At 41.9% G+C, this 83830-nt stretch carries 73 protein-coding genes, 4 pseudogenes and 1 riboswitch (1 of these 78 running past the window's edge); of the genes and pseudogenes, 24 read left to right on the top strand and 53 right to left on the bottom strand.

Features of this window, described 5'->3' with window-relative positions; genetic code table 11:
• The 3 genes from ODU55_RS02860 to rpmG all read left to right on the top strand — a co-directional run.
• Positions 1 to 182 (top strand): IS30 family transposase (locus ODU55_RS02860; protein WP_142759956.1); only part of this gene is annotated, 182 nt, incomplete at its 5' end.
• Positions 183 to 355: 173 nt separating this feature from the next.
• The gene (gene rpmF, locus ODU55_RS02855) at positions 356 to 538 is read left to right on the top strand and encodes a 50S ribosomal protein L32 (RefSeq protein ID WP_002937589.1); all 183 of its coding nucleotides are present in this window, start codon (positions 356 to 358) and stop codon (positions 536 to 538) included.
• A gap of 15 nt (positions 539 to 553) precedes the next feature.
• Complete coding sequence (gene rpmG, locus ODU55_RS02850; RefSeq protein ID WP_002262412.1) at positions 554 to 703, top strand: 50S ribosomal protein L33; 150 nt, start codon at positions 554 to 556, stop codon at positions 701 to 703.
• A gap of 195 nt (positions 704 to 898) precedes the next feature.
• Here the strand turns inward: rpmG and ODU55_RS02845 are convergent, their stop codons facing one another.
• The 14 genes from ODU55_RS02845 to ODU55_RS02780 form a co-directional block, all read right to left on the bottom strand.
• Positions 899 to 1738: a metallophosphoesterase gene (locus ODU55_RS02845; RefSeq protein ID WP_398581802.1), complete on the bottom strand. Its 840-nt coding sequence runs from the start codon at positions 1736 to 1738 to the stop codon at positions 899 to 901.
• Positions 1739 to 1789: 51 nt separating this feature from the next.
• Entirely contained in the window at positions 1790 to 2683 is an 894-nt protein-coding gene (locus tag ODU55_RS02840; RefSeq protein WP_398581801.1) for an aldose 1-epimerase family protein, read from the bottom strand.
• Between the two features lie 64 nt (positions 2684 to 2747).
• Positions 2748 to 4154, bottom strand: coding sequence for a 6-phospho-beta-galactosidase (lacG, locus tag ODU55_RS02835; RefSeq protein ID WP_105212242.1), 1407 nt, complete (start codon positions 4152 to 4154; stop codon positions 2748 to 2750).
• Between the two features lie 235 nt (positions 4155 to 4389).
• Positions 4390 to 6069: a lactose-specific PTS transporter subunit EIIC gene (locus ODU55_RS02830; RefSeq protein WP_398581800.1), complete on the bottom strand. Its 1680-nt coding sequence runs from the start codon at positions 6067 to 6069 to the stop codon at positions 4390 to 4392.
• Positions 6069 to 6386, bottom strand: a complete 318-nt coding sequence (locus ODU55_RS02825; protein ID WP_003048451.1) for a PTS lactose/cellobiose transporter subunit IIA — start codon at positions 6384 to 6386, stop codon at positions 6069 to 6071. The genes ODU55_RS02830 and ODU55_RS02825 overlap by 1 nt, the downstream gene beginning before the upstream one ends.
• 130 nt (positions 6387 to 6516) lie before the next feature.
• Positions 6517 to 7350, bottom strand: coding sequence for a PRD domain-containing protein (locus tag ODU55_RS02820; RefSeq protein WP_024418732.1), 834 nt, complete (start codon positions 7348 to 7350; stop codon positions 6517 to 6519).
• Between the two features lie 189 nt (positions 7351 to 7539).
• Positions 7540 to 8517, bottom strand: a complete 978-nt coding sequence (gene lacD / locus ODU55_RS02815; protein ID WP_105210633.1) for a tagatose-bisphosphate aldolase — start codon at positions 8515 to 8517, stop codon at positions 7540 to 7542.
• A gap of 1 nt (position 8518) precedes the next feature.
• Positions 8519 to 9451, bottom strand: a complete 933-nt coding sequence (locus tag ODU55_RS02810) for a tagatose-6-phosphate kinase (RefSeq protein WP_024378035.1) — start codon at positions 9449 to 9451, stop codon at positions 8519 to 8521.
• A 9-nt stretch (positions 9452 to 9460) separates the two neighbouring features.
• Positions 9461 to 9976, bottom strand: coding sequence for a galactose-6-phosphate isomerase subunit LacB (gene lacB, locus ODU55_RS02805; RefSeq protein WP_018031055.1), 516 nt, complete (start codon positions 9974 to 9976; stop codon positions 9461 to 9463).
• 26 nt (positions 9977 to 10002) lie between these two features.
• Positions 10003 to 10425 carry a galactose-6-phosphate isomerase subunit LacA gene (gene lacA / locus ODU55_RS02800; RefSeq protein WP_024384734.1) on the bottom strand — a complete coding sequence of 141 codons (423 nt, stop codon included), beginning with the start codon at positions 10423 to 10425 and terminating at the stop codon, positions 10003 to 10005.
• A 204-nt stretch (positions 10426 to 10629) separates the two neighbouring features.
• Positions 10630 to 11397, bottom strand: coding sequence for a DeoR/GlpR family DNA-binding transcription regulator (locus ODU55_RS02795; protein WP_398581799.1), 768 nt, complete (start codon positions 11395 to 11397; stop codon positions 10630 to 10632).
• Between the two features lie 440 nt (positions 11398 to 11837).
• Entirely contained in the window at positions 11838 to 12032 is a 195-nt protein-coding gene (locus ODU55_RS02790; protein WP_029187000.1) for a hypothetical protein, read from the bottom strand.
• A gap of 17 nt (positions 12033 to 12049) precedes the next feature.
• Positions 12050 to 13270 carry an MvaI/BcnI family restriction endonuclease gene (locus ODU55_RS02785; protein ID WP_029186999.1) on the bottom strand — a complete coding sequence of 407 codons (1221 nt, stop codon included), beginning with the start codon at positions 13268 to 13270 and terminating at the stop codon, positions 12050 to 12052.
• A complete protein-coding gene (locus ODU55_RS02780) occupies positions 13270 to 13731 on the bottom strand; it encodes a helix-turn-helix domain-containing protein (protein WP_029186998.1) in 462 nt (153 codons plus the stop codon). The genes ODU55_RS02785 and ODU55_RS02780 overlap by 1 nt, the downstream gene beginning before the upstream one ends.
• 186 nt (positions 13732 to 13917) lie before the next feature.
• Here ODU55_RS02780 and ODU55_RS02775 point away from each other — a divergent pair, with 186 nt between their 5' ends.
• Both ODU55_RS02775 and ODU55_RS02770 read left to right on the top strand, forming a co-directional pair.
• Entirely contained in the window at positions 13918 to 15468 is a 1551-nt protein-coding gene (locus ODU55_RS02775; RefSeq protein WP_398581798.1) for a DNA cytosine methyltransferase, read from the top strand.
• 525 nt (positions 15469 to 15993) lie between these two features.
• Positions 15994 to 16212, top strand: a pseudogene (locus ODU55_RS02770) (tyrosine-type recombinase/integrase); the annotation flags it as partial.
• A gap of 316 nt (positions 16213 to 16528) precedes the next feature.
• On the opposite strand, the gene ODU55_RS02765 reads toward ODU55_RS02770, so the two are convergent.
• The 3 genes and pseudogenes from ODU55_RS02765 to gla form a co-directional block, all read right to left on the bottom strand.
• Positions 16529 to 17134, bottom strand: a complete 606-nt coding sequence (locus ODU55_RS02765) for an NUDIX hydrolase (protein WP_398581797.1) — start codon at positions 17132 to 17134, stop codon at positions 16529 to 16531.
• Positions 17135 to 17246: 112 nt separating this feature from the next.
• Positions 17247 to 17417, bottom strand: a pseudogene (locus ODU55_RS02760) (DUF853 domain-containing protein); the annotation flags it as partial.
• Positions 17418 to 17520: 103 nt separating this feature from the next.
• Complete coding sequence (gla, locus tag ODU55_RS02755; protein ID WP_398581796.1) at positions 17521 to 18366, bottom strand: aquaglyceroporin Gla; 846 nt, start codon at positions 18364 to 18366, stop codon at positions 17521 to 17523.
• 138 nt (positions 18367 to 18504) lie between these two features.
• Here gla and ODU55_RS02750 point away from each other — a divergent pair, with 138 nt between their 5' ends.
• Positions 18505 to 19305: a formate/nitrite transporter family protein gene (locus ODU55_RS02750; protein ID WP_398581795.1), complete on the top strand. Its 801-nt coding sequence runs from the start codon at positions 18505 to 18507 to the stop codon at positions 19303 to 19305.
• A 34-nt stretch (positions 19306 to 19339) separates the two neighbouring features.
• On the opposite strand, the gene ODU55_RS02745 is transcribed toward ODU55_RS02750, so the two are convergent.
• Complete coding sequence (locus ODU55_RS02745; protein WP_398581794.1) at positions 19340 to 20035, bottom strand: LrgB family protein; 696 nt, start codon at positions 20033 to 20035, stop codon at positions 19340 to 19342.
• Positions 20028 to 20408, bottom strand: coding sequence for a CidA/LrgA family protein (locus ODU55_RS02740; RefSeq protein WP_099776734.1), 381 nt, complete (start codon positions 20406 to 20408; stop codon positions 20028 to 20030). The genes ODU55_RS02745 and ODU55_RS02740 overlap by 8 nt, the downstream gene beginning before the upstream one ends.
• A gap of 293 nt (positions 20409 to 20701) precedes the next feature.
• Here ODU55_RS02740 and ODU55_RS02735 point away from each other — a divergent pair, with 293 nt between their 5' ends.
• From ODU55_RS02735 to ODU55_RS02725, 3 genes are read left to right on the top strand one after another with little or no spacing between them, the layout of a single operon-like run.
• On the top strand, positions 20702 to 21028 hold the full coding sequence (locus ODU55_RS02735) for a PadR family transcriptional regulator (RefSeq protein ID WP_002941094.1): 327 nt from the start codon (positions 20702 to 20704) through the stop codon (positions 21026 to 21028).
• On the top strand, positions 21015 to 21770 hold the full coding sequence (locus tag ODU55_RS02730) for a DUF1700 domain-containing protein (RefSeq protein ID WP_104929954.1): 756 nt from the start codon (positions 21015 to 21017) through the stop codon (positions 21768 to 21770). The genes ODU55_RS02735 and ODU55_RS02730 overlap by 14 nt, the downstream gene beginning before the upstream one ends.
• On the top strand, positions 21767 to 22825 hold the full coding sequence (locus ODU55_RS02725) for a DUF4097 family beta strand repeat-containing protein (RefSeq protein WP_398581793.1): 1059 nt from the start codon (positions 21767 to 21769) through the stop codon (positions 22823 to 22825). Before ODU55_RS02730 ends, ODU55_RS02725 begins: the two co-directional genes overlap by 4 nt.
• 164 nt (positions 22826 to 22989) lie before the next feature.
• Here ODU55_RS02725 and ODU55_RS02720 read toward each other — a convergent pair whose 3' ends face one another.
• From ODU55_RS02720 to ODU55_RS02710, 3 genes are all read right to left on the bottom strand, one after another.
• Complete coding sequence (locus ODU55_RS02720; protein ID WP_398581792.1) at positions 22990 to 24198, bottom strand: ABC transporter permease; 1209 nt, start codon at positions 24196 to 24198, stop codon at positions 22990 to 22992.
• On the bottom strand, positions 24195 to 25088 hold the full coding sequence (locus ODU55_RS02715) for an ABC transporter ATP-binding protein (RefSeq protein WP_398581791.1): 894 nt from the start codon (positions 25086 to 25088) through the stop codon (positions 24195 to 24197). Before ODU55_RS02715 ends, ODU55_RS02720 begins: the two co-directional genes overlap by 4 nt.
• 121 nt (positions 25089 to 25209) lie before the next feature.
• The gene (locus ODU55_RS02710) at positions 25210 to 27669 is read right to left on the bottom strand and encodes a YhgE/Pip family protein (RefSeq protein WP_398581790.1); all 2460 of its coding nucleotides are present in this window, start codon (positions 27667 to 27669) and stop codon (positions 25210 to 25212) included.
• Between the two features lie 127 nt (positions 27670 to 27796).
• Between ODU55_RS02710 and ODU55_RS02705 the strand changes: the two genes are divergently transcribed.
• The 4 genes from ODU55_RS02705 (at position 27797) to ODU55_RS02690 (ending at position 30953) form a co-directional block, all read left to right on the top strand.
• Positions 27797 to 28330, top strand: coding sequence for a TetR/AcrR family transcriptional regulator C-terminal domain-containing protein (locus ODU55_RS02705; protein WP_398581789.1), 534 nt, complete (start codon positions 27797 to 27799; stop codon positions 28328 to 28330).
• A gap of 83 nt (positions 28331 to 28413) precedes the next feature.
• Complete coding sequence (locus ODU55_RS02700) at positions 28414 to 29397, top strand: ATP-binding cassette domain-containing protein (protein WP_398581788.1); 984 nt, start codon at positions 28414 to 28416, stop codon at positions 29395 to 29397.
• Positions 29390 to 30169, top strand: a complete 780-nt coding sequence (locus ODU55_RS02695) for an ABC transporter permease (protein WP_398581787.1) — start codon at positions 29390 to 29392, stop codon at positions 30167 to 30169. The genes ODU55_RS02700 and ODU55_RS02695 overlap by 8 nt, the downstream gene beginning before the upstream one ends.
• Position 30170: 1 nt before the next feature.
• Entirely contained in the window at positions 30171 to 30953 is a 783-nt protein-coding gene (locus ODU55_RS02690) for an ABC transporter permease (protein WP_398581786.1), read from the top strand.
• 489 nt (positions 30954 to 31442) lie between these two features.
• On the opposite strand, the gene ODU55_RS02685 is transcribed toward ODU55_RS02690, so the two are convergent.
• The 3 genes from ODU55_RS02685 to ODU55_RS02675 form a co-directional block, all read right to left on the bottom strand.
• Positions 31443 to 32273 carry a Cof-type HAD-IIB family hydrolase gene (locus ODU55_RS02685; protein ID WP_398581785.1) on the bottom strand — a complete coding sequence of 277 codons (831 nt, stop codon included), beginning with the start codon at positions 32271 to 32273 and terminating at the stop codon, positions 31443 to 31445.
• 9 nt (positions 32274 to 32282) lie between these two features.
• Positions 32283 to 33560: a CapA family protein gene (locus tag ODU55_RS02680; protein WP_398581784.1), complete on the bottom strand. Its 1278-nt coding sequence runs from the start codon at positions 33558 to 33560 to the stop codon at positions 32283 to 32285.
• Positions 33561 to 33648: 88 nt separating this feature from the next.
• Positions 33649 to 34584: a dihydroorotate oxidase gene (locus tag ODU55_RS02675; protein WP_398581783.1), complete on the bottom strand. Its 936-nt coding sequence runs from the start codon at positions 34582 to 34584 to the stop codon at positions 33649 to 33651.
• Positions 34585 to 34910: 326 nt separating this feature from the next.
• Here ODU55_RS02675 and gdhA point away from each other — a divergent pair, with 326 nt between their 5' ends.
• Positions 34911 to 36257 (top strand): NADP-specific glutamate dehydrogenase, encoded by a 1347-nt coding sequence (gene gdhA / locus ODU55_RS02670; protein ID WP_398581782.1) that lies wholly within the window; start codon positions 34911 to 34913, stop codon positions 36255 to 36257.
• A gap of 368 nt (positions 36258 to 36625) precedes the next feature.
• Here gdhA and ODU55_RS02665 read toward each other — a convergent pair whose 3' ends face one another.
• The 15 genes from ODU55_RS02665 to treR form a co-directional block, all read right to left on the bottom strand.
• Complete coding sequence (locus ODU55_RS02665; protein WP_398581781.1) at positions 36626 to 37213, bottom strand: DUF4352 domain-containing protein; 588 nt, start codon at positions 37211 to 37213, stop codon at positions 36626 to 36628.
• A gap of 10 nt (positions 37214 to 37223) precedes the next feature.
• Positions 37224 to 38072: a mechanosensitive ion channel domain-containing protein gene (locus ODU55_RS02660; protein WP_172061121.1), complete on the bottom strand. Its 849-nt coding sequence runs from the start codon at positions 38070 to 38072 to the stop codon at positions 37224 to 37226.
• A gap of 215 nt (positions 38073 to 38287) precedes the next feature.
• Complete coding sequence (locus tag ODU55_RS02655; protein WP_398581780.1) at positions 38288 to 39616, bottom strand: alanine/glycine:cation symporter family protein; 1329 nt, start codon at positions 39614 to 39616, stop codon at positions 38288 to 38290.
• Between the two features lie 109 nt (positions 39617 to 39725).
• A riboswitch (glycine riboswitch) is annotated at positions 39726 to 39830 on the bottom strand.
• 206 nt (positions 39831 to 40036) lie between these two features.
• The gene (locus tag ODU55_RS02650; protein ID WP_398581778.1) at positions 40037 to 40669 is read right to left on the bottom strand and encodes an ABC transporter ATP-binding protein; all 633 of its coding nucleotides are present in this window, start codon (positions 40667 to 40669) and stop codon (positions 40037 to 40039) included.
• 1 nt (position 40670) lies between these two features.
• A complete protein-coding gene (locus ODU55_RS02645; RefSeq protein WP_398581803.1) occupies positions 40671 to 42653 on the bottom strand; it encodes a DUF1430 domain-containing protein in 1983 nt (660 codons plus the stop codon).
• 348 nt (positions 42654 to 43001) lie between these two features.
• A complete protein-coding gene (gene msrB / locus ODU55_RS02640; RefSeq protein WP_398581777.1) occupies positions 43002 to 43940 on the bottom strand; it encodes a peptide-methionine (R)-S-oxide reductase MsrB in 939 nt (312 codons plus the stop codon).
• A 39-nt stretch (positions 43941 to 43979) separates the two neighbouring features.
• Positions 43980 to 45509: an AMP-binding protein gene (locus ODU55_RS02635; RefSeq protein ID WP_398581776.1), complete on the bottom strand. Its 1530-nt coding sequence runs from the start codon at positions 45507 to 45509 to the stop codon at positions 43980 to 43982.
• Between the two features lie 133 nt (positions 45510 to 45642).
• A complete protein-coding gene (gene trxA, locus ODU55_RS02630) occupies positions 45643 to 45957 on the bottom strand; it encodes a thioredoxin (protein WP_398581775.1) in 315 nt (104 codons plus the stop codon).
• A 216-nt stretch (positions 45958 to 46173) separates the two neighbouring features.
• The gene (locus ODU55_RS02625; RefSeq protein ID WP_398581774.1) at positions 46174 to 47028 is read right to left on the bottom strand and encodes an aldo/keto reductase; all 855 of its coding nucleotides are present in this window, start codon (positions 47026 to 47028) and stop codon (positions 46174 to 46176) included.
• Positions 47029 to 47030: 2 nt separating this feature from the next.
• The gene (locus tag ODU55_RS02620) at positions 47031 to 47408 is read right to left on the bottom strand and encodes a MerR family transcriptional regulator (protein WP_248298025.1); all 378 of its coding nucleotides are present in this window, start codon (positions 47406 to 47408) and stop codon (positions 47031 to 47033) included.
• Positions 47409 to 47509: 101 nt separating this feature from the next.
• Positions 47510 to 48163: a GNAT family N-acetyltransferase gene (locus ODU55_RS02615; protein WP_398581773.1), complete on the bottom strand. Its 654-nt coding sequence runs from the start codon at positions 48161 to 48163 to the stop codon at positions 47510 to 47512.
• Between the two features lie 86 nt (positions 48164 to 48249).
• Positions 48250 to 50583, bottom strand: a complete 2334-nt coding sequence (locus ODU55_RS02610) for an endonuclease MutS2 (protein ID WP_398581772.1) — start codon at positions 50581 to 50583, stop codon at positions 48250 to 48252.
• Between the two features lie 35 nt (positions 50584 to 50618).
• Positions 50619 to 51167: a CvpA family protein gene (locus ODU55_RS02605; RefSeq protein ID WP_398581771.1), complete on the bottom strand. Its 549-nt coding sequence runs from the start codon at positions 51165 to 51167 to the stop codon at positions 50619 to 50621.
• Complete coding sequence (locus ODU55_RS02600; protein WP_074391364.1) at positions 51164 to 51475, bottom strand: hypothetical protein; 312 nt, start codon at positions 51473 to 51475, stop codon at positions 51164 to 51166. Before ODU55_RS02600 ends, ODU55_RS02605 begins: the two co-directional genes overlap by 4 nt.
• Before the next feature lie 52 nt (positions 51476 to 51527).
• A complete protein-coding gene (gene treR / locus ODU55_RS02595) occupies positions 51528 to 52241 on the bottom strand; it encodes a trehalose operon repressor (protein WP_398581770.1) in 714 nt (237 codons plus the stop codon).
• A 225-nt stretch (positions 52242 to 52466) separates the two neighbouring features.
• Here treR and treP point away from each other — a divergent pair, with 225 nt between their 5' ends.
• The 5 genes from treP (at position 52467) to ODU55_RS02570 (ending at position 58199) form a co-directional block, all read left to right on the top strand.
• Positions 52467 to 54461 (top strand): PTS system trehalose-specific EIIBC component, encoded by a 1995-nt coding sequence (gene treP / locus ODU55_RS02590; RefSeq protein ID WP_398581769.1) that lies wholly within the window; start codon positions 52467 to 52469, stop codon positions 54459 to 54461.
• A 225-nt stretch (positions 54462 to 54686) separates the two neighbouring features.
• A complete protein-coding gene (gene treC / locus ODU55_RS02585; protein ID WP_398581768.1) occupies positions 54687 to 56312 on the top strand; it encodes an alpha,alpha-phosphotrehalase in 1626 nt (541 codons plus the stop codon).
• A gap of 83 nt (positions 56313 to 56395) precedes the next feature.
• The gene (locus ODU55_RS02580; protein WP_398581767.1) at positions 56396 to 57046 is read left to right on the top strand and encodes a TetR/AcrR family transcriptional regulator; all 651 of its coding nucleotides are present in this window, start codon (positions 56396 to 56398) and stop codon (positions 57044 to 57046) included.
• Positions 57030 to 57782: a lysostaphin resistance A-like protein gene (locus ODU55_RS02575; protein ID WP_398581766.1), complete on the top strand. Its 753-nt coding sequence runs from the start codon at positions 57030 to 57032 to the stop codon at positions 57780 to 57782. The genes ODU55_RS02580 and ODU55_RS02575 overlap by 17 nt, the downstream gene beginning before the upstream one ends.
• A 54-nt stretch (positions 57783 to 57836) precedes the next feature.
• Complete coding sequence (locus tag ODU55_RS02570; RefSeq protein ID WP_398581765.1) at positions 57837 to 58199, top strand: iron chaperone; 363 nt, start codon at positions 57837 to 57839, stop codon at positions 58197 to 58199.
• Between the two features lie 251 nt (positions 58200 to 58450).
• Here the strand turns inward: ODU55_RS02570 and ODU55_RS02565 are convergent, their stop codons facing one another.
• Together ODU55_RS02565 and ODU55_RS02560 are read right to left on the bottom strand one after the other, a co-directional pair.
• Positions 58451 to 59581, bottom strand: coding sequence for a LysM peptidoglycan-binding domain-containing protein (locus ODU55_RS02565; protein WP_398581764.1), 1131 nt, complete (start codon positions 59579 to 59581; stop codon positions 58451 to 58453).
• Positions 59582 to 59929: 348 nt separating this feature from the next.
• On the bottom strand, positions 59930 to 60913 hold the full coding sequence (locus tag ODU55_RS02560; RefSeq protein WP_398581763.1) for a Gfo/Idh/MocA family protein: 984 nt from the start codon (positions 60911 to 60913) through the stop codon (positions 59930 to 59932).
• 84 nt (positions 60914 to 60997) lie between these two features.
• Between ODU55_RS02560 and rnhC the strand changes: the two genes are divergently transcribed.
• From rnhC to ODU55_RS02540, 4 genes are all read left to right on the top strand, one after another.
• A complete protein-coding gene (rnhC, locus tag ODU55_RS02555; RefSeq protein ID WP_398581762.1) occupies positions 60998 to 61888 on the top strand; it encodes a ribonuclease HIII in 891 nt (296 codons plus the stop codon).
• A 9-nt stretch (positions 61889 to 61897) separates the two neighbouring features.
• Positions 61898 to 62527, top strand: coding sequence for a signal peptidase I (lepB, locus tag ODU55_RS02550; protein WP_398581761.1), 630 nt, complete (start codon positions 61898 to 61900; stop codon positions 62525 to 62527).
• Between the two features lie 64 nt (positions 62528 to 62591).
• Positions 62592 to 65084: an ATP-dependent RecD-like DNA helicase gene (locus ODU55_RS02545; RefSeq protein ID WP_398581760.1), complete on the top strand. Its 2493-nt coding sequence runs from the start codon at positions 62592 to 62594 to the stop codon at positions 65082 to 65084.
• Between the two features lie 104 nt (positions 65085 to 65188).
• Complete coding sequence (locus tag ODU55_RS02540) at positions 65189 to 65797, top strand: hypothetical protein (RefSeq protein ID WP_398581759.1); 609 nt, start codon at positions 65189 to 65191, stop codon at positions 65795 to 65797.
• 358 nt (positions 65798 to 66155) lie between these two features.
• On the opposite strand, the gene ODU55_RS02535 is transcribed toward ODU55_RS02540, so the two are convergent.
• From ODU55_RS02535 to ODU55_RS02490, 10 genes and pseudogenes are all read right to left on the bottom strand, one after another.
• Entirely contained in the window at positions 66156 to 66617 is a 462-nt protein-coding gene (locus tag ODU55_RS02535; RefSeq protein ID WP_398581758.1) for an LPXTG cell wall anchor domain-containing protein, read from the bottom strand.
• A 308-nt stretch (positions 66618 to 66925) separates the two neighbouring features.
• Positions 66926 to 67933 carry a beta-methylgalactoside transporter gene (locus tag ODU55_RS02530; RefSeq protein WP_105109912.1) on the bottom strand — a complete coding sequence of 336 codons (1008 nt, stop codon included), beginning with the start codon at positions 67931 to 67933 and terminating at the stop codon, positions 66926 to 66928.
• Positions 67926 to 69458 (bottom strand): sugar ABC transporter ATP-binding protein, encoded by a 1533-nt coding sequence (locus tag ODU55_RS02525; RefSeq protein WP_105108113.1) that lies wholly within the window; start codon positions 69456 to 69458, stop codon positions 67926 to 67928. The genes ODU55_RS02530 and ODU55_RS02525 overlap by 8 nt, the downstream gene beginning before the upstream one ends.
• A 155-nt stretch (positions 69459 to 69613) precedes the next feature.
• Positions 69614 to 70702 (bottom strand): galactose ABC transporter substrate-binding protein, encoded by a 1089-nt coding sequence (locus ODU55_RS02520; RefSeq protein ID WP_398581757.1) that lies wholly within the window; start codon positions 70700 to 70702, stop codon positions 69614 to 69616.
• A gap of 229 nt (positions 70703 to 70931) precedes the next feature.
• Positions 70932 to 71852 carry a 1-phosphofructokinase family hexose kinase gene (locus tag ODU55_RS02515; protein ID WP_398581756.1) on the bottom strand — a complete coding sequence of 307 codons (921 nt, stop codon included), beginning with the start codon at positions 71850 to 71852 and terminating at the stop codon, positions 70932 to 70934.
• Between the two features lie 102 nt (positions 71853 to 71954).
• Positions 71955 to 72581, bottom strand: a complete 627-nt coding sequence (locus ODU55_RS02510) for an NAD(P)-dependent oxidoreductase (RefSeq protein WP_398581755.1) — start codon at positions 72579 to 72581, stop codon at positions 71955 to 71957.
• A gap of 136 nt (positions 72582 to 72717) precedes the next feature.
• The gene (locus ODU55_RS02505) at positions 72718 to 73137 is read right to left on the bottom strand and encodes an Rrf2 family transcriptional regulator (RefSeq protein ID WP_398581753.1); all 420 of its coding nucleotides are present in this window, start codon (positions 73135 to 73137) and stop codon (positions 72718 to 72720) included.
• Positions 73121 to 74215, bottom strand: a complete 1095-nt coding sequence (gene dinB, locus ODU55_RS02500; RefSeq protein WP_398581751.1) for a DNA polymerase IV — start codon at positions 74213 to 74215, stop codon at positions 73121 to 73123. Before dinB ends, ODU55_RS02505 begins: the two co-directional genes overlap by 17 nt.
• Positions 74216 to 74488: 273 nt before the next feature.
• Positions 74489 to 80334: pseudogene (locus tag ODU55_RS02495) on the bottom strand (endo-alpha-N-acetylgalactosaminidase family protein); the annotation flags it as partial.
• Positions 80335 to 80481: 147 nt separating this feature from the next.
• A pseudogene (locus tag ODU55_RS02490) lies at positions 80482 to 80595 on the bottom strand (YSIRK-type signal peptide-containing protein); the annotation flags it as partial.
• Positions 80596 to 80872: 277 nt separating this feature from the next.
• Between ODU55_RS02490 and pflB the strand changes: the two are divergent.
• Positions 80873 to 83218 (top strand): formate C-acetyltransferase, encoded by a 2346-nt coding sequence (gene pflB / locus ODU55_RS02485; RefSeq protein ID WP_398581750.1) that lies wholly within the window; start codon positions 80873 to 80875, stop codon positions 83216 to 83218.
• 188 nt (positions 83219 to 83406) lie between these two features.
• Here pflB and ODU55_RS02480 read toward each other — a convergent pair whose 3' ends face one another.
• On the bottom strand, positions 83407 to 83830 hold the 3' portion of the coding sequence (locus ODU55_RS02480) for a LysM peptidoglycan-binding domain-containing protein (protein WP_398581749.1). 380 nt of this gene lie beyond the right edge of the window; the window shows 424 of its 804 coding nt (coding positions 381-804); its start codon lies off the right edge, out of view — the gene reads right to left on this strand; it ends in the stop codon at positions 83407 to 83409.

Genomic DNA, 83830 nt, shown 5'->3' with positions numbered 1-83830 from the left:
CTTACTCTTCATGGGAGAGAGGTTCAAATGAAAATCATAATCGATTAATTCGGAGATGGTTACCTAAAGGAACCAAGAAAACGACTCCGAAAGAAGTAGCTTTTATCGAAAATTGGATTAACAACTACCCTAAAAAATGCTTGGACTACAAGTCGCCAAGTGAATTTCTTTTGGGTGGCTAACTTCAACTTGAAATTTGGGTTGAGGAAAAAATTTGGTAAATTTTTAAAAAATCTGTCAAGTAACTTTACTTTACAAAAAACTTTTGTTATACTGTTAAAGTTGGCGAAAGTCATACGCACTATTTTAGATTTAAAAGGGGCTTGGCCCTGACATTTAATGGAGGAAGAAAGAAATGGCAGTACCTGCACGTCGCACTTCAAAAGCGAAGAAAAACAAACGTCGTACTCACTATAAAGTAGCAGCTCCAACTGTGAAATTTGATGAAACTACTGGAGATTACTCACGTTCTCACCGTGTATCTTTGAAAGGATACTACAAAGGACGTAAAATCGCTAAGGCTGCTTCAGCTGAATAATAGAAGGGAGATACCATGCGCGTAAATATTACACTTGAACACAAAGAATCTGGTGAGCGTTTGTACCTTACTTCAAAAAACAAACGTAACACTCCAGACCGTCTTCAATTGAAAAAATACTCACCAAAATTGCGTAAGCACGTGATTTTCACTGAGGTGAAATAGGGATTCACTACACGTCAATAGACGGTAGAAACCTTGATTTAATGTGATTTTTGAAATACTGAATTTCATTACATTGCAGTACAAATCAGTCGAATCACTACCTTTTTTGAAATAAGATTTTGATTCGGATAAGTAATAAACCCCACTGGCTGATTAAAGTCAGTGGGGTTTTTGAGTGATTGGGAAAGAGCAAAGTTACTGATTAACAAGATCTACAACGATAATTTCTGGGCGATTAAAAAATCTTGGTACTCGTGTAGATTCTTTGGCCAGACCCCTGCTTACAATAAAATTCGAGTTTTCAAATTCATATAAACCACCTGCATATTTCGGAAAAAATCCTTGATTAGGCGCAAATACACCATTAACCAAATAAGGTATTCTCCATTGTCCTCCATGTGCATGACCTGATAATACTAAATCAAATCCATACTTTTGATAAGTATCAACTAGTTCTGGGCGGTGCACTAGTAAAATTTGAAAGTCGGAACTTATTTGCTTCCCTTTTATGTCTTCAAGTTGGTCTAGCAAATTCACACTAGTATCATACTTTTGAAAATATTCAGGATCGTCAATGCCTGAAATAGTGATTGACTGCCCCCTTATATCAACTCTACTAGTATTTCCAGATAATATGGCTACATTCTGTTGTCGCAGATGTTCTAGCATCTGTTCATATCGATTACTCCATATTTCATGATTACCTGACACATAGTAAGTATGATTAAATTTACTTAGCCCGCTCAACAATTCTAGAGTTTTACTGTCAGAAAGTTCATCATCAAAAATATCTCCACCTAATAAAATGATATCTGGGCCTTCTTTCTCTAATACTTCCAAGATTTGTATCTGATTTTTACCGTAATTTGATGAGTGTAAATCAGTAATTAGAGCAAGTCTGATCGGTTGAGATATTTTGGGACTAACAAGCCTGTAATGAGTTACTTGAAGCCGACTGTCAAAACCTAAAGCAAGAAAAATTAGGATACAAATAAGAATAAACCATCGTGGCTTACTATTTTTTAGTTTTTTCATTATATGAACTATTTTACCAAATTTCTGTAACGAGCAAACATTTTCAAAAGTTTACTCAATAATAATATCAAAATGTTTTCTATCAACTTCTTTTGGAGCGACGTAACTAATATTTCGTTTGGCATTGAATATATCAGATTCTTCCAGTGAAGTAGAGAGTCCGCTCCAAGGTTCTAATGCGATAAAGGGACTCTGATTTGTAGTTGACCAAATCACTAAATATGGAAAATCATCAAATGCAATCGAAAGAGTCTTCTGATGATTTTTTGATTTCAAAGTTACCTTTCGCGATGCTAATTGATCCAATGTTATGGCATCGTGCTCAAACAGTTGATAGGACAAGTCCAAGATCTTTTGATTTTCCAAGAATGGACGGCGATCTCGCAGATCAAGTAAGCCAGTTTCTGGAAAACTTCTAGGTACTGTACAAGATTCTACTTTTTCAAATTCTAAATAATAGTCTTCATAACTCTCACCATCCAACAAAGGACAATTAAAACCAGGATGCCCCCCAATAAAGTAAGGTAGCTTTCTATGTCCTTCAAGATTTTTCACCCGATATTCAGTTCGGATTGTATTGCCAAGTAGTGAGTAGTTAATGGAAAGTTCAAATTCAAATGGGTAATTTTTTACGGTTTCCTCATTTGATGAAATAGAAAATTCCAAAGAATTTTCAGTTCTTCTTACATTTTTGAACATCATTTTTCGCACAAGTCCATGCCTTGGAATTGTGCCTGTAAATGTCGGTCTTTCTGCAGGTTCATAGATAGCCCAATCATTTCGTAAACTTCCACAAATTGGAAATAGAACTGGTGCTTGACCGCTCCAATAGGTCGGATCTCCTTGCCAAAGATACTCGACGCCATCATTGTCTTTTATCGAAATAATTTGCCCACCTAATTCAGAAAATTGTACTGTTACGTTCTCATTTTTTAATTCGAGCATAAAAACTGCCTCCCTTATATGAAAACAAGGATGCTAACTTGAGCTAGGCATCCTTGTATTATTTTTATTCAATAACCTGTGTTTCTGCTACTTTTTTATACCAATAAGCACTTTTCTTTGGATAGCGTTCTTGAGTCTCAAAGTCAACATAGAACAAACCATATCGTTTCTCGTATCCATTTGACCAAGAAAATACATCCATCAAGGACCAGATGAAATACCCTTTAACATTGGCACCATCTGAGATAGCATCTGAAATCACTTCTAAATGCTTTTTCACATAATCAATTCGACCATCGTCATAGACTGTACCATCTACAAATTCATCTTTATAACCTAGACCATTTTCAGTGATGTAGATTTTTTTATAGTTTGGATAGTCATTTTTCACACGCATAATTTGGTCATAAAGTCCTTGTGGATAGATAATCCAATCCCAGTCCGTTTTTGGAATATCAACTGGGGACTCTCTACGACCAACTCCTTTGATCTGATACTTAGAACTTCCCTTTTCACCCTTACCATTATGGATAATTTCCGTTTCTCCATCATGAGCTCTCATCCAGTCACTCATATAGTAATTGATGCCCAAGAAGTCGTTCAAATCTTTTGCGGCATCTAAGGCAGCAAAGTCTTCATCACGAAGATCTAATTCCCCGCCATTTACTTTCAGAATATGTCGAACACCTTCAAGAGTCTTCTCAGAATAGTAACCCAAGTATGTTGCATCTAGGATAAATTTATTGTGAATAATATCTTCAAGTTCCGCTGCACGGACATCGTCTGGATTGGTTGGATCATAAGGGTATTTCGTTGGCAATGCATGTACAACACCAATTTCTCCACTATAACCAGCATCCTTGTAGAGCTTAACTGCCTTGGCATGTGAAACCATCATATTGTGATGAGATTGGAATACTTTAGCTAGGTCATACTGAATACCTGGTGGGAACTTCCCAACGAGATACTGACCGTCACCAATTGGGCCGATTTCATTAAAGGTTGTCCAGTAATTAACTTCAGGGAATTCTTTGAAGCAAAATGCTGCGTAATTGACAAAGTGTTCAATGTTATCTCGATTCAGAAAGTCACCATTAGAATGTAGCGTTTCTGGTGTATCAAAATGGTGAAGCGTTACAAATGGTTCTACGTGACGTTTATGGCATTCCGCAAATAATTTATGGTAAAACTCTACTCCCTTTGGATTCACTTCTCCAAAGCCTGTTGGGAAGATACGAGACCACGCAATTGAAATACGAATGCCGTTTACCCCAAATTGTTCACTTAGTTCTAAATCAACTGGATAACGGTTATAAAAATCAGAAGCTGGTTCCGCAGTGTACCAATAATTATCTTCTAAATACTTATCCCATGCAACACGACCTTTTCCATCTGTCTTTGTGGCACCCTCTGCTTGATATGCAGCAGTTGCTCCACCAAATATAAAATCTTTTGGTAATGTTTTAACCATATGCCTACCTTCTTCTATCAAAAATAAATAAAGGGGTAGGAGTTGGAGATTTATTACTCCCTCCCCTTTTGATTAAGAACCTGTATTCACAAGTGAAGTGCTCGTATATAAGAGATAATTTTTCACTAATCAAGGCAGTTTTTTGAGGGAATACTAACTGTATTTTGAAAAAAACTAACGATGAGTAGCTGAAAAACTAGCCTTAGATGGAAGTGCTGAACTGTGAATACAGGTTCTAGAACTGTTGTTTGACAAAGTCAAGAGCACCTTGACCATCACGAGTGAGTTTAATGTATTGAGCCCCTTCAGTTTTGGCGAGTTTAATGCCCAATGCATCGGTTTCTTGTTTAATATCCTCGTAGTTCGATGCTACTTGAGGTGCAAGGATGACTAATTGATATTCTGGTAAAATCTCGCGGTGAGCTCCATAGCTTCCTGCTGTTGCTGTGACTGGAACACCGTATTCTTTGGCAGCCTTAGTTAACGCGTTAGCAAGCAATCCACTTGTACCGCCTCCTGCACAAAGTACCAGAACGTTTGTTTGTTCAGAAATTTCGGTATCGACTGCAGCTTTTTCAAGAATAGCATCTGCTTTGGCAGTATTGAAATTAGCTGCCACTTTCTCTTTCAAGCTATTTTCAACTTTCCCTGATTGTTCTTCAGCAAGAATTTGCTCATCGTAAACTTTCAAGAATGGATAATAGATAAGTACATCGACAACTACCAACAAGATAGCTAGTGCAAAGGCAAGTGGAGCAAAGTTTGTTCCCATTACAATCCCCAACGGTCCTGGAGTTGTCCATGCTAAGTTGACGCTGAAACTGTTCATTTTTAACGTATCAACAAAGAATTTGAAAATCCATACGTTAGCAATTGGAGCTAAGATGAATGGAACAAAGAATATTGGGTTGAGTACAAGTGGTGCACCGAACAAGATCGGTTCATTTACACCAAAGAAAGTTGGAACAACTGAAGCACGTCCAATTGCTTTATTTCGTTTAGACTTAGTCAACCACATAAACATGAATGGCACAACCAAGGTAGCACCTGTACCACCCATTGTCACGATAAACATTTGAGTACCTGAAGTCAGGATTTTGTCCGCATGTTGACCCGCCTGTAGAAGCTGGAAGTTGGTTTCAATATTAGCATAAGTAATGGCTGCAATTGCTGGTTCAACAATAGATGGACCATGAATCCCTACAAACCAGAACAAGGCATAGGCACCAAAGATAATGGTAATACCAACATAACCATCTGCTGCTGTAAATAGTGGCTCAAATAATTTCAGAATCGCCTCAGCAACGTTTGTTCCAAGGAATTGACGTGTCACAAGATCAATTCCATACAAGACAAAGATAGACAATGCATATGGAATCACATCTTTAAATGCCTGGGATACGTTCGGTGGAACTTCGTCTGGCATACGAATGGTAACATTGTTTTTCACACAGACCTTGTAGATATTAACCGTAATGAAGGCTGCTAGAAAGGCTGTCAAAAGTCCCTTAGTTCCCATGTAACCATTGGCAAATCCACCTTCAATACCATCAGAAGCCAGTAATAAGAAACCTGAAATTGAGGCAATCATTGTTGAAATGAAGTTAATCTGGTTGGTTTTTGGCAATTGACGGTTAAACGCATCTGTCAAAGATTTTGCGGTCGTTCCTGCAACTAAGACAGCTACAATACCCATTGTATAACCGTAAGGTTTCATGATAGCCGCAACTGCTTCATCAGACCAAGTAAATCCAAAGATATTAGGTACAAATGCTACCATTAGAAAGATACTTGAGAACAAGATAACCGGCATGGCAGCGATAAAACCATCACGGATAGCCCTTAAATAAGGGTTTCTCGAAATCTTTTCAAAGAAAGGCTTCCCTTTCTCAATGAATTCAATCAATTTGTTCATTATTTATCACCTCGTTTATAAAGTTCAATCATATGACTCATCATATCTTTCAATAATAATGTCGTCATGAGATGGTCTTGGCCATGCATGAGCGTCACACTAAAGGCTAAATCCTCACCAGCCGCTTCTTTCTGCAACAAACTTGTCTGAGCATGGTGGGCTTCAACAATACAAGCATTGGCAGCTTCAACTAGTTCTTCTGCTTTTGCGTAATCACCTTTTTGAGCAGCAGCCAGTGCCTCCATCAAACGAGATCGAGCATCACCAGCGAATGCAACAATCTCAAAACCTAATAAAGTTATTTCTTCTCTGTTCATAACACGAACCTCCTATTTTTTATGTACTCAATGGAAATACCATTCAGACTAGGCGACGAAAACGTAGATAGAACTAAAGTTCATCAAGTTGAGGCAACAACGTCTGAATTGGATTTACGAAGAGTATGATTTACAATAACCGTTGAATATGTAACACAATATAGAACCTTTCACTATCATTTACTGGCTCATCAACCAATGATGTAATCATCTCAAAAATCTGACTTCCAACCTGATGGGCTCTTGGATTCTGGAGCTTGATGTACTGTTCCAAACTAGCAATCGATTCATTTGACTGATGGGATCTATCTAAGTAATTCAGAAAATAGGACAAATGAATCATAAAGCGATCATAAAAATTGCTATTTTCTTTTGTGCGTTTAATCCCATTCTCTATCAAAATTTGTTCAACCTCAGCAATAATTTTCTTACTGATGTCATGTTCTTCACTAGTTGGATGAATTGTTTCACCTTTTGCATTAATTAAGTGAAGTGCAATTTTACCAATCTCATCATTTGGAAAATCATTTAGCAACTTTTCACGAAACATAGCTAAGGCTTCACGCGCCATTTTATATTCCAATGGATATTCGGCTGAAATATTGGGTAGCCTACTTTCTTGATAAGTATTCTTTAAAACCGCCTGATATGCACAATAGATATGATCTGTCAGTGTCACATATAGATATTCTTGGACAGGGTAATGATAAGTTTCTACCAGATGATTAATAACCGTGTAGGTTGCCGAAATAAAATCTAAGGGAATATCTTTTAATAAGGTTAGAAAATTTTCTTTGGCTTCATCATTTTTTAGCGAAAAAATATTTTCTATCTTGTCCTTAACAATTAAATCCCCTTTTTTCTTTTGAAAGGTTATACCTAATCCCATCACGACTGCCTGTTCCCCATGTTCATTTTTCACCAGGGCAGCGTTATTATTTAGTGACTGTATAATCCTAAACATATATCCCTCCTATATTTTTAAGCAAAAAGAAGACTACAAACAAACCGAGAATATCCTACTCTCAAATCCATTTGTAGTCTTGCCTAATCGAATTAGTTACAATCCACTCTATTCTTGCTGATGAGATTATTATAGCATATTCTCAGAAAATGTAAACCCTTTCTTTTAAGAAAATGGTTAATTTTTCAATTATTTTTCTAGCCAAGAAGTTGCTGTTTGAGACAAGACTGCATCAAGTCCCTCAATATTTTCACGACCAACAGTACGTAACCATTCACGCGCTGCTTCTTCACCTTGTTCAATATAGACTGGTACAACACCTGCCCATGTTGCACGACCACAAAGTACACCGTTAAATTTAGCACCTGCTTCATGTGCAAACACTAGTGTATCTTGGAAGAGTTTAGCTGAAACACCTGCACTAAGATAAATGTATGGCAAGTCCGTTGATGCTTCTTGTTGACGGAAATATTCAGCTGCTTCTTCTTTTGTATAGACGACTTCCCCTGTTCCAAAGCCTTCTACAAAATTCATGTTCACAGGTACTTCTACCTTGAGAACATCCACTCCAAAGCGTTCATCCGAAAATACTTTCATAGCCTCATTTACTTTTCGAGGTTTGACTTTTGCAAATTCCACACTGGCATTGTCTTCAATCGTTTCATCGTAGCTCAAAATTTCCAAAAAGAATGGTAACCCTTCAGCCTGACATTCTGAACCCAAGCGTTCAATATAGGCCTGTTTTTGAAGATTGACGTATGAATCTCCATCCACATCATAATAGAGTAGGAATTTAATGGCATCTGCACCTTCTTCTTTTAGTCGTTTTACAGACCACTCTACTAGGCAATCTGGTAAGCGACTAGTGGAGCTGGTATCATAGCCAGTTTTTTCATAAGCCAAAAGCAAACCGCACTGTTCGTCACGGGCGCGTGATGCTGGCAAACCAAATTCAGGATCTAACAGAATTGAGGAAGAAAACTGTGTTAATTCTTCTGAAACTAGTTTCTTTAGTTCTTCCATCTGCTCCACAGTAGGTTCTTCTGTCTGATGTTTTGCCATCATTTTTTTCAGAGCTCCACGTTGGTCAAAAGCTAAAGCTGAAATAATACCTGCTTCATTGCTTACTTTTTCCATGTATTTTCTTTTATCTGCTGTTACTACCATATTATACCTCCTCAACTTCGATTTGAGAATACAACGATTCTGCATTTTCTAAATTGACATAACCTGTCTGTTCTTCCTGGGCATTTAGCATGCCCAAAACATTAGCCTTTTTAAGTAATTCTGTATCAGGTAAGGCATGTACCAAACTAGCTGCAATACCTGCAACTGTTGAATCTCCTGATCCTACTGGATTGACGACTTTGATTTTTGGAATTCTGACACGATAGAACTTGTCATTGTGCTTGGCAAAAGCCCCCTGTGCCCCTAATGAGACGACTATCCAATCAATTCCTTGGAAAAGTTGACCAGACAAAACCGATTTCAACTCTTGAATATCATCAGTAACTTCTTTACCAATCAGTTGTGATAACTCCTCTGTATTCGGCTTAATAACTGTCGGCTTCTGCTGGCTTTCTAAAACGTTTTTCAGCGCCTCACCAGAACAATCCAAAACAACAGCTACACCGCGTTTTTTACAAAGTTCTACAATCTCAACATAATAATTGCTAGCAAGTCCCTTAGGCAAACTTCCTGAAATAACAACTACATCTACATTGTTCAGGATGATTTCAAGGTGTTCAATAAAATTCATGGCTTCATGTTCTTGAATAGTTGGTCCTTGTTCTAAAATCTCCGTCTGTTTGCCATCATGAAGGACCGCAATGCAATTACGTGTTTCATTCCCAATTTCCACAAAGGAATTTTTAATAGCATTTCGAGTGAGTTGTGTCTTTACATAACTTCCAATCTCACCGCCAATAAAGCCTGTTGCTACAACATCTTCACCAATTTGTTTCAAAACTCGTGTAACATTGAGCCCCTTGCCTCCAGCTGTTTTTTGAACCTTTTCTACTCGATTGACCGTATCCAAATGAAAAGTATCCAATTGATAGGCAATATCAACCGACGGATTTAAAGTGATCGTCAAAATCATGTGAGCCTCCTAGTCGTGGTATTCTCCACGATCCCACTTTTCAAGAAATTCAGTAAAGAACTCTGGATTAGCCTGCTCTTGATTGAGCGTTTCAACTGCAGCAATCTTTTCGATCAAACGTTTGTTTTCTTCAGTTGGTTTGTATTCCGCTTTAATGAAGGCTTCAATGATGTCGCACATAAGCAACTCACCTGTAATCTTTCCTCCAAAACCAATGACGTTGGCATTTAACTCTTCCTTAGCGTAAAGTGCTGAGGTCATATCACGAACCAAGGCTGATCGAACACCAGGAACCTTGTTTACAGCATTGTTGATTCCAACACCTGTTCCACAAATACAAATTCCCAAATCTGCTTGTCCGCTTGCAACAGCTTCACCAACTTTTTTACCAAAGATTGGGTAATGTGTACGGACATTATCATAAGTCCCAAAGTCCAAAACTTCATATCCTTGATTTTTCAAATAATCTACCACAGCGATTTTTTCATAGGTTACAATGTGGTCACAACCGATTGCAATTTTCATCTCTTATTCTCCTTTGTTTACAACAATTAACACATTTTATTTAGCATATCGACACGAATTTGGTGACGGCCGCCATCATACTCACCTTCAACAAATCCTTTAACGATATTTTTGGCAATTCCTTCTCCTACAATCTCACTACCGATTGTAATAATACGCGAATTGTTGTGCCCTCTTGTCATATAGGCAGAACGTTCGTCTGAAACTTCTGCAGCAATCATGCCTTTGACTTTAGTTGCGGTCATAAATGGACCAACACCATAAGCATCAATCACAATACCAAGATTTCCTTCCTCTTGATTGACTGCTGCAACTACCGCCAAAGTTGTATCAACAAAATCACTTCCATCACTGACATCTTTAAAGTCATATGATTTTTCTTGTAAATAATCTTTAATAACGTCTTTTAGTTTTGAGCCCGCTGGATCAGCACCGATAATGATTGTCATAACCTATCTCCTAACAAAAATAGAAAGTTGTAGCCATATGTGGCAGAAAATCTTTGTTTTGCAAAACTTAGAAAAGCGTTTTCGCTTTTTATGTTTAAATTATACAACCAAACAAACACAAAGTCAACATATTTTGTTTTATTTTTGTTTATTTTTTTCATATACAAACAAAAAACCAACATTTTGCTGTTGGTTTTGATAACTTTATGATATTGTTGAAATAATTTCAATGTGGTTACTTAATAATTGGTAATTTTCATCCTTTACATTCATATCTGTCACTAGAGCAGTTACATCATTCAAATCACAAAAGGAAGTAAAATCATCTTTTCCAATTTTCGAAGCATCTAGCAGTAGGTACTTTTCTAAAGAATGTTTGATGGCAATGTTTTGCGTATAGGCTTCCGCTAGGGTGGAAGTCATGACATCACTTCCCTTAAGTCCGTTACCTGAAAAGAAAATCTTGCTAAATCGCATTTTTTCTAAACTTGTATTGGTAATTTCTCCTACAAACGATTCTGTCACTTGGCGATATTCTCCTCCAAGGAGAAAGACTTGAAAATCCTCTGTCTTCTTTTGTGATAAGATGGTAAAAACAGGCATACAGTTGGTGATGACAGTTAGTCGAGGGTTTTTAATGGCTTCAGCCAGAAAGGCCACTGTTGTTCCTGGACCTAAAAATACCGTATCTCCATCTTCTATTAACTGTGCTGCCCTTTCTGCTATCTCTTGCTTGGCTTCCTTATTTTGAATGTGTTTCTCAGAATGGGAATATTCCCGGTATTGAAAAGCCTTATTACTTCTAGCACCGCCGTGTATTTTGGTTAAAACTCCTTGCTCTTCCAATTCGATGAAATCACGTCGAACAGTCATATCAGTAACATTTAGCAATTCAACAATCTCAGAAATTCGTACCGTACCTTTTTTGTTTACCAATCGTGTGATTTCTTCTAGTCGTTCTCGTTTATTCATGTTTAATCCTTTGTTGTTTTTTTACATTATATCAAAAATAAACAAGAAGATGTTGGAATTTTGAACATTTGTTCGAAATTATCAGTACATCCTCACCATCATATTAGACACGGCACTGCATAATATCCACAAAATCAAATCGCCAGCCATTTAAACCCTACCAGTTTTAACAGCTAACGATAAGATAACTTGGTGGCTCCACCCCCAAACCCCCAGTGAAAAATCAAGAATTGATTTTCTTAGGAATGGTATTAGGATAATAGAGGTAATTTGGAAAAAGTATCACAAAAAAATCCTGAACTTCATTTTAAAATTCAAGACTTGTACTTTCATCTAAGAATTATTTGCCCTCTCAAACAATCTATCTTTTTTGAAATAAGATTTTAATTCGGATAAGTAATAAACCCCACTGGCTAATTAAAGTCAGTGGGGTTTTAAATCTAAATAACTTCTTTAGAAAGTCTGTCATAACATTCACTTTTCAACAGAGGACTTTCTATAACAACTTGACTAACTTTTGAGTCAATATGTTTTAAATTAGGCTTCTTATAGTTTCTAATCGCAACTAGAGATACAACACAATTTTGATAATTAAAGCCTTTTTGCGCTATTGCTCCACCGTTGCCTATCGCCATAAAACTTCTCCAATTTACTAGATTTTTAAATCAATTATTTCCGTACTACCAAACAACAAATTTCTTTGTTTGTTTTTAATCCTCCAAGCGTTACCATGATTCTTACCTGCGTACTTGCCTGATGGGGTCGTATAACCTCGCCAATCATAGGTAATGGCTCCTGATTTTATCAGAGAAAGAAAAGTCATAAATTGAGGTGAACGTGTTAGCTCTGCTTCAACGTACTTGAATTGACCTACTTCGCCGTCCATTTTAGATTCAACTTTTACCCATAAAGTAGCTGGGTGTTTTTTGTGTAATTCTTCCTCTAATGCTTCGAATGTCCAGAAAGCAGTCAAAATACTCTTCTTGTTTTCTTGTTTTCGTAACTCAACTGTACTATCTCTATCATTAACTTCCAGATAGAACCCTTGATTATTTTGAGGATTTTCTTCTGAACCTATTGTAATATATAAACTCTTATATCCTAAATGCTTCTCTGAATCATAACCATACAAACGAGCAAATGCTGATACTCTACTTCTATCATTCGACTCAAACTCTGCAACAGGCGTTCCCTCAAAATCTGGACGTAGAGTAAATAGGGTGTCTAACGTTTTGGAGGATTTTGATTTCAACTCAATAATTCCCTCAAAATCAGCTTCTTGGCTATTATTAGTTTTTATTCCCAAAAGCGACTCTAAAGTATCCCCAGCATCCTTCGGTGCAATCTTACCTGCACCTTTTGAATTTCTATGAAATCCTTGTTTTGCTATGACTCTAATCTGTGGAATCAATCTATTTAATGAATCTTCGACCTTATCTTGTCCAAATAGCTGTATGATAGCACTGTTTTGAGGAATACTTCTCGTCACATTAAATAGAGTAAGTTCTTTTCGATTATCTACAGTAATATAGATTAAATCGTTAACATTGATTTGAGACGACCTAATGAACTCTCCCAAGCCATATATCCAGAATCGCTCATCCCCTCTTTTATTGGCTTTATAGAAACTTATTTTTACTTCATGTTTCTGGTCTTCCAATACAAGATTAGCCATCAAATAAACTTTATCAGTTAGTTTTTCGAAATCCAATAAATCATTATCTAACAACAACTTCCTTAAAAAACCATTTGCGTCGATAATACTTTTATTTAACATAGTTTGCGTCAGTCTGATAACAGTATAGCCATTAGAATTATACTTATGTATAGCGTTGATAACTTCTAATTCGTCGTCATATGGAATAAATTGCATTAGTTTTCTCCCCTCTTAAATAGATCAACAAGTGAAACTTCCATTTCTTCAGCAAGACTTTCTATTGTTGAAAAATAAATATCTGAATATTTACCATTTACAAGATTACTTATAGTAGACTCTCCAACTCCACCCGAGGCACTCAGTGAAAATTGATTCCAACTTCTCAAATATAGTTTGACATTTTGTATAAGAATATTTTGATAATCCTCCACTAAATTAGGAGTAAAATCTTTAGAAGTACTTATCTTTTCAGTTCTAATTAAAAGTTCTGGAAAATTGATTGATAAAGCATTAGAAATCACTACCAAAGTTGAAAGTTTTGGGTTGTAATCTGCATTTGGAGATAATAATTTGTTGACCGTCTGCCTACTAAGTCCTGTCTTCTTAGCTAACTCACTTTGCGATAATTCACTCGAATAAAGCAGTCGCTCAATATTTTCTTTTACATATCGCTCCATAACAATTCTCCAATTCTCATTTTCTATATATTACAACTTAAAACCTTAAAAATATTCATTTTAATTTACAATTTAACTGGTTTTTGAATTCTATTACGAATATATAAGATAGAAAGCAACTCCTGGACTTTTCAAGAAAATTCTGATATACTACTAAGGTAGTAAATACATTATTCGAGGTAAATTATGCCCTATGCAATAGACTTATTCTGTGGTGCTGGAGGATTTAGCGAAGGAATCCTACAAGCTGGATTTGATATTATCTTTTCCAGTGATAAAAGCCCTATGGTAGAAGAAACATATACAAACCGACATCAACAATTAGGCTTAGTTGATGGTGTTGATACTCACTTTGAACTGGCTGATATAAAAGAACTTACTTCTGATAAAATATTTCAATCAATCAACTCATTGAAATATGGGAATATATTCGAAAGAGGAACTGTGGATGTTATTTTTGGCGGTCCTCCATGCCAAGGTTTTAGCCGTCTAGGGAAACGAGATGCTAAAGATCCTAGAAATATGCTCTTCCACGAATATTTGCGCATAATAAAAGATATTATGCCGCGTTATGTTGTTATGGAAAACGTAACTGGTATTTTAGATATGCAGATGCTAGACTTTCCAAGTGTACTTGATGATAGAATTTACAAAGGACAGAATCTGGTTCAATCCATTCTTAGAAATGAATTGGATGAGTTAGGATACACCCTACTTGATGTTCAAGTTCTAAATGCTGCAAACTTCGGTGTCCCTCAACAAAGAAATCGAGTTGTATTTTTAGCATATCGAAACGATGTGACTCCAATCGAATACCCAGAAAGTGACAATGTTCTTCCAAATGTTACCGTTTATGATGCTCTGGGGGATCTTTATGACAGGGAATTTGATTACGAAACAGATTATTCCAGACAAAGCCGATTAGGAAGAACTCCTAATATTGATGGTCAACCTATCACAACTAATAATCCATTAAATATGGAAACTTCAAATCATGATAATATTGTCACACAACGATTTTCATTATATCAACAAGGTGAGAATAGAGCCAAAGCTGTTAATAGGATCCAATTAGAAGGATTGGAATTACAAAGAGATTGTCCAAATCTATTCACAGAAAGTTTATTTCAACTCAATGGAAAAGCTAACCAACCTCTCATTCTAAAGCAGCTAAAAAAACAAGGTTTACTTCAAGAAAGTTTTAAATCTGAAAAATGGTTACAATTTACAAATCGCCAACTCGGCTTACTGTCTATGAATGATAATGACAACTCAGCCAAAGTTCATATTTTAAAATCATTTGCTCTTAGATTAAAAACAACATTTGAAGAAGCAGAGTTATTTTGGAATGAAATTAAAAATCATTTAAATAAAGAAATTACAGAAAATAAATTTTCAAAAATGTTAAGAGAAGGAGAGTTAACTCCTAACGCAATAGAAGCAATCTTTACTAAAAAAAGTATACGAGTTCGTCTTAATCAAGATACCGTTTCTCCAACCATGGTAACATTACCAGATGACTATATCCACCCATTTTTTAACCGAGTGTTGACTGTAAGAGAAATGGCTCGTCTACAATCGTTTGACGATAGCTTTGAATTCCTAGGCAAACGTACTACTGGAGGCGATAAGCGAGCAAAAGAAACGCCTCAGTTTACTCAGGTGGGCAATGCTGTTCCACCATTACTTGCTAAAGCAATTGCTGAACAAGTAATGATTGCTATAAATAAACAATAAGTGACTCAATATTCTTTGAAAACTTCAGTACCAAAACTTACAATAAAACAAACTAAGTATTGAGTTTTGATACTTTATCACATCCTTCAATTAATTACTAATAATAAAAAATGATTTCAAAATAATTCGAGGTCATTTTTATTATTCTCTAGCCAGATAGCCGTCTGCAAGCCCCCTCGGAGAGCGTTTGTAGTTTTGATGGACCACAGGGCTGTCAAAACTACAAAAACGTTACTTTTTGGCAAAAAGTAACAAAAAGCTATCTTGAATCGAAGTCAATTGTTTATCTTACAGCTCAAAAATATCGAACATAGGCCAGCGAGGAATAGCAAAGCGCCCCGCTGTTGCCCGTCATTCGGGCAATCGAGCATGAATCTTCAGTTTCATAATAATAAAAATGGAGTTCTACTTTGTCCATTTATTAGTCAAACATGGACTTTATAAATTTAGACCATTTTTCAACTATTAATGGACTTCATACATATCCAATTTTTATTAAAAGATGGATTACTTTAACAATCCACCTTGGAATCGATCGACTTACCTAAGTATGGATTTCATCTCTTTCGGCATACACATGCTTCATTGATGTTTAATGCAGGAGCAAATTGGAAGGAATTGCAGACACGTTTAGGGCACAAATCAATATCTACAACAATGGATACCTACGCTGAACTAGCTCCTAAAAAAATTCAAAACGCTGTGAACATCTTTACTCAAAAAATGAAAGAGTTGACAGCTTAATTACATCACTACCTTTGTCACTACTTTTTACATAAATGATCGTCACAATTTTTCGAAAATCCTTATTATAAAAGGATTTTCAACAACAGGTATAAGATAATATTTAACCTTTACTGACGTAAAATAATTGAATCGAAAAAGCACCTGAAATCATTGATTTCAAGTGCTTTTTTTGCTTGGTGAGACTATATATGAAAGAAAAACAGTTGTCCTGATGAAATAGTAAAATTTTCATTAAATTATCTGAATAAAGCCATACAATCTCTACATTTTTCTCTACACTTTTTAATTCAAAAATAAAGCAAAATAGTCAGACTCATAGACTACCGTTCACAATCTCCACAAACCGATGGGTAAATTGGGCAGTCATTCCCCAGATATTTTCTGGTAGATTTTCATAAAAGGGAACGGAGCGTTTGTGATGACTGAAAGGATAGTCAACCCCACCTCTCAAACGTTCAAAGGGAAAGTCACAATCTGGGACAATCTGTGAATCCAGTTGATAATAGACAGGGGCCGTTTTCAGCAAGGTTTCCAGTGGAACTGTGAAGAATCGAGCCACTTCATCATTGGGTTGAAGGGTCTGCCAGTCCAAGTGAAGTCGACCGACAAAACAGCGAATCGTCGAGCGGCCAAAAACTAGATAATCGATTTCCCCTAGCAACTCAACTTGTTCCTGTTGAATGTCAAGTTCTTCGATAACCTCACGAATGGCTGCTTCTTCTGCTGTCTCACCTTCATCAATTCCGCCACCTGGGAAGGAGACTTCTCCTGGTTGAGAAATGGACTCGCTCCGAATCTCATACAAGACCTGCCACTGATTGTCTGACCAGACTAAGGGCAAGAAGACTGCATAAGAACGCTTTTGACCCAATGGCTGGGGCTGATAGTCTTTCAATAATGCCTGCAATTGATCAGTCATGGCAACTCCTTACTAACTAGTGATTTATGCTTATTTTAACGAATTTTGTGGCATCTGGCAAGAACTTTGTCTAGATAAAAAAACCGAGAAGTTTCCCTCCCAGTTCCTCATCTTATTTTCCTTTTAACATCCCCATAATGCCACGAGTCACCACGTGCCCAACTTCCCGTCCGACCTGGCTCATCAGGTTCTTGGTAAAGCGATCCATCATGGAATCTGTTTTGCGACTAGCTGGCTGACTGGCTTTTTGTGCAGCTTTAGCCGACTCTTTTCCGATTTTTTCTAGCTTTATTGTAGCATAACTTTTAGGAAAATAGCAGAGCAGACAACTTTATATTGGATATGCCAAGAGAAAAAGAAAAACCCGACGAAACGGGTTCTCTATATTATAGATACAAGAATTTGAATAGTGCAACAGCGGCAATTGATGCGATAATTGGAGCACATACACCAACCCAAGCATACCACCATTTAGAATCCGATTTGTTCTCACCTAGGACTGATTTTGGCAAGAGATGGTGAACGATACGTGGACCAAGGTCACGCGCTGGGTTCAGACCAGGACCTGTTGGACCACCGACTGCAGCAACAAGTGCCATAACAAGGAAACCAATGCCTAAGTGAGCAACTGCAATTGAACCTGAAGTATATGGAGCAGTCATTGTCTCAGCGACTGTTTTATCATAGCCTTGTTCAATCAATTTACCAACCAACTCTGAACCAAAGAAATGTTTGGTCAAAGCAAGGGCACCGAAGAACAATACAAATGAACCAACGAACTCATTCAAGAAACCATTAGTTGTCGCAGCTTTACGGCTTTCTTTCGTTCCGTTATCAAGTGCACTGATAGTTGAGAATGAACCAAGAATATGGTTAGAATTTTCAGTTTTCAAGAAGTAAGGTTTATAAACTGCTACAACCACTAACTGACCAAACATTGCACCTAACAATTGGGCAACAATGTATTGAGCAACGTGAGCCCAAGGGAAGAGACCTGAAACAGCCAAACCAAGTGTGAAGGCTGGGTTGATATGGTTACCAGAAACGTTACCAAACATCAATGCTGGCATCATAACTGCCAAACCATAGCCAATCGCAATGAGAATCCAACCAGAGTTGTTTCCTTTGGTGCCTTTTAAATCAACGTTTGCAACAGTACCATTACCAATGATAATAAGGAGTGCAGTCGCTAAAAATTCAGTGATATATTTCACTGTCCATGTAACATCCATATTTTTCTTATATTTCCTTTCAAAAGTTAAATTTTTTTGGACAACAACCATTTTATCAAGTATAATAAACAAAGTAAAGCCATTCGACAAAAAGAAAACGTTTACTCAAAAAGTGGTAGATTCAATAAGGAGATTAGGATGGGAGCTAACCAAGAGACATTAATGTATACACTTGAAAAGAGTATCAAGAAAAAAGCAGATTTGTTTGAACACAGTTTTTCTGCCTACGCTGTACGAGCTATACTAGCCAGTCTTTACTTAGGATTAGGGATTGTCATTTCTCTTTATACAGCAGACAAACTCAACCATGTCGCAGAAGGACTCGGGAAGTTTAGTTATGGGTTGATGTTCGGTTGGGGGCTACTCATGATTTTATATATGAATGCCGAACTAGGAACATCCAACATGATGTATATGACAGTAGCCAGCCATCGAAAAACGATTCCTACTAAAACAGCCCTCAAGATGTTGGCAACCTGTATCCTTTTCAACTTTGTCGGTGCTGTCCTTGTTTGTTACTTGGTCTCACTGACTCTGCCTTATCAGCACGTTGATGCTCACAGCTACCTATTTGAAGCAACGGTGGCCAAGCTTTCAAAGACACCTTTGACTCAATTTATTGAAGGGATTTTTGCTAATATTGTCGTGAATATCGGCGTATTTACCTTCTTACGCATCAAAGATGACGCTGGACGTCTCATTTCCGTTATTTTCATCATCTTTATCTTTGCTTTCTTGGGATATGAGCACGTCATTGCGAACTTTTCACTCTTCTCCCTGTCCTTTTTTGCAAATGGTGGACCAGTTGAGGGAATGACTCTATTAAGTGTACTAAGCAATTTCCTCTTTTCTGGATTAGGAAACTACGTGGGGGGCGGTCTCTTTATCGGACTTCTTTATAGTTGGTTGAATAATCAATCCAGACTTTATGTAGACTAAAAAAACTACGGTTGGAATTCCAATCGTAGTTTTTTTATTGTAAGATAATCTGCGCAACTATAGGGCTAATCACCACATACATGATGCCTGTAATCCCAATAGCTAAGCCAGCCATCGCCCCTTGCGTATGCCCATATTTTATCGCTGTACCCGTTCCAATGGCATGCCCTGTTCCTCCCAAAGCAAGACCAACAGCTACCGGGTCTTCAATTTTTAGTAGCTTTAAAAAGACTGGGCCAAGAACACTTGTCAGAATCCCTGTTGCAACAACGACTACAAGAGTAACTGTCGCTATCCCTTGCATTTTATCAGTAATACCAACAGCCATAGCAGTGGTGACTGATTTTGGGAAAAGAGAGATTGCTAGAAAAAAATCCATTCCAAACCATTTGGCAATCAGGGCAGTAAAGACAGTATTGACAATACAGGCAAGGAAAATTCCCAAAAGAATACTTCGAATGTGATGTTTCATTAGATGGAAAGAACGATACAAAGGAATACCCAGAGCTACTGTTGAAGGCACAATAAGCATATTTAGATAGGACCCTCCTGCATAATATTCCTTATAGGAGATACCTGTCATTTTTAAAAAGACAATAATCAATCCTGTAGCTACCAACAGTGGGGTTGTGATTGGATGAGGAAATCTCCGATAGATCAGCATTCCAATTAAATATGCTGCAATTGATAACATAATACCAAAAATAGGATTTGAAAAAAGTTCAGTCATGATTTCCCTCCGTATCAATGTAGTCACCTTCAAACTTCTGCTTCACAAATTGAACAACAAAACCAATTACTAAGATATTTAAAAAAATGGCGCCTAAAATGACGATGAAAATAGGAAGTAAATAATCTTTAATTGCATCAAATCTCTCCATAATGCCCACCGCTGCAGGCAAAAAAAGAATGGTCATATTAGCCAGCAAAAAATTTCCAACCGTATGAATGTGGCGAAGACGAATCAATTTGAACTCTAGGGCTAAAAATAGGAGGATTAAGCCAATAATACTTCCCGGAATAGGAAGATGAAAAATAGTCGAAATAGCTTCCCCTAAAAATGAAAATACTAGAATAATCATAAACTGAACATATAGTTTCATCTTTACACCACCTTAAATACTACTAATCCATCTGAGGTCATTCTCTTTTAGTCCAGAAAATCCCTTAATGTTAGTACTATTATTAAGTTTACTACTCTGAAAATATTTTTCAAGGCTATAAAACGTTTACACATTAAAAATTTGTCTAAAGCTATTTTATTTATTTTGCACATAATCACTTGACAATTTATTTTTGTAGGTGTATATTTTATATATAGAAAAATTCTATATATACAACTGAACACTATATATCAAAACTGAACCTAACTAACAACAAAGGAAAGGAGCGTCCTATGCATTTTCCAGTCCCCGCAGTGCTGACAGAATTTCTCATCATGGCTATTTTGGAATCCGATGATTCTTATGGCTATGAAATCTGTCAGACCATTAAATTAATTGCCAACATCAAGGAGTCAGCTCTCTATCCCATCCTAAAGCGATTGGAACAAAGTGACTTTTTGACTACTTATTCCCAAGAATATCAGGGTCGTATGCGCAAGTATTATAGCCTAACTCAGTTAGGTCACGAAGAATTGGTCCGACTCAAAGATGATTGGGATACCTACACAACAACCATCAACGGTATTATAGAAGGGAGCGTCCGCCATGACAAGAACTGAGTACATGGAGCAGTTAGAAAAACACTTGAAGAAACTGCCCCACAAGGAATACTTTGAAGCCATCAACTTCTTCAATGAATACTTTGACGAGGCTGGACCAGAGCGTGAAGCTGAGATTATCGAAGAATTAGGATCTCCAAAGGAAGCTGCTAGCGAACTCATTAACAACATGCTCAATAAGCAAATCCAAGAGGAGAAGGATCAACAAGAACCTATTCAACTCAACTGGAAACTCTGGGTTGGTCTGGGAGCCTTAAGTATGACAGGTCTCTTCTCTTTCTTCCTACTCTTTATCATGGGAGAGTTTATCGGAGTCATTCCTCTGTTTGCGACTCTTATCCTCGGCGCCTTTTTCCTCGGTCGCTACTTCCGTAATTTTAGCCAAACAAAACGAACGCTCTGGTTGGCTATCCTAGCTGTCATTTCCCTGCCTATCGCCATTCCACTCCTAATCATTCTCCTAGCTAGTCTATTGGGATTGGTGGCGCTCATCTTGGCCCTCATCGTCGGTGCCTTTGTTCTGGGTGTCGGACTTCTCACCAGCGGTGGCTATCTGATTTGGGAGGCCTTTAGCCTTATGTCAGAAGGATTCAATATCTTCCTCATGGGGTTTGGCTCAGGTTTATCTTTGATTGGCGGAGCTATTCTCATCTACATCTTGACTGGATTTTTTGCCTACTGGTCTTGGCGACTGGTCAAGGCTTGCTTCAAATGGATCTTGAAACGAGGTAAACGAGCATGAAAAAGAAACTAACCATCGCCATTATTATCGGCTTTGTCAGCCTGATTGCAGGCTTAATTCTAGCTGGCATTGGATTTTTCACAGGAGGCGTAACCCGCTTGGAAGAGGTTGCTGCTCCGACGGAAGTCCATAAGACCTTCACAGATTTGAATACCATTAAAATTGACTTTATCCCCCACAGCGTCTATATCAAGGAGTCTAGCGATAGCAACTACCATGTGACCTATGCCAACTCCGACAACAATATCCAAAACCCTCTAAAACTCAGTGAGAAAGACGGCATCTTAACCCTCTCTGCACAGGAACTAGAATTTGCCATTGAGGGAATCATGCAGTATCTGGGAGAAAGCTTGGCCCAACGTCGTATCAATGTCTTCTCCGTCACCATTGAAGTGCCTAAAGGGAAGACACTGGATAAATTAGAGGGGCACAATCTCCACTTCTATGATTTTGGCAGTTTCACGATTGAGAATATCCATATCAAAGAGGCAAATCTGTCTGGTGGTGTCACTCTTGACAAGGTGACTATTGACAGCGGTCAGATTGAAGCAGGCTACTTCCAAGCGACACAATCCACTCTAAAAGATATACACATTAACCTACAGGGAAGCAACGTCCGCTTATCTGAAACCAGTTTGGAAAATGTGGCCATCGAGGGCTATAGCCAGCTGGATAGCAGACAAACGACTCTTCTTGGCGATAATCGTTTCACTCCATCCGACACCTACTCCTCTACGACATTTTTGGATGTGACGGACAAGAGTCTGGCAGATAGCAACTTGCTCATCACCAACCAAATCGACAAGAAAAAATTAGTAGAAGCCCAAGGTTACTACTATGAAGATGGGAATGATTTGGAAGAGATGTTCAACCAAGACCCATACTTAAAAGAACGACTAGGCGAAGTTGGTATTTTTACTAGCGACAAGTACACAAAATTCCCTGTCAAGACAGAAAACGACCTACAGACCCTAACCCTAGAAAACAAGAGCAGCAAGAACAATCTAACCCTTGAAGCCACCAACGCCACAATCAATCTAGGGACGCCAAAATAAGATCTCTTCAGTGAGTTCATAAAAAGAGGCTGAGCAAAAACTAAAAAATTCCCCCTCCGATTAAAATTTTAACAATCAAAAACAGCTTAGAATTAAGGTTCCTGATAACGCAATTCTAAGCTGTTTTCTATTTTTAAGACTTTCTGCCCAGCCTCTTTATTTGGTTATTTACTCGAAAATCCTTTTTTCAAGCTCTTCCAAAGACCGATATCATCTGTCTGCAGAATCAAGCCTGCATAGGATTTTCCGATAAAGTAGATCGCTGCTACTGTGCTAGCAATGAGGATAAGGAGGGAAAGTCCTGCTTCCAGACCATTTGCCCAGCCGTTGATGATGCGGATTGGCATGAAGAAGGTCGATAACAGTGGCACATAGGAGCCGATTTTGAGCAAGATAGACTCCTGAGCCTGCTGACCCAAGGTCATTGCCCCGATAAAGCCAATAATAATAGGGTACATGACTGGCTGGACGGCCTTATTGACATCTTCCTGACGGACCACCAAGGAGCCACAGAGGGCCGCAATGACAACAATCAGGACCAGACCAAAGAGGGAGAAAAAGAGAATAAACCAGTCAAATCCGCCCAAAACAGCCTGAGCAATAGGATTGTCTTGCATAGCGAGTAGGGCTAGACTAGCAAACTGGTAACTGCCTACACCACCAAGAGCATAGATGCCCAAGTGAGTGGCAATGACCATGAAAATCCCTAAAATCCGACCGTAGAAATAGGTCGATGCCGGCACACTGGAGAAGATAACCTCCATAATCTTGGTCCCCTTCTCACTAGCCACTTCCTGAGCAGTGGTCGAAGCATAAATCATGGTCAGGACATAGAGGAGGAAAATCAAGGCAAAGAAAAGGACAAATTTCCCAATTTTCTCATAGCCCTTGTTCTCAACCAACTGGACCTGATAGTCCGGTGTGCGAGCCAGTGTCGCCTCTTGCTGACTGGTCAGCTGGGCATCTTCTCTATTCAACTGGTCCTGAAGCTCTGTCAGGGTCTGCTGGATAGCCGTTTCTGTTTCTATACTTGGCAGTTCATTTCCATGATAGACGGCTGAGAGCTGACCGTCGCTTACGGTTACGATCAAATAGCCCAGCAAGTCCTCGTCCTTGAGGGCTTTTTTGGCTGCTTCTTCATCAGTGTAGTCTGAGGTCAGCCCGTCCAAGTCCTCAAAAGCCGACTGAACAGACGCCTCTTGACTAATCAGGGCAATCTCCTGACCACCTTGGTCCATGCTAGACCCCGTCAGATAACCGATTCCCAATGAAAAGAAAATCATAATAAAAGGAGCAAAGACCATAAAGACAAAGGACCAAGACTTGACCTGACGGAGATAGGTTTCCTTCGCAACTAGAAATAATGAGTTCATTCTGCCACCCCCGATTTGATTTTGAAGATTTCATCGATTGTCGGAGCTTGCTGGTCAAAGGTCGCCAGATAGCTTCCTCCGCTGATGAGCTGGAAGAGTTCTGGTCCAGCAGCTTCGTCGTCCAAGACCAACCGCCACTTGTCCTGATTGGTCATCTGAACAGACAGCACATGGGGCAGACCTTCCAGGCGTTCCCGTGCCACGTCGGACGAGATAAAGAGGCGGGTCCGACCAAACTGGCGACGGATTTCCTGAATACCTCCGTTGAGCACCAGCTGTCCGTCCTGAATCATCAGCAGTTGATCGCACAGTTCCTCCACATTGGTCATAACGTGATCAGAGAAAATCAAGGTCGCTCCCCGCTCCTTCTCTTCCAAAATCACACGTTTGAGTAGGGCCGTATTGACAGGATCCAGCCCAGAGAAAGGCTCGTCCAGGATAATCAGGTCTGGCTCATGAATCAGGGTGACAATCAACTGCACCTTCTGCTGATTCCCCTTGGACAGACTCTTGATCTTATCGGTCATCTTGCCCTTGACCTCCAGCTTTTCCATCCAGAGCGGCAGCTTTTCCGCCACCTCCTTGCTGGTCATGCCCTTAAGACTAGCCAGATACCGTACCTGCTCAAAGACGCTGAGCTTGGGCATCAGACTTCGCTCTTCTGGTAGGTAGCCGATTTTTTGGAACAAAGCTGGCGTGACTGCCTGCTGGTCCAGGATAATCTCACCCTCGTAGGTGACAAAGCGGAGTAAGGAATGGAAGAAGGTGGTTTTCCCTGCTCCATTTTTCCCGACTAGACCACAAATGGTTCCAGACGGAATAGTGAAGGAAATGTCCTTCAAGACTTCCTTGCTTCCGTAACTTTTGCACAAGTGACGAACTTCTAACATCTCAACCTCCTTAGAATTGATTGCTTTTATTGTACACCTTTTTGTTGGCATTGTAAATGATGCACAAAAAAGTAAAAAAATAACAGAACAGGAAACCTGCTCTGCTATTGTCCAAAAGAAACTAGTCCTCTGTCGGGCGATACATCATGAGACCAAGTCCCATAAAGCCCAGTAAAAAGAGGCTGAGGAGAAGGGATTGATGCCCGCTATCACCCACCATAGAAATGGTTTGACGAAGGCCTGAGACGGAATAGGTCATTGGGAGATAAGGTTGCACCACTTGGAAGAAGCGTGGGCTAAGTTCGATTGGGTAGGTACCTGCGCTTGATCCAAGCTGTAGTAACAAGATAATTAAACTTGCGAAGGATCCGAAACGATTGTTCCAACCCACCAAGGCTGTAACGAGGGCCATGAAGGTCCAAGAGGCTAGGAGGATTAATCCCAAGGTTGCCATTGGATGAGCCGGATCAATTCCAATCAAGCGAAGAACACCGTACAGAATCAATGCTGCTAGGCTGGCTATCGTACCATTCAGTAACAATTTCCCTTTAGCCCAATCCCAACGATTCTTGTAGGAGCGATTGTCAATGTGTTTGACAAAAATAACATTCGCTGACAAGGCAGCAACCATCAGTGCGACAGATACCATGTAAGGAGCCATTCCGACACCGTTGGTCTTCACATCATCTTGGTCACTGTGTTCCAAGGTGACTGGTTGAGAAACTGCTTGTGCATTTTTGTCTTCTACAGAGATGACTGATAGTTGTTGACTGGCTGAACTGAGTGAATTTGTTAATGTTTCACTACCTGTACGAAGATTGGAAATACCGCTTGTCAAGGTTTGACCACCACTAGCTAATTGATCTGCACCAACTATCAATTGCTGACTACCAGAAGCCAGCTGTCCTGAACCGCTGACAAGTTGACTAGAGTTAGCAGCTAAGGTTGCCAATCCTGATGTTAACTGGCCACCTCCTGATTGGATGCTACTATTATTCGCAACCAACTTAGCTCCACCCTCTGCTAATTGAGCAACACCTGCGGTATAGGCTGTCACCCCTGACATGAGTTGACTAGCTCCACTTGACAGTTGCGTTTGAAGTTGACTCACACCACTCGTCAAGGCTTGAGTTCCTGGTAGAACTTGTTGGTTCAAGGCGGTGTTGACCTGACTCAAGCCACTTGATAGGTTTTCAATGGCTGTTGTAGCTCCTGGCAATGCTTGATTGGCAGCCGTGTTGATCTGACCGACAGCTGATTGTAGCTGGCTCATTTGTGTTGCCATGCCAGAAAGACTTTGTAGGCTAGATAAGGCTTGACTGAGTTGAGACAATTGACCCAAAATCGTTTGGGCTGCTGTCATTGTTGTCGAAGGTGAGTTTTGAAGGGCTCCAACCAATTCAGCTTGCTGATCAGCTGTCAAGTTTTGATAGGTAGCCGTTGCTTGCAAAGCTTCAATGCTGGCTGTTTTATCAGCTTGGGCTGCAGTTAACAATCCTTGAGCCTGAGCCCCCATCTCCGTCAAGAGGCTAGATAGAGTAGTGGTATCTACTGCAACTCCTCCCATACTTGAGAGGCTATCATTTAATTGGTTGATGGCCGCTTGCAACTGAGGAAGTCCTGTCAATAAAGCCTGTATTTGACTAGACTGTTCAGCAGATAAACTAGTTGAACCAGCGAGTTGCTCCAATCCTGCCTGCAATTGATTGGCTCCTGTTACCAGTTGTTCAACCTGACTTGCTCCTGTTTGCAATTGTCCCACCCCAGCGATGAGCTGAGAGGAATTGGCATTTAATTGCTCTGCACCTGAAGCAAGACTCGCTACCCCATTTGTGTAGGTTGTTAAGCCACTGGAAAGTGTTTGACTTCCTGAAGCAGCCTGATTGACTCCATCTGTATAAGACACAACCCCAGTAGCCAATTGGTTTGCTCCTGTCACCAGTGATTGACCTGATGAAGATAAGGTAGATAGGCCTGATGATAGAGTCTGACTTCCGGTTTCTAATTGACTAGCTCCATCTGTCAATTGTTGACTTCCATCTGCTGCCTCAACCATGCCGTTTTGAATCTCTCCCATGCTGTCAAAAACAGCCGAGGTGTATGTTTCAGTAATCGTCTCTGAAACAGACGCTTTCAATTTTTCCATGGCTGATTCGCCCATCTTAGAAGCGACAAAGCTGTGACCTTTAGAGGTTTGGTAAGAAATTGTTAGTGGTTCAGGCTGATCCGTCAAGAGACTGGATGCTTTTTCTGATAAATCTTCTGGTAGGGTAATGACCATGTAATAGTCCCCTTCTTCCAAACCTTTTTCCGCATCTTTTTCTGATACAAAGTGGAAATCCAGGTTCTTGCTCTCATTCATATTATCCACCATATCATCACCAATGGTGAGGGTTTTATCTTGAAAGCTCGCCGACTGGTCTTGATTGACAACTGCCACAGGCAACTGGTCTAGTCGGCCGTAAGGGTCCCACATAGAGGTTAGGAAACTAATGTTATATAAGGCTGGGACACAGGAAACACCGAGAATGGTGATCAAGGTCATTGGTTTTTTGAAAAAATTCTTTACTTTTTCCGACATAAGAACCTCCTTTAGACATCCTGTCCAAAAACTGATAAAATATATTATACAAGTATCATTTTCAAAATCAAGTAATAAGAATCGTTTTTTAGACAATGTGTCTAAAAATGTATAAAAGGAGCAAAAAATGGGAACAGATAATCGGAAAGAACGGACACGTCAAGCCATTTTAGAAGCAATGGTGACTTGCTTAGAAACTAAAGGATTTAATGAGATTACAACCACCCACCTCGCTCAGACAGCAGGAATTAGTCGCTCTAGTTTTTATACCCATTATAAGGATAAATATGAATTGATTGACTCCTATCAACAGGGACTTTTTCACAAATTAGAGGCTATATTTGACCGTTATGATGGCAATCGCCAATCATTTTTCTTAGAAATCTTCGAATTGCTCTATCGTGAAAAATTGATTTCTGCCCTACTGACCCATAACGGAACTCAAGAAATCCAAAATTTTCTTATCAATAAAGTCCGACTTCTTGTTACCAATGATTTAGCTGAGCGTTTGGGAAAAGAAGATTTATCACCACTTGAAAAAGAATACAGCAGCATCTATTTTTCACATGCCTTCTTCGGTATCATGCAGGTATGGATAAAAAATGGAAAGCAAGAATCTCCTCAATATATGACAGATTTTCTAATCAAAATGTTACCGTAATCATTATTTTCTACCTTCACCCCCTTAAGAAATATGGTATAATAGCCTTATCGTGCAAACGTTTTCTTAAAGGAGATGATGAAATGATTCAAGCTGAACATCTATCAAAAACCTATTCCATCATAGATAAGGAAGTCGGTCTCAAAGGTTCTATTAAGGCCTTTTTCAAACCCAAGAAAAAGAAAATTCCTGCCGTCCAAGATATTTCCTTGCAGGTAGGAAAAGGAGAAATCATCGGCTATATCGGCTCCAATGGTTCCGGTAAGTCGACCACCATCAAAATGCTAACGGGAGTCCTCTATCCAGACCAGGGCTCAGTCCGAATCAACGGCCTCAATCCGCAAGAAAATCGCAAGGCTGTCAATAAGCAAATCGGAGTACTCTTTGGACAAAAATCCCATTTGGATTGGAACTTGCCTGTCCAGGAATCCTTTATCCTTCACGCAAAAATTTATGATGTCCCCGATGCGATTTTTAAGGAAAGACTAGCTGTCTTGATTGATTTATTGGACTTGGCTGATATTATGAAGCGACCAATCCGTAATCTGTCACTCGGCCAACGGGTTCGCTGTGAATTTGCGGCTATCTTTATCCACCAACCTGCCGTTGTCTTTTTGGACGAACCAACCATTGGCTTGGATGCCAGCGTCAAGGAGACCATTCGCTCCTTTATCCGCTATATGAATCAAGAATACCAGACCACTTTCTTGATTACTTCCCATGATATGAAGGACATTGAAAGCCTCTGTGAGCGGATTTTTATCATTGATAAGGGCAAGAAAGTCTACGATGGTTCACTGACCGTCCTCAAAGAACGCTTTTCCACAGTGAAAACCATTCTATTTTCCACAGAAAAGCCAATTGAAAAAGACTTGCAACTAGAAGGCTGGGAATTTGAACGAATAGATGACTTTCACTTTGAAATCCACTACCAAAGTAAGTTTTGGACCAGTGCCCAGGTGATTGAGCAAATCTTTAATCATTATTCGGTTGAAGATGTCACCATGAAGGAATTGGAAATTGAAACCATGGTCCGCCAAATTTATGAGGAGGGTATCCATGCGTAAATATCTCTACATGACCCGCCTGACCATGATGAATGCCATGCAGTACAAGGCTTTCTTTCTAGCGACTTTCGTTTCTCTGGCAGTGAAGATTTTAGTAGCTCTCTATGTCTGGAAAACCATTTTCTTCACTCAATCAGAAGTCAATGGCTTTACCCTTCAAACCTTTACTACATATATCATCTTTGCTAATCTACTAGCCAGTTTAAATTCTTTCTCACTCGGAGAAGATTTATCCTACAGCATTTTAAAAGGAAGTATTGCGGGGGAATTTCTCAGACCCTATTCCTTTATCCTAGCCCTCTTTTTCAAGGACCTTGGAAATAAGCTCTTGGAACTGATAAAATTTGCCATCGTATTTATCGGTATCTTACTTGTTCATCAAGATTTCTACCTGCCTGATGGCCAGACCATTTTGCTCTTTCTAGTCAGTTCGATTCTAGGGATGTTTATCGTTCAATTACTGGATATGGCTTTTGGCTTCTTAGCATTTTTTACGGTCAATGCCTGGGGAGTCATGCTCCTGCGGATGGGGCTTTTCAATCTGGCTTCTGGAGCACTCTTGCCACTCAGTTTTTATCCACAGTCTGTGGAAAACTTTTTGAAACTCCTTCCCTATAATTATGCGGTTAACGTTCCTGTTTCCATTTTACTAGGACAGGAAAGCGATCTAACAGCTTTGGGATTGCAAGTTCTCTGGATACCATTCCTCGCTCTCTTCATCGCCGTTCTTTGGTCTCAGGCTAAGCGCCGTATTGTCATTTTTGGAGGGTAAGATGAAAAAATATATCAGCCTCTATCTCTATAATATCAAGGTCTACATGATGGCCCAGATGTCCTTTCGGGTGGACTTCTTCATCGGGCTTTTCTCCTCTTTGATTGAGCAAATTGTCTACCTGATTTTCCTCAACATTCTCTTTGGAAATATTAAGGAAATCGCTGGTTTCAACTACGGTCAAATGCTTTTCATCTATGGAATAGCCACCGTCGGACGCTCCATTCACTTGATTTTCTTTGACAATCTCTGGATGTTTGGCAGTCGCTACATTCGACAAGGCGAATTTGAACGCCTCCTCCTCATGCCTGTCAATCCTCTTTTTCAGCTAATCTGCGAACGAATCCAGCCACAAGGAATCGGAACAACCCTCATCGGTTCCCTTGCACTAGCCCAAGCTACCAAGGAACTGGGTATGGAATGGAGTCTTGGAAAACTAGCCCTACTAATCTTTATTGCCATTTGTATCGGCCTACTCTATGCAGCTATTCAGCTGGGACCGACTGCTCTAGCTTTTTGGATTGTGGAATCATTTCCTTTAACCATGGGAATTTTTGCCCTCAATCAGATGGCTCAATACCCACTCAATATCTATCCAAAAATCATTCAAATCCTGCTGATTTTTGTTTTCCCTTATGCTTTTACAGCCTATTTCCCAGCCCTCTACTTCTTAGACCTGTCTATGTGGGGACTGGCTCTGCCACTGGTTGTCCTGGTCTTATTTACCATCAATTACAAACTCTTCCGCCATGGTATGACCAAGTTCACCAGCGTTGGAAATTAAAAAAAGCGGGAGTGGGAAAGACATCCATGATGGCTTCGCCCTCACCCACAGAATAATGAAAACGAACACAAAGCCCTCACTAGGTGTATAATCTTAGTGAGGGCTTTGTGGTTGACGAGTTAATGATGTTATACTCTTCGAAAATCAAAATCAGACTAGCTCCAAAGGTTTGGGGAACCTTTGGAGGTTGGAGATAGAGCGAACGTAGTTCGTTTCTACTTACGCAGATAGACCCCTGTTACTATTTTGTTTCAAGGTAACAGACTGAAAGACTCCACTGGAGCCTTTCACTCATCAAATCAAGTCAACAGCATCTGCTTTTGATTTTCGAAGAGTATAAAAAAGCTAGCATTCTCTGGACGGAGAGTTCTAGCTTTTTTCTATATACTTATAAAATATAGTTGTTTCGTTTGCTTTTAGTACAAGGCAACGAGCTGCAGGCTGTACTGGAGTACGGCAAAGCGAGTTAACGAAGTAATCAAAGATAAACTAAATGACTATATATTCTTCAATGACCTGAAGCACACCAGCTTCCAAATGGCTTGGAGCCAGGTATTTGGCAACCGCCTTGACCTTGTCCGTCGCATTTTCCATGGCATAGGAATAACCTACATAGTTTAACATCTCGATATCATTATCCGAATCGCCGAAGGCCATTACCTGTTCAGGTTCGATATCCAAACGGTTCAAAACCTGTTCCAAGCCCCATGCCTTATGAATCCCTTGCGGCAAGATATCGATGGAGCCATAGCCACTGGTGACTGCCACTAGATTGCCTTGAAAGGCCTGATTAAAGCCTTCCGTTATCGACTCCACACGCGCTTCAGGAACCCAGAGACCAACCTTATAAATCGGCTCAGAAATAGGATAAGCACTGAGGTCGTCTAAATAGGTCACACGATTTTGGAAGGCAGCCATTTGAGCAGGTTCAATCGGTAAATCCGTTCCCTCAAAAGGCTGTCCGGCTCCCGCCTGCATATAGATATTTTCTTCATTGGACAACATCAGACATACATCCGCCCAACGTCCTTTAAAAAAATGCAGTATTGCTTCGACTTCTTCTTGCTGAATAGCACGTCGAATCATTGTTCTGCCATTTTGATAAACATGGGCTCCATTATCTGCTACAAAGATTAACCGGTCTTCAAATCCTTGGCAAAGCTGCAATAACCTGCCCATCCCATTACCACTGGCAATGACAAATGGAATCTGTTTCTCTTCTAGCTTCTCCAAGACCCTCGAAAATCGCTCTCTATCAAAACTTCCTTGACCATCTAAGAATGTGCCATCCATATCTGTTGCAACTAATCGAACTGCCATATTCTCCCCTTACCAATTTAGATTTACAAAATCCTTCATTTCTTGATAGGCTGTGCCCACACGCGCCTGGGTATCTGGATCCAACTGCCCATAATACTGACCGCCTTCTACCCAATCTTGCAAGATATAGGTTTGATACGCAAATTGTTCATAACCTTCTGACGAATACGTCCCCTTGGACAAGCGATTGACCCAGGTCGGATGAGCTTGGGCTGTCTGGATCCTGGTCTGCCCATTCTCTTTCTGAATGGTAATATCCATCAAAACACCCCGTTCTGTCCACTGGGCATTGGGTGTGTCCTCCATGCTTTCGATACGCTGGTTTGACAGGAAGTTGCCCATAGAATAGATAATCAATTTTCTCTGCCCATCTTTCTCAAGAATTTCCGCCGGTTCGACCACATGGGGATGTCCGCCCAAAACAATATCAGCCCCCCAATCAATCATTTGACGATACAAACTGGTTTGTTCCTCCGTTGGCTCCAACTGGTATTCCACACCCGTCTGAGGCATGACGATGGTAATATCTGCCTCTTTCTCAGCTCGCTCAATCTCTGCCTGCATCTTTTCTTTATCAAAATCCGATAAATAGGCATCATATTCCTCCTGACTCAGCAAAGCCTCCATCCCATTGAAGCCGTAAGCATAGGCTAAAACCGCTATACGGATACCATTGACTTCTCGAATGTAGAGTGGTGCAGTTGCCCGATTACCTTCAGCGTAGACACCGACTGTATCCACACCTGCATCTCTAAATGTATTGACAGTGGAAACCAATCCAGAAAGATGTGAATCCAAGATATGATTGTGGGCCAAATCCACCAAATCGTAGCCTGCATCATGGATATTGTTGGCGACAATGGCAGGCGCATTAAAAAGTGGGTAACCTGCTAATTCGACATCTGGGGAAATGGTCCCTTCAAAGTCTGCGATAGCGAAATCAGCCTGTTCTATCCAGGGCTTTACGTAGGTAAAATTCTCAGAAAAATCGTAACTTCCATCTGGCCGTTCTGCTCCTCGAAGAATAGGCAAGTGATAGAGCAAATCCCCATGAGCCATGATACGAGCCGTCTGAATCCCTGTCGCTTCCTGCAAAACTTGTTGAGACTCTGATTTATCCGACAGACCACTAGTTTGACTGCTATCATATTTCAAGAGAGTAAAATGCTCCAATATAAGAATGAGAAACAGCAAAATAAGAGAAAATCCAGCAATCCCTACAAGCTGTCGGACACTTCTCCGAATAGCACGTTGTTGTGCTCGAGCCCGTCTTCGCCTCCTTGACATCCTTACAACCTCCGATTAACATCATTATACACCTTTAATACTAAAAAATCCATAGTAAAAGTGGGACGTCAGTCCCACTTTAATTACTTTATTCAATATATTGTAACTTGCCTCGGAAATCTTCAATGGTTTCATAGCCCTTTTCTGCCATAATGGCCTGTAATTCAGCAGTTATTCGTTCAAAGGCAACCAGCCCTTCCTTTTGCAGAGTTGTACCGATTTGAACCATGCTGGCACCGCAGAGGATATGCTCGAAGGCATCCCGTCCCGTCAGCACGCCTCCTGTTCCGACAATCTGAATCCCCGGTTTCAAGCGCTGGTAAAAGGCATGGACATTGGCAAGAGCAGTCGGCTTGATATACTCTCCACCGATACCACCAAAACCATTTTTAGGCTTGATGACAACTGACTCATCCTTGATGTAGAGACCATTTCCAATCGAATTGACACAGTTGACAAACTTCAAAGGAAACTGGTTGAAAATCGCTGCTGCTTGGTCAAAATGCACGATATCGAAATAAGGTGGTAACTTAATACCGAGTGGTTTGGTAAAGTAAGTGAAGACCTCCTGCAAGATGGTCTCTGTCGTTTCAAAATCATAGGCAATCTGCGGTTTTCCAGGGACATTGGGACAAGAAAGATTTAACTCTGTCAGCCCCTTAAAATCACTGGCTTCTACAGTTCTCAAAATCTCATGAGTCTCATCAGGCGACATTCCAACTACAGATAAAACAAATGTGCGTTCTGGCTCCGTTTCCTGCAATTCTAGTAGATAATCCAAATAGTAAGCCAAGCCCTGATTTGGCAAGCCCATCGAATTGATAGAACCAAGCGGAACATTCTGATAACGTGGTTCTGGATTACCCGCGCGGTAGTCCAAGGTTGCTGTTTTGGTCACAAAGGTCCCAGCCGCAGATTCCTTGACCGCTGCCAACTCCTCCTTGGTCATGCACCATACCCCCGCCGCATTCATCAAACAATTGTCAAATTCAAATCCACCAAGTGTCGTTGCTGTTGAAACCATATTATCCTCCATATAGGTCATTCTTTCTTGATTATATCATAAGAAACAAACGGATTTTCTCCATTTACTACTAACGTTCGGATTTTTCAATAAAAATTTATTAATTTTTTTAAAATTCTTACATTTTCTTCTTTACATTTAAAAATCATGGTGCTATAATAATTATCAGATAAATTAAATTGTCAGACAATTTAATCTAGTCTTTCAGTTTGCTTTTAGTACTAGGCAACGAGCTGCAGACAGTACTGGAGTACGGCAAAGCGAGTTAACGAAGTAATAAAAGAAAAACTGGATGACTATAAATAATAAAGAAATCAGGTGACCACATGTCAAATGCAAAAGCTTATATCGCCCAATCATTTGAAGCTGTTAAAGCTCGCAACCCACACGAAACAGAATTCCTCCAAGCTGTAGAAGAACTCTTCTCTACACTTGAGCCTGTTTTTGAAGCACACCCAGAATACATCGAAGAAAACATCTTGGCCCGTATCGTTGAGCCAGAACGTATCATCAGCTTCCGTGTTCCATGGACAGATAAAGATGGAAATGTTCAAGTCAACCGTGGCTACCGCGTTCAGTTCAACTCAGCTGTAGGTCCTTACAAAGGCGGTCTTCGCTTCCACCCAACTGTAAACCAATCCATCTTGAAGTTCCTCGGTTTTGAGCAAATCTTCAAAAACGTCTTGACTGGTCTTCCAATCGGCGGTGGTAAAGGTGGTTCAGACTTTGATCCTAAAGGCAAGACAGACGCTGAAATCATGCGCTTCTGCCAAAGCTTCATGACTGAATTGCAAAAACACATCGGACCTTCACTTGACGTCCCTGCTGGTGACATCGGTGTCGGTGGTCGTGAGATTGGTTACATGTACGGTCAATACAAACGCCTCCGCCAGTTTGATGCAGGTGTCTTGACTGGTAAACCTCTTGGCTTCGGTGGTTCATTGATCCGCCCAGAAGCAACTGGTTACGGTTTGGTTTACTTCACTGATAACATGTTGGCAGCAAACGGTAAATCCTTCAAAGACCAAACAGTCCTTATCTCAGGTTCTGGTAACGTTGCCCAATATGCCGTTCAAAAAGCGACTGAACTCGGTGCAAAAGTCATCTCTGTTTCTGATTCAAATGGTTACATCATTGACGAAACTGGTATCGACTTTGACCTCTTGGTGGACATCAAAGAAAAACGCCGCGCTCGTTTGACAGAATACGCTGCAGAAAAAGCAACGGCTAAGTACTTCGAAGGTTCTATATGGAACTACAATGGCAAGGCTGACATTGCCCTACCATGTGCGACTCAAAACGAAATCAACGGCGAGCAAGCTGCTGCCCTTGTGAAAAATGGCGTTTACTGTGTGGCTGAAGGTGCCAACATGCCATCAGACCTTGACGCTATCAAAGTTTACAAAGAAAATGGCGTTCTTTACGGCCTTGCAAAAGCAGCTAACGCTGGTGGTGTAGCCGTATCAGCCCTTGAAATGAGCCAAAACAGCCTTCGTCTTTCATGGACTCGTGAAGAAGTAGACGGTCGTCTTAAAGACATCATGGCCAACATCTTCAATACAGCTAAAGAAACAGCTGAAAAATACGACCTTGGTACAGACTACCTCGCAGGTGCTAACATCGCAGCCTTTGAACAAATTGCGGATAGCATGATTGCCCAAGGTTTGGTATAAGCTTACTTTTAGTTTACTAAACTATAATAAAAACGCCCCCAAAATTGACGTGCTAATTTTGGGGGTATTTTTTGTTAAAAGAAGAGAGGCTGGGAAAAAAGTCCTGCCACACTTCTCAGAGTTCGTGTCAACATCTCAGCGCAGTGGTTGATTGGCAGATTTGTTCGTGTTTTACACTCCAAATCTGACCTAATCAACTGTGCGGGGGTGGGAAGACGAACTCTTTTTTAGACCAGTCGAGTTCTTTCCCACTCCCTTTTTAAAATGTAAAAATAACAGATAGGTCGATTATCAAGCCGAACAATCTGAACCAAGGGGCGTTATAAACCCGCAAAATTGTGCAGTATTTAAAACTTTTTCTACAGCGATTAGATACCTTCTGCGACTAATTCCGTCCACATGGCATCTTCGTAGGTAAAACCAAAGTTTGTTTCATTATCTATACCGTAGATAAGTTTTACTTGTACTTTCTCTCCTGGCTTCAACTTTTCAACTAGATTCACATCGTAGGTCCGTAAATCCAGAGTAAAGGGAATCTGACTAACGGGATCCATGAGACTGAAATAGTATTCATCAAAATAGAGTTCTTCTGCGGTCGAATTTTCAACTTCCATTTCAACAACATAAGCTGTGCTATAGTAGCTATCTACTAGTTCTACGCTATCGTCTTTGCCCATCGACGTTACGGTCACATGAAGACCATCAGAAAAATCAACTGAGTCACCAACTTGATACTCCGTGTATTCCACAGTCTCATCAATGTATCCGTCACTACCTGTATCCCAATTATCAAAATTTGCTGCGCTTAGACCGATCATAAAAATAAAACAGGTTACTCCTAGGATGAAGGAGAGGACTGCACCAGCGATGGTTGTCCAAAAGAGAGGCTGTTTATGCAAGGGGTTCTTCTTATAATACATCTGCCCATTTTCAACGACAAAATCTTTTGTTTGCATCATAAACTCCTTATTTTAAAACAGTTGGCCCACTTGAAGGTAAATCTATTCCTGCTTGACGCAGGGCATCTTGATAAAAACCAAAGAATTGATGATAGATCTTGTTCTGTTGACCGTTAGCTACGAAAAGATTGACACGAAATACAAACTGTCCCGAAATAGCGTTTTGGGGACCTAATACAGTCACACCTGTAATCTGGTCAAAATTGCTGATTTCTCTCAAATTGACCTCTTCTATTACGCGATAGACTTGTTCCAAATCGGTATTAAATTTGAGCGGAATATCAATTTGAGCACGCATGTCCCCTCTTGACTGATTGGATACCACTAGAATGTTGCGATTGGGAATAAAATGCAATGTCCCATCTGCATCACGTACTTGTGTTGTTCGGATTCCCATGCTAACGATGGTTCCTGAAATGGTAATAGGCCCGTTGGTTAACTTGACCACATCTCCAACGTCAAACTGTCGTTCAATTAAGATAAAGAATCCATTGACCAAGTCTGAGAGAAAACCTTGCGCTCCCAGACCAACAGCTACCCCAGCAATCCCAGCTCCTGCAAGAAGACTGGATACCGGTAAACCGAGGATACTCAAAATACAGTAGATAAGGATAAAGTAGAGTAGGTAATTTAGGATGCTTTCCACCAGACGACTGATGGTCTTCTGGCGACCAATTTCCTGAGTGGATACCTTTAGGGAGGGAACCAAAACCTTTTTCACAGAAGATTTGGCTATCTTCTTGATAATGTAAAATGCAACAAAGAGTAAAACAAGCGATAAAACCTTATTTAGACCTGCTGTCACAATGGCCTCAATATTAAATTGAGACAAATACTTGGTAATAAAATCATTCATGAGATAATTATAGCAGAAAACATCCTAAAAGAACAGGGAGCGGGAAAGAACTCGACTGGTCAAAAAAAGAGTTCGTCTTCCCGCCCCCGCACAGTTGATTAGGTCAAATTTAGAGTGTAAAACACGAACAAATCTGCCAATCAACCACTGCGCTGAGATGTTGACACGAACCCTGAGAAGCGAGGTTGGTCTTTTTGCCCAGCCTCATCTTATTTCTACTTTGCAAAATACTGGTGTGTCTCCTTGATGATAACAGGAGATAGAGCTAGTAAGGCAATCAAGTTTGGTAGGGCCATGAGACCATTCACAATATCGGCAATGGTCCAAATCAAGTCTAGTTTGAGGAAACCACCAAGGGCTACCATTGCCACAAATAACAGACGATAAGGCAAGATGGATTTGGTACCGAATAGAAACTCGATACAGCGTTCACCATAGTAAGACCATCCGAGAATAGTTGTAAAAGCAAAAAGTACCAAACTAATCGTCAAGGCAATAGATCCTGCATTGCCAAAAATTGTTGCAAAAGCTGCCTGTGTCAGAGGAGCTCCTTCCAATCCTTCTGTCGTCCACTGACCCGTCACCAAAATCGTTAATCCAGTTAATGTACAGATGATAAGGGTATCAATAAAGGTACCTGTCATCGAAATCAACCCTTGTTCGACAGGATTATCCGATTTGGCAGCCGCTGCTGCAATCGGCGCTGAACCTAGACCAGATTCATTTGAAAATACTCCACGCGCAATACCACGTTGGATCGCTTCTTTTACAGTTGCCCCTATAAAGCCACCTACTGCTGCTGCAGGTGAGAAGGCAGATTTCAGAACCAAACCAAGTGTCGGCAGCAGTTCATTCCAGTGAACTACCAAAACTATCAAACTTGCCAAAATATATAAAATCGCCATGAAAGGAACGATTTTGGTCGAAACATCCGAGATTTTTTCAATTCCCCCAAAGATAAAGAAAGCAATGAAAATGGCTGTCACAATGCTGACCAACTGGGGAGCTAATCCAAAACTCGTTTCCAAAGAAGCAGTGATGGAATTAACTTGCGAAAAAGTTCCAATCCCCAAAAGAGCAACCAAAACACCTGAAATAGCAAAGAAGACTGCTAGAGGTTTCCATTTTTTGCCCATCCCCAAGGTAATGTAGTGCATAGGACCACCAGCCGCTTGTCCGTTGGCATCCTTTGTACGGTATTTAATGGCTAAAAATCCTTCTGCATACTTGGTTGCCATCCCGAAGAAGGCCGCCACCCACATCCAGAAGAGGGCACCTGGTCCACCTGTCGTAATAGCAGTTGCCACCCCAACGATATTTCCCGTACCAACCGTCGCTGCAAGAGCCGTACAAAGAGCCGCAAAGCTTGACACATCTCCCTGACCAGACTGGTCACTGGAAAAAATCAAACGAAAGGCGGTTGGTAACTTACTAACTTGAAACATCCCTAAACGGAGTGTAAAGTAAGCACCTGTACCGACCAAAAGTATTAAGAGAGGCGGTCCCCAAACAAGATTATTGATAGCCTTAAATAGTTCTAACATAGTTCCTCCTAAGCATAATTCTTAATCCGATAAAGCTGCCGGAAAAACAAAAAGAGGCTGAATTCATCAACCTCTAGAATCAACGTGAAAAATACAGAAAAAGCCTATTTTTCAACGCTCTGTCCTTTTACCTGAGAGTTTCAGTAGGTCCACTTTTCCAAGCAGAACTACCTTGCCCCTTCGGTGCCAAAATGGTCTCTCCAGAGTTCCGTCCATTGAACAGTCAGTTTCCCTTCTACCCAATATCAACCGATTATTCAGTTTTATCTAGTTTTATTTTAATCTAATTTCACGAAAAAATCAAGAATATTTTCTGATACTCAATGAAAATCAAAAGTAGCCTAGGAAACGAATCCGAAGATAGAACTGGAGTTCATCAAGGTATGTTGATAACGGATAATTTTGATAGAGTATGAATTTTTACAAGTCTTCCATTTTTATGATGACATCTGCCTGTTCCCAAATCAAGGGATTATGGGTGGCAATCACAATAAGCCTGTTTGGACTCTTCAAAGATAACAAAATATCCATAATTTCTTGTGAACTCTTAGGGTCTAAGGCAGCAGTTGGCTCATCTGCCAAAATCAATGGAGGATTTTTCAGGATGACTTTAGCAAGAGCTACCCGCTGGGCTTCCCCTCCTGAAAGTTCATAGATAGGCTGGGACAGGTTCAGATAAGACAGCCCCACTGCATCAAGTGCCGCTTCCTGCCTCGATTTCCTTTGGTCTTTGGACAATTTCTGACCAATCAGTCCCAAATCCAGATTTTCTTTGATTGTCTGACTTTCTAAAAGACCAAAATTCTGAAAGAGATAGCCTAATTCCTCCCTAAAAAAGAGATGGGGCTTCAACTTTTTCAATTCCTTTCCCTTGTAGAGAATGTCGCCTGCATCATAGGACTCCAACTTGGCTAAAATATTCAGCAAGGTCGTTTTTCCACTACCACTGGCACCTATCAAGGCATAGACCTTTCCAGCCTGCAAGTCTAGCGTTACATCAGAAAACAAGTTCCGCTTTCCAAATTTCTTTTGAATTGATTGGATAGAAAACATACTAGGCTCCTTTCAAAATACGGATATTCCAAGCTCCCTCTTTTCTTGTCTGCCACCTCAATAAGCAGAGAGCATTGACCATAAACAAGGCAAAACCGATACTACTTATGAACATGTGACCTGTTACTACTATGCTCGCTCCCAAGGCTAATAAAAGGGCCAGTAGCTGAACCGTTAGGTATTTCTTATGGATTCCCAAGAAATCCATCCCTGCAATTTCCTTGATAAAAATCTCACGTTTAAACTCTTCGAAGTATAGAAGATTCATGGTATTAAACAGAACAATTGATGTCACAATCCCTAAAATGGCTCCCATAGATGTTGAAATGGTCTCTATCCGAATACGATCTAAAAGTTCTGTAAAGAGGGAGGAGCTACTTTTCACTTCATTGACAAACTGAAACAGATTTCTTTCCTTCAATTCGCGCAAAAGTTTATCTCTGTTTTTAAATAAAATACTGCTATCTACTTCATTCAACCAAAAATCAGCAGATTCCTCTCCCAAACTTGACGGTGTCAGAACAACTAAAATAGGGTCTTTCAAATATTGCACATGCTGACCAGAACGATGATTGTAGATAAATTGCTTCTGCCCATCTTTTAAATAGGCAACTTTTCCCTTGATGGTAGCTGAGCTTGCTTGATTAGCAGGTCTAACCATACGATTGATATAATCTTGGTAAAGATGGAGATACCTATCACTTTCAGGACGCAATGTTTCAGGTAATAGAAGTTGAAATTCTCCTTCTTGTAGAGAAGGTAATGCTTCGTCCGACAAGTCTACATCCTGTATCTGCAAATAATTTAGACTAACGTAGAGGGTGTTTCCTGCTGGATGGTAGCTGTCCAGGCTTGTTCCATCTTCCAGTTGGGAGCCCATTAAATAGGCATTCAAATTACTTTTGACAAAGAGCGCGCCGTCTTCCTCCAATGCTTGCTTTAGTAAAGGATACCAATTTTCAGGCGAATTAAGTCCTGAGCGACCATCCGCAGAAATATTCCAAGCTAAACTGTAATAGTCCTCTTCTTTCTCCCACTGCTGAGCCCCTGCTTGGTATTCCCGCCAAATTCCTGAATAATAGACGGTTTGAGCCATGCCCAATGACACCACCAGTAGAGCCAGCATTTGTCCCATAACCATAATGGTCAGGATTCCTTGCAGGGGCATCTTCCCTTTTAACAAGGGTAAAAAGTGGTAGGTTCGAATGGCCAAGGTAAATGTAGCAGCGAAAAAAAGGGCAATCAAACCAAGCAAGAAATGATAGCCCACCAAGGCTGCGACCAGATAGTAGACAGAATAGCCATCTAATCCAATGAGGTAGGCCAGTCCAACTGCTGGAAGAACCACAAATGGGATAGTTAGAGCTATCTCTTTCGCATTTTCCTGTAGAGATAGCCAAAACAGATGCCAACGTGAATCTCCTGCAATCAAACGGATACCTGCTGTGCGCAACTGCCTTACATTGGCAATCACGACCAAAGCCATATAGGTAATAAGAAAGACCAGTACGGCTAAGAATTGACCACCTTGTGTCAGAAATGCTAGTAAAGTAGCAATAGTCGAGGGCTTTCGAATCTGAACCTCGTCAAAGCCAAGCGAAACAAGAAGAGACCGAAGCTCCTCTACTGTCGCTTTCCCTTGGAAAATAAAATATTTGGTTAGGAGTGCAGACTCCACCTTTTCTGATGCCCGAAATTCCTCTAGTCCTCTTGGTAGGGAAGACTGACTAAAATTGTCATAGGAAAAGGTACGTCCACCTAATTTTCTTGGCTCAATCACTCGTCTAGCAATGACACTATCCGTCTGTTGAGAATACTCCTCTAATCGCTGTCGTACATCTGAGTAAGTCACGTCCTCAGATATCGACAAGGTAGTCACAGAAGGATAATAGTGAACAAGCATAGTCTCCTTTTGGCTGACCCCCAACCAAATCATAAAGACGGCTAGAATGATAGTCGATACAAGTACAAATTTTCCTTTCATCATAATCATCTGTCTTCCTATTCTCTAAAATGTAAGAAAAGGCGATGTTTATAATCGCTCAAACCCGATTAAAATAGATCACCTGTCCAACTAAAATAATATCTATATATAAATTATTATATCAAAATCATCTTTCTGAACATACAATTTTAATACACAAAAGAGGCTGGGCAAAAAGCCCAGCACCGCTTCTAAAAGTTAGTGTCAACATCTCAGCGCAGTGGTTGATTGGCAGATTTGTTCGTGTTTTACACTCCAAATCTAACCTAATCAACTGTGCGGGGGTGGGAAAACGAACTCTTCTATGAATGGTTGAGTTCTTTCCCGCTCCCTTCTGCGCTCATAAATTTATTTAAGCAAGTCCAAAAACAAGCCATAGCCTGCTGCCTCCATCTCTTCTCTCGGTATGAAACGAAGGGCTGCTGAGTTGATGCAGTAACGGAGACCGCCTTTGTCACGCGGTCCGTCATCAAAGACATGGCCTAGATGAGCATGACCAGCCCGACTGCGAACTTCAATGCGGTTCATGCCGTGGGAAAGATCTTGGAAATAAGTCACAACTTCCTTGCTGATTGGTTTGGTAAAGGAGGGCCAGCCGCAGCCTGAGTCGAATTTGTCTGTCGAGAGAAAGAGGGGCTCGCCAGTCGTAATATCGACGTAGATGCCAGCTTGGTCGCTATTCCAAAACTCATTTTCGAAGGGTCTTTCCGTCGCAGCTTCTTGAGTGACTTGATACTGGAGGTCGGTCAAGCTTTCTTTTAAGACTTGCTGGTCTGGCTTTTGGTAGTCTGCAACATCAATCAGAGGGATTTTTGCCTGTGCAAGATCGATATGGCAGTACCCTTGGGGATTTTTCTTGAGATAATCCTGATGGTAGTCTTCGGCGGGGATGTAATGCGCGAGTGGCTCCACTTCAACGGCTAGGGGGCGTCCGCCAAAGAGCTGAGACTGCTCCGTCATGACCTGCTCGATGGTCGGCAAATCAGCCTCATCTGTGTAATAGATACCAGTCCGATACTGGCGACCCTTGTCAGGCCCCTGCTGATTGACAGAGAAGGGATCAATGACGCGGAAATAGTAGAGGAGAATTTCCCGCAAATGGATACGAGTCTCATCATAGGCTAGATAGAGCGTCTCTGCGTGATCTGTTTGTTTGAGGAGTTGATAATTGGTCGTCTCCACCTGTCCATTGGCATAGCCAACGCTGGTGTCAAGAATACCATCAATCTGGGAAAAGTAGCCTTCCATTCCCCAGAAACAACCGCCTGCTAGGTAAATTTCTTTCATGTGAACTCCTTCTTATCTGCAAGCGTGGTTTCGTCACCCTTACAGATTTTTTTCTTTCATTTCTGCTTCCATTTTGAGGCGTTGAACCTTCATGGTCGCAGTACGTGGAATGTCGTCATAAGCCATCAAGATGGGCTCTTTCAATAGTGGTAGGTCTGCAACCATGACCCACCAAGCTTCCCAGTTCATCTCAGCATCTTCTGCCAGAGCGATAATCGGCTGCGGTGCACCATTGACATCGCGGATAATCACGACTTCTGATAAAAAGTCCAATTTATCCAGCAATAAATCTTCCAAGGCTAGATTGCTGTCGATGTGCTCAATGAGGTCAACCTGACGGTCTTTTAGAAGAAGTGTCCCCTCTGGAGTCATACAGCCGTAGTCACCACTATCCCACCAAGCACCGTACACATTATCTTGGAAGCGGGCATCTTCTTTGTAGTAGGTCACCGCACGGCCTTTTGACAGAAACTGGATATGTCCATTTTCTCCAGCTGGGAGAGGATTCCCTTTGGCATCTGTGATGCGTGCTTCTGTGTAACCTGTCAGACCAATCCCCATATCTCGCCCGCTAACTGTTCCTAGATTTTCCAAGCGATGGTAACGTAAAATCATTGGACCACATTCACTTTGACCATAAACCTGCATAAAGACTGGATGTTGCTCTTTAGAAGCTTTCAAGAAGGCACGAAGCGTACCAATATTGATAGCATCAAAGGTTGAATGGTAATAACGAATGCTGCTAAAGACCTCTGGTTTTTCCTTGGCCAGTCTTGCCCATTGGACAAAGTTATTAGGATGGGTTTCCAGAGCACTTGGACGATGAAGAGCAAGCGCCCGTTCAACATCATCTTTTCTTGCAGAAGAAAGCGGGTAGAGGGGAAATCCTAGCCCAATAGCCGACGACACTCCGATATTATAGCGTGAATGAACAGGAGAGATATGGAAGGCCAGCAAGCCTCTCTCCGTCATCTTGTCAAAAATAGTTTGTTGCCAAGCTACTCGCCAGCCCATGGTCTGTGCTGTGTGGCAGATTAGTTTTGGAACACCTGTCGTTCCTGAAGTATGGGTCATGTATTGAATGACATCTTCTGGCAGGAGATTTTCTTCAAATGTATCTGTTTCCTGCAATAGGACGTGAGGTAAAAATATCTTTGTTACCAGGTCGGTTTGGGTCATTCCTGCCACACGTTCTTCCGTTTCCTGGTCGTAGACAATGAAAGACTTTTCCAATCGCTCCGCAAACACATCTAAATTCGAAGATGGCAAATGGTAGGAAATCATAACAGGAACAGCACCCAATGCCGTTACCGCTACTGCTAACAAATAGGTGTCAAAAGCTGGGCTCTTATAGAGAACCACCTTGTCCCCATAGCCAATACCTGCTGCTGCAAATTGGGCAGCTCTTTTTTGAATGGCCTCAAAAACTGTTTGATAGGTATTTTCCAATCCTAATTCAGGAAAGGATGCGTAGGGTTGGTCAAAATAAATAGCAACATGTGGGAACTCTTTAGCTGCTGTTTTAAACTGACGATAGAGATTTAATGGTTTATAGCTTATGACTGTCATATATAACCTTTCTAAAAGACAATGATAAGATTATTATAACATCTTGTGCCATTCTTCACAATCTGACTTTTTGAACATACTCTCAGTTGTGAAAAAAACAAGTAGCGAATCCACTACCTGCTTTCATGTTCGATTAACCAATCTCTGCCAAGATTGTTTTGATTTGGTCTTTGGTGTGAACACCAGCAACTTGTTTCACAACCTGTCCATCTTTTTTGAACAAAAGTGTTGGGATCGACATGATACCGAATTGACGGGCTGTGTTTGGATTTTCATCAACATCCATTTTGTAGATACGCAATGCATCTTCGTCCACTTCATCTGCTAATTGCTCTAAGATTGGCGCTTGCATGCGGCATGGACCACACCAAGGTGCCCAAAAGTCAACAAGGACGACGCCTTCTTGTGTTTCAACTTCAAAGTTTGCATCTGTAATAACTTGAACCATAATTTTCTCCGTTTCTGTTTTTCTACTATCATTCTACACCAAAAGAAAACAGAATGCGAATTTTTGCTACGAGAAAAAGGGGGAGATAGATGTGTCGAGAAAATAGTGACTTGGAAAAACGTATTGGTCAAGCCAAACTAGACCGCAGGGAGCAAGCGTGAAATGGAAAATGGTTCTTCCTGTCAAATCCAGTATTAGCCAAAAACAAGCTTACTCTTAAAAGGCCTTCCCTACATAGCCTGCTAGAGCTTCAATGGTTTGAGCTTGGTGGTGGTCCGCAAAGACTGTTGTATCTGTATTGAGCCCTTGGATAGCGGTCATATCTTCTTCTGTCAATGTAAAGTCAAAGATGTCAAAATTCTGACGGACACGCTCTGGATTGGCAGATTTCGATAAGGAAACAATGCCTGACTGAAGTTGGAAGCGGAGCATGACCTGGGCAGTTGATTTGCCGTATTTGTTGGCAATCTCTGTCAAGACAGGATTTGTAAAGACATCAAATTTCCCTTCTGCAAAGGCTCCCCAGCTTTGGACTTGGATGTCCTTGCTAGCTAGATAAGCCCGTTCTTCTGATTTTTGGTTGAAAACATGGAGCTCAATCTGATTGACCATCGGCTTCACTCTATTAAAGAGAGCTAGGTTGGCAATCTGGTCTGGTTTGAAATTGGATACGCCAATGGCACGGATTTTCCCTTCCTGATAGAGTTCTTCTACGGCCCGCCAAGCTCCAAAAGTATCTCCTACTGGCTGATGAAGGAGGTAGAGATCCAGATAATCCAAGCCCAGCTTTTCCATAGAGGCCGCAAAGGCTTCCTTGGCACCATAATAGCTCATATCCGAAATCCACAATTTGGTCGTAATAAACAGTTCCTCCCGTGGCACACCCGCATTGCGAATGGCACGACCAACCGCCTCTTCATTGCCATAAGCCTGAGCAGTATCAATCAAGCGATAACCTGTCCGAATAGCTTCTTCAACAACCTGTTGGCAGGTTTCTGGATCTGGAATTTGGAAAACTCCGAATCCAACTGTTGGCATCTCAACTCCGTTGTGTAATGTAACTGTTTGCATATTTATTCTCCTTTGTCTAATCGTTCTTGTTCAAAGCGTAGTAAGTGACTATCATAGGTCGCCACCTTGTGACTCAACATTTCCAAGACAGCTTCTTGCTGAGCGATTTGCTCCTTCAACCGCTCTTCCTGTTCCTGTAAAATCGCCTTTCGAGCAGCGATGGTACTATCTCCCTGTCGTACTAGGCCAACATAGTCCACCAAACTTTCAATGGACATCCCAGACTTACGGAGCATTTTGACCAAAAAGAGCCAGTCTATTGACTGCTGGTCAAATTGCCGGTAGCCATTTTTGTCTCGCGGCACCTGTAAGAGCCCGATTCGTTCATAATAGCGAATGGTGTCATTGGACAAGTCCAGTTCCTCCGCCACTTCTTTCATTGTTTTCAAAATATCACTTCCTTTCCCAGCTGATGATAATAAGATTATAAACCATGGAGCCCACTCCATAGCAAGCGAAAAAAGAAAAAAGTTGAAACATTTCAACTTTTTTCTGTTACATCCACCACATAGGTTAATTCTTGATAGACATCTTCTATGTCAAAGAGATCCAAGCCAGCTTCTTCACTGACTACATAAACACCTTCTCTCAAATAGTAGGGAACTGGCTGACCTTCCATATCTGAAAAGGCCAATCGACCACTCTCTAAATCAATACCAAAACGGAAGGTCGGAATATCCTTGGGTGCCCCAACCACCAGATAATCAGTACATACCAATTGCCCACCCCATTTCTGATACAAATGGTTAGCAGCATCGTCCTCTCTGGTAAAGATAGCTAGTTTCTCTACACCTTGCTCTCTCAATTCATTCTCTGCCTGTTCAAAAAGCGCTTGTGCAGTGCCCTGCCCTTGAAAATCAGGGTGAACTGCTAGGTTAGTAAAATAAGCTGTTCGCTTACTTGGTGCGTAAATATAAGATTGACTGCACTCCTCAGTGTAAATATCGATGTCGATTAGACCAACGATTTGCCCGTCCACTTCTGCCACCCATTCCACACGATAATCATAAACGTCTGTCATTAGTTCGGGCTTCTCTGTTTCTCTATCATCAAAGAATGGAGAGAAGAGGTAGCTGAGTGCCTTACAGTAGACCCAGCCCTTCTCATCGGCTGGCTGGTATTTTCTGATAATCATATAAACCTCCTCATTTTATTTTACTATTTTTTTGAGTTTTGCAACTGTATTCAAATGCACCTGCTACTTGCAAGTGCTTTGCTTTTTCACTTAAAGGTCACAATAGTACAGCCTGAGCCACCTGCATTTTGTGGGGCGTAGCCGAATTCCTTGACCTGCTTGTTGCGGCGAAGGTACTTGGTCACCCCTTCTCGGATAACCCCTGTACCAATACCGTGAACAATATCGACTTGGGCTAGGTTATTGAGCAGGGCCTGGTCGATAAATTCATCCAGCTCCATCATAGCCTCTTCGTAGCGTTTGCCACGGAGATCTAAGCGGGCTTTTGGTCCTCGTACATTGGCACGTTTGACTGTGTGAACCTGGCGTTTCTTAGGCTGCTCTGCCTTTTCCGCCTTGACTAACTCAAACTCATCTTTGGCCAAAGTCATCTTAATCAAGCCAACCTGAGCTTCCCAACGCCCATCCTTAAGCTGATTGGTCAAGGTCCCACGTTGTCCATAAGCTGTAACGATAATGTCATCGCCCACCTTGGCTTCCCGCTGAATTTTGGCTTTTTTCAAGACTTTGTTCTTAGACAGATCTACCACTTCAGGTGCCAACTTTTTCAGCTCTGCCTTAGCTTCGATGATTTGGTGGGGCTTAAGGCTGGCTGCGGCATGAAGATTCTTGAGAATGTCCTCACTCTCTGCCAGAGCCAAGTCAACGATTTCCCTAGCTTCCAAGCGTGCCTTGTTGAGCTCATTTTCCCGCTCACGATTGAGTTCATCATAGAGCTTGCGGAGGGCTCGATTCATCTTGAAGTTTTCTTGTTCTACTTCACGAATCTTGTCTAAGCGACGGCGGCTTTCAACCGTTTGGTTTTCCAATTTCTCAATAATGCGGTTGACATCGCTGTCCGTATCCGTCCAAGATTGGGCTGACTGGATGATGATATCCGACAAGCCCAAACGTCTTGCTATTTCAAAGGCATTAGAGCGACCAGGAACACCCTGCATAAACTTATAGGTCGGACGCAGACTATTGGTATCAAATTCCATGCTGGCATTTTCAATACCAGAGGTTTCTATTCCGTAGGCCTTGAGCTCAGGATAGTGGGTGGTTGCCATGGTCTTAATCCCCCGCAGACGAAGGTCATCCAAAATAGCCATTGCCAAAGACGCACCCTCCTGCGGATCGGTCCCAGCTCCCAACTCGTCAAAGAGAATAAGGGAATCTTGATCCGCCTCCGCTAAAATCTGTACCGTGTGGGTCATGTGACTGGAGAAGGTTGATAAACTCTGCTCAATAGACTGTTCATCCCCAATATCCGCAAAAATTTCTTTGAAGATAGCTACCCGACTGCCCTTGTCAGCCAAGATAGGCAAACCAGACTGGGCCATCAGATGGGTCAATCCCAAGGTCTTGAGCATAATGGTCTTACCACCCGTGTTGGGACCTGTGATAACAATAGCCGTCAACTGACTACCGAAATAAAGGTCATTTGGTACGGGCTTAGCAATGAGCGGATGCCGAACGTTGAGAAGGGCAATATCCTGCTTCTCAGATAGTTTGGGTACAACTGCATGATGATCACGCGCAAAGAGATGCTTAGCACGGACAAAATCAAGATGACCGATGATCCAAGCATTATTTCGGAGAATACCACTATGAGGTCGAAGCATATCCGACAATTCCTGCAAGATACGGTTAAGCTCATGGCGCTCTTCTGCACGGAGGTGACTGATTTCTTCGTTCAGGGTCACCACTGCCCGCGGCTCAATATAAACGGTCGAGCCTGATGCAGAAATGTCATGGACTACCCCTGCAATCTTATTGCGATAGGTATTTTTAACAGGAAGGACATTACGTCCATTACGGCTTGCTAAAATGCTATCGGACAGCATGTCGCCCTTGGTCTTCAAAATATCCTGCATGACCTGACGAACTTGGTCTTCAGCTTCACGGATTTTCCGGCGGATACGAGCCAGCTTTTCAGAAGCAAAATCCTCTACAAACCCCGCATCATTGATGGACTGGAGGGAGCCTTGTAAATGTGGAAAAAGCTCAATCTTCTCAAAGAGTTTATCTAGCTGGCTAAGACTGACATTTTCCAGATTTCCATAAAAATCCAAGAGAGATTTAGAAACTTCCAGGACCTTTTTAACAGCTAATAGCTCAGCGATATTGAGGTCTGTATCCAATTCCAAACGACGCATGGCTGGACCGATGTCACTAGTAGCTGACAGACTGAAATAAGGATTTTCCACAAAAATCTGCGCTATGTCTGTCAACTCGTCAAAAGCCTGCTGGATACGGTGGACTTCCACCATGGGCTCCAACTGGCGTAATTCTTCAAAGCCCTGTTCCGTCAAGAGATAGGGCTCAATTTTTTGTCTTACCTTGTGAAATTCAAGGGTTTCAATAATTTTATTATTCATATGTTCCTACTTAGTCAAAAAGGATAAGGTTCCCCTTACCCTGCAACATTACTTAACCAGAGAGATTTAAAAAAACTACTTGTAAATGGTGTGTATTGAATCATGGCATTGGCAATAAAGCTATGTTGAAGATTATCCTGGATAATCGCCAATGGTATCGTTGATAACAGGACCATGACAATTTGTAAGGAAATAAAAGTCACCAAAACCGATAACAATCCACTAATCACATTGCTAGTCTGAGTATCTGGATAAAAACCTTCAAATAGATGGACAAATATCCCTAAAAATCGCACCAATACATAGACCAAGAAATAGATGATTAGGAAGGCCAAACCTGCATAAAATACACTATCTAAGTCAAAGAGATATTTCTCATCAAAATAATAGTTTGAACTACCTTGAGTCGCGTTCGCAAATGGAACCCAAAGATAAAGGAAAGGAATCAAACTTTTATAAGTTGCCGTCGCAATCGTTAGAGCAACAATACTTCCAAGGCTATAAAAGGTCTGCACAACCAAACCCCGACTATAACCCAGATAAAAACTCCATACCAAAACAAGAATAAGTACTATTGAAATCATGTCTTATCCTCAAGCCCATCTAAATCTACAAGGGTCACATTCTTCTTGTCAACCTTGTCTTTAGTCGTTTCTAACTCTTTTTCTCTCTGTTCAAAAGCAATCTCACGAGTTAATTGAACAGACAAGGCATTGATTGCCAATAAAAGGGCCAATGTCTCGGAATCTGCTGTCGGCATTTTTTCCTTTATTGCCTGGTATTTTTCCTGGGCAATACGTTCAATTTCCTCCATAAAGAGATTGTCATGCTCAGTTGTTAATGTTAATTGTTTTTCACCAAATGTAAATTTATATCGATTTAAGTTTGCCATATAACACCTCGCCTACCATTATACAATAAAATAGATGATATTTCCATTCCTCTTATAACGAACGTTTTCGACGAGCAAAATCGACAAAACGGAATTTATCTATTTTATGCTTACTTTCCGTATATTGGAATTGCTGGGTATCACCGAGATAGACACGAGATTTAATCAAGACCAAATAATCATCCTTCGATTGCATTAGATCGCGCTCTTCTCGACTGGTCGGCTCTACCGTAATCTCTTTTTGTGCATAAGCAATGTCAAGGCCTAACTTATTTTCTAGGTATTCATAGATGGATTTTTCAGCAATAGCAGTTGTCAACTCTGGCACGACATCAACAGCAAGATAATCTGTATCCACAACAGAGACCTTACCGTCAATCGAACGTGTACGGACAACTTTCCACACCTTGCTATACGGCTCAAAGCCTGTTAAATGCGAAAGGCTACTATTAACTGTCACCAAATCTAAACTCACTACCTGAGTTTGAGTGGATAATTGAAGAGAATTTGTCAACTCCTGGTAGGAAGTCAAGCCCGATACAGGGAAATTCAAGACCTCTTGTTTCAATACCATGGAGCCTCTTCCTTGTACTTTTTGAATCAAGCCGCCCTCAGTCAAAATCGAAAGGGCCTTTCTGACTGTATCCCTGCTGACCCCATATTCTTCTTGTAATTGCTGTTCCGTTGGCAAAGACGCTCCAGCAGGATAAGTATTTGTACGGATTTTTTCTTTTAAATCGTTATAAATTTCTTGGTATTTTTTCATGTTGAAACCTCATATATTGACTGCTTTCCATCATACAACACCACTATTATAACAAAAATTTAAAAAATATTAGTAAAAAGGCTTGCATTATTTTATGAAATCGGATACAATAACAACACAAAACGAAATTTGTCCGTACAAATTTCAAAATTTAGACATATGATTTTAAGTATGTCAAAAAATATAGGGTGACGGATTCCATAAGCCGTCTAGAAGGAAAAATATATGGGAAAATTTGAAAAAGAAGCCAAACAGCTCTTAGATGCTATTGGTGGAAAAGAGAATGTCAATGCAGTAACACACTGTGCGACACGTATGCGTTTTGTTCTTGCTGATGACAAGAAGGCAAATGTCAAAGTCATCGAAGACATTCCTGCAGTAAAAGGAACCTTCACCAACGCTGGTCAGTTCCAAGTTATCATCGGCAACGATGTACCAATCTTCTACAATGACTTTACTGCGGTATCTGGTATTGAAGGCGTATCAAAAGAAGCTGCTAAGTCAGCCGCTAAAAGTAACCAAAATGCTATCCAACGTGTTATGACCATGTTGGCGGAAATCTTCACCCCAATCATCCCTGCCCTTATCGTCGGCGGTTTGATTCTCGGTTTCCGTAACCTCCTAGAAGGTGTTCAGATGGAGTGGTTGGGACAAAAAGTAGTTGACGGTGTCAAACAAGTCACAGCTTCTGGCTCTCCGATTTATAATACTATCGTTGATGTTTCACCATTCTGGAACGGTGTCAACCACTTCCTCTGGTTGCCAGGTGAAGCCATCTTCCACTTCTTGCCAGTAGGTATCACTTGGTCTGTATCTCGTAAAATGGGAACGTCACAAATCCTTGGTATCGTCCTTGGTATCTGTTTGGTATCTCCACAGTTGCTTAACGCATATTCTGTACCAAGTACAGACGCAGCGACCATCGCTAGCGAATGGTCTTGGAACTTCGGCGCATTTAGCATTGCCCGTATCGGTTACCAAGCACAAGTTATCCCTGCCCTCCTTGCAGGTTTGGCACTTTCTTATCTAGAAATCTTCTGGCGTAAAGTGATTCCTGAAGTGGTATCTATGATTTTCGTACCATTCCTATCACTTCTTCCAGCTATTATCTTGGCCCACACTGTCCTTGGTCCTATCGGCTGGACAATCGGGCAATGGTTGTCAACAGTTGTATTAGCTGGTTTGACAGGCCCATTGAAATGGCTCTTCGGTGCTGTATTCGGTGCCCTTTATGCGCCATTCGTTATCACTGGTCTTCACCACATGACAAACGCCATCGATACACAATTGATTGCAGATGCTGGTGGAACTGGTCTCTGGCCAATGATTGCTCTTTCTAACATCGCTCAAGGTTCTGCAGTATTTGCCTACTTCCTCATGAACCGTCACAATGAAAAAGAAGCTCAGGTTTCACTTCCTGCGACTATTTCTGCTTATCTTGGTGTTACTGAACCAGCCCTCTTTGGTGTCAACGTGAAATACATTTACCCATTTGTAGCTGCTATGATTGGTTCAAGTATCGCAGGCTTACTCTCTGTAACCTTCAATATCCAAGCTGCTTCTATCGGTATCGGTGGTCTTCCAGGTATCTTGTCTATCAAAGCTGAATACTGGGGTGCATTCTTTATGGCAATGATTGTTGCGATTGTTGTCCCAATGATTTTGACAGCTGTTTTCAAACGTACAGGTGCATTTTCAAAAAAAGAAGAAACTATTGAAGAAGTTGTAACTCCAGCTGAAACTATCGTTAAAACTGGTTCTGCTATTGAATTGAACAGCCCACTTACTGGTCAAGCCAAAGAATTGTCACAAGCTACTGACCCTGTATTTGCTTCAGGTGTCATGGGACAGGGTGTCCTTATTGATCCGAGCGAAGGTATCTTGGTTGCTCCAGTTGACGGTGAAGTATCCGTCCTCTTCCCAACTAACCATGCTGTTGGTATCACTGCTACAAACGGAGTTGAGCTCCTTATGCACATTGGTATGGATACTGTTGGATTGGAAGGCAAAGGCTTCACAGCTCACGTCAAACAAGGTGATAAGGTAAAAGCTGGTGATAAATTAATTAGCTTTGACATTGATGTCATTAAGGCTGCTGGTCTTGTTGCTGAAACACCTGTTATCGTGACCAACCAAACTGACTTTGACACTCAAGTTATTGGAAATCTTCCTCGTGCCATCTCGCAAGGCGAAGCTATTCTGACAGTTACAAAGAATTAATGTTCTAGGAGGCTGGGCAAAAAGCCCTGGCCCACTTCTCAGTGTTCGTGTCAACATCTCAGCGCAGTGGTTGATTGGCAGATTTGTTCGTGTTTCACACTCCAAATCTGACCTAATCAACTGTGCGGGGGTGGGAAGACGAACTCTTTTTGACTTAGTCGAGTTCTTTCCCACTCCCTATCATTGCTTATGCAAGAAGGAAAAAATTAAGAAAGAGAGAGCAAAATGACAATAGACAAACGAAAGGTTGTTTATCAAATCTACCCAAAATCTTACAAGGATACAACTGGAAACGGTGTCGGTGACCTGCGTGGGATTATTGAAAAACTTCCATATCTAAAAGAGCTAGGCATTGATATGATTTGGCTCAATCCCTTCTACCCAAGTCCTCAACGGGACAACGGCTATGACATTTCAGACTATACAGCCGTCAATCCTGATTTTGGCACCATGGCTGACTTTGAAGAAATGGTGGCCGTCGGTAAAGAGCTAGGTATTGAATTCATGCTAGACATGGTCCTCAATCACTGCTCAACGGAGCATGAATGGTTCCAAAAAGCCCTGGCTGGCGACGAATACTACCAAGATTTCTTTATCCTGCGTGACCAGCCAACTGACTGGGTGTCTAAATTTGGTGGCAATGCCTGGGCTCCCTTTGGCGACACCGGGAAATACTACCTCCATCTCTTTGACGTGACCCAAGCCGACCTCAACTGGCGAAATCCACATGTCCGTGAAGAACTCTTCAAGGTGGTCAACTTCTGGAAAGACAAGGGTGTCAAGGGCTTCCGCTTCGACGTTATCAACCTGATTGGTAAGGACGAAGTCCTCGAAGACTGCCCAATCAATGATGGCAAGCCTGCTTACACCGACCGCCCAATCACCCACGATTACCTCAAGATGATGAACAACGCCACTTTTGGAGCAGAAAAAGGCTTCATGACCGTTGGGGAAATGTCTGCCACGACCATTGAAAACTGCATTCTCTACACGGCTCCTGAGCGGGAAGAGTTGTCCATGGCCTTCAACTTCCACCACTTGAAAGTGGATTACAAGGACGGTCAAAAATGGACCATTATGGACTTTGACTTTGAGGAACTCAAACGCCTCTTTCACACTTGGGGCGAGGAGATGTCAGTCGGAAATGGCTGGAATGCTCTATTTTACAACAACCACGACCAGCCTCGTGCCCTCAACCGCTTTGTTGATGTGGAGAATTTCCGAAACGAAGGAGCAACTATGCTGGCTGCCTCTATCCACCTGTCACGCGGTACTCCTTACATCTACATGGGCGAAGAAATCGGTATGATTGACCCCGACTATGATAGCATGGACGACTATGTCGATGTGGAGTCTATCAATGCCTACCAGATGCTCTTGGACCAAGGTCACACGCCTGAGCAGGCCCTCAAGATTATCCAGGCCAAGTCCCGTGACAATTCCCGCACCCCGATGCAATGGGACGCTTCTGACAATGCAGGCTTCTCAACAGGCACCCCTTGGCTGAAGGCTGGCAAATCCTACCAAACGATTAACGTTGAGCAGGAAAAAACAGGTCCAATCTTTACCTTCTATCAAGAGTTGATTCGACTCCGAAAAGAACTCCCCCTCATCTCAGAAGGGGATTACAAGGCAGCCTACAAGGATAGCCAGAAAGTCTACGCCTTTGAACGCTTGCTGAACGGTGAAAAACTGCTAGTCCTCAACAATTTCTTCGCAGAAGAGGTTGAGCTCGACCTGGCAGACGACTACGCCCGCGGCCAAGTCCTTATCAGCAACTACCCTGACAACAAGTTAGGTAAAAAAATCACCCTCAAGCCTTATCAGGCACTGGCGATTTTGGTGAAATAATCACTGTTCATTCCCTATTGTAAAGTAGGGAATTTTTTGATATACTCTTACATACCGGCGGTATGCAAGAGAGGGGGGACGGAATGACAAAAAACAAATATCCTGAAGAAAGCAGACAGCTCATCCTCGATGTCGCAAGAGCATTATTTTTAGAAAAAGGCTATGACCAGACCAGTCTTACTGACATTATCTCTCAGCTAGGTGGCATGACCAAGGGAGTTGTGTATCACCATTTCTCCTCCAAAGGAGCCATTCTGGATGCACTGATTGGAGATGCTGATGAGAATTTATTATCAAAAGAGTGGCCAGGAAATTGTGCACTTGAGAAAATCCAATATGCTCTCATGACCTCGCTTTCTGATGTTGAAAAACTATCCTTCCTGCAGGCATCACAAATCACCCTAAAAAGCCCTAGTATTTTAGCTCAACAATACCAACTATCCTACACACTGCTCATTCCTAAATTTCAAGAAGTGGTGAAACAAGGTATGATTGACGGAAGTATTCCAACTGATTTTCCTGAAGAAATTGCCGAGCTTCTGGTTGTCTATCTCAACCTCATTATCGGTCTACGGATCACGGAACTAAGTCCCGATGTATTTTTGCGGAAAATTCTGTTTTTAAAAGAGATGTTTGAAAGCATGAGCTGCCCTATTATCAACGACACTATCCTTGCTCTCGCGTCTGAACTTACCACAAAAATCGGAGGTCAACCAAATGAAATCTCTCACTAAACTAAGAAGTATCGGACTCTGTGCACTTGCATTTTGGGGCATGATGACCAGTGGCCTAATTGCTTTCCTTCCACAATTTCTGTTTGGAAGCAACTTGCTGACGACCATCCTCATGGCGGGGCTCTACATCTTCTTGTATTATTTATTTGCCAAATGGCTGTCTCGTCGGTTAGGAATGAACCTAATACAATTTCGGATGACTATCGCTAAACCAAGTCAATTTTGGATAGCTACTGCCATCTTTCTCCCACTAACTGTTTTGCTCGTATTATATTTACTAGGTGGAAAAGTGACTTTGACGGACGATTTAATCACATCTATCTTAATGGGTGCTATCGCTGCTCCAATTGTAGAAGAGATGTGTTTCCGTGGTATCATGATGCAGCTACTAGAACAAGCTTTTTCAAGAAAAGTCGCTATTTTGGGACCGTCCGTATTTTTCGGACTTGTTCACCTATTAAATGGAGCCGTTAGCCCACTCACCGCCCTACAATTGCTCATTGCTGGCACCTTAGTTGGAAGTTTATTTTCACTCGCTACCCTACAAACCGGAAGCATTCTATCCAGTATCCTAGTCCATTCTCTTTGGAATCTCTTCACTTCCATCTTTCTTTTTGACAATCAATCCAGCCTGTTCGGAGGTGAATACGGAGTTGACGTTTCTCCAATTGCAAGTCTAGCTTATCTCGTCGTCATTCTTCTTAGTATGATTGCTCATCGAAAAAAAGCAAGCTGATTGTTTCTATACTATTTTATGTTATACTGTAAAAAAACTAGAAAGGAAAGACCCATGCTTCAAGAATTTTTAAACAAGGTCAAAAATCCTATCTTGAAGGACAAGCTCGAGGAAATTTTCACCCAAATCCAGCAGGAATTTCCAAGTCTAACGACTGAAATCAAGTGGAACCAGCCCATGTTTATCATGGATGGGACCTTTATCATCGGTTTTTCCGCTGCCAAGAGCCACATTTCCGTTGCACCTGAAACGGTTACAATGAACACCTTTGCCGAGGACATCCAGGAAGCTGGCTACGAAGCTACTTCTAACCTCTTCAAAATCAAGGAAGACCAAGAGGTCAACTGGGACCTACTCCGCAACATCATCGCCTTTAACATGGAAGACAAGAAGGGCTATGATAAGTTCTGGAGGTAGGTTGTTGCAAATATGAAGCTACTTGAATTATCTTTGATACATCATCACTTACGGCTTGCCGTGCTTTACAAAAGCGCCTTTCGTCGCATGTTTTTTTCAAACCTAGACTATCCTCTAGGCTATTCTAGCAACTTTCAGATCGGTTACTTACCTGGAAGCTCATCATTCGACTATGGCAACCATTCTACTTATTTTGAATTCATATTTACTAAAAAAAGCCAAGCTCATGATATGAGTTTGGCTTTTTTATTCTATTGATTAAATGACACGTGTACGTGATCATAGTGGTTTTCTGTCACACTTCCACGGTCTGGCATCAAGTTCCAAGTGTATGCTGGACCATAAATGCTCGCATAAGGTGCATAGAAACGTTGTTTCCAAATGATATAGCTGATATTTTTTGATGAGATATTGGCTACTGCGTAGGCAGCGACTTGATCACCTAAAGCAGAGCTTTCAGGAACCATAAAGTCAATTGCCAATCCTTTACCGTGATCTCCAGAATCCCCCGCACGATAACCTGAGAAGGATGTAATGCCAAATGCACTAGCTACTTCTGCTCGGAAGGCTGCTACTTGCGGTTGTAGTCCAACATCATATGAACTTGTACTTGATGAAGAAGTACTTGAACTTGTTGTAGTTGATGTAGCTTGAGCTTCCGCTGCTGCTTGAGCTTCCGCTGCCGCTTGGGTATCCGCTGCCGCTTGAGCTTCCGCTGCTGCTTGAGCTTCCGCTGCTGCTTGAGCTTCTGCTGCCGCTTGAGCTTCTGCTGCCGCTTGAGCTTCTGCTGCCGCTTGAGCTTCTGCTGCCGCTTGAGCTTCTGCTGCCACTGTAGTTTCTACTGTAGGTTGTGCTACTGGCGCTTCTACAACTGTTTGCTCAGAGATAGTTGGCACTTGATCCAATTGTGTAACTGATTGATCAACAGTGACTTGGTTCGTAGTTAAATCAACAGTAGCTTGTACAGTCTCAGTTGAATTTCCCTGAACAGGAGCTTCAATTTCAACCTGTGTTACTTGATTGTTTTGGTCAACAGTCGTTGTCAAAACAGTATCAGGGAAAATAAGATTGATATCTGCAATTTGATTGATTTGTGCCAAGGTATCAATATCAATATTCATGGCAGAAGCAATGGCAGATAGTGTATCACCGTATTTAACAGTGTATGTCATTCGACCATTTTCTTGAACAATTTCTGGACTAATTTCATTGACAGTTCGTGGAGCCCATTCGAGGGCTAAAACATTTGTCGAAATCATCCCTGTACTAAAGAGGGAAAGCGCCAATGAAGATGTGTATAACATCTTCTTATTGTTTTTCATGATGGGTGTTTTTCTCTTGCGACGCATATGTTGGGGTTTATTTGTTCTCTTACGTTTCATAATCTTATTCCTTCTTTATTTTTGAGATGGTTCTATCTTACCTAAATTAAATCTGAAAAACAAGCCTTCAATCGTTCTTTTAAATAAACTGTCTCCACTATGTAATCTTAGGACTTTTCTGTCACACAATCAATATAAATGTCATCTGACTGTCATATTATTAGATAATACTCAATGAAAATCAAAAACAGATTTGGAGACGCAGATGCAGGTAGAACTAACGTTCACCAAATCAAGTCAACAACGTCTGGATTTTCGAAGAGTATAAGTAAAAAATAAGAGTAAGGCAGTAATCCAACAATTGGCTACTAACTCACTCTCATTTCTATTTTCGGATTAGTCAAAACCCTACATTTCTTCAGGATAAACCAAGCCCCATTCTTTACGGAGTTGGGTCATAATCTCCATGACATCTTGGGTATAGGCTAGGTGCATGGTATTTTCGATACCCGCGACAGCTTTTTCCATATCCGCCACTTCATAAGAAAGGGCCTTGGCTGTCTCGCCCGCTTCGATTACTTCTTGACTGCCGTCTTCAGTATAGGTAATGACTGCCTTCTGACCACGAGGATACTCGTAGAGTTCGATGTAGCCTTTATCGTAGGCAATCGTTCCACGTTTTGGCTGTTTGGCATGGAGGGTCAAGGCGATGGTCGCCATTTCCCCTGCATCATTACTGAGCAAAATCCCTACCTGCTCGTCCACACCTGTCGGAGCCAATTTGACCTGGGACAAGATCTGGCCAGGCTTTTCCGTCATAAACCAACGGACAAAGGACAGGGCGTAGACACCAATATCCAAGAGGGCACCGCCTGCTAAGTTCTTACTGAAAAAGCGGTTGGTCATGTCGTATTCCTTGTAGCTGCCAAAGTTCATCTGAATCATCTTCAAGGCACCCAGCTTGCCACTGGCAACAACTTCGCTCAACTGACGATAGATTGGCATGTGGAAAATGGTCATGGCTTCTGCCAGGATGACCTGTTTTTCCTCCGCCAGTTGAATGGCTTCTGCTAATTCTTCTGAATTAAGCGTAATAGACTTTTCACAGAGGACATGCTTTCCAGCCTTCAAGGCCTTTCTCAAATAATTGATATGGGTATTGTGAGGTGTAGAAATATAGATAATATCCACTTCAGGATCCTCAAATACTTCATCGATTTCTTCATAAACTTTCTCAATGCCATATTTTTGCGCAAATTCCACACCCTTGTCATAGGTACGGTTGGCCACCGAATAAAGATTTCCACCCATAGCCTGCAAGGCCTGAACGAGTTCATTGGCGATGACACCTGTTCCCAGAGTCGCCCATTTATACTTCATTTGCACTTCCATAGTGTACCTCACTTTCTTCTACCATTATAGTAAATTCCACCCTTTTCTGCACACTCTAACTAGCATTTGTGTTACAATAAGAACATGAATACCGTTGTTCTAAAGGCATCTGCCCAGCAAAAACAAGCCATGATGGCTCACTATGACCGCTATCGGCAGACCAGCAAAAATCCTTACATCGAAGCATTTTTCAAACTGACCGGTGCCAGCCTGTCCATCTACACTTCTGGAAAAGTCGTTTTTCAGGGGGAAATGGCAGAGCAGGAAGCAGGGCTCTGGGGCTATGAGCCAGAAAAGTCTGGAAAGACGACCATACCTGGTCAAAACCTACCCATGATTGGTACAGATGAGGTTGGAAACGGGTCTTATTTTGGAGGTTTGGCAGTCGTTGCTAGTTTTGTCCGCCCAGAAGACCATGCCTTTCTCAAGTCGCTTGGTGTGGATGATTCCAAGAAAATGACAGACCAAAAAATCTGCCAAATCGCCCCTCTCTTAAAAGAAAAAATCCCCCACCAAGCTCTGCTATTGTCTCCGAAAAAATACAACGAGGTCATCGAGCAAGGCTACAATGCGGTGTCTGTCAAGGTCGCCCTACACAATCAGGCTATTTTCCTACTCTTGCAAAAGGGTGTCCAGCCTGAGAAGATTGTCATTGATGCCTTCACTTCCAGTCAAAATTATCAAAAGTACTTGAAGAAGGAAGCCAACCAATTTGCCAACCCCGTCACTCTGGAAGAAAAGGCTGAGGGCAAATATCTGGCTGTGGCAGTATCTTCTATTATCGCTAGAGCTATGTTTTTAGAAAATCTTGTCCAGCTTGGTCAACTAGTTGGGATGAATCTGCCGTCTGGTGCGGGCAGTAAATCCGACCAAGTCGCAGCAAGCATCTTAAAACAATATGGCATGGCAGGACTCAACCAAACTGCCAAACTCCACTTTGCAAATACGCAAAAAGCACAAAAATTAATGAAATGAGGAAAAAATATGGGAGCAATCCAAAAAACAAAACGCTCACCACTAGTCGCCTTCTTAGCTGAATGGGGCATCTTTTTACTGTTTATGGCAGCTTTTTTTGCCAGTCGTTACTTTATCTGGAATCCTGTCTCTGTCGATGGCCATTCCATGGACCCAACGCTTCAACACCAAGAAAAACTCATCATGCTAAAAACGACCTCTATCGACCGCTTTGATATTGTTGTAGCCAGCGAAACAGACAGCGATGGCAAGGAAAAACTGATTGTCAAACGTGTGATTGGTATGCCTGGTGACACCATTCGCTACGAAAACGATGTCCTCTATGTTAACGACCAAAAAGTGGACGAGCCTTACTTAGATGAATATCTAGCTGCATTCCAGAAAGATAAACTTCAAGAAGTCTATTCTTACAACAAACAATTCCAAGCTGTGGCCCAATCTGCTGAAGCTTTCACACAAGATGCCAATGGTTACGTAGACTTTACCGTGACAGTCCCAGAAGGACAATACTACCTGATGGGAGATGACCGCCTTGTCTCACTAGATAGTCGTAGTGTAGGAACCTTCTCACGAGAGAAAATCAAGGGAGAAGTCGTCTTCCGGATGTGGCCATTCAATCGTATTGGAACTGTCAATTAACACAAACAAGTTTGGAGCTGACTGTTCCAAACTTCTTTTTTCATTATTTATAGGAAAATACTCTATGAACGAAGTGTATGTTACCGGTACTATTGACCGGATTATTTTTGAAAATCCTAGCAATTTTTATAAAATCCTCCTCCTTGAAATCGAGGAGACAGATGCAGACTATGATGACTACGAAATTATTGTGACCGGAACGATTGCCGATGTCATTGAAGGAGAAGACTATCGTTTCTATGGCAATCTGGTCACCCATCCCAAGTATGGTCAGCAGCTGCAAATTTCTCGCTACGAACGTAGCAAGCCTACCTCAGCTGGTCTGGTTAAGTATTTCTCCAGCGACCATTTCAAGGGAATTGGACGAAAAACAGCTGAAAAAATCGTTGAGCTCTATGGCGAAGATACCATTGATAAGATTTTAGCTGAACCTGAAAAACTAACCCAAATTACAGGTCTATCCAGCAAGAACATGCAGGCATTTGTGGAGAAACTCCGCCTCAATTATGGCACCGAGCTGATTTTGGCAAAACTAGCCGAGTATGGCATTCCAAACAAGCTAGCCTTTCAAATCCAAGACCAATATAAAGAAAAAACACTTCAAATTATTGAAGAGAATCCCTATCAGCTAGTTGAAGATGTACAGGGACTTGGCTTTACCATTGCCGATAGAATCGCAGAAAATTTGGGCATTGCCAGTGACTCTCCCCAACGTTTCCGAGCTGGCATGCTCTTTAGCCTCATTCATCGCTCCATGGAAACAGGCGATACCTATGTGGAGGCAAGAGACTTGCTGGAAGCAACCCTTGAACTGCTGGAAAAATCCCGCCATACTGAGCTGGATCCTGCCGCAGTTGCCCACGAGTTGACAGGACTGATTGCAGACGACAAGGTACAGCAAGAAGGCACAAAGATTTTTGATAACAGCCTCTACTTTGCCGAACATGGTATCCATAAAAACCTGACCCGCCTGATGGGAAAAAATGGTTTCAAACCCTTCCCACGCGCAGACGTCGAGGCTGCCATAGCAGAGCTGGAAACCATGTCCTCCCTGACCTACGATGACATTCAAAAAGAAGCCATTGTCCAAGCCATTACCAATCCGCTTTTCATTCTGACAGGCGGACCAGGGACTGGAAAAACAACGGTTATCAACGGTATTATCGCAGTCTATGCCATCTTGCATAAGATTGATTTGACACGCAACCGAGAGGAATGCCCTGTCCTCCTAGCTGCTCCAACTGGACGAGCAGCCAGACGGATGAATGAATTGACAGGGCTGCCTTCTGCCACCATCCACCGCCATCTCGGTCTGGTAGAAGGACAGGAAGAATCCTACCGAGATGATTACCTCGAGGCCGACTTCATCATCGTGGATGAGTTTTCTATGGTCGACACTTGGTTGGCCAATCAACTCTTCCAAAACATCTCATCCCAAACCCAGGTTCTGATTGTCGGCGATGCCGAGCAATTACCTTCTGTCAGCCCCGGTCAAGTCCTAGCTGACCTCTTAAAAATTGATAAGCTGCCGAGCATTACTCTAGAACGTATTTACCGCCAATCCGATGATTCGACCATTGTTACTCTAGCCAGCCAGATTCGCCAAGGTGCCCTGCCGAGCGATTTTCGTGAGAAAAAGGCTGACCGCTCCTATTTTGAAGCTCAGAATGAACAAATTCCTGCCCTGATTGAGCGCATTGTCGGCGCAGCCATCAAGTCGGGCATTCCTGCAAACGAGGTACAAATTCTCGCTCCCATGTACCGTGGTGCCGCAGGCATCGACCAGCTCAACACCATGACCCAGGCCCTGCTCAATCCACTGGAAGAGGGAGAGTTAGAATTCCTCCATAACGAGCAAGCCTTCCGCCAAGGCGACCGGGTCATTCATCTAGTCAACGACGCCGAAGCCAATGTCTTCAATGGCGACTTGGGCTATATTACCGACCTCCTGCCTGCCAAGTACACCGACTCCAAGCAGGACGAGATTACCATCAACTTCGACGGTAGCGAGGTCACCTATCCCCGTAACGAATGGTACAAGATTACCCTGGCCTATGCCATGTCCATCCACAAGTCTCAAGGTAGCGAGTTTCAGGTGGTCATCCTGCCCATCACCCGTACCAGCCACCGCATGCTCCAGCGCAACCTGGTCTACACCGCCATCACCCGCTCCAAGAGCAAGCTCATCCTCCTAGGCGAAATCTCCGCCTTCGACTACGCCGTCAAAAACGCCGGAACCGTCCGAAAAACCTATCTGGTCCCACGTTTCCAAGGGGAAATAGCAGAGCAGGACAGCAAGGAAAGCCTGACTAAAAACGACGAAAGCAAAACAGCCACAGCCAAGCCAACCCAGCCACCTACACAGCCAGACAGAAAAGAACAGGTTAAAGTAGTCAAAGAAAACAGCCAACAACTCTCCCTTCTTGACCAAGACCAGCCAGAAAAAACAAGTGCACAGCCCAGAGAATATATTCTGACTGTGGACAACCTGCTAACCATCGCCCCCATGATTGGTATTGACCAGGCAGATATTGAAGAATTTTTCAAGATTAAGTGACAAAAAGATTTCTTTTGTCACAAATACATTACAAATGTTACAAAAATGTGTTGGCAGGCCGTTTTTTATTTGCTATACTCTATTTATAAACGGAGGTCATTCAAATGAAAAAGATATTCAACTACTCAGTATTATTGCTTTCTGTAACCTGCCTTTTAACAGCTTGCACATCAAAAACGCAAGAAAATAAATCAGAGACATCTGCCAGCAAAACAAGTCAATCAAATGCTAAGCAGACTAGCACCTCTCAAGCTTCTAGTGCAAAAAAAACTCCTACCGAAACAAGTTCATCGGCAGAGGATAGTCAACAAAGCCAAGAAACACAGAGCTCTCAAGCTGAAGAAAGCATTCTAAGCACCGAAACAACACACACTCAGCTATTAACCTTACCAGCCCCAACTATCCCCGCTGACCTAGTTGGAAAATGGCAAGGAAGTAGCCAACAAGCCCGTTATGTTGAGGTCACTATCAGCGCAGACGGTACCTTTACTACTTACGAAGATTTTCGTCAAAGTGAAGATGAGGAAGAGGAACACCTCATCCACACCTACACAGCTCGAGTTACAGATCTAGTTGAATATGCTCCAAACCACTACCTCATCCGCGGGGCAGAGGGGGAATATTCGGCTCTTCTCCCTGGAATGACTGGATTAGGAGGAAGAATTGCACCAGGATTTATCCTAGAGGATGGACAGTACAAGGTCATTATGTAGGGAAATCCCTTTGATCCATCTGTAGAAGCTGTTTACGACCTAGTATCAGATCCACATGTATATGTGACCTTGGAGAAGGTAGAATAAGCAGAACGATCAGCCCCTATGTCAAATACACAAAACGAAGGAAACAAGCTTATCATATGATAGTTGCTTGTTTCCTTCGTTTTTTATAGCGAAATGAACTAGAAATAGAACCTGTTTAAGCTCATTAATTTGAGAATCCTAAAGTTATTTTAGGAATGGGTTACTGACACTATAACCCAGGTCTGTCCTTTTCCTAATTCAATCCACTGTAAATCAATAAGAAAAACAAGGAGAGTACCTCCTTGCTTCGAGATTAGTTAGGTAATAGATATTAGTTTTCTTGTTTTTTAACAAGCATTGCTGCCGCACCAAGAAGACCTAGGGCAGTCGCAAAGTAAACTGCTGTAGAAGCTTCACCAGTTTCTGGAAGTTTTGCAGATGAAACTCCAGTCGCTTTAGAAGACGCAGCTTTAGGAGCAGCTGCTTCTGCTTTAGGAACTTCTACTTTAGGGGCTACAGCTGGTGCAGCTACAAGTGTTGCTGGGTCGATTGTTGGAAGTTCTACAGTCGCACCTTCACCTTTAGCATATAGATAGAACTCGCCATCTTTACCACCGATTCGTACTTCTGGAAGTGCTTCTGCTGTTGGTGCTTCTGTAGGTATATTCTTGAAGTAGAGACCATTTTCATTCAGGGCAGGTGCAGTCACACCTGTACCATGTGCTGTTGCCACACCAATTTCATTAGCTGATACAGTAGAGCCTACTAGAGCAAGAGCTGCCAATGAGACCAAACCAATTTAGTTTTTTCTCAAAAGATATGTTTTCTTTGTTGACATAATGTCACCTTCCTTTTCTATAATCAAAAATTCAGTACATGAATTCAATCTCCACATACAACCGTCGACTACTGAGCAAAATTGACTCAACAAAGATGATTTGTTGCTCAATTCCACTCAATAATTACATCGTCATTATATAAACATATATCTACCATTTCAAGTGATTTCGGTCAATTTTATATAACAATATCTTATAACTTTCTTTACTATAAGATAGACTTATAGAACATTTTTATTTCTTGTCTGACTAGTAGTCATCTCTATTTCTTAACCAGCGTCTTACGAATATCGAGTGCTACAGCTACAACGATGACGATACCTTGGATCACGTTGGTCATATCTGGCGTTACTCCCAAGTAAGTCAAGCAGACTTTGAGCAATTCAAAGACGAAAACCCCAAGGAGAATACCAGGTACAGTACCTTGACCGCCGGCAGTCGATACACCACCGATGGTCGCAGAGGCAATGGCATCCAGCTCATAGCCCATACCAGCACCCGCACCAGCTGAACCTGTTTTAGCAGATAAAAGGAAACCAGCTAGACCGTAGAGCAAACCTGCCAAGAGGAAAATCTTGATTTTAGAAAGGCGGACATTGACACCGGAAACTTCTGCGGCATTCTCATTGCCACCGATGGCATACATGTATTTACCATAGCGGGTTTTGTTATAAAGCACCCACATGGCCAGACCAACTAGGGCTGCAATGATGGTGATATAGGGAATAACACCGAACAATTTACCTTGACCGATGGCCACAAATTCATCCTTAAAGGTACCGATTGGTTTGGATTGGGAATAGATAAGGACAAAACCATAGGTCATAATCTGGGTTCCCAAGGTTGCCAAGAATGGTGGCACGCTGAGGAAGGAAATGATCGCACCATTAAGCAAGCCGAGAAGGGCACCAACAGCTAGGGCTGCCAAGAGAGGCACAAAAATCGGCATGTCTGGTAGGTCTGGGAAGAATTTTTGAGCAAAGTCTGGTCGTTGCACCAAGGTTGCTGTGATAATGGCTGTCAAGCCCACAATCCGACCTGCGGATAGGTCTGTACCACGAATGATCAAGCAGCCTGAGACACCCAAGGCAATGATAAAACGCACAGAGGTATTGGCCATGATATTGGCCGCATTTCCAAGAGTAAAGAAATTATCCTGGGTCAAACCAGTATATAAAATCATAGCCGCAACTACGATATACATGGAGTTCTTGGTCAAGAACTCTCCTAGATGAAAGTTTTGATTGGCTTTTGTCGCTAGTTTAGGCATTGTCATCTCCTCCTTGATTGCCAGTCATAAATTTGGTAGCTAGCTCCATGACAGATTCCTGAGTGGCTTCTTCCTTGTCCAAGAAACCAGAAATCCGTCCCTCACACATGACCATGATCCGGTCTGAAACACCCAGTAATTCTGACATTTCAGAGGTAATCATGATAATGGATTTGCCCTCAGCAGCTAGATTGTTAATGATTTGGTAAATCTCATACTTGGCACCAACGTCAATTCCTCGCGTTGGCTCATCCAAGATTAGAATGTCTGGATCATTGGCCAACCAGCGTGCCAGAATAACCTTTTGTTGGTTCCCTCCTGAAAGACTTTCGATATGGGTTTTGGTGGTCGGTGTTTTTACACGCAGGCGTTCCACATTGTGGTCCACCACTTTTTTGATTTTCTGATCATCTAAGAGGCCAAATGCACCGAGATATTGATTCAAAGAAGCCACCGAGGCATTATCCGATACAGAAAGAACACCAAAGATACCATTATAGCGTCGATCTTCTGTCACTAGGGCAATCTTATTGGCAATGGCTGCCGCAGGATTTTTGATTTTCACTTCCTTGCCCTTGATGAAAATTTTCCCTTGTTTAAGAGCACGAATGCCATATAGGGCTTCCATCAATTCCGTCCGCTGGGCACCAACCAAGCCGCCAATTCCTAGGACTTCGCCTTTTTTCAGTTCAAAACTAGCCTGTTTAAAGGAAAGATGATTGGGCGATGTCATGCCTTCCAGACGAAGAACAATCTCATCTTCAACCTTGTTGGTTTTCTCAGGGAAGAGACTGGTCAGTTCCCGCCCTACCATAGCCTGAATGATTTTGGCAGTGGTCATTTCTGCTGCCGGCCAGGTACCAACGTACTGACCATCACGCATGACGGTGATGTCATCTGAGATGCGAAGAATTTCGTCCATTTTATGGGAAATGTAGATGATACCAATGTTTTTCGCCTTTAATTGAGCGATGATTTCAAATAATTTTTCCACTTCTGAGCTGGTCAGTGAGGAAGTTGGCTCATCCATGATGACTACCTTGGCATTGTGGGAAATGGCCTTGGCAATCTCCACTGACTGCATTTGGGATACGGTCAAGGCATCCAGCAAGGTACGAGGGTCAACATAGAGTCCCACCTCTTCCAAGAGGACCTTGGTATCCTGGTTCATCTTGGCATGATCGACTAGATTAAATTTCCCAAGAGGGTAATTTCCCAAAAAGACATTTTCTGCAATAGTCATCATGCGGATGGGTTGTAGCTCTTGGTGGATCATGGACACACCTGCATCAATTGCCTCCTTGGAATCTTTGAAGTCTACTTCCTTGCCATCAAAGACAATGGTTCCTTGGTCCCGATGGTAAATTCCAAACAAACACTTCATGAGGGTGGATTTACCGGCTCCATTCTCCCCCATCAGAGCATGAACAGTTCCTGGACGAAGTTTGAAGGTTACATCGTCCAAGGCCTTAACACCTGGAAATGTCTTGGTAATATGTTTCATTTCTAAAATATATTCACTCATTCTCCCAGCTCTCTTTCCAAAAAAATAAGTTCTCACTATACGTACAATCACCATTTTTCAAGGGAATCATAGATAGTGAGAACGCACTCATCGTTTTTCAAAATGGATTACTCATTCGTCATCCGAAGGGGACTTCGTTTGACTATAATGGATGACTACTCTTTTTCACGTTCTGCGTAACGTTTTTTGATTTCTTCGATTGTTTCTTTCTTAGCTTCTGCTTCTTTCAATTCTGAGTCAGCTTCTTTTGTAACTTTTACATAGTCAACCCAGTAGTAAGGTGAAACTTCTTTACCTTCCATCAATTCAACTGCAACGTTTGCTGCTGTGTGAGATTGGTTGAAGTGGTCGTTCAATACTGTACCAGTCAATTCACCTTTAGCAAGCAGTTCCATAGCATCTGGAATAGCGTCTACACCGACAACCAAGATGTCTTTTCCAACTGTACGACCTGCAGCCTTGATAGCTGTTACCGCACCAACTGCCATACCGTCGTTGTTTGCAAAGACAACTTCCAATTTGTCACCAAATTGTTCCAAAGCTGCTGCTGTCACTTCTTGACCTTTTGCTGTATCCCAGTTTGCAAGATATGGTTCAGCCAAGGCTTCACGTTTGATACCTGCATCGTCAAGTGCTTTTACAGAGTAAGTAGTACGTTGTTGAGCATCAACGTTTGCTGGGTCACCAAAAAGGGTAATGTATTGTACTTTACCGTCACCGTTGATGTCACCTTTGCTTTCAGTTGCAGCGATGATTTCGCCTTGGAAGGTACCTGATTGGGTAGCATCCGCACCAACGTAAGTTGTTTTACCTGGCCAGATTTCCAATTCCGCAACTTCTGGTTCACGGTTGATGAAAACAACTGGAATATCTGCTGATTTAGCTGAGTTGATGATGGAACCTGCAGCTGTTGGGTCAACGAGGTTAGCAAGAATCACATCTTTACCTTGTGCAATAAAGGTATTGATTTGCTCTGTTTGGGTAGCTTGGTCTTGCTTACCGTCTTGAATATCCAAAACATATTTGTTGCCAGTTTTTTCACTCAATTGTTTGAAATAGGCATCTAATTCTTCACGATACAAGGTCATGAAGTTATCGTCGAATTTGTAAATAGCAACACCGACTTCGTAAGTTTTTCCTGATCCTGAATCAGAACCGCTGCTGGAATTTTCTGTCGCTTTTCCACAAGCTACCAGAAACAAACCTACAAAAGCAATCGCTAAAAACTTCAGTAATTTTTTCATCCTAATTTCCTTTCTATTTCTAAAGACTTTTGGTAGGACAACCAATTTTGTAAACGGTTTCGTATATGTTTATATTAACCTATATAGTCATCTTTGTCAATATGATAATCGGTTAATTTTAAAAACATGCTCTACCGAACATCTGCTTTTCTAAGTTTTGCTGATATAGAATTTTACACATCTATATATGCATTCTAACATGTAGGGCATTGATGCTCCCTTACCGATGTTATAACTCTTCCAACCTAACTTTTTCAAACATATCATTAAACTGCTCGGACTGGACTTCTGGGAAATAGTTGAGACAGTTGGCTGTCGCAAAGGCTGCCGCTTCTTTCAAGAAGATTTCGGGTTCTTGCCCTTGGCTGATGCCCTTGACCAACAAGCCTAGATAGAAATCTCCAGCTGCAATGGGATTTCGGGTTTCTTTCTTTGGCGACTGGATACGGAAAAACCGTTGCCCAATTTTTGCCAGACTACCCTTGCCTCCCATGGTAATGATGATATTTTCATGCGGTGTGACTTCTTTTAATATCCGCAAAATATCCTCGGGACTTTCCTCATCTAGTTCTGGATAGATGTCCTTGAGTTCTTCGTTATTGATTTTAATCAGGGCTGGGCGAGCTTGATAAGCAGCACGTAAAGCTGGTCCACTGGTGTCCACTATGGTCAGAACCTCTGGGTATTTTTCAATAAACTGCTGGATATAGTCGTCAGGCATGCCCTTCATAAGACTACCTGAAAAGACTAGGATGTCGCCAGACTGCAGGCTCTTTTCAATCTGCTGGGTGAATTGATTGAGCAGATCCTCTGTCAGTTCAAAGCCTTTTTCATAGAAGAGCACCACATCACCTGTACTAGTTTCCACATAGATATTGCAGGTTCGAGTATTCTGGTCATTTTCAACCACCTGTAAATGATTTCCCTTTTGGACATTGAGGTCTTGGATGTAGCGACCAATCTGCCCACCCAAAATGGTATGAATGGTATAGTCGGTCACGCCATTTTCATGCAGGGCATAGGCTACATTGAAGCTCTTTCCTCCTGGGTAATCCCTGACCTCCGTCGGACGGAGGGGGATGTTCTTTTCAATCTTCTCCACAAGCAAGGTGCGATCTAGGGCTGGATTGGGACAAATCAAGTGAATCATGTTGGTCTCCTTTTTGGCGTTTGTTTATATTATTATACTATATATAAAGAAAAATAAAAAGATAATTCCAAGACGGAACTATCTTTTAAACCATTTAATTTTTTATGCAAATACGGAAATTCGTTCCTGCTGGTAACCACCTTTTTCAGCAATGTCAACCAAAGCCACAGCATAGTCGGCATAACTAATATAGCTTTCACCTTGGGTATTGACTTGGAAAACCTCGCCAGCAATAGTGTAGGCACCTGTCTTTGAGCCTTCTGCATCAAAATCGGCTGCAGGGCTGATATAGGTCCAGTTGATAGCTGTCGCCTGACGATAGAGGTCTAGACCAGCACCCATAGCCTCAGCGATTGGTAGGTATTCCGCAGGGAAATCTGGTGTATCTTTCAGCATAACTGTCTGGCTCTCGTCTAAATAAAGACTGCCTGCACCACCAACCACCAAGAGACGAGTTGGGCTATCAGCAAGAATGGTTGCCAGATGTTCAGCCAATCGACTGTGACCTGGCAAGGTTTCTGGCGTCCAAGCACCAAAGGCATTGACTACTACATCAAATCCCGCCAAGTCTTCCTTGGTCAAATCCAAAGCGTCTTTTTGGATTACTTCTTGGGCCGCACTCTTGTTTTCAGAACGAACAATAGCCGTCACCTGATGACCACGCTCTACTGCTTCCTTGGCAATAGCTTGACCTGCTTGACCGTTGGCTGCGATAATTGCTAATTTCATATTGTATACCTCACTTATTTTGTTGTAATACTTTTGTTTACAATATGCAGTATAACTTTATTGCGTTGTAATGTCAAGAGTTACAACTTAAAAAATTAAAAAAATCACCACAAAGATGATTTTTCTTGAAATATGGCTACAATTCTGTCAATAAATCAGCAATGGTCGTTTGTCCCAACTCTCTTTCCAAAGCAGACTGGGCATTTTCCAAACGGCTATCTAGTAGGGGATGAATATTTCGGCCTACCTGACAGTTTGGATTGGGCTGCTCATGAAAGCCGAAGAGTTGGCCTTTTTCTCCAAACAACTCTACAGCCTGATAAACATGAAGGAGAGTAATCTGGTCCGGAGCCTGTGCCAAGCGTGCTCCACCAACCCCACGCGCCACCTGAACCAAGCCTGCCTCTTTGAGCTGAGCCAGAATATTGCGGATAATGACAGGATTGACACCCACACTACCTGCTATGCTGGTGCTGGTCTGTTTTTCCTTGTCTCCCTCCAAGGCCAGCAGGACCAAAATGTGACTGGCAATGGTAAATCTACTCGATATTTGCAATTTGATTATCTCCTTCCATGAAATTGGTAACGGTCACCCCTAATAAGCGGATCCCTTTTTCAGCCTGCCCAACCTCTTCAAATAGTTGCCGAACTTCTCTTTCAATCACGTCCACTTGATTTGTAGCATCCTCCACGCTATGCCGTTTTGTCAAGGTCGAAAAATCTCCATAACGAACCTTCAAGACAATGGTCCTGCCCTTTTTCTCATTTCTTGCTAAACTAGCCGCGACCCGTTGACAAAGACTGACTAGTTCTTTCATCACATCTTCATCACGATAAAGGAGCTTACGGTAGGTTCTTTCCTTTCCGATAGACTTGCGCACTCGGTTAGGTTTGACTGGACTATTTGAAATGCCCCTGGCCTTCCGATACAAATCATAGCCAAAACGACCAAATGTATCAATCAAGGTCATCTCTGGCACATCCAACAAATCCTTCCCTGTAAAAACTCCCATCTCATGCAGACGTTCCACCGTTTTCTTACCGACACCGTGGAATTTGTCCACAGGCAGGGAAGCCAATACTCCAACAGCATCTTCAGGCAAAATCAAGGTCAAACCATGCGGCTTTTCCATATCCGAGGCAATTTTGGCTAGGAATTTATTGTAAGAAACACCTGCAGAGGCTGTCAAATGGAGTTCATTCCAGATGTCGTATTGAATGAGTTTTGCGATTTTGACCGCTGACCCGATTCCCAACTTATTTTCCGTCACATCTAGATAGGCCTCATCAATGGATATGGGCTCCACTAGGTCCGTATAGCGATGGAAAATTTCTCGAACCTGCCGCCCAACTTCCTGGTATTTTTCATAATTGCCAGAAATAAAAACAGCTTGTGGACAACGTTCATAGGCTTCTTTTGAAGACATGGCCGAATGAATACCAAAGGCACGCGCCTCATAATTACAGGTAGACACAACTCCCCGACCGCCAGACAACCTCGGATCTGCCCCGATAATAACAGGTCTGCCTTTCAAATCTGGATTATCTCTGACCTCAATGGCAGCAAAAAAAGCATCCATGTCTACATGAATAATTTTTCGAGATAAGTCATTGATTAACGGAAAAATTAACATGGCTACTCCTTTCTGCTGCTTCCTTCTAGACATATTATAGCCTATCTAGCCAATTTTTTCATAAAGAGAACATTATACTCAATGAAAATCAAAAACAGACTAGGCGACGCAGATGCAGATAGAACTGAAGTTCATCAAATCAAGTCAACAACGTCTGATTTTGATTTTCGAAGAGTATTAACTGAAAAACGGTTCAATAAACAAAAGAGGCAGGTCCGAGACCTACCTCTAATGTATTTGGAGAACAAGCAATGTTATTCTATTCTGAAATGACTATTCTGGTCGTCTTCTTCGAGCTGCCATAGCCATTAGACCGACTAAACCAGCTGCTAGGAGCAGACCTTGTTCAGTTTCTTCACCTGTTTGCGGTAATGTAGCTGAAGTAGCTTTTGCTGGTTTTGGAGTAGCAGCTTCTTTTACCAAGCTTGCTGGATCAATACTTGGAAGAGCCTCTGCTGTAGGAGCTGTATTCGGAACTAAACCTCCTTCAAAAGCAGGCAATGGTTCTGCTTTGACACTATCACCTTTTGCAATTACAAGAGGTGGTAGTTCTCCCAATGGAAGAGGATCTGCTTTGGTACTTTCTCCTTTAGCAGTTACGATGTCCTCATCTTGTTTGACTGGTTCATCAACTGGTTTTTCGCCTGTATCTGGTTTCGGAGTTTCGGTTGTATTGTCTGGATTTTCAGGCGTTTCAGTAGTAGTGCCTGTTGTATTCCCTGGATTAGCTGGTGTTTCACTAGCATTCAAGCGAGCAACTGTGGCATTTAAGATGTTGGCTGTCAAAAGATTTGCAGCCTCAACAGAAGCCATAAAGTCTTCAACTTCTTTGACAAGAGCTGTCTTACCTGCTGAACGCGCAGCCGCAAGTGCTGCTTCATAAGGTGCTTTATCAAGAATTGCCTCTTCTTGAACTGGTGTCAAGAAACGGAATTCTCCAGCAGACATAAATTGATCTGCAGTGTCACCGTATGAAGCAGTACCTGTAATCACAATCTTCTTAGCCTTGATTGTCTTACCAAAATCAATTGTCTTAGTAGCACTTGTTGCTGGCCAATCCGCACCAGTAAAGGTATGTTCCACATTTTGATCATCCGTAATCACCAATGTCAATGCTTTCAAGATACCGTTGCGACCTGATTGTCTTGGCACGTATTCAAAGCGTTGAATATCCACTGGTCTACGAAGGTTCACTGTCGCTGGCTCATTGATATGGCGGCCATTCCATGGTGTGTGCCAGATAGTAGACGGATTGCCATCGAAGGCTTTAGCCAATTCTTCACCTTCTTGAGCATTGGCCTGAGCCAAACCAATATCTTCATTGGTGATTGCTGTTTTCTTCACTTGAAGATTTTGACGGGCTGTATTTGCAGCTGCAATCAAGGTACGAGCGTCTTCAATACTGATAGTTTCAGGAGCAGCAGATACCGCCAACAAGGCCTCTTTGTATGGAGCCAAACTTGCTTGAGTATAGTTCTCATTCAAGACTGGGGTATTCAAGTTATAGTAATCCGTTGTCAACAAGTGACCAGTCAGGGTAACTTCTTCAATCACCAGATTATCTAACATAAAGTCATTGTAGCCACGGAAGTTTGCGTTTCCGCTTGTATCTCCCTTGGTATCGCCACCACGACGGGTTGAGAAGATACCAACCCATGTATTGCCTGACTCTGCACCTGTTACTAGAAAGCTTGCTTTCTTAGCCTTAGTGCTATCTTCCCATGAATTAGTCAATGGATTCAGTGTCAAGCTACCAGCATTGTCATTGTAGCGACCTTCACCGATTGCAAAGGCATAGGTACCATTTGAACCTGCTTCATAGTCAAAGCTTACACGATACGCCTTACCAGCTTCAAAGCGGAAGTTTTGCGGAATAGTCTGGTAAACAATCTTATTGCGAGCGGTCAGACCATTTGTCTTGAGTGACCATGTGCCTTCAATAACATCATCGACCTTCTTACCATTCCAGCCACGTTGAGTATACGGAGCGTGCTTCTCTGCAAGGTGAGTACGGTTGTCCTCAACTCCTTCAATACCACCGATAACAAATGGGAAAATACCCTGTGGAACATTTTCAAAGTTTTGTTTGAAGGTTCCTGTAGCCGTATTATGCCCACCTGCAAACATGGTTGAATCATTTTCAAAGACACGAATTTCATCAAAATAAGTTGCTGCAGTATCGGCATCACGAGATAGGGTCAAACGTACATTATCCACATTGTCTCCAGTTGTAAAGAAGACATACATGTTTTGGAAGTAACTTGTATTGTCAACTGTCGCATTCTGTCTCAATGTGTTATGAGCATAGGCTTTAACGTAGTTAAGAGCAATAGACTCATTGGTATAGTTTGAAACTTCTGAACTACCATGCTAGCTTTTGCTGTACTACGGTTGTCCACCCCAACATACGCTGCATAGCTTGTATTTGGTTTCAAACCTGTCAGTTTTTGGCTGAGACTTACCTTAGATGTGTTCCCTTGGATACGGAGCATATCGTTTGCACCTTGGGATTTGACCAAAGTAGCCTTGCTAGTATCGCCTTCAATTGTCCAATGGTCTAACTTACCTGAGTTGAAACCTTGGTCATAGATGTGCATGCCATCACTCCATGACATCTCTGGATTTGTCTGTGGAGATTTATAAAGAACATACGGCACATTTGCATCAGCTTGAATCGTAATTTGACCATTTGTTACTGTCAATTCTTGAACATCTGTTTTACCAAGCTCGGTTAGTTTGTAGAGGTAAACCTTGTTTCCAGTCCAATCTGAAGGAAGGGTCCAAGTTGTCGCACCGGCAGCGGTATTGAAGTAATACATCTTATGGTCTTTAGCTGCAAGGTCTTGACCATTCGCATCCCAATTCCATGGAACGAGGTAAGCACTACCGTCTTGAATGGTACGACCATTCAAGGTTACTGTACGTTGGCGGTAGCCTTCATTGCTCACATCATTTGACTTACGTCTGAGCAAGAGTTTGTTACCATCTTCATCTTCTAGACCAATTTCCATTTCAGGTGTCCATCTATAGGTTTCACCATGGTCCGTCATGGTAACTGGTGTACCATTCTTCCAGCTTGTTACTTTGAAGTGCTGGATATACTTGGTCATGAGGTTATTTGCGAAGAGGTTTGTGATATAGCCATTGTAATCGCTACGACCTTGCCAACCCTCGAAGTCTTTCATATTGTAACCACCGAGAAGTGGATAGTTGGCTGCACCACCGTAGGCTGGGAAATCACCAACCCAAGAATCTTTTTGGTGGTTTCGGATAAAGCGAACAATGTTACTGTTAATACCTTTTAGACGGTAGCCTCCGTAGGTCAAGTCTGCTGCCCAGTGTTGGAAGGTCGAGTCATATTCACCTGCATAGCCCCATTCAAAGGCATTTCTCCAACCCTGCATATTGATTTCCTTGGAGAGAATATGGGTTTCCCAAGCATTTTCGCCACCAGATTGACCATTACCCCATACATCGACGTAAATAAAGTCTAATCCGTCGCCCAATTCTTTCTTCAAGTCTTCCCAACGTTTCAAACGATTGTGAGCCAAATCATAGTGACCACTAATGTTGATACCTTGGTCAATCCAGTTCCAACCATAAACGTACTCGCCATTGGCGTGACGACGAAGAATTTCTTCAGAGAAGTATTTAGATTCTGGATAGGTTTCAGATGCGTTAACGTGAATACCTAATTTTGCACCGTATGGTTGTGACTTTTCAATCAGGGTCTTGAAGTCTTCTGTGCCACCGATACGGTTACCAATATCTGCGTAGTTCAAGTGACCAGAGTCATGACCTTCACTACCATATCCTTTAAGAAGGACGCTTTGACCGAGACCGTCTGTATGAAGGGCAATCTTCTTGATACCATCCAGAGTCATCAAGAATGGGTTTTGGGCTTGTGAACCAAAGTTCATGGCAATACGGTAAGCTACCAATTCTGGTACGTATTCATGCCCTTTTGGATTGTTCATAATTTGACGGTAGGCAATAGCACCATCTTGCCAGTCTACTACATTGTCTTTGTTGGCATCTTTTGTAAAGACAACCTTAGCACTTGGTAATTCCAAAGTATAGGCTGGATAAACAACACGGTTATGTTCTTTTTGCCACTGCCAAGGTGAGCTGGCAATACCATAATGAACACCTGTTTCACCATCTAGACTGTAGCGTTCACTGTTTGCAGTCAGACGAGTGAAGTCATCTGCACCGCCTGTACCATATTGTGAATTGCTCCATACTGCAGCAGCTAACTTATCAGTAGAAACAAAACCATACATGAATCCTGCACTAGAGCTTGGTGTATTGTCTCGAACATCTACGTGACGGTCACCTGTTTGGTGGGTGTTGGTAGACATACGAGCTCCGTCAAACTTAGCACCTGATTGTGTGCTAGCAACAGATACCAAATTATTATTAGCAAAGGAAATGCTTTGTACCAATTTAGCTACATCATCAATGGTCTGACTTGGTGTTACTTGGTTTCGGTTGTTCACTTCTGTCACATCAAAATGTAACTCATTCCCAGCAACCTCTACCTTAACCTTGATAGCAACATTCAATTTCTTAGCTGCATCAACAACATCTAGGACATACTCCGCAACTCTGTCATTGACCTTATTGAAGGTAACCGTCGGTGTTACTTCGTAATCATTGATTTTCAGGGTGCGAATTGGGTTAACTTGACCATAGACCTTCTCACCCTGCATCGTGTATTCTTTGATACGTGGGAAGGCACGGTCAATCTTAGCAGTCAGAACATCTGAAGCAAGGGTCTCATAAGTAACATTGCTATCATCCAAAGCAATTGCATCTTCTGCTGTTGTTTCAACAGGTTTCATGCCATCTTGGTTGTCCGCAACTACATTTACCTTGGTTAATTGTTGACCATAGGTTCCTAACTTCAAGGCGATGCGTTTATCATTTGCCAAGGCTTGACGTACTTCTGTTCCAACTGTGTAAGTATCAAATAAGTTTTGACCATTGACAGTCGCATTTAATTGACCGTCTGATTTATAAGAAATCTCTAGACGGTTGGTGCTTCCCTTGATTGGAGCTTGAACACTACGATTTTTGAGATAATGACCTTGACCGTTTACCTTGTACTCCCAGAACCAACCGCCGTTGTCATAGCCGACAAAGATATGGTTACGTTCATCTCTATGTTTCAAATAAACACCAAAACGACCATGACCTGCCTCTGAATTTTCCACAAAGGTCACAGCAAGGTTAGCGTTATCTGTAGCATCTACTGTCAAGCCCTCCTTAACAAACAAGGCTACATTCTCAGAGTTATTATTAGAGGTAGTAGATGCAAGAGCATTGTAACGAACACCATTTACTTCCACAACTCCAACGGTTCCTTGAACGGTTGAAGCTGGACGCCAGTCTGGACCAATAGCCGTAGGAGCTGTATTATCAGTCGTTCCTGGAGTTGGGGTTGCTGGAGTAGCTGGGCTTGTTGGGGCGGTTGGAGTAGCCGGGGTAGTTGGTGTTCCTGTACCAGTTGTAGCAGGGGTTGTTGGCTGACTAGCAGTCTCAGAAACTCCTTCTTGGTTTTTAGCAACAATATCTACCACTGTACGGTCAGCGTCACGGCTAGTAACTTTTAACTTAGCTGATAAGGTATTTTTCAATTCATTCCAAGCCGCTTCTGGAATCTGTTGTGCTGCAAACAATTCCTGTGCCTCAGTCATGGAATCCGAAAGAATGGATGCCGAAATCTCACCAGTAGGTGTTAAATTGACACTTAAATCATAGAGAACATTTCTTTCAGGAGCTGGTACCCGTTGACCTTGGTACCAAATGCTCCCACTCGGTGACTTGTACTCCCAGAACCAACCATCTTTATCATAACCAACTAAGACATGCTTATTCTGATCAGTATGGTTAAGATAGACACCAAAGCGAGCCTGTGCTGGTTCAGAGCGTTCTACAAATGACAAAGATACCTCTGCTCTGCCGTCTGCATTCATCTTTAAGTCAGGATTTTCAAATGTTCCAATATTTGTTGAATTATCCTGGCCTTCCACAGAAGATAGGCGGTTGTAACGAACGCCGTCTTCTTCAACGACTTCAACTGTACCAGCCGGTGTAGAAGTTGGTGTCCATTCTGGACTAACAGCTGTTTCTGTTGCACCTGCCGCTCGCTCTTCACCAGCTGCCCTTTCTGTTCCTTGAGTTCCTTCATTTGTATTGCTAGCATCATTATTTTCTACTGTTTCAACAGGAATATCGGCAAGAGGGTTCCCTTCTGCCAATACTGTTCCTCCTGAAAACAAAGAAATTCCCACGATAACCGAAGCCGCACCTACTGTCAATTTTCTAATCGAATAGCTATTCTTCTTAGAAAATAGGTTCTTAGAGTAAGCTCTCATCGTCTGCCTCCTTTTAATATTTTATTATAAACTTAATATACACATCATATTCTACATGATACCGCTTTCTTTATCAATATATCAATCTATTATGTTTGACTTAGATGTGTTTTTTTAATATAATGTTATAAAGTCAAAGGTACTAAATAGAGAGGCATTTCCTTGCTGCTTGGAAAAAAATTCAATCTATTTTTCAGTGTTTTTGTCTTGAAGAAAGTGCTTACATATGATATACTGAAATATGTGAAGAACAAAACTACCTTAAAGGAGAACCCTCATGTCAACAAAAGTGAAAACTAAAAATGTTACTGAAGACATTTTCGCTCAAGCCTGGGAAGGCTTTAAAGGTGTAGACTGGCAAGAAAAAGCTAGCGTAACACGCTTCGTTCAGGCTAACTACACGCCATATGATGGAGATGAAAGCTTCCTTGCAGGTCCTACTGAGCGTTCACTTCATATCAAAAAAATCATTGAAGAAACAAAGGCTGGCTACGAAGCGACTCGCTTCCCAATGGACGTAGATCGTGCTACTTCAATTGCTGATATCCCAGCAGGTTTCATCGACAAAGAAAACGAAGTCATCTTCGGTATCCAAAACGATGAACTCTTCAAACTCAACTTCATGCCAAAAGGTGGTATCCGTATGGCCGAAACAACTCTTATCGAGAACGGCTACACTCCAGATCCACTTCTTCATGAAATCTACACAAAACACGCAACAACTGTAAACGATGGTATCTTCCGTGCCTATACAGCTGATATCCGTCGTGCTCGTCACTCACACCACGTTTCTGGTCTTCCAGATGCTTACTCACGTGGTCGTATCATCGGTATGTACGCTCGTTTGGCCCTCTACGGTGCTGACTACTTGATGGAAGAAAAAGTAGCTGACTGGAATGCGATTACTGAAATCGACGAAGAATCAATCCGTCTTCGTGAAGAAATCAACCTTCAATACCAAGCATTGCAACAAGTTGTACGCTTGGGTGACAACTACGGTGTTGACGTTCGTAAACCAGCGATGAACACCAAAGAAGCTATCCAATGGACAAACATCGCCTTCATGGCAGTATGTCGTGTTATCAATGGTGCTGCAACTTCTCTTGGCCGTGTACCAATCGTTCTTGATATCTACGCAGAACGTGACTTGGCTCGCGGTACATTTACCGAATCTGAAATCCAAGAATTCGTTGATGACTTCGTATTGAAACTTCGTACAGTGAAATTCGCTCGTACAAAAGCCTTCGACGAAATCTACTCTGGTGACCCAACATTCTTGACAACATCTATGGCAGGTATGGGTAACGACGGTCGTCACCGTGTTACAAAAATGGACTACCGTTTCTTGAACACACTTGACAACATCGGTAACTCTCCAGAGCCAAACTTGACAGTTCTTTGGTCTGACCAACTTCCATACGCTTTCCGTCGCTACTGTATGGCAATGAGCCACAAACACTCTTCTATCCAATACGAAGGTGTGACAACAATGGCGAAAGATGGTTATGGTGAAATGTCATGTATCTCTTGCTGTGTGTCACCACTTGACCCAGAAAGCGAAGACCAACGCCACAACATCCAGTACTTCGGTGCACGTGTAAACGTCTTGAAAGCTCTTCTTTCAAGCTGGAACAACGGCTACGACGATGTTCACAAAGATTACAAAGTCTTCGATGGTGTTGAACCAAATACTTCTGAAATCTTTGACTACGATCAAGTTATTGCCAACTTTGAAAAAGCCCTTGACTGGTTGACTGACACTTATGTAGATGCTATGAACATCATCCACTACATGACTGACAAGTACAACTATGAAGCAGTTCAAATGGCATTCTTGCCAACTCACCTTCGTGCTAACATGGGCTTCGGTATCTGTGGTTTTGCAAACACTGTTGACTCCTTGTCAGCTATCAAGTACGCACAAGTGAAACCAATCCGTGACGAAGATGGCTTCATCTACGATTACGAAGTAACAGGCGACTTCCCACGTTATGGTGAAGACGACGACCGTGTAGATGACATTGCGAAATGGCTCATGGAAGCATTCTTCACTCGTTTGAACAAACACAAATTGTACAAGAATGCTGAAGCAACTGTGTCTATCTTGACCATTACTTCAAACGTTGCTTACTCTAAACAAACTGGTAACTCTCCAGTTCACCGTGGTGTATTCCTCAACGAAGACGGCTCTGTCAACACTTCTAAAGTAGAATTCTTCCCACCAGGTGCCAACCCAACTTCTAAATCTCGCGGTGGTTGGTTGCAAAACTTGAATACTCTTTCTAAACTTAACTTCAAACATGCCAACGACGGTATCTCATTGACAACTCAGGTTTCTCCAAAAGCTCTTGGTAAGACCTTCGATGAGCAAGTTGCAAACTTGGTAACCATCCTTGACGGATACTTCGAGCAAGGTGGTCAGCACGTGAACTTGAACGTTATGGACTTGAACGATGTTTATGACAAGATTATGGCAGGTGAAGATGTTATCGTTCGTATCTCTGGATACTGCGTAAACACTAAATACCTCACTAAAGAGCAAAAAACTGAATTGACTCAACGTGTCTTCCACGAAGTTCTTTCAATGGACGACCACGCTGCAGAAGTTTCAGGTCAAGCTTAATTTTGCTGATAAGAAACTCTAAAGGACTCATTGTTGAGTCCTTTTTTGCTGTATCAAAAAACCTCCCACATTTGCGGAAGGATAGCGAGCGAACGGAAGGATGCACCGCAGATTTTCGGAAGGATACAGAACCTGTTCATAAAAAAATCCCTTTCGAAATTGGATTCGAAAAGGGATGATTATTTATCCTAGTTATTATAGATATAGGTAATTTCTCCGATGGTATCCGTTGGATAGAACCAACCGCGGAAATTATCCACCCACTGTTGGCCACGATAGTTAGCCTCGAGGACTTGAATTTGTCCATCCTCGTTAACAGCTGTCACATAGGCAACGTGTCCCAGAGCGCCATCATTCCAAGAAATAATGGCTCCAACTTCAGGTGTTGTTCCTGTACGGAAACCATCGCGCGCCGCATTGGCACCCCAAGAAGCTGCATCGCCCCACCAGTCACCTGCCCAAGGAGCGACTTTCTGTACGCCCCATGTACATTGACCAACAGGGTAGTTAATGCCTGGCTCATATTCATAGCCTGGTAAATAATAGCTGTCTGCTGTCGTATCCACAGCCTGACTCCAAATAGTCTCTGTTAACTTTAGAATCTGACCTGAT

Source organism: Streptococcus sp. 2022WUSS037, from assembly GCF_044427225.1.
GTDB lineage: Bacteria > Bacillota > Bacilli > Lactobacillales > Streptococcaceae > Streptococcus.
Note: the sequence above shows the minus strand (reverse complement) of the source record. Positions and strands in the feature narration are given on the sequence as shown.

Coding starts and splice junctions, on each gene's coding strand:
- rpmF (WP_002937589.1), top strand. CDS start 356: ATGGCAGTACCTGCACGTCGCACTTCAAAAGCGAAGAAAAACAAACGT.
- rpmG (WP_002262412.1), top strand. CDS start 554: ATGCGCGTAAATATTACACTTGAACACAAAGAATCTGGTGAGCGTTTG.
- ODU55_RS02845 (WP_398581802.1), bottom strand. CDS start 1,738: ATGAAAAAACTAAAAAATAGTAAGCCACGATGGTTTATTCTTATTTGT.
- ODU55_RS02840 (WP_398581801.1), bottom strand. CDS start 2,683: ATGCTCGAATTAAAAAATGAGAACGTAACAGTACAATTTTCTGAATTA.
- lacG (WP_105212242.1), bottom strand. CDS start 4,154: ATGGTTAAAACATTACCAAAAGATTTTATATTTGGTGGAGCAACTGCT.
- ODU55_RS02830 (WP_398581800.1), bottom strand. CDS start 6,069: ATGAACAAATTGATTGAATTCATTGAGAAAGGGAAGCCTTTCTTTGAA.
- ODU55_RS02825 (WP_003048451.1), bottom strand. CDS start 6,386: ATGAACAGAGAAGAAATAACTTTATTAGGTTTTGAGATTGTTGCATTC.
- ODU55_RS02820 (WP_024418732.1), bottom strand. CDS start 7,350: ATGTTTAGGATTATACAGTCACTAAATAATAACGCTGCCCTGGTGAAA.
- lacD (WP_105210633.1), bottom strand. CDS start 8,517: ATGGTAGTAACAGCAGATAAAAGAAAATACATGGAAAAAGTAAGCAAT.
- ODU55_RS02810 (WP_024378035.1), bottom strand. CDS start 9,451: ATGATTTTGACGATCACTTTAAATCCGTCGGTTGATATTGCCTATCAA.
- lacB (WP_018031055.1), bottom strand. CDS start 9,976: ATGAAAATTGCAATCGGTTGTGACCACATTGTAACCTATGAAAAAATC.
- lacA (WP_024384734.1), bottom strand. CDS start 10,425: ATGACAATCATTATCGGTGCTGATCCAGCGGGCTCAAAACTAAAAGAC.
- ODU55_RS02795 (WP_398581799.1), bottom strand. CDS start 11,397: ATGAATAAACGAGAACGACTAGAAGAAATCACACGATTGGTAAACAAA.
- ODU55_RS02790 (WP_029187000.1), bottom strand. CDS start 12,032: ATGGCGATAGGCAACGGTGGAGCAATAGCGCAAAAAGGCTTTAATTAT.
- ODU55_RS02785 (WP_029186999.1), bottom strand. CDS start 13,270: ATGCAATTTATTCCATATGACGACGAATTAGAAGTTATCAACGCTATA.
- ODU55_RS02780 (WP_029186998.1), bottom strand. CDS start 13,731: ATGGAGCGATATGTAAAAGAAAATATTGAGCGACTGCTTTATTCGAGT.
- ODU55_RS02775 (WP_398581798.1), top strand. CDS start 13,918: ATGCCCTATGCAATAGACTTATTCTGTGGTGCTGGAGGATTTAGCGAA.
- ODU55_RS02765 (WP_398581797.1), bottom strand. CDS start 17,134: ATGACTGATCAATTGCAGGCATTATTGAAAGACTATCAGCCCCAGCCA.
- gla (WP_398581796.1), bottom strand. CDS start 18,366: ATGGATGTTACATGGACAGTGAAATATATCACTGAATTTTTAGCGACT.
- ODU55_RS02750 (WP_398581795.1), top strand. CDS start 18,505: ATGGGAGCTAACCAAGAGACATTAATGTATACACTTGAAAAGAGTATC.
- ODU55_RS02745 (WP_398581794.1), bottom strand. CDS start 20,035: ATGACTGAACTTTTTTCAAATCCTATTTTTGGTATTATGTTATCAATT.
- ODU55_RS02740 (WP_099776734.1), bottom strand. CDS start 20,408: ATGAAACTATATGTTCAGTTTATGATTATTCTAGTATTTTCATTTTTA.
- ODU55_RS02735 (WP_002941094.1), top strand. CDS start 20,702: ATGCATTTTCCAGTCCCCGCAGTGCTGACAGAATTTCTCATCATGGCT.
- ODU55_RS02730 (WP_104929954.1), top strand. CDS start 21,015: ATGACAAGAACTGAGTACATGGAGCAGTTAGAAAAACACTTGAAGAAA.
- ODU55_RS02725 (WP_398581793.1), top strand. CDS start 21,767: ATGAAAAAGAAACTAACCATCGCCATTATTATCGGCTTTGTCAGCCTG.
- ODU55_RS02720 (WP_398581792.1), bottom strand. CDS start 24,198: ATGAACTCATTATTTCTAGTTGCGAAGGAAACCTATCTCCGTCAGGTC.
- ODU55_RS02715 (WP_398581791.1), bottom strand. CDS start 25,088: ATGTTAGAAGTTCGTCACTTGTGCAAAAGTTACGGAAGCAAGGAAGTC.
- ODU55_RS02710 (WP_398581790.1), bottom strand. CDS start 27,669: ATGTCGGAAAAAGTAAAGAATTTTTTCAAAAAACCAATGACCTTGATC.
- ODU55_RS02705 (WP_398581789.1), top strand. CDS start 27,797: ATGGGAACAGATAATCGGAAAGAACGGACACGTCAAGCCATTTTAGAA.
- ODU55_RS02700 (WP_398581788.1), top strand. CDS start 28,414: ATGATTCAAGCTGAACATCTATCAAAAACCTATTCCATCATAGATAAG.
- ODU55_RS02695 (WP_398581787.1), top strand. CDS start 29,390: ATGCGTAAATATCTCTACATGACCCGCCTGACCATGATGAATGCCATG.
- ODU55_RS02690 (WP_398581786.1), top strand. CDS start 30,171: ATGAAAAAATATATCAGCCTCTATCTCTATAATATCAAGGTCTACATG.
- ODU55_RS02685 (WP_398581785.1), bottom strand. CDS start 32,273: ATGGCAGTTCGATTAGTTGCAACAGATATGGATGGCACATTCTTAGAT.
- ODU55_RS02680 (WP_398581784.1), bottom strand. CDS start 33,560: ATGTCAAGGAGGCGAAGACGGGCTCGAGCACAACAACGTGCTATTCGG.
- ODU55_RS02675 (WP_398581783.1), bottom strand. CDS start 34,584: ATGGTTTCAACAGCAACGACACTTGGTGGATTTGAATTTGACAATTGT.
- gdhA (WP_398581782.1), top strand. CDS start 34,911: ATGTCAAATGCAAAAGCTTATATCGCCCAATCATTTGAAGCTGTTAAA.
- ODU55_RS02665 (WP_398581781.1), bottom strand. CDS start 37,213: ATGCAAACAAAAGATTTTGTCGTTGAAAATGGGCAGATGTATTATAAG.
- ODU55_RS02660 (WP_172061121.1), bottom strand. CDS start 38,072: ATGAATGATTTTATTACCAAGTATTTGTCTCAATTTAATATTGAGGCC.
- ODU55_RS02655 (WP_398581780.1), bottom strand. CDS start 39,616: ATGTTAGAACTATTTAAGGCTATCAATAATCTTGTTTGGGGACCGCCT.
- ODU55_RS02650 (WP_398581778.1), bottom strand. CDS start 40,669: ATGTTTTCTATCCAATCAATTCAAAAGAAATTTGGAAAGCGGAACTTG.
- ODU55_RS02645 (WP_398581803.1), bottom strand. CDS start 42,653: ATGAAAGGAAAATTTGTACTTGTATCGACTATCATTCTAGCCGTCTTT.
- msrB (WP_398581777.1), bottom strand. CDS start 43,940: ATGAAAGAAATTTACCTAGCAGGCGGTTGTTTCTGGGGAATGGAAGGC.
- ODU55_RS02635 (WP_398581776.1), bottom strand. CDS start 45,509: ATGACAGTCATAAGCTATAAACCATTAAATCTCTATCGTCAGTTTAAA.
- trxA (WP_398581775.1), bottom strand. CDS start 45,957: ATGGTTCAAGTTATTACAGATGCAAACTTTGAAGTTGAAACACAAGAA.
- ODU55_RS02625 (WP_398581774.1), bottom strand. CDS start 47,028: ATGCAAACAGTTACATTACACAACGGAGTTGAGATGCCAACAGTTGGA.
- ODU55_RS02620 (WP_248298025.1), bottom strand. CDS start 47,408: ATGAAAGAAGTGGCGGAGGAACTGGACTTGTCCAATGACACCATTCGC.
- ODU55_RS02615 (WP_398581773.1), bottom strand. CDS start 48,163: ATGATTATCAGAAAATACCAGCCAGCCGATGAGAAGGGCTGGGTCTAC.
- ODU55_RS02610 (WP_398581772.1), bottom strand. CDS start 50,583: ATGAATAATAAAATTATTGAAACCCTTGAATTTCACAAGGTAAGACAA.
- ODU55_RS02605 (WP_398581771.1), bottom strand. CDS start 51,167: ATGATTTCAATAGTACTTATTCTTGTTTTGGTATGGAGTTTTTATCTG.
- ODU55_RS02600 (WP_074391364.1), bottom strand. CDS start 51,475: ATGGCAAACTTAAATCGATATAAATTTACATTTGGTGAAAAACAATTA.
- treR (WP_398581770.1), bottom strand. CDS start 52,241: ATGAAAAAATACCAAGAAATTTATAACGATTTAAAAGAAAAAATCCGT.
- treP (WP_398581769.1), top strand. CDS start 52,467: ATGGGAAAATTTGAAAAAGAAGCCAAACAGCTCTTAGATGCTATTGGT.
- treC (WP_398581768.1), top strand. CDS start 54,687: ATGACAATAGACAAACGAAAGGTTGTTTATCAAATCTACCCAAAATCT.
- ODU55_RS02580 (WP_398581767.1), top strand. CDS start 56,396: ATGACAAAAAACAAATATCCTGAAGAAAGCAGACAGCTCATCCTCGAT.
- ODU55_RS02575 (WP_398581766.1), top strand. CDS start 57,030: ATGAAATCTCTCACTAAACTAAGAAGTATCGGACTCTGTGCACTTGCA.
- ODU55_RS02570 (WP_398581765.1), top strand. CDS start 57,837: ATGCTTCAAGAATTTTTAAACAAGGTCAAAAATCCTATCTTGAAGGAC.
- ODU55_RS02565 (WP_398581764.1), bottom strand. CDS start 59,581: ATGAAACGTAAGAGAACAAATAAACCCCAACATATGCGTCGCAAGAGA.
- ODU55_RS02560 (WP_398581763.1), bottom strand. CDS start 60,913: ATGGAAGTGCAAATGAAGTATAAATGGGCGACTCTGGGAACAGGTGTC.
- rnhC (WP_398581762.1), top strand. CDS start 60,998: ATGAATACCGTTGTTCTAAAGGCATCTGCCCAGCAAAAACAAGCCATG.
- lepB (WP_398581761.1), top strand. CDS start 61,898: ATGGGAGCAATCCAAAAAACAAAACGCTCACCACTAGTCGCCTTCTTA.
- ODU55_RS02545 (WP_398581760.1), top strand. CDS start 62,592: ATGAACGAAGTGTATGTTACCGGTACTATTGACCGGATTATTTTTGAA.
- ODU55_RS02540 (WP_398581759.1), top strand. CDS start 65,189: ATGAAAAAGATATTCAACTACTCAGTATTATTGCTTTCTGTAACCTGC.
- ODU55_RS02530 (WP_105109912.1), bottom strand. CDS start 67,933: ATGCCTAAACTAGCGACAAAAGCCAATCAAAACTTTCATCTAGGAGAG.
- ODU55_RS02525 (WP_105108113.1), bottom strand. CDS start 69,458: ATGAGTGAATATATTTTAGAAATGAAACATATTACCAAGACATTTCCA.
- ODU55_RS02520 (WP_398581757.1), bottom strand. CDS start 70,702: ATGAAAAAATTACTGAAGTTTTTAGCGATTGCTTTTGTAGGTTTGTTT.
- ODU55_RS02515 (WP_398581756.1), bottom strand. CDS start 71,852: ATGATTCACTTGATTTGTCCCAATCCAGCCCTAGATCGCACCTTGCTT.
- ODU55_RS02510 (WP_398581755.1), bottom strand. CDS start 72,581: ATGAAATTAGCAATTATCGCAGCCAACGGTCAAGCAGGTCAAGCTATT.
- dinB (WP_398581751.1), bottom strand. CDS start 74,215: ATGTTAATTTTTCCGTTAATCAATGACTTATCTCGAAAAATTATTCAT.
- pflB (WP_398581750.1), top strand. CDS start 80,873: ATGTCAACAAAAGTGAAAACTAAAAATGTTACTGAAGACATTTTCGCT.